This is a genomic window from Catellatospora sp. NPDC049111, from assembly GCF_040648615.1.
GTDB classification, from domain to species: Bacteria; Actinomycetota; Actinomycetes; order Mycobacteriales; family Micromonosporaceae; genus Catellatospora; species Catellatospora aurea.
In genome coordinates this window covers 1-109,761 of record NZ_JBEZEB010000018.1, presented here as the reverse complement: position 1 = coordinate 109,761, position 109,761 = coordinate 1, and the positions used below count along the sequence as shown (strand labels likewise).

The window sequence follows — 109,761 nt, the reverse complement described above, 5'->3', positions numbered from 1 at the left end:
GCCGCGCCCGCCCGCGGGGCGCCGGGCGGCGGTGTCGCCCTGGCCGTTAACGGCCCCGCCCCCCCCCCCGGCCCGCCACCTTTCACGGTCGGTGTGGTGGATCGGAACTCAGTCGTGCCTGGCCCGCGGCGGGTCTGCCTGGCGGCCAGGGTGTTGATGGCGAGGGTGAAGGCCGGGCCGCCGTTGGCGTGCCAGCGGCGCTGCAGTCCGTCGACGATCGCCTACTCCATCACGGGGGTGGTGTGGCTGTAGACCCCGCGTACCCCTTCGAGCTGGTGGCCGAGGCGGTCGCACTGTGCGACCTCGGGGATGTTGTCCTCGATCATCCAGGTCTTGTGGGCGTGGCGCATGTCGTGCAGATGGATCCCGCGAATCATCCGATGCGCCACCGGCGCCGTCGCCCGCGCTACTGCAGTCCGCCAGGTGCGGCCGAAGGTGCTGCGCCGTTGCAGCGCTCCTCTGCCCCCGACGAACACATGCGCGTGCTCGTGCGATGACATGACCAGTGCGAGCAGGTCGATGAGGAACTTCGGCAGCCTGATGTAGCGGCCGCGCGATGCGCGGGTCTTGGGCCGTCCTTTGCTCAGGCGTCCGTTGATCTCTATGAGTGCTCCGTCCTCGTCGGCTACGAAGATCCACCCTTCCCTAAGGTTGACGTTGTCGCGGTGTAGCCCGGCGAGTTCACCCCACCGCAGCCCGGTGTAGGCGGCGGTCACGACCAGGACCTGCCCGGCGACCACCGCCGCAGTGACCTCCGGTACCACGCCACCGGCGACCCGGGGCAGCCCATCCGGATGGTCTACCTGCCGTTCGCCCTCACCACCAGCGCCACTGGCGCGTCGACGAACCACGGCCTGGCCGGCGCCGCCACCGCCCCGTAGCGAGGACCGCGCGCCCGACCATTACGGGACGCCCCGCGGGGCGTACGAAGATGGCCAATGCTCGCTACCGCGGCATGACCAAGACCCAACTGGAGCACGTCTTCACCGCCGTCACTCTGAGCCTGACTCGCAGCAGTCAGCTCGAACCGCTCGCCTCCGCCCTGGCGGCGTGAACGAATTCGCCAACAGGATCGACCCGCGCAGCCAAATCTTTGATCATGGTGCGGTCACGGTCCAGTTACTCGGCATCCTGCGGTGGGGGCGGCAGATCAACTGTCGCCCGTACCCTGTCGTACATGTTGCGGCTGGACTGGATCGACCGCTGGTCGGACAAGGCAAGTTCATGATCAGGCTCCCCCGGCTGTAAACTTAGTCAACCGTCGTAGGATTCCAGTGGATATCCACTAGGTGCACAGTCTGCCTGGGCGACCGAACTATGCCGGGAGGAACGATGGCGGTGACCGACGATGCACTCGTCACGCTGGCGGAGATCGCCCGGATCGCTAGAGTGGGCCGTGCGGCGGTCAGCAACTGGCGGCGTAGGCACGAGTCGTTCCCAAAGCCGGTGGGTGGCACCGACGCGAGCCCGCTGTTCTCCTTGGCGCAGGTCGAGATTTGGTTGCAGCAAAATCGCCGCCTCGACGCGGTGGAGGGTCTTGACCGGCTGTGGCCGCGTTTCGATGGGCTCGGCGACCGTGCCGCTAGCGGCCGGGCGATAGCGGAGTTGGGTTTGCGGGCCGTCGGCGTGTCTGCGCGGTCCGGATTCGTTCCAGAAGGCTCAGTCTCGCTGGCGGCGGATGAGCTTATTCGTAGCGTAGGTGACGGACCGCCGAACAAGGTGTTCGATTTCTTGTTCGATCGCTGGAGAGATGCCTATGTCAAGCAACTGAGCCTCACCTCGACTCTATTAGCTGACTTGATGCTCGCTGTTGCGATTGCCGCCTCAACGCGGCCCATTGCGGACGATGCCATCATTCTCGATCCCGCGTGCGGTGCGGGGGGTCTTCTCGTGGCAGCGAAGGAGTACGTCTCGGCATCGGTCGTCTGCGGGGTGGACAGCGATGCGACGCTCGCAGCGATGTGCGCCGCACGTCTACTTCTGCACGGCCCCGGCCACCAGCACCGCAGTGAGGGGCATATTGATGTCCGAGTCGGAGATTCGCTTAGGGCCGATCCGCTTGCAGACCTCCGTGCTGACTTGGTGCTGGCTGTCCCTCCGTTCAACGAGAGGGAGTGGGGACACGAGCAGCTTGCGACTGACGCGCGATGGGTTTACGGGATTCCGCCAAGGACTGAGTCTGAGCTGGCCTGGGTCCAGCACGCGTTGGCAAGGCTGAATCCTGGGGGGACTGCCGTACTGATGCTTCCGCCAGCGGTAGCCGTTCGGCGCGCCGGTCGGCGCATTCGTGGAGCACTGGTGAGATCTGGCGCGGTAAGGGGCATTGTGTCCTTGCCGGCCGGAGCCAACCAACCGTTCGGCGTTCCGCTGCATTTATGGGTTCTGGAAAAGCCTCAGGATTCGGGACGATCATCCTGGCCAGAGCAACTGCTCCTGATGGACGCTACGAACTCGGAGCTCAGGTCTGGGGCCGGCCATGTTGAGATCGACTGGCCTACCCTGCGAGAACGAGTCACCTCCGCATTCCGCACCTTTGCCAAGGCCACCGAGCAGCGGATCGCCCCAGATAAGATCGTGTTGCCGCCTGGCTGCGCCGCGGTTGCGACCGTCCGACTATTGGATGACTTAGTAGATTTAACTCCGGCTCGTCACGTCCCGGCCTCTAACGACAAGACACATGATCCGCAGACGCACATGACTCGCTTCGGCAATCGCCTGCAGCAACTCGGTCACGACTTCGGCGCTCTCTCGTCCTTGAAGTTGACTAGCGGCGACAAGGCTAGGGCCACGATCAGCATTTCTGATCTGGAGCGTGCGTCCGCGTTGCGGATTCGGGCGGGCCAAGTGATCGAGGATGCGTTGGCGTCATCTAGCGACGAGCGGGAAGCGGTTCCCGTCCTGACTATTCCCGACCTAATGCTGAGCGGACGTCCCGGATTGTGGGTGAGTGCTGAGCGTGCGGCATCCCTACGTGACAACGAGGCGGTCACTGAGGCTCAGGCAGGTGATGTGGTGGTGGTCGGGGCCGAACGCGCCTACCGCGCCTGGGTTCATACCGGGTCTCCGGTGTTGTTGGGACCCCAGCTTTTCCTCCTTAGTATCGATGAGGCCCTGCTGGACCCTTGGTTTCTAGCTGGTTGTCTGCGGGCGCCGGCCAATGCACGGCAGGCCGGCACCCACGCAGCGGCGACGTCACGGATCGATGTGCGCAGGCTCCAGGTCTTACAACTCCCCCTCGAGCAGCAACGCCGGTATGGGACGGTCTTCCGCTCCATCGCAGATCTGGAGCAGTCGGTGGCTGCTATCCATGAAGCTGGCACGGAATTGGTCCGCACTTTAAGCGACCATCTTGGAACCGGAAGGTCTGAACTGCGATGACCACGCTGTGCTAACTTTCTTCTTTCGACCATGAAAGCAGCGCGCGCAGGCAGGCATCGGTTTTGCCGGCACCGGTGTCGTGGAGCGTGCGGACGATCAGCATCGCCCGCGCGGCGACTTCCCGGGCTTGCTCGGCGGTGAGGTCAACAAGGCGACCGGTGACGGCTTCGACCGTGGCCAGAGCCTCCTTCTGGCCCAGTGCCGTCTGGCATTCAGCTATTCCCAGACTCGCATCAGCCCATGCCTTCACGAGGTTGCCGGCGAGGGCCAACTCGGCAGCTTCCTCTAAGGGCACTAGCGCAGCGCCGTGGTCTCCATGCGTGAGCAGGTAACGGGCGGCCTGCTCACGCACGGCGCCGACCACCGCATCCGCCTTGCCCCATTGAGCGCGCGCCGCTGTGTAGAGCGCCGGCATTCCGGCCAACAGCTCGTCACGGTCCGCCGAGGCATCGTCCATCTCCGAGAGCTGGGTGGTGACGTCCCGCCGGCTCAGCCAGCGCGCTCGCGGCGAAGCGTTCGTGGCTCGGGCCTGTTCGGGGGCGATGTGAGCGGCTGGGTGAGACTTCGGGAGATGAGGGCGGCGGAAGACCAGGCTTGGGTCAGGGTCGAAGCTGGGAGACGGATCGGGGTCACCGTTTTTGGGCAGGTGGCGCTGAAGAACCTCTAGGACCTCCGCCGTGGTCGGACGGTCGGCAGCTGACTTGGCCAGGAGTCGGAGGACCAGGCTGTCGAGATCGTCTGCAACGCTGATGTTGTGGGCCGATGGCGAAAGGGGCTCGTCGTTGAGGTGCTGTTGGGGGATGCGGTCGCCTACAAATGGCGGTGTGCCTACTACCATTTCGTATAGGACACAGCCAAAGGCGTAGAGGTCCGTTGCCGGCGTCACGAGTTCGCCCTTCAGCTGCTCCGGCGCCTGGTATCCCACGCTGCCGACTGTTGAGCCCGCACGGGTGTACCTGGTCGCGTTGGGGGTCAGGGGCATGGCGATGCCGAAGTCGATGAGGATCACGCTGCCCTCACCGTCGATCAGCACGTTGTGGGGTTTGAGATCGCGGTGAACGACACTGTGCGCGTGGACGGTGCTCAGTGCGTCAGCGATCTGGACGCCGATCGACGCGACAATGGACGTGTTCAAGGTATGGCCGCGCAGAAACTTATGCAGCGAGACGCCGTCGATAAACCGCATCACCATGTACGGGTCTCCATCGTGTGTCCCGGAGTCGTAGATCTCCGGAACGCCACGGTGCCGGATTTCGGTCTGCAGGAGTACCTCTCGCCGGAACCGGGCGCATTGCTCGTCCCAATCGGCGTATCGATCATCATCATCATCATCGTAGTCCCTGAAGAGGACGTCGGAGCGCAGCATCTTGACCGCCACCGTGCGCTCGAGCTGTCGGTCATGGCATTGCCAGACCTCCGCCATACCCCCGCGGCCGAGTTTCTTGACGACCTTGTAGCGGCCGCCCAGTACGTCGCCAACCTTCATGATCGTCCTCTACGACGCGTGGTGGTTGATGCGCCAGCCAGCTCGACTTGGCGACATCCCAGCAGACTACCGTGAATCGCCCCCACGAGTGAACCGTGCATAACGAGAGTTTACACACGGCGTCGGAGTGTGTTTAAGTGGACTCGACAGTGGACAGTGCGGCCCGCGCTGCAGCGAATCCTATCGAGGTGACTGTATGTCAACCTGGCGTGCCCCTACGGGTACCACGGGCGATATCACGCTGATCCGTACCAACCTTGGGGCCGCCCGCCAGGACCCGCGAGAATGCCCTCGCGGCCAGAGCTGCAAACTGCGGCCGCTGCTGTCATCCGAACCTTCTCAACAGCGCCCTCGGCAGCGGTACCAAGACTTCACGTTGGGCCCGCTCATGAACGCGTTGGACAAGATCGAGTTTGAGCATCTGGCTACGGCCGATGTGATCGACCTGCTCTGGACTACGAAAGGCACCTTCGGCCGTAGAAAGGCACCCGCGCATCCGGGTCTTCTGGCATGGACCCAGGACGCCATCGGGTTATACATGTCGGCGAGACACACCGATCAGCGAGAGCGCGCGCTAGCCGGCGCGCCGCTCACTACGCCGGTAAATGGCTCGTGGACCGTGCGCCACGCGTGGACCACGCCCGATCCTCGCGGCGTGACGGCAGTCGAGCAGACCGCCTGGGGCCGTTACTATGCCAACTCCACGGACACTCATCGCGACCTGTGGCTCTTGTCCTTCGGCTCAGCCAAACCTGACCGCCCTGAGGCGGAGAAGGCAGCCGCGGCCAGCGTCGCCTTACACGGCGCCGTCACAGTCCGCGACGACATCAGCGAACCCGACTGGCGCCGCGGCTACCGCCGAACCTCTCCTCGACTCCCACCGCAAGTCCAGCGGGTACGGCTGGTAGACGTTGGCTGCACCGACGGATCTGTACGGCCCCTGGCTGACTGGAGCGCGGACGAGGTCGAGGAGGAGTTCGCCCGGCACACCAAATCCGCGCTGGACAGGGCAATCACCGCCACCAGCACCCAGCCCGGGGCCAGCTGCGTGAACTGCAAAGCATTGTCGGGGTGCACAGCCCTACCGCGAACCCCGCAACTGCTAACGATCGCCGCGGCCGGGCCAGCGCAGCGGCGCAGCGTGTCGGTGTCCGACCTGCGCGCTTACGCCGACTGTCCGGCAAAGTTCCTGTTGACCCGGCAGCTAAAACTGAAATCGAAGCAGCCCGAGAACGCGGCCATCCGCCGCGGCCGCGCCGTTGACGCCTGGCTCAACCGCCGCCATCAAACCGACCCGGCAAGCCCCTGCCGCCGGCCGATCACGCCAGCGGAACTGCTCGCGCACGCGACCCCCGAGGCTCCGCTGCACGCCGAGGATGCCGAGAAGGCCGCACAGATGCTTCGCCAGCACGTCTATGTGTGCCCGCTCGTGGGCCTGGCGCCGACTGAGCAGGTACGCGTTCAGGACACGGTGTCCTGCTACATTCCCGAGCTCAATCTGGTTGTCTTGGCGACTCCTGATCTCCTGCACACCCGCAACGGAGGCTGGGTCTGGCGCGAGACCAAGACCTCCGGCTCGGGCCTGTTCGAAGGCAAACCTCTACTAGCGCAATACCCGCAACTGGCCCTCGCCATCCTGATGATCAATGCCGGCGCCCTCGGCGGTGACGTCTCGCGATCACGGGTGGAGCTGGAGCTTCTCACCGCCGACGACGCCGTCCTGGAGGAACTCGACCCGTCGCGCACCCGGGTAGTGGATGAAGCCCGCAGCGTCATCAGTGACCTGGCAGACCCCTGGTTGAAGGAAGCAGCGTATGACCCACTACCAGGTCGAGCATGCCAAAGCTGTGAGGCGTTGGACTGGTGCACCCCCGGCCAGCAGTACCTCACCACGAACGCCGAGCGGGGGCATACTGATGCTGGCTGAGGACTGGCAGACGCACCCGCATGTTGTTCTGCTGCACACCGTGGCGAGCGGTGTCATACAGCTAGCCGATGTCGGCAGCCTGTCGGCGTTCACCCTGCCGTACCCTGCTGAGGCGCAGCGCGCCCTAGACCGGATGATCCTGACGTGCATGCGTGCGGGAGTCGAGGACCTGCCGCGCAGCGTTCCCGACCTAGTTGATTGGTGCAGGACCCGACCGCTGGAGGACTGGCCGCTCGATCTGCCCGCTGACGCGTTCGGCGCCGGCGACGTGTTAGTAGATCCGGACTCCAACCTTCCGACGCAGCTGTGCCACGAGTGGTGGTCCCATGGCAGAGATAGCGCTGCCACCCAATTTGACCGTGACGTGATCCGGGCCGCCATGCGACTGTGTCAACAGATGTCGGCGCCCGAGTCCTACACGCGATTTCGGCAGCTGCTGGTGATGCAGCCGGTCCTCACCGCCGCCGAACAGTTCGAGATCGCCACCGATCTTCTCCTCGACCCGGTGATCGAGTTACTCGGGCGCTGCTACACATCTGCGCCAGTCAGCTACCGCAAGCAGGGGATTTACCGCACCTGTGGGCGCTGCAGAACCCTGCTCACCCCGCTTGCCAGCGGAGGCTGGTGGTGCGAACGGGACGCCTGCCGGCGTCGCGGACCCGCGCCGATCGGCCGGACACTCATCGAGTCGGAGACTGGAACGATGTCGCATCTGGTCCGGCCCTTGCGGCAGTTCGTCACAGGACCGGGACGGGCCGAGGTAGACCTGCAGCATGCGCTGCTCGGGCTGCGCCATCGCGATGATCGACTTCACCTCGAGATGTGGCCAGGATTTGACGCCTACGACCTGCGGATCAGCTTCCCTGATGGACACGTGTGGGCTGTCGACGTCAAGGACTGGCGTCACCCCGGATTGCTAGGCAAGGCAGCCAAACCAATCCGGCCTCAGCCACCATATGACCAGGGCTGCTGGGTCGTTCCACAGGAACAGGTCGACGCCCGCCCCGGCTACATGGCCACCTTCTACCGCAACCGACCTCCCGAAGCCGTAGGCCTGACGTTGCTGACCGCCGGTGAACTGGTCGCCCGCGCCCAAAAGAGGCTACGGGGTCAGAGCGTCAACCTCGACGACGAAGCGACCGGACAGGGAGCAAGCTGATGCGGGACAGCAGTAAGTGGTATAGCAAGGTCGTCGAAGACCTTGCCACCGCCTGGCCGAGTGACCTTGCACGAGACAGGCGACCAGCACTATGCCAGGTTGAACTCGGACTGCACCTGCTTCAGCGCCTGCAGGAGACGGCCAACGACCGTCCCGACGACTCCGGCAGCCGCCCATGGACGGATGGAGCAGACGGCGTGTACGCGCTGCTGGGCGGCTACCCATTTGCGGGCACCTCAGGCCTTGCCAATGCCACGCAACATCACCTGCTCGTCAATGCCCGTCACCTATTGTGGCGGCTGCGGCGACGGCGGACGTGGAGACAGTACCTGGATGCCTACCGCCGTGTTCCGGAGCGGCTGCGCGCATTCGATGTTGCCGACGATCTTCGCACCTACAGACGTCGCACCCCGACCGCTGCCAGGGATCGCTTCGCCAGCTATGACACCGCACTGGCGGCGATGCCAGTCTTCAGACGTGACCTGCTGCCCATTGCCGGCGTCGGTAACAGCAGGTTCCGCGACCGCGGGCGCGCCAGCTCCGTAGACATTCCCGAGTTCCTTTGCAGGCCTCCGGCGCCCGGGCACGATCTTGAGACGAAGCCCTCGGGCACCGGCAGGCCGTTGCAGATACCCCGGAGCGAACTCGAAGAGACGGCGCTCTGGATGGACGAGGAAGAAGTCGAGCTCGGGCTACCTCCCGGAAACTGGTCACAGCGGCTCGCGGACGTCCACCTGGAGATCCTCGCCAGCAACGGCCGTGACTACGAACCGTCAAAGGTCCTCACCCTCAACGGTCTCATTCACCTGGTGGGCATGGTCGGCGCCGGCAAGAGCACCCTAATGACACTGATCGCTGTGTGGGCAGCCCGCCTGGAAACACCGCTACGCACCACCCTGATCGTCGGGGATGTCGCCGAGCAGCTCAGGCTCACCACGCTATTTCGTAACCTCGGGTTGCGGGCGACGCCGGTGCTCGGCGGCAGCACTCGCGAGCGCCATGCCAGCCGGCTGCATCGCCGCATGGCTTCCAAAGGTCTGGACTCGCTGCTCGCGCACCATGATCCCGGCTTCCACGATCTGAGTACCGCGTGCGCACTCGATGCCCAACGCGGCATTGAGGCGAATGGCCCCCTGCGGTACTCCGACGCGCCGTGTCTCAGTCTGCGCCCCGTCAAACCGCCGAAGCCGGCCGACGACCAGCTGCTTCCTGAGTACCGTCCAGAGGAGGCCCTCCGCCACCAGTCGAATACCGCGGACGATGACGACGACAAAGTCCCGGCGCACGGATGCCCAGCGTGGAGCGTGTGTCCACGCCACAGCATCGATCGCGACATGGTGGATGCGGTGATCTGGGTTGCTAACCCCGCAAGTTTGCTGCAAAGCGCGGTTCCCCGCCACCTCAATGCTGAGCGCCTGCGCCGCCTGGAACTGGCCTGCCTGCGCAGCGACATCATCATCGGCGATGAAGCCGACCGCATACAGATGCAACTCGATTCGGCGTTCGCTCCCTCAGCCACCCTGGTCACCCGAGGCCCCGACTCCTGGCTCGACCGCCTGCACACACACAAGATCGACGTACTGGCCAGACAGGGACGTCTGCCGCTGTCGGACATGGATGTCGAAGACTGGGCCAAAGCGCTCGATGTCGTCAGCGCCGCCACCAACCACATCTACGCCATGCTGATCGCCAGCGATGATCTGCGTGTCTGGGCCGACACCGACTACTTCAGCGCCTGGACGCTCCAGGAGAAACTGATCGCAGAATGGTATCCCGAGCACAGCTCTGACGGCCCCGACACCGATCGCGACGGCGACCTCTACAGCAGTGATCTCTCCCTCGACCCCGACGAAGACGCCACGTCGATGGCGACAGATGCCCCCGAGCCATGGGCCGACCGCCGCCGCGATGTCGTCGCGTGCCTGGACGCCTTCCGCGACGACCCTCTCGGAGACCGCGGAGGTGACGACGCTACCACCGCCGCACTTGTCACCCAGGCCCACAACCTCATGCACACCCTCAATGTCCAAGGCAGCCGCCAACGGGTCCGTGCGGTCCTCGACCTGTTGCTGGCCGGATCTCCCATCCTCGACGGCAGCCTGCGCCAGCCTGAACCGCAGTCGGATCAACGCGAACGCGAACCCGCCGACATCTGGGGCGCAGAGGCGTGGTTCGAACGCACCGCACAGCGGCTGGAGTTCACGTTGCTCCTGGCCGTGCTCCACCATCGCCTTGCTAGGTTGACGTTCCTGTGGCCTCAAGTCGAAGCCGCCCTCCGTCTGGACTCCACCGACAACGAACTTGCACGCCGCCCTCCGCTGGACTACGCGCCCGTCGTGCCCGAAGCGCCCATGGGCAACGTTCTAGGTTTCCAATACCTGCCCGACGAACCCGAGCCCGGCGCCGAGGGCCGGCGCAGCGGGACTCTGCGCTTCTTCCGTTGCGCAGGTGTCGGACGAGAACTGCTGCTCAACCTCCCCAGCCTCGGCGCCGACCCCGGGCGCGGCCGGCCCGGACCGCATGTGCTGCTCATGTCCGGAACGAGCTGGGCCGGGACCTCCACCCGGGCACACGTGCTCGCTCCCGTCACCGTGGTGCTCAAACCCAGCGACGACGCGCTGAAGGCGATCCGCGGAACCAGCTTCCGCACAGAGTTTCTCTACGCCGGCACCACGCCACTGAGACTTTCAGGTGCCAAACCCGAAGCCCGCCAGGCGATTCTCCGCCAGATGATCATCAAGTTGGGTAAGTCTACGCCTGGCCATTCCAGTCCCCTGGAGAACGAGCTCCGCCAGATTCCGGATCCAGACCGCCGTCGGGCGTTGCTCCTGGTCGGCAGCTATCGCGACGCAACCATCGCCGCCGACCTGCTGGAGGAGATCCCGCGCTGGCGGGGCAAGGTGCGCGTGCTGGCTGCCGACGATGCCGAGCTGGACTACGCCGACCAGGTGGGTGGCGATAGCGCGACACATGCCGCAGCGCTTCGTCGCGGAGACTTAGCCTCTTTCGCCGAGGACCCCCAAGCGCAGATCCTCGTTGCGCCGTTGATGGCGATCGAGCGTGGCCACAACATTCTCAACAGCCAGCGCACCGCCGCGTTTGGTTCCGTGTTCTTCCTCGCTCGACCGCATCCTCAGCCTGATGACCTGTCTCTTGCGATCTTCGCGATCAACGACTGGGTCACTCGCTTCGTTCGCGACATGCCCAAGCTGTCCACCGGCACGTTCAGCAAACTCGTAGCGTCCGCTGGACGACTGGACGCCGCCGCATTGGCGCTGCGCCACGTTGGCCGCTCCGAATGGCGTCGGCTACTGTCTCGCCGCTACGCCTACTCCCAGCTCAACCCCAGCGAGAAAGCCTCGTTCGCGTGGGACCAGCTAGTGGTGATATGGCAGGTCATCGGCCGCCTCGTCCGCGGCGGCGTGCCTGCCCGGGTCGTCTTCGTCGACGCGGCCTTCGCCCCCGCTCTGGCCGCAGCCAACGCACCGCGGCTGGGCGCAGTGCCCACCAAACAACGCCGCGAAGACCCAGGTTTGCTGCTCAAACTGCACGACATCCTCGCACCGTACTTCAGCCCCACCGCCCGACCTGGGCAGTTCGCACATCCCGCGGACCCAGCACTCGTCAAGCTGCTCTACCAGCCCCTGTTCGACGCGCTAGGCGGCCTGCGTGCCACTGCCCTTGCGCAGCTGTCCGGCACCTCCGCTGACAACACCGAAGGAAGCGATCATGGCAAGGCCCTATAAGGACATCAGCCGCGCGGCATACGTGCTGGACTCCCACGCCGAGCCGCTGGTCGGTGAGTACAGCGCACTGCCATTCCCCGAACACTGGAGTCCCGACATTCTGCGCTTGTGCAACCTCGGGCGGGATCCCGACGCCGAGCCGTACCGTAACGCTCCCACGGCCCGCATGGACGGCCTGCTCCAGACCCTCGCACCGGATCTAGTCGTCCGAGCCCGCACCCGCGATCCTCGCACCAGCCCGGGCCACGACCACTGGCTCTACCGACCCACCGACCTAGCCAACCCGCTGCCAGGCACGACATTCGACCAGCTGACCGGTGCCTGGCTACGAGATCTGCGACCCGAACCGGAACACCATCGCGCCGTTGTCGACACGCTGAGAGCACTACGCGAGCAGCCACCCGTCTGGGAAGAGGCACGGGTGGAACTGCTCACCTGCGCTCCCACCCAAGGCGGGACCGCCATCACCACCCCTCGGCAGCGGCAACTCGCCCCTGACGCGATCGCCCGCCGGATACTCGCCCTGGCCCCCTACGAGCACGGCGCAGGAACACTCACCTTTCGTGCCGTGCCTCGCGGGCCCCGGCAGCAAGGCGCCGAGCTGCTGTCCCAGCCGCTGCCGCATGAGGCCAAGGATCAGACCTGGTGGTTCTCGATCTTTATCGCCATCACGCTGCACACCATCCCGTTCGATCCACGGCCGCGCATCCACCTACACGCTGGCGTTCGTCGATGGATCACTCGCTGTGACAAGACAGGACGTGTACGCCTTCCCGGCCGCACCGCGACATCTGTCTACCTCACCCCCAAGATCCCCTGGCTGGCCGGGGCACCAGCAACTGAACGCTTCGCGATCGCCTCACTCGCCTTCGACCGTGCTACAGCACGGCATCAATGGGGCAAGAACGGCCCAGCTCGGGTCCTGCGCCAACTGCAGCTCAGTCAGCCGTTCCCCGATCCCGAAATGCTGCTCGCCGATCCCTCCGCATGGATCGGCGACGGGCCAGGCGTTCGAGCCGCCATCGTCCACAGCAATCGCATGGGATCCCACGCCATCGGAGCCGGCCTCATGTCCCATCAACGGTCGCAACTGATCGAATGGGCAGAACAGGCAATGCCCGCTGGTGTCCGCCGCGTCTCCCACCTCACTCGAAGCGCCCTCGGCGGTACGGCCCCGCAGAACGCCCGCGCTACCCCTGTTGACGCCACCGCCAAGAAGGCGGAGCAGCTTCGGGTGGCAAACGCACGGCGTGCCGCACTCGCCGTCGCCACCCGCGTGAACCTCGGCAGCCTCCCACCGGCGGACACATACCAGCCCATCGACCTCCTCAACGACAACTGCGATGTACCAGTACTACGCGCACGGCTGCTATGGCAGACCCCGGAATTGCGCGACGCCGCCATCACTGCCCTCGCCGAGGAACTCGACCTGGAAGGCGACGGCCGCTGGCCCCAGCCGGCCTACACCGACGAGGACTTCGCACAGGCCACGCCAACCAGGCCCGCAATCTTGACCTGGCAGGCTGACGACCTCACCGTGGTCCTGCAGTGCATCGCGCTCACAGCCACCAGCGAAGACGCCCCTGGGCTCGGCGAGAAGCTCGGCATCGACCCCAAGAAGCGACCACGAGGCAAAGCTCTCGAGGAAGCCATCCGCACGCGCCGCAACGCCACTCGAGAATTCCACGCCATCAACCCCCACCACACGGGACAGCCCGAGCTCGCACTCGTCGAAATCGACCGACGCCAGGATTTCGATTTCCGATGGGATGACCCCAAGTACGCGATCCGCCTCGGCAGCGCTGACGCCGGCGTGCTCACCCAGTTCGCGCTTGTGCCCAAGAAGGCCAAGAACTACAACTCCGTCAAGAATCTCCATCACAGGGTCCGTAGCGCCTGGCAGGACGGCTTCCGCCAACTCGGTGTGCGCGTCCTGCCCCAACACACTCTCGGCGGCCTGCTGCCAGTCGGCCTTCGGTACGCGGCCGTTTGGATGGTCAAACGACGAAGCGACGGGCCCACTGGCCTGCCGAGGCACACTCCCCTCGCAGTGATGGTCACCCCACTGGGCACATCTGGACTCGCTACCGTCCACGGCTGGGACCCTGAACTCCAGCAATGGATCTCTTATCCACGCATGCTGCTCAGCCTGGTCAAACACGCTGAGATTCCCGAAGTCGAGTCCGACGACCTTCCTTCGGTCGACGTTAACGCCGCTGCCGCTACGACCATTCCGCTTCAGGCCACCGGCGCTCACGATGGTGATCAGAAGCCTGGGAGGCGGGCGCCCTACAAGGTCTGGAAGCAGAACGTCGACGAACAACGCCAGGCGACCGCGACTTTCCTGCAGAGGCTGATCAGATCACTACGTGGTCAACCCACTCTGCTGCTCGTGCACGCACAGAACAGCCGCCTGCACTGGCCGTGGATACAAGACGGCCAAGTCGAACCTGACCTGATCAAGACCGGGCACGCTCCTGCCTCCACGCTCGATCCCAACGTTCGCATCCTGCGAGTGCGCGATGGCGGCGGCCGCGAAACCGCCCAGTGGTGGGGAATTTCTGGGCCCGGCAGAATCAACGGCCTGCCCCCTGGGCTCTGGACATATCCAGACACTTGTGATGAAGGAACCGGGCGCGTCTTCTACAGCACTACAGCCAAGGCCAGTACCTTCCGCGATTCGGCGGTCGAAGCCGACCGGCTCGCGCCTCGGCCCCGTCGCCTAGGCATAAACCGCGGACAACCCACCATCGATGCTCAGATACCGGCGTGGAACCCAGCTCTGGTGGAACTGGCCGTCTTGGCATGCCAAACGCACGACTCGCCCGAAGCGTTCGCTCTAGCCGCCCACCAACTCCGCCAAGCTCCCGACTATCTCGACGCGCTCCTCACCCCGTTGCCCCTACACATGGCATCGCTAGCCCAGGAATATGTGCTGCCCACCATCGCAAGCGACGATGGTGCTGACACATTCGCAAGCGACGACGGTGCTGACACATTGGATGACACCGAGCCTGCTGTCGATCCGCAGGGCTCACATCTCGGAATCGTCATTTCGACAACCTCTAGCGACGACGCCACCGGTGACCCGCAATTCAGCGCGGCTCCAGGCCTCAGCCAACCACCAGAGGACCAGGATGACGAGGATCAACCCACGTCCCAGCAAGCGCTATTCGCCCTGCCGTGGGAGTGAGGTCATTTCATCCTGATCGGTGTCGATGTTGCGTCGTGGAGGGCCAGTATCGCCTTCGCGATGGCGCCGATCTTGCTGACGGCGCAGCGTACGCGGGTGAGGATCTGCCAGCACTTCAGCGTGGCGAAGCCAGGCTCACCAGGTGCTCGGACGGCGGCGTGGCGGCGGTTGTAGGCCACGGCCGCCGGGATCAGACCCTTGTCCTTGCCCGCTCTGACCGGGGTGATCAGGGTGTGCGCTTCTCCCTGATAACCAAGGTCGGCCCACAGCTGCAGACCGGACTGGACAGCGGCGTCGACGACGCCGTGCCGGCGGGCGGCGGTCAGGTCGTGGGTCGAGCCGGGCAGCCCATTGGAGATCCACAGCAGGTCGCCGGTTTCGTCGGCCAGGGCCTGCAGGTTGATGCCGTATGGGCGCTTGCGGTACACCCACCAGCGCTTGTGCTCGCTGGTCCAGCGGACCCGGAAGGTCGCGATGATCGTGACGTCCAGGATCGTCACCTTTCCCTGCCTGCCGGCCAGGGCCTGTTCCAGCGACGGCGCACGCGCGGCCAGCAGCCCGACCGCCTCGCCGACATGCCGGTAGCAGGTGGCTGGCGAGACCTCGAACGATGCGGCCAGCCGGGCCAGGCTGTCACCGCAACGCAGGTGGATCAGGACCAGCAGTGCCTGCCGGGCCGGGGAGAGTTTGCGCCACCGGCAGCCGGCCTGCTTGCGATGCTCCGGCCAGCAGCCCGGCAAGGAACTCGAGATGGGGTGTCGACAAGCCGAGGACCAGGGCGGGGTAGGTTAGCAAGCGAAGCTCCTGCTGGTACGGCGGCGTGTGCTAGCCCCAGTCCTATCAGGAGCTTCTTTCGTGACCTACATACGCGCAAGAGTTGATCAACGCGAGACATCTCGACGACCAGCAGGCGCAGTGGGCTACCGAAGGCTGCGGATGTACGCCTCAACCTCCTCGTCGGTCAACGGCCGGAAGTACTCGTACGGCGCAACGGATACACTTTCACAGACCTGACGAGGATCATCCTCCGCCGCGTGCGGGTCCAAGTCACCCGCCCACCTGGATCCCATCGATCCAGATGGCGAGGCCGGGCCCAACCCGATACCCGATGTCGATCGGCTCGTAGTCGTAGCCCCTGGCGGCGAGATCAGCCACGACGTCGTCGAGGAGGCGATAGGTCAGCTGAACACCGTCGAAGAAGACCTCCTCACCTCCGTCCCCGGAGTAGGCGATCTCCACAACCTCAACGGCGTCGTCTTCCGTATAGGTCAGCACAAGAGCAGGGGTTGTGTCGTAAACCGCTCGACTCGCGCGGCCAGGGTGTACAGGCACGCCTACCCGACGCTCGACCTCGTCCCGGCTCTCGCCCACCTTTGCCAAGGTCACGCCTTCGCCAGGGATGATTTCCATCCAGCGATCTGTGAGTGGTGTTTGTCAAGCGGCGTGGGTTTGCATGACGCGGTAGAGCTGTCGGGCGAGGTAGCGCTTGAGGCAGCGGTTGATGTCGCGGGGTGTGCGGCCTTCGGTGGTGCGGCGGGTGACGTAGTCGCGGGTGGGCTGGTGGACACGTCGGCGGGTCAGGGCGATGGTGTGTAGTGCGGAGTTGGCGGTGCGGTCGCCGCCGCGGTTGAGGCGCATTCGGTTGGTGCGTCCGGAGCTGGCGGGTATGGGGCTGGCGCCGCAGAGGGCGGCGAAGGCGGCTTCGGAGCGGACGCGGCCGTGGTGGGACCAGGTGGTCAGCAGGGTCGCGGCGGTGACGGGGCCGACGCCGGGCTGGGCGAGTAGCGCGGGGCAGGTGCGGGTGGCCAGGGCGTGCAGGTCGCGGTAGTTGGCGGCCAGTAGTGCGTCGGTGGTGGTGATCGCGACGGCGAGGGTGTGCAGTTGCCGGTGGCGGACCCAGGTCTGGGTGTCGGTGCCGGTGGCTGGTTCGAGGCTGGCCAGGGCGCGGACCTGAGCGCGGGTGGGCAGGTGGCGCAGTTGGTCGCGCAACTGGTCGTCGGCGGTGAGGATCAGGGCTTTGAGCAGGTTGACGGTGGCGGTGCGCTGCTGGGTGTGGTGGCGGCGGCAGGTCAGCAGGATCCGCAGGGCTTCACGGTCGCCGTCGGCGCGTGGGATGGCGACCTTGTCCAGTGGGGTGGCCAGGACGGTCCGGGCGGCGGCGACCGCGTCGAGGCTGTCGGACTTGCCGCCCCGGCGGCGGACTGCTGTCGGCGGGGGTGGGGCCTGCAGCACGGTGTGCCCGGCCTGGATCAGGGCGCGGGTGAGTCCGTGGCCGTGGGAGCGGGTGCCTTCGACCGCCCACCATCCGTTCGGGGCGTGGTCGGCGGCCCAGGCCAGTAGTCGGCTGATGCCGGCCGGGTCGGCGGTGACGGCGGTGTGTGCCAGCACGGCTCCGGCCGCGGTGACCACGGCGGCGGTGTGAGTGTCGGTGTGGGTGTCCACCCCGATGACGGCGCTGGTCTGGTCTGCCACGATGGGCATGCGGGCCTGCCTTTCGAGTCGACGGTCCGTACGGCGTCGGCCCGGGTAGAGGTCACCGCGGACGGCAGATCTGTGATGAGTCACGCCCTACATGGGCGGACAGGCTTCTGATCAGGCCAAACCGGGTGGGCCGGGCCGACGCCGGCGACCACCGGGGACAGGTCAAATCGATGGCAGGCCGCAGGCCGCCAGATCGCTGGGGAGTCACCCGATGGGTCGCCAGGCATCGAACCCTATGACGTACGAACCCGAGCCCGAACGTCACCCACATAGAAGCGTCATGCCATGGGTGGGCTTCCTGACACGCCCGTCAGCCGTTCGACAAGGCAGCGCCAGCGGCCACCGGGCGCGCAAACTGCGCCTACGTCACATGACATCGACGTCCACCAGGATAAAGTGAGCTCAGTGCCACTGGGCGCGTTCACCAATGTCATAGCCGAGCCGACGGTCTTCCTTTGACACGACGGACGGCGACGGCCCAGGTCCCACCCTCATCTGCATTGTCTCGCGGTGCGTTCATGGTTGACAATTCGTATGTGGTCGATGGATTTACGGAGTCAGGACGTCGGTCGCGATGGGTCAAGCCCCCAAAGAACTAAAGCCAAGCAGATCCGTGCTGCACTTCTTCGGCGCGGAGGTCCGCCGCCTGCGTCAGGAACGCGGCATGTCTGCGGCCGATCTGGGCCAGGCCGTCTTCATGCACAGAGATCTGGTTCGCAAGGTCGAGACCGCCGAACGGATGCCGTCGGAGGAACTGGTCGAACGTTGCGACACGGTCCTCAATGCCCAGGGGGCGCTGCGCGGCCTGCTGCCCTTGCTCAAGCGCGAGCGCGCCTTGCGATCGGCGCGCGACAATGCCACCGCCTCGAGCGTGTTCCGTTCCGAAGCGACCGATCGTCCAGTGTTGGACTGGCTGCTGTCGGCGGGAGACGGCCCCACAGCCCGGCGGGCCGACAACTCGATCGGCGCAGACGCGGCCGAGATGCTTAACCAGTTACGTGGGGCCGACCACGTCAACGGCGCCGGTGCGACCTACCCCAAGGTGGCCGGCATGCTCGGCCATGACCTCGACACGTTGATCGATGTGGCGCCGCAGGTGGCAACCGGCTATCTCGAACTGGCCGGATACGAAGCGGTCGACCTCGGTGTCGACGGCCTGGCACAGCAGCATTACCTGCGGGCCTTGGACGTCGTGACCAGGTCCGGTGACAGGTTGTACGGCGGATACCTCATCGCGGTGAGCCTGGCTCATCTCGCGCTGCACTGCGGCGATGCGGAGCAGGCGGCCCGTCTGGCCCAGGCCGCGTTGCACGGCACCGAGCGCGTGGCCAGCCCGGCCGTGCGTGCGGCGTTCCGCACGGTCCTCGCGCGCGCGTACGCCCGGCGCGGCGACCAGGCCGCCTGCGCCGCCGCCCTGCTGCAGGTCGAAGCCGACCTTGCCCGGAGCAACCCTGCTGACGAACCTTCGTGGATCACCTACTTCGGCCCGGCTGACCTCGCCGACGAGAAGGCGCACTGCTTCTTCGATCTTGGCCTGAACGAACTGGCCCAGCGTGAGATTGTTGAGGCCACGGGCTTGCTGGAGCCGAGCCGTGTGCGGCGCCTTGCCATCGACACCGCGCTGTATGCCGCTTCGCTGGCCCGCTCGCGGCAGGTCGAGCACGCCTGCGCGATGGCGCACCGCGCTGTCGAATACGCGGCGAAGGTTGTCTCGTTCCGCAGCGCCCACCGCATCGTGATGATGGTCGCCGAGCTGCAGCCCTATGCCGCGCTGCCCGAGGTGCGGGACCTGATCGAGGATGTCCGGACGCGGCTGCCGTCGCTGGTCAGCCTTGCGCCGGGCCAGCGGCCTTGAGCACCGCAGCGTAGGCGTCGAGCTCGGCTTCCAGCGCCGCGGCCAGCGCGGTCGGGTTGGACAGGTAGTGCCCCGCGTCCTCGATCTCCAGTAGACGGACGAGCAGCTTTCGATCATCCAGGTCTGCCGCCAGCTTCAGCACGTCGTCGATGGGTGCGACGTGGTCGCGGTCTCCGTGGATCAGCAATACGGGTCGTCGCACTCGCTCCGCGCGCACCTCGGCGACATCGTGGGCCAGGATCGCCGCATGCGGTTGCTGAAAGCGTGGCGCGGTCGTCGCCCACCGTTTCGGGTCCACGATCGCGGACCGGGCCACCGCGAGCGAGAACGGACCGTCTTCACACACGGCTCGCAATGCGGTGTAGCCGCCGGCACTGGCGCCGGAGATGAACACCGCCCCAGGTCGTGCATGACCGCTGGCCAGCAGGTACTCGGCGACGTTGTGGCAGTCCTCGACGTCGAGTCGGCCCCAGTGACCGTCCAGAGCCTTGCGGTACGCCCGGCCGTAGCCGGTGCTTCCCCGGTAGTCGACGTCGGCGACGGCGAACCCGCGGCTGGTGAAGAACTGCACCTCCCAGTCCAACCTGAGATCGCTGTGGTACGTCGGCCCGGCGTGCGGCCTGACGATCAACGGCGCGTGGTCGGCTCCCCCGGCCGGCGGGTAGAACAGCACATGGACGTCGGCCCCACCGGACCTGACCTTCATGATCTCAGGTACTGAAAGCTCGGTCGTTGCTTTGATCTGGCCGGAGCTTCGGCGGATCACCTCGATGTCGTCGGAGCCGTCCGTGGCGACCACCGCTATCTCCTGCGAGCGTGTCGGCGAGGCTCCGATCAGCGCGATCCGGTCACCGAGAGCTGCCAGGTATGGCTTGATCGTGGTGTACGGCAACTCGATCGCCCTGATCGAACGGTCAGCCTCCACGACGACGAGCCGGTGCACTGGTCCGTGCTGAACGGTCATCCCGATCCGGCCTGCGGGCAGCAGCACGTAGTTGGCGTAGCCGGATTCCCACGGCGCCGTCGCGCACTCGGCTTCCATCGGTGCAACAGCCTCGGTGCCACCGTCGTGCCACCGGTAAAGGTTCCACCATCCCGTCCGGTCGGACAGAAAGTACAGCGAACCGTCCGTTCCCCACCGCGGCTGTACCGCGGACTCGTCATGTGAACCCGCGACGTGGACGGGCACTCCGAGGTGCCCACTACAGCCGTGGTCGGCGACCCAGACGTTGCACGCGTCCCACGGCATCACGTCCCTGTCCCACTGCGTCCACGCCAGGCGACCCGCGTTCGCTGTTGGCGAGGCGAGGAAACCTCCCGTCGACCGGAGGACTCTCAGCTCGCCGGATGCGGGATCGGCGGCAACCAGCTCGTCTCCACCGGCGTCCTCCCTCACACACCACAGCCGGCCGTCAGACCACGCGAGATCGCCATAGCTGTGCGCGCTGACGGTCGACGCCGTGCCGGCCACGACCTGCCCTGTGGATGCGCTCACCAGCGCGATCTCAGAGTGGGGCAGCACCGCGTACGGCATGCCGCCATACGCGTGCAGGTTGCTGCCCACACCTTCACCGGCCAGGTGGCATCTCCGGGAGGCCGCTGACGGATCCCAGCTCATCACCGCATGGCCCACCTCCGGTGACGACTCCACCCAGTACACCAGACCATCGGAGCTGGTCAGCCAGTCATACGAGGTTCCGGCCTGCGCCACGTCATTGGCAGTTGGCACCGACGTGCCAGCGCCGTTCTCGAGCATCCGCCGATCACCTCTCTACTCACGCACGCTGATCACAACACACCTTGGGCAGCGAGCGCGACCATGCACCGAGCCACGCCATGCGCGGAGCCGCGGAATCGGGATGGTTTCCCAATGGCAGATTGCACCCTGCATGGGCTCGGTCCCCGCTGCGTATGCAGACAAACGCCCGGTCTGCATCGCGGGTATCGACCTTGGCGCTGCGGTCCCCGTCAATGGGTGTGAGGCCCTGCCCCGTCTGAAGTCGCCTGCCGGGGTTGGGTCGGTGGGCGGGCACCGTGCCCGCCCACCATCCAACTGTCGTCTGGCGGGGAGATCCGAAAACATGACTGGCCTGATGGTGGGCACCGGCTGGTACGGCATGGTGCGCCGCCGCATACTTGACTCCGTCGCGATCTTCGCGGTGCGCCGTGACTGGCCGGACTCGCGCACGCACGAGTTCGTGGCGCCGCGATTGACGGTGGCCGATGCACTGCGGGCGGCGGCCGCCGACCACTCGTACTGGCGGCGCAGCCCGCTGCGGCCGCGCGTGAGTGTCGTGCGGATGAGCGCGAACGACTTCCGCATCCACCGTGACCGCCGCGATTGCGCTGCTCCGGACTGCGCGGTCGCCACGCAGGCGGCGAGTGACGGAGCGGTGCGATGACACGCGCGACCCTGGCACAGGGCAAGCTGGGCCCGGTCGGACTGTGGATCATGGCTGTGGTGGCGTCGTCGCCGTTGACGGTCCAGGTCGGTGGTATACCGACGATGTACGCCGCCACCGGGGTCGCGGGGGTGCCGTTGGCCTTCATCCTGGTGGCGTTCGTGCTGTACGTGATCGCGGTCGGTTACGCGGGCGCCGCCGGGCACATCCGGCATGCCGCGCCGCTGTACGCGCTGATGGGGCGCGGCCTGTCGCCGGTGGCCGGGATCGCCGCCGGTTTGTGCGCGCTGGCCGGCTACCTGGCGATCGGGACGTCGCTGTACGGGCTGCTGGGCCCGACGCTGGTCGGGCTGGCCCAGGCCGGGCCGTGGTGGGCGTGGTCCGCTGGCACGCTGGCGATCGTCGCGGCGCTGGGGCTGCTGGGCGGCGTCAACAGCACCCGGTTCCTCGGCGCGCTGCTGGCGGTCGAGCTCGCCGTGATCGTCTTCTACGTCGCCGCGGCTCTCGCGCAGCGCTCCGGACCGCTCACGCTGGCACCGCTGGCGCCGTCAGCGCTGCTGGTGCCGGGTATGGCGGGCACGGTCGCGTTCGCGATGGCGGCGTTCGTCGGGGTGGAGACGGTCCCGGCATACGCGGAGGAGGCCCGTGGGGGTGCGCCGAGCGTGCGCCGGGCGATGCTCGCGGCGGTCGTCTTCGCGGGGGTGTTCTACGCGCTCGGTGCGTGGGCGATGGCGGTCAACGCCGGGCCCGACCGCCTGTCGCAGATCGGCGCCGACGCCGCTGAGGGGCCATTGCAGACGCTGAGCCGGGTGTTCGGGCCGGGTGTCGGGCTGCTGGCGACGATCCTGCTGATCACGAGCGTGATCGCCGCGATGTCGAGCTTCCACCAGGCGGGCGCGCGGTACCTGTTCGCGATGGCCCGCGAAGGCGTCCTGCCGGGCTACCTGGCCACGACGAGCAGGTCCGGTGACGCAGGCACGCCGGTGGCGGCGTCACTGACCCAGACCGGGCTGGCGGGGCTGGTCATCGCCGGGTTCGCGGTCAGCGGCGCGGACCCGCTCGCAGTGATGTTCACGTGGCTGTCCACGCTGGGGGCGGTGCTGCTGCTGGCGCTGCTGGTGGTGGCCGCCGCGGCGGCGCACCGGTTCTTCAGCACCGGTCAGGGCACCAACGACAGCGTCCTGGTGCGGCAGGTCGCCCCGGTCACCGGCTGCGTGCTCGGTGTCGTGCTCATGGTGATGATGCTGGCCAACCTCGGTTCCCTGCTCGGCCTGCCACCCGGTTCGCGCCGCTGGCTGACGCTGCCGGCGCTGGCTGTGGCGGTAATGCTGGCCGGACTGGTGTGGGGCGGTCTCGTGCGCCTGGTCCGGCCAGCCGCGCTGGCTGACGTCGGGCGGGTGGTCGCCGATCCGGTCAGCTCCCCGGTCCGGCGGCTCAGCAAGCTGGTGATGTGAGACATGACCACCAACCACTCCTACAGCGGCCGGCAACCGACCCGCGAACCTGACCGCCACGACGAGCAGGCCCGCGATCAGCAGTCACGCCCGCCGGCCGAGCTGGACGACCTCACGAGGTACACCGACGCGCGGGTGCAAGCCGTCGAGAGAGTCCGCCGCATGATCTCTCTTTTCACCATCAACATCTGGGAGCAGCGGTTCGCCGACCCCCTCGCTCCGCACGCCCTGGCCTACCTGTACCTGCAGCACGACCAGCGCCGCAAGGGCTACTTCCAGATCACGGCAGCCTGGCAGCTGTGGCTGGAACACCCCGACGTGCGGGTGCTGCCGCGGCTGCTGTTCGAGCTGCACCACCAGCTCGCGCCCCGCGCGGCGGGGCCCGGTTTCGACATCCGTGACGAGCTGTCGGTCGGCCGCGACGCTCACATGGCCTCCGGGGCGGCCGGGGTGTACGCAGGCCTGGCGGTGATCAGCCTCGACACCGCCGCCGGTTCGTGGGAGAAGTCGCAGAAGACGGCGAAGTCCGCGCTCGACCTGCCCGCAGTGGCCAGGATCGTGCTGACCGACGGCGCGCTGATGGCCTGCCATCACGGCGGCCGGCAGGACTTCAACTCCTTCACCGTGGAGGCCACCTGCACCCTGTCGCACGGCACCGTGCGGGCGCTGTGCGACTGGAGCTTCATCGATCCAGACACGCTGCGACGACGCGAGACCGACCGCGAAGTTCTGCGCTGGGCAGGCGAGCTGTCCGACACGCTCGCCCAGGCCGACAACGGCCGCATCGCCGCCCTGCAGCAGGCCGAGCACGGCGCCAACCGCACCAGAGGGCGAGGGCGAGTATGACCAACATCGCTCCGCGTGACCTGCGCCCGCTGTGGGAGCAACTCAAGGCCGAGGCGGCCGAAGACGCACGCACGAACATCGGCTTTCCCGGCGCCACTGACATCACCCACGAGCAGCTGGCCGACCTGATGACCGGCGTGCTGCTGAACAACATCGGCAGCCCGTACGACGGCGGGCACGGCCGCAACCACACCAAGGACCTCGAGATCGAGGTCGTCAACCTCGTCGCCGACCTGTTCGCCGCCCCGGCCAGCCGCTGGGGGTATGTGACCGGCGGTGCCACCGAGGGCACCGAGCACGCTCTGTTGGATGCCCGCCGCCGCTATCCCGACGCCGTGGTCTACACCTCGGCCGCGGCGCACTACAAGATCGGCGATCTGGCGGACAAGTTGCTGATGCCCCTGGTGGTGATCGGCACCGACGACGGCGGGTGCATCGACGTGGCCGATCTGGCCGGCGAGCTCGCCCGGCGCCGGGACCGGCCCGCGGTGATCGTCGCAGTCGCCGGCACGACGATGACCGAGGCCGTCGACGACGTGCCCGCCATCGCCGCGGCGTGCGACCGGCTGTCGATCCGGCAGCGGCGGATCCACGTCGACGCAGCGTTGTCCGGGCTGCCACTGGCGCTGGTGCCCGTCGACGGCGTTCCGCGGTTCGATTTCAACGTCCGCGCCGTGACGTCGATCGTGGTCAGCGGGCACAAGTTCCTCTCGACCCTGACGCCCAGCGGGGTACTGGTGTACCGCGACCCACCCCAGGCGGCGCTGTCCGCCGCCGTGTCGTACACCGGCACCGCCAACGTGACGATCCCGGGCAGCCGGTCCGGGCACACGACCCTGCTGCTGTATGCGGCACTGGCAGGGCTGGGCAGCGAAGCGCACCGGGCCCGGATACGTCGCTGCCGGGACACCGCACAGTACGCCTGCGCGCAGCTGTGCCGCATTGGCGTGGACGCCCGACGCCACCCCCACGCGTTCACGGTGTACTTCCCACCACCACCGGCCCACCTGGCCGAGCGGTGGGTGATTCCCGCCGATGACCGGCACGGCCACCTGATCTGCATGCCGCAAGTCGGCAGGCAGGATATCGATGCGCTGATCGCAGACTGGAAGCTGTCGATGCAGCCGACCCCGGCCCAGCGCGGCAGGCTTTCGCGCCTACTGGCGGCCGGCGCAACGAGGGCTCAGCCATGAGCCCCGTATGCACAAGACCGGGCTCAGTGACGGGACCGCCGATCAGGCGTCACCGGGCGCACCGAGCCTGTAGGCACGGCGGCGCCGACGCCGTTGACCGCCATTGTCGGCAAGCGCGGAAAACCGCGCCGAATGTCTCCATCGCCTGCAGGGGTGGCGATGGACAGCCCGGACGAGGGGTGCCGGCGGCGGCCCAGACCTGCCTACACCTGTGGCCGGGTGGGGAGTCTCTCCATCACCGCGGGCATCGTGCCGGTCCAAGGTCTGGGCCGCCATTCCCCCGACGACTCCGGCAGCTACCGGGCACGCCTCCACGTCGCCCCGCGGTCGAGGTCCGGCCACCCGCCGCGAACCTGCCGGGGCCGGGGCAGGGCGAGCCTGACGCCCCCCACTCGCCCTGCCCCGCGCCAAGACCGAGAGGAGAAGAAGTGACCGGAATGCGTCCAGCCACGACGGGACAGCCCACCCGCCAACCCGTCTCGTTCCAGGATTTGCTGCACTGCGCATGGTGCAGCGGCCCGATGGCGGCCGTGCACCCGGCCGATGGAGCACGGGGCTACCAGTGCCCGCCACGCTGCAGCCGCAAGAACCCCGTCAACGCCGACTGGCTCGAACGGCAGGTCCTCGACGCACTGCACCACCGGGTCCAGCTCGCCAACACCCCGAATGTGCTCGACGCGATCACCGTCGGCGCCCCGCAGCCGGGACAGATCCGGCTGACCTGGCGCGTGCGCCACCTGACGATCTCCCAGCCGCAGGACAGGCCGACCGTGCGTTTCGTCCCCGCCCGCAACCCGCAACGGAGCACACCATGACCATCGCCGATCCGCGCCCGACCCGCACCGACCTGATCAGGACGCTGACCAGGGTCGAACGTGTCTTCGTCATCCCTGTCTGCACCGACGGGCAGTTGCTGCTCCTACGTCACGAGATCGCACGCCACGCGTACTGGACCTTCCCCACGATGGCGCGCCCGCTCCCCCGCACCCACCTGACGCCCCTGGCACACAGGCTCACCCGGGAGAAGCTGGGCATCGAGCCGTCGCAGCTGCGCCTGGTCGCGATCTTCGAACCGACCCGCGCGCACGGGCGCGCGGCCGTCTACACCGCGGCGCTACCCGCCACCGGCGCGCAGATCATCACCAACCATGCCGGCGGCCCCGCCCGCCGGCACCCGCTGCAGGCGATGACGTTCACCGCCGACACCATCAACGCGCTCGACATCCGCCCGGCTGAGGTCACCGCCCTGCTGGCGACCGGCGGAGATCCTGCCCGGAACGCATCGCTGCTGCCCGACCTCGTCGATGCCGCAACCACCAGCCCCCACAACCGATAGGACCTACGTGGACACCACCGACCTGCCCGTGCCCCACGACCGCACCGTACAACGGCCCGGCTGGGACCAGCTGCCAGCCGACCTGCGTGAATCGGTCAGCGCCAGTCTCGACTCCCGGGTGAGCCACGCCGCCGTCAAGTACGGCGGTTTCAGCCCGGCTTCGCTGCCGTCGTGCACACCGCCGACCACCGCGCCCACTTCGTCAACGCCGTCCACGCCGCCTCGCCCCTGGCAGGCTCGTACCGCACCAAGGCCGCAGTCAGCGCCGAACTCCCGCCAGCCGTACCGGCGCCCCGGTTCGGCTGGACCGCCGGCCTGGCCGGGCATGTCGTGCCGTGCTTCGTAGGTGAGCCGGCCACGGCCGAAGGGGTGCGACGATGAGCACGGTCTTGTCCGAGGCCGTCCCCGGTCAGATCAGGGCACGGCTGTCCTCGCTCGGAATCCAGCCCGGCCAGGTCGTGCGTGCCACCGGGAAGAGCATCACATTCCACGCTCAAATGGACGCCGCGGCGGTGGTCGTCAAGGTGCTGCTCACCGACGACCCGATGTGGGTCCGACACCAGCAGGCTGAACAGGCCGCCTACCGCACCACCGAAGCCGACGCCTGCCCGCTGACGACGGCGCGGATGCGCTTCGGCGACGGCCAGATCACCATCCTCGACCGGCTCCCCGGTCAGGTCCTTCATCCTGACCGATACCCCAGGCAGTTGCCCGAGCCCGTCGTGCGCCGCATCCTCGAACACCTCGACCTCATCTACACCTGGCGGCCCGACGGCCTGACCCGCCAGCCGGTCACCAGCACCTACCTCGACAGGCACACCGCCAGCGGCCTGCTGACCAGCGCCGATCGGGCGGCTGTCGACGCCCTCCTGGCTGACGGGCAGCCGCTACGGGTCGAGCACGGCGACCCGCACTCCACCAACTTCCTCATCACTGGCGACAGCGTCGCGGTCGTGGACCTCGAGCACATGGGCTGGCACCTCGCGGGGCTGGACTGGGCCATGCTGCGTCTGCTCTGGGGTCCGGCCAACCCGTGGCTGCCCACCGAACTGCAGTGCAGCGCCGAACGCGACGGCGTGAGCGGCGCCTACGCGGTCAACCTGATGCTGCTGGCCTGCCGCGAATGGCAGATCCACCTCGCCGAACCCGACTTCGCCCAGCTGCAACCAGTGCTCGAGGCGAACCTGACCAAAGCCCGCGACCACTTGCACCGCACTCACCGGAGCATGCAATGAGCTATGTAGTCCTCGTCACCGGCGTATCCGGTAGCGGCAAATCAGCACTCAGCAGACACCTGAGCGCGCGCGGCGAACACGCGATCAGCCTCGACGGCCACCCCGGCCTTTGCCAATGGCAAGACCAGCACGGTCGGCACGTCCAGCGACCCGTCAAACCGAACATCGGCTGGCTGCGCACGCACCACTGGGCCTGGCGTCCCACCGCGCTCGACACCCTGATCGCTGAGAGGCGGCAGGCCGGACACCGGCGTTCGTTCTTGTGCGGCACGGCCGGCAACCAGCATCAGCTGCTCGATCGGTTCGACCTGGTGGTTACGATCGATGTCGATGCCGCGACCATGTCAAGTCGCCTGGACAGCATCAGCCGCAGCAACCCGTTCGGCCGCGTCGGCGCCAGTCGACGACTGCTCGCCGAGCGCTTCGAATCCGACAGGGCAGCCATGCTCACCGCTGCCCACCACGTCGTGGATGCAACAGCGCCTGTCGAGGTCGTCGCGAACATGGTCTGCGCCCTTGCCGCCCTGCATCAGCTCGAAGTCATCGGCACCCGGTTGGCCAGCTCAGCGAGGCAGCCGGGACATCGCCGGGAGGCACCGCCGCGGGCAGCACACACCACCGGCTGAAGCAGCGGCCCAGTCATTCGACCCCTGTCTCCCTGACGCAGAGCAACGGCAGGCACGGTTGTAGGCCGTGAACGCGGACGGCAAGCAGCGGCCGCTGCTGCCATGTTTCGCGGGTCAGCCGCAGCGTATCTGCCATGCAGACGGAGCCGGCGTCTGAATCGGCGACAACCCGGATCGGCGGCCGCAACCGGCCGCCGGATAAAGTAGTGATACGCAAGAACATTCGGGTTGAGGAGGCAACGAGTGGTCGTCCGTTCTGTCGTCTTCGACGTTGGCGAGACGCTGCTCGACGACACCGCCGAGTTCGGCCGGTGGGCGGACTGGATCGGCGTGCCGAGACACACTTTCTCCGCCGTCCTCGGCGCGGTCACGGCACAGGGACGCGACAACGCCGAGACTTTTCAGTACTTCCGCCCCGGTTTCGACCTCGTCAAGGAGCGCCAAGCACGCGAGGACGCCGGAGTTGGCGAAGCGATCAGCGACGCCGAGCTCTACCCAGACGCCCGCCGATGCCTTCAAGAGCTGAGGGCACGCGGACTGTGGGTCGGCATCGCCGGTAACCAGACCACCCGCGCGGCGACGCTGCTGCGCGCGCTCGACCTTCCTGTAGACGCCATCGCCACCTCTGGCGAATGGGGAGTGGCGAAACCGCAGCCGGGCTTTTTCGCTCGCGTCGCGGCTTTCGCGCCCGGGGAGCCGCATGAGATCGCCTACGTCGGCGACCACCGGGACAACGACATCATTCCAGCCCATGCAGCCGGTCTTCGTACGGTCCTGGTCCGCCGCGGGCCCTGGGGACACCTGTGGGCAGAGGATCCGGCGGTTGTCGCCACCGCAGACTGGGTCATCACCACACTGACCGAGCTGCCGGATCTGGTGCGCCCGATCAGCTGAGGTTTCGGCCAGCCCAGCGACACAGGTTCGTCAGCCGGTCTGACGGCCGCCGCGCCTCAGCTACAAGTCCTGCTAAAACGGCCTTCACCTGCGGATGCGGGCGCATGTGCTGCGGCGCGATGCGTCGTGCCTGCGTGAGAGCCGCTACCGCTTCGTCATGGCGTCCTGCCCGTTGGCAGGCGACCGCGCGGTCCAGGAAGAAATGCGACCGTCGTTCGGCCGGAACCTCCGAAGGCGGCACCCAGTTCCCGGACAGCTCCAGCGCCGTCACCAGGTCATCCACGTCCAAAGCGAGTGAGACCTGGTGTATCCGGACCGATGAGATTCCAAAGGCAGTACCCCTGTAGACGCCGTCCCGCACACGGTCCGCCCATCGCGCGGCCACCTGCAGATGGCCCTCGGCCGCCGCGCGATCGCCGCCGCGCGCCGCGAGCACCGCAGCCCGCATATGCAACGAGCCCACCTGAGCCCCCGCCGCTGGCGAGTTACGTGCCACGCCCTCAATGCGTGCGGCCGCCTGGTCGAGCAGCTTCTCCCCACGGAGGAAGTCCCTGTTCACGAAGAACAACTCGCCTCGCACGTACTCGGCTGCGGCCATGGTGAGCGGCTCATCCGAGCCTGCAGCTGACGCGCGGAGCAAGTCGATCAATCGGGCGGAGAGGTCGTGCTGACCCGATTTGTCTGCAATCGCGTCCGCGGCACGGTACACCTGAAACAGAAGTGCCGAGATCACGGGGCCAGGCATGACGACATTCGCGCGATGCAACTCGGGCAATAGCAAAGGCAGGGTGCAAGCAAGGCCGCGATAGTCGGATGCCAGGCGCTTACGCACGATCTCTGCGACGTCGAGCTCGAGATCCGAAACGTCGCGGATCAGACCGTCGTCTGGGTCGTCTCGCAAATCGAGACACCGTCGCAGGGCGGTGAGCAGGTCGGGGACATCGGTAGCATCAAGTTGGGCCTCAGCGTCTTCACGGTCGAGCTCCAGCGCCAGCTGACTCAGCGATCCGTCCGTGCGCAACTCCCTGTCAAGTGCCCGGACGAGTTCCGCAGCTGGACGGCGCAGGCCAAGCTCGATCTTCCCGATAAGATGACCGGAGTAGGAGACCCTGCGGCCGAGCTCGGTCTGCGACAACCCTGTGGCCTCTCGCAGCGTCCTCAGCCGCGCACCAAACAGGTGCAGCGCCGAAAGCTCCGGTCGCAGCTCCTTGAGCCGGCCTGCCATCAGCCCCTCCGCGCTCAAGCCAATACCAACATCGATGTGTTTAACGTTAGCGCAGCCACCCACGGCATCGCGAGAGCTCCGCCGAGCGCAACGTTGGATCTACAATAGACCGGTAGCTATCCTATTCGTTGGCCGATGCGACCCACCTTCCGACGGCCAAAGGCTCCGGCCGCAGTTGATTCCAAACGCATCTCATGTCCCCGGTACAGGCTCCGGCAAGTCTCCAGATCCACCGTTAGAGCGGAGCCTGATGCGATACCCAGAAGGGCTGCGTGCCCTCCTGCATTGGGCCCCGCGCCGCGCCATCGGCGCACCCGCCTCCTCGGACGCGCGCCGAACCGCCGACCAGGCTTACTCCAGTGACAGGGGCAACCCCGCCATCTCGCCACGGCTTACATCGACAAAGCCAAGGTGAGTGTTCAAATGCGCGACATCGACGTACCACGGCGACGCTGCGGCGGCGCGTGCGCTGGTATGCAAGTCGAGCACTCCCGCGACCTCGACCGCACAGATTCGGTTGCGGCACGTTCCGAGCAGGGCGAGCTACGGGCGGCCAAGATTCTGAGTGACGAGGTACGCATGATCCGCATCGACCATCTCAGCATCGAGACGGAGATCTGATGGCATACCGAGCGCTGATCCTGGACTTCGGTGGCGTGCTCACGACGGATCTCTGGGAGTCCATCAGGGATTGCGCACGGGAGGAAGGGCTTCCGCCAGACGCGCTCCTGGATCTGCTGCGCAAGGATCCCGAGATTCGAGAGCTGTTCGCCGGCCTGGAACGTGGCACGGTCAGCCAGGTCGACTTCGAAGCGCACCTCGGCGCGGCCGCCGGCATCGCGCCAGAGCGCCTGCTCAACCGCATGACCGCGAGCCTCCAACCGGACGAACTCATGCTGGCCGAGGTCGCACGGCTACGTCGGCATGGGGTGGCGACGGCGGTCCTTTCGAACTCCTGGGGCAGTGAGCACTTCGATCCCTACGACGGCTATGACCTCGAAGATCGCATGGACACGGTCGTCATCTCCGATCAGATCGGGCTACGCAAGCCCGATCCGGAGATATTCCAGCTCATCCTCGACCGGCTTGACGTCAAGGCGACCGAGGCCGTCTTCGTCGATGACCTCGCGGCAAACCTCGAGCCGGCACGCGCGCTGGGAATGGCTGTCATCCATCACACGCTGAACACCACCACCGTCGCCGAGCTACAGCACCTATTCAGGCCGTCGATCCGCTAGCACCGCGACGGACACCAGCTAAATGATCTAGTCAGCGGATGCAGACAGCGTCATTGTCTGCATCCCTGCTCTGGAGAGTGCGCGGTCGGATACCCCTCAATGAATCCAGGACATCGATACCGACTGGATTCGGAGACCTGCCATGACGACCAGCATCGTCGGTCGATCGTACGGCGACATCGCCCAGCTCGCGGCAAACGTACCGGCACCGGGCTCTGGCGGGCTGCGCGTGGTCGGCCTCCCAGCTGTGCGCCCCGTCCGAGCACCACAACCTCGCTCACCCTGCCGAACGGCCGCGCAGCATCATGCGCCGCCACCACGTCCGGCGAGGAGGCGGGTGCCAGGGGCCTGGCGAGCCGCGCCTGGCCCGGGATGTGCCCTGCGTCATCCGACGTCCCCAGCACAGCGTGCGGCGCGTACAACTCCCCAATGCAGCGCGTGACTGGCCGCTCGGGACTTGCCGGATTGGCGTGGATGATCGTCACGGCGTGCGGTGATTCGCGCCAGCCACGGTCGGCCGGAAGGGCGGGCAGGCTTTGAATGCCGACGACTTCTTCCGTATCGGCCACCACTACGTCTCAAGCTGGCCGCGAATGCACGCCTGCGCGGAAGGCTGTTCGGCTACGAGCTGCTGCACGCCCTGCCTGGACCGACCAGCGCGGACCTCAGACGATGCCGTCGACATCCGCGTCCACGATCGTGCCGACTTACCTGCCAGGCATCGGCCCTGTCCGGCAGCCCCCGCAGGGACGCGGCACCGCCGCTGCCCTGCCGCAACCCCGACGCAGGCAAACCCGTCGGGAGCCGGCGTGGCGGCGCGCCCGCCGGTCCCGCGCTTCGCAAGGAGGCGAGAACATGAACACACGTACCGATACTGAAGTGGCGCCACCACCCGCCATCCGCGACGCCCGCCTCGGTAGCGGCCAGCGTCAGGGAGGAGTAACTGGCAACCCGCGCCCGGGCGCAGGCACGAGCCTCGGTTCAATCGGCTCCACGGCACCGCGGACTGCGTCCCGCGTCGAAGGCGCATCTGACCAGCGGCCGGCGCAGGCATCTGGTCTGGTGCAGACCTCGCCGTACCTGACCGCGATCCGACCGGGTGAGGCGAGCCCGATCGTGTTCGCCGTCGACGAACTCGAACCGCTACGCCCGGATGTCAACCCGCCAGCGTGGGCGTCGTTCGGGGTGATCGGCCTCGACCGCAGCATTGTGTGGTGCCGAGAAGCCGCAGCCCTCGATGCGCTGCAGGCCGCCGCGGCTGCTCCGGTCAGCAGCGCGGCGCTGGCGGCCGCACACGGCCAGCACACCGTCGATGACCTCGTCGGCCGCGGTTGGCTGCAACCACCCGACGACGTGTGCACCGAGTACTACCTGACCACGGCGCAGATCGAGGTCACCGCGCACTGCAACTGGGGCTGCAAATTCTGCCCCGTCTCCGTCGACGGCAAGGCACCGGCGACCATGCCGATGCCGCTGTTCGAGGAGATCATCGAAAAGATCTCGGCCCACGACACTATCCGGTACGTCACGTTCCACTTCTACAACGAGCCGACGCTGGACCGGCACTTCGCCGACCGTGTCGCGGTCCTGGCCCGGCACGGGCTGAAGCTGCGGCTGTTCACGAACGCGAGCAACCTGACCGGTGAGAAGATCACGCTGCTCGGTCAGACAGGCGTGCTGCTGCAACTGGTGGTGAACCTACCGGCACTGGACGAGCAGTCGTTCCGTGGACTGACGGGCTCGACGCTGCTGGATCGGAGCGTCGCCAACCTCGACACGGCCGTCGACGCCGGGCTGCCGATCGAGGTGGTGGTCAACGGCGCCGGGACGGACCTGGCGCAGCGGGTCGGCGAGCTGCGGGCGCGATACGAGGGCAGCGGTGTGCCGGTCCGGTCGACGCTGCTGTCGGACCGGGCCGGGGCGCTGGCCGACTACCACCAAGCGGTCCGTGTCGAGGGCAGGCTGCGGGGCTGTGCCTGGCCGGTCAACCACGCGCACTTCTCGGTCGCTGGTGACATGTTCATCTGCTGCAACGACTACTACCAGCGGGAGAAGTTCGGCAATATCCGCGCTGGCACCGTCCATGAGATCATGACGAGCCCGGCCGCCGTCCATCTGCGCCGTCGGGTATTCGGAGTGGCCGACGCCCCCGCAGATCACCTGTGCCGTACCTGCCACGACCAGCTGCCGGACTTCCCGCGCCGACAGTTCCGACCCCTGGCCAGCTTCCCCGTCGCCAGCTGCGGACGCGGGGTGAGCGGTGCCTAAGACGGTCCGTATCTGGTACGTGTCCGGGCAGCGGCTGTGCAACTTCCGCTGCACCTACTGTGTCTCAGTCAACGACTACGCCAAGAGCAACACCGCCGACTGGCAGGCCGAGGACCAGGCCCGCTTCGAAACAATCGTGGATTGGATCGCCGAGCGGCCCTACCGTGTCGGGGTCCGGCTGGCGACCCTGGGCGAGCCGTTCACATCGCGACCGTTCCTGGCCAAGGCCGCCGGCCTGAGCAGCCGCCCCAACGTCGACTTCGTGGAACTGGTGACCAACGGTTCGCTGCTCAAGCGCCGCCTCGGGCAGCTCGACCGCGAAGGCGACATCAGCAAGATCTCACTGTGGGTCACGCACCATCCGACCGAGATCCCGCTGGCGCGTTTCATCGACAACGCACGCTATGCGCAGGAGCGCTACGGGTGCTTCGTCGTCGTCAACGCCCTGCTGTTTCCCGACAACGAAGTCGGCGTGGCGCAGCTGAAGCGTGCCGCCGAAGACGCGGGCCTGCGGTTCAACCTCGACCTCGGCTATGACCCGCTGACCCCGCACGGCGCACACACCGAACTCGGCGTGATGGTGCCTGTCCTGCGGGAACGTCAGCAGGCCGGCATCGCCCGCGCGGTCCAGCTGGGCGCGCACGCCGACGTTCTCGAGCTCAACGTGGCGGCGATGCGGGACCTGCGCGGCCGGGCGTGCAGCGCTGGGCACGACTACTTCTACATCGGCATCCGCGGCGACGTGTACCGATGCTCCCGCTACCAGGCCCTGGGCAAGGACCGCATCGGCAACATCCTCGACGACGGGTTCGACCTCCAGCTGACCACCGAACCGTTCATGGCCTGCGGGGCCGGGTTCGGCTGCGGCAACAAGGAGGACTTCCTGAACCTCCGCCACCACCAGTCCGCCGAGGACGCACGCCCGCCCAGCCTCGGATGGGTCGACCGCACCCCAGCCACAGCCGCCAACGGCAACACCAATCCCGATGTAGTTGCGGTCGCCGTACCCGGGAAGGAGACCGACTGATGCACGTAGCGGACATGACCTGGCAGGAGTACGACCATCTGGTCCGGGATCGGATCGTCGTTCTGCCGATCGGGTCGATCGACGCACACGGCCCGCACCTGCCGTTGTCGGCCGACACGATCATCTCCACCTACCTGGCCCACCAGCTGGACGAGCACCTCGGCGTGCTGGTGCTGCCGCCGCTGTCCTACGGGCTGCGCACAGACCCCGCCGCCAGTGGCGGCCAATTCCCCGGCGTGACGAATCTACGAGCGGCCACGTTCACCAACATCGTCCTCGACGTACTGCGGGCCTCCTACCGCCACGGCGCCCGCCGGTTCGTCCTGCTCGACTCGCACAAGGTCAACCTGGGGGCGCTGCGTGAGGCGGTCGACCTGTTCGTCGACACCGCACCTGATGCCCGCATCATGGCGGTGACCTGGTGGGACGTGGTCAGCGAGGACAGCCGCAACCAGATAGCGGCCCAGACCGGCGTCGGCCGCCACGAAGACCACCACGCAGCCATGGTGGAAACCAGCCTGGTCTGGCAGGCCGCCCCGCACCTGGTCCGGGCCGAGCTGCTGGCCGACGACGCCGTCGCGCGCCGAGCCCGCTACCTGATCCTGCCGGTCCCGGAAGGTCTTCGCACGAACACCGGTGTGGTGTACCGCGCGGCAGCGGCCAGCCCCGCCATCGGAGCGCGGCTGATGGCCGAGATCGTCACCAACCTGGTCGCCGCGGTCACCCTCGAGCTCGGCAGCACCGTGCGGGAGGTGACCGCACCATGCTGATCATGGCGATCAAGCCCGGCCACGACGGCTCCATCGCCGAGGTCGAGGGCGGGCGGATGCTGTGGTGCCTGGAATCGGAGAAGGACACCTTCCCCCGCTACAGCCCGGTCACCCCGACGACGCTGCTGGCCGCAGCGCGGCTCCTGCCCCGGATCCCGGATGTGGTGGCGCTGGGCGGGTGGGCCAGGCCCCGCGGCGGCTCGATCGGCGACATGGTCGTCGGTGACTGCTGGTATACCGCACGACCGATAGGGGGCCGCGATGGCGCACGTTGACTCGGACGGCCGGCCGCTGGTCTCGGTCATCATCCCCACCGTCAACCGCAGTGCTGTCTTGGAAGCGGCGCTGGCCAGTGTCGACGCGGCAGCGCAGGTGCTGTCGGGCGGCGTCGAGGCGATCGTCGTCAATGACGGCGGGCGGCCGGTGGCTCGGCAGGTCGACGGTTGGCGGTCGGCTATGCCGGTCAAGGTCGTAGAGCTCGCCCGGTGCTCGGGGGGTGCGTCGGTGCCCCGCAACGCCGGCATCGACCTCGCCGAGGGCGTGTATCTGGCGTTCCTCGACGACGACGACATCTTCCTGCCTGATCACCTGGCCCGCGGATGCCGAGCGTTGCGTGACGGTGATGCCGACTTCGTCTACCTCGGCGCTGTGGTGTCCGAGCAGCGGCTTGACACGCAGCCCGGCGACTTGACCGGGTTGCGGACCAAGGCTTACCCCTACGACCAGCGGTTCCTGATGGTCGCGAACTATCTGCACACAGGGTCGGTCATTGTGCGTAACTTCCGGCACACCCCTGTCCGGTTCGACCCCGCGCTACAGGTGTGCGAGGACTGGGACCTGTGGCTGGCATTGACCACCAGGCTTGGCTACCGCGTCACGTTCATCGACGAGATCACCTCCGTGTACCACCAGCTGCCGGAGGTGGCCGGGCTGGTGTCCGGGGCGCAGTTGGTCTCACCGTCACGGTTCTCGCTGGCCCGCGACTACATCAACACCAAATGGCCCAGCGACGATCCGCTGGTCGCCGCCTACCGGGAGTGGATGGCCGCCGTCGAACGGTTCCGCGACGACCTCATCGCCGCCGAGCAGCGCATCCCCAACCTGCTGTTCGACGAGATCCTCGCCCACCTTCACGAACGGATCAGCCGCAGGCAACCGCCCGACGCCGACGCCGTCAGCAGCTTCTTTACCACCAGCGCGGGGGTGACCGTATGACACCGCACAGCTCCGACGGGCTGGGCCTGCTGTTCTCCCCGGCCTCGGCCTACCCAACCCCGACCGCATACCTCATCGACCGCGACGGCGCGATCCTGCACACCTGGAGCCACCCCCACGGCCAGCTTGACAGCGCAGACAACCCGCCGAGCTACCTGCGGGGCTGGAACCACATCGAGACAGATCCGGCCTGCAACCTACTGGCGATCGTCCCGCTACGGGCACTGCTCAAGCTCACCCCCGACTCGCAGCTGGAGTGGTCGTGCGACATCGCCGCCCACCACGATCTCGCGATCACCGGCGACGGCACGATCCTGGTGCTGACCGAAGCTCCCCGCCGGGTGGAGAACCGGCAGCATGGGCAGGTCGTACTCGACAACCTGATCACCACCGTCACCGCCGAAGGCGTCGTGAAGACCGACCTGTCGCTGTGGGACACATTGCGAACCGACCAATCCCTGCGTGGAAAGATCGACGCCGTGGCCGGGCGGCGCAACGCGGCGCTGCGGCTGCGGGGCTGGCCGGGCCGCGACGACACCGTCGACGACACGACCGTGACCGAGACTCTCGCGCTGCTGCAGACCGGCTGTTACGACGGAGAACCTCGCCGCGCCCTGCAACTACTGCGCGCGCTGCCGGGCTCGCCCTGCGACATCCTGCACACCAACACCCTCGAGATCCTTCCCGCCAACCCCGACGGGATCTGGGACCACGGTGACGTCCTGATCTGCGTCCGGGAACTCGACACCATCGCCGTCATCGGCCTGGCCGACGCCGCCGTGAAGTGGTGGTGGGGGCCAGGCCAACTGTCCGGGCCACACCAGCCCACCCTGCTGCCCGACGGGCAGATCCTGGTCTTCGACAACGGACGCACCAGTCAGCGCACGCGCCTGCTCGCCATCGACCCGGCCACCAAGCGCGTGACGTGGAGCTGGACCGCCGACCCGCCCGAGTCGTTCTTCTGCCCACTGGCCGGCGGCTGCCAGCCGCTGCCCAACGGCAACCTTCTGGTCACCAACTCCACCGCGGGCGCGGCGTTCGAACTCACCCGCGACGGCAGGGTTGTGTGGGACGTGTCGCTGCCCGTCGGCGTCTACGGCGCCGAACGCGGGCGGGTGTCCATCTATCGGATGTCGGCCGTGCCCGCAGCCGACGTCCTCGCAGCCCGTTCGCAGCAGCGCGGCAGCTGGGAGGTCGTCAGTTGAACATCGTAATGGTCATGAGAAGCCAGGCTGGCGTGCCAGGCCGGGCGGGTGTGCCCGGTGGCCAGATCGGCATGGTCCAGATCGCCCGCGCGCTGTCGGCCGCCGGGCACACGGTGGCGCTGTTCGTCGGCGGGCCCCGGATGAGCTACCTCGACGGCCTCGACGACATCCGCGCCACGCATCTGCGCTGGCCAACGTGGCTCGACAATGCCACAGCCGCAGCACCCGAACCCGTGCGTGACCTCGGCAGGCGAGCGCGGCGGCGTCGCTGGCTGGCAGCCCTCACCGCGCTGCCCGCAATGGCCACCGCCGATGTCGTGCATGTCCAGGGACTCGAGGACGCCGAAGCTCTCCTGCCGGCTGTCGACATGCCGGTGGTCGTCACTCACTGGGGCAGGGTAGGGCGATGGCTGCCCACGGGCACCGCCCCTGCCGCCGATCGCGCGCTGGCCGAACGGATCGCCCAACTGCGTGCCCGTGCCACCGTTGTGGCCATCGGCCAAGCCCAAGCCGAAGCGCTGGCCGCAGCCGGGCTGCCCGCCGCCGCCGTCATCCCACCAGGTATCGACCTGCAGCACTTCCGCCCCGGCGACCGGCATCTCACTCGCCTCCAGCTAGGACTGCCCCTTGGTGACGGGGTCGTGCTGTACGTCGGCCGCCTGGCCCCCGACAAGAACGTCGAAACCCTGATCCAGGCCTTCGCCAGCCTCCACCAGCAGCTGCGCTCGAGCCGACTGCTCATCGTCGGCGACGGCCCCACCAAGGCACAGCTGCAGCGGCTGGTAGAGCAGCTCGGCGTCGACACCGCGGTGACTTTCGTGCCGTTCATCGCCCACCACCTGCTACCGGCCTACTACAACGCCGCCGACGTCACCGTCGTCCCGTCGAACTACCTGGAAACGTTCTGCATGGTGGCCCTGGAAGCTATCGCATGCGCCTGCCCCCTGGTCGTCACCGACCAGGTCCCCGAGATCCGGCAAGCCTTCCCCGACGTCGCATCGCTGGCCTCGTACGACGTCGCCGGCCTTCGGGACCAGATGGCTGCGGCGTTGCGTGGCCACCTGACGCCAGCCGACAACACGCGCGTCATCGACTACACCTGGAGCAACGCCGCCCGCCAGTACGCTGACCTCTACCAGTCCACGCGCCGCCAGGGCAGCGGCAGCATCTCCGGTCGGTAACCAAGCTGCGAGGAGACATGATGCAATCCGCACTCAACCAACCGACCTCCAGTAAGACGCTGCCGCAGCGGCTGGCGCATGTCTACTGGATCGGCGGCGGCAGCGGCTCGGGCAAGTCGACTATCGCCCGGCGGCTGGCCGACCAGTACGGGCTGAGCGTCTACAACACCGACGCAGCCATGCCTGAACACGCCCGCCGCATGCCAGCCGAGACCGCCCCGTACCTGCGTAAGTTCGCCGACATGGACATGAACGACCGGTGGGTCAACCGCGCCCCGGCCGATATGCTCGAAACCTTCCACTGGTACCACGGCGAAGGCTTCGAACAGATCATCTCCGACCTGCTGAACCTCCCCACCGACCAGCCGGTGATCGCAGAAGGATTCAGGCTCCTGCCTGACCTCGTACAGCCGCTGCTCGCCGAACGGCGTCGCGCCGTGTGGCTGCTGCCGTCCCCACAGTTCCGACGGGACGTCTTCGACTCCCGCGGCGGTACCACATGGGGCTTCATCGCCAAGACCAGCGACCCGCAACGCGCACTGCAGAACCTGCTCGAGCGCGACGCCATGTTCACCGACCGGCTTGCCCAGCAGACCACCCAGCTCTCCCTGACCGCACTGGCCGTAGATGTCGGGACCGGTGAAGACGACCTCGTACAGCAAGTCGCCGGGGCGTTCGGTCTCGATGGCTAACCCACCGCCGCGCAGTCGCTCGCGCCACGGCCAGCGGCCGTCATGGTCGGGGGTAGACACCGGCTTGCCGACGGCGGCCGCGTCAGGGCGGGCCGGACAGCAGCCGTTCGATATACAACGCCACGCCGTCCTCGACGTTGGACAAGGTGACTTCCTTGGCCGCTGCGCGCGCCAGCGTATGGGCGTTGGCCACCGCGACCGACCGTCCCGCCCACCGCAACATCGACACATCGTTGGGCATGTCACCGAACGCCAACACCTCCGCTGGCGCGACCCTGAGCTCGGCGGCCATCTCAGCCAGCGCACTGGCCTTCGTCACGCCTCGTCGGGTCATCTCGACCAAGCCCTGGTACCCCTGCCAGGTCACCTCCGCGACGTCGCCTACCGTCTCGGACACCAGCTTGACGAACACATCGGGGTCCATACCGCTCGCCCGGGCCTGCAGCTTCACCACCGGCACGTCGAAGAGCTCCTGCGCTCCCGCCAGCAGCGACACAGCCGGCGACAGGCGCCGGACCGGCCAGCCCGGCTCGTGCAGCATGGTGCTGCCGCAGTCCACATGTGCGGCGAACACCACCTGCGGCACCCGCTGTCGAAGCCGAAGGCAGACCTCCCGCACGTGTCCGGGGCCTATCGGGCGGCAGCGGCGGACCCGCGCCTCGGTAGGGTCGTACACGACCGCGCCGTTGGCGCAGATCGCCAGGTAACCGGCACCGAGATCGGCGAAGACCGTCAACAACCGCCGCTGGGACCGACCGGTAACCAGCACCACTGCGGCACCTGCCGCTGCAGCGCGCCGCAGCACGGCCGCACTGCGGGCGCTGACCGCGCCACCTTCGCCCAGCAACGTCCCGTCGAGATCTGTGGCGATCAGCCGCGGCAGCTCGGCCACAACCCCGTGCGTCATGCCGCGAAGGTAACTTATCCCCGCATCACGGGAACCCGGCGGTGCCGGCCACAGGGTCCTGGCGCAACGGGAACACGCTTAGCAACTCGGGTTGCCAGGCAGACAGGCAGCAGCCATGACTGACGCCGCCTTCCACCCGCAGCAACTGACCGCCAACGCAGCGTCGTTGAACCACGTCATTCTCGGTCCGCTCGGCGCGCCCGCCGTGAACGGCCGGCTCGCACAGGACGCTTGCTCACGCGACGCCCTACTAGTTTTGGCATCCGAACACGCGCTGAACAATCTGCGAAAAGACCATCTCTCAGACGACATAGGCTCTGCCCTGGCAGCAGCGGATTCAGTCACGGCTGCACGTGCCGCAGCCACGCTGCACAGCTTCGGGCTCCACCTCGGAAACCTCATCGCGACGCTGCGCGACCCTGCCACGGCAGCGCTCCACGCGAACTCGTCTGCCTACAGGGCATTCTTCGAACACTGGCTGAGCGTCGACAGCGTATGGCTCGCCGGTGGGCTGCTCGTGGGCGCCTGCGGGCCGCTTGTCCTCGCAGCCGTACGCGAAGTCGTCGGCATCGCTGCGCAGCCGTGTCCGGTGGGGCTCCTCTACCACCCGCACTTAGCCCCGCTCGTCGGAGCGGCCCGGCACATCCGCCCAGACGCCACCGGCGAGGCCGTCATCGTCGCCGACCTCGGCCAAACGCGAATCAAGACCGCCGTAGCCGAGATCCACGAAACCACCCTGACCGGACTGCGGCACATCAGCGTGCACCCGGCTCCCCGCAGTGACGATGCCGACGAGGTCGAGGATGCCGTCGCGGCGGCACTGACCAGCGCCATCGACTCCGCCAGCACTTTTCAGGCGCGAGTGCGAGTTATCGTCAGCGTCGCCTCGTTCGTCGCTGACGGATTGCCGGCCAATGATGGGCAAGGCGTCTACGGCAGCCTCGCCCACCGAACCGCAGCGGTAACGCGACGCATCGAGGCAGCAACCGGAGTCACGGTTCGGCTGCGGTACATGCACGACGGCACCGCGGCCGCCTCGGCTGCCATCACGCCCAATAGCGCCACCATCACCGTCGGCACATGGCTCGGCGTCGGCTTTCAGCCACGCCGCGCAGCCTCGCTACTTCATGTGCGCCAGCCCCTGGCTACGAGAAAAGCCGCGACGCCACGGCCCCGCGGCCCTGAAGGTGCGCGCTAATGCCCCAGGACGCTACTTCAGCTGATCGAACCCGTGCCGAGCACCAGACCAGGGGCCCGGGCGCTCAGCCACACGCCGTCCACAAGCCGACGCTCGTGATCGTCAGCGGCCGGCCCGGATCAGGAAAAACCACCCTGGCACGACAACTCGCGCACACCTTCCCTTGCCCACTCGTGTCCCGCGACGAGCTCAACGAAGGCATCTTCCACACCTTCGGCCACGACCTCGCAGCAACGAGCAAGGACACCGTGGCAGCCATGACCTTCACCGCATTCTTCAACGCAGTCGACCTACTGCTGTCAGCCCGCGTCACAATCGTGGCAGAGGCAGCGTTCCAACATCACAAGTGGAGCCTCGGACTGGCATCGATCAGCGCCGTGGCCAATCTGCGAGTCGTCCACTGCGTGGTCGACCCAGACGTGGCGGTTGAACGCGTCGCTGGCCGTCGGCAGAGACTGCCGGACACCGCCGCCGCACAGCGTGCGGCCAGCGCCCGCAGCACAGCGCCGACCGGTCCCGGCAGCGGGTTCGAGCCTCTTTCGCTTGCGGTGCCGACACTGTCCGTCGACACGACCGACGGCTACGAACCGTCACTCGAACAGATCCTCACCTTCGCCCGCGATCGGCCTGGTGAGTAGGCCGAGCTTGAAATGGCCCCGCCTCATGACCAGAGCGGAGCAGCCGGCATCTATGCATACATGGTCATGGTTGCGGGGCAGTAGTGGCCGGGTTGATCCGCGTAAGGGAGGATCTTGACTGGTCGGCGTCGGGAGCGCTGTTCGATTGGACTTTGGAGTTTCTGATCGACCGCCTTGAGGATGAGGTCGTCAAGCTGCGGCTGCAGGTGATCGTGGACAACAAACTGGGCTCGCTGTCGCTCAGCGATTTCGACGAGCCGACCAGCCGATCGATCACCGAGCGGCTGCGTAAGGGCCTGGTCGCGGCCGCGCTGCGAGACCTGCCCGCTGGCGACCGCAAGAACGAGGCGGTCGAGCAACTGGTTACCCTTGCGGAGCAAGTCCGGTTCTGAGCGACCGTGTCCTCCAGCAGTACACGCCGGGTGAACTCAATCTACGGCAGGGGCCGCGAGGCGCTGTTGTGATGTCCCACGGTGATGCTCGTGGCCCAGCCGCACGCAGTCAGCGCGCGCAGTATCAGCGCGATGACCGGGCGGGGGCGGCCGAGTCGTACGGCGATCTGCGCCAGCGAAACGGTGCCCATGCGGTGCATCAGCTCCATGACATTGCCCATGTCCGCGGCCAGCGGCGTGGTCGGCGGCACTTCGTAGGCCGCGGAGGTCAGCAGCCACGCCCTCGCCGTGTCCACGTGCGCGAGCACAGGCAGCGTGGCCGGGGCGTCGCCATACGAGGCGAGGACGCGGTGCGCGGTCACGACCGCTGCGCACGGCCACGCCTCGCGGGCGCACCGCGCCTGATCGCATCGTCGGCCGCCGACCGCTGGACGGTGCCGGTCGAGCACGCGCCGGGCGTCGTGGTACGTCTGATCTTGCCGCTTTGCCCAGGTCATTGGATCGCCTCCATCAACACGACAGGGACGTCCATCGACGCCTGACGGTGCTGATAGATCAAGTGGGCCCAGTACGCGACGAGTGCCCCTGCGCTCTGATGAAGGCGTCGCCAGCCCGGGGCCGCGCGAGGACTCTTCCTCGGCCCCGAGCCGGCGACGCCGCTTGGCCCGTTACTTGTTATGGGTGGGTGACCCGGCCGCCTTCACCTCGTGCTGTCGCCGCGGCGCCGTCCGGACCGGTGGACACGACCCGAGGCGCTTTCGCGTAGTTCCCCGGCGAAGGCGGCGCCTTTGCTGACTTCCCAGCGGCGCTGGAGTGTGTCGATGATCTGCTGTTCCATGGCAGGGGTGGTGTGGGTGTAGACGCCGCGGATGCCGCCGAGGCGGTGGCCGAGGCGTTTGCACTGGGCGACTTCGGGGATGTTGTCCTCTGCCATCCAGGTCTTGTGGGTGTGCCGCATGTCGTGGACGTGGATGCCCCGGATCGCCCGGTGCGAGGCGGAGGTGGTGGCGCGCTTGACGGCCTGTCGCCAGGTACGCCCGAAGGTGCTGCGTCGTTGCAGCGCGCCGCGGGAGCCGACGAACACGTGGTCGTGGTCGTGGCTGGAGAGGACGAGCGTGAGCAGCTCGATGAGGAACGGTGGCAGCTTTATGTAGCGGTCGCGTGATGCGGGCGTCTTGGGGGCGCCCTTGTGGAGGTGTCCGTTGATCTCTTTCAGGGCGCCGTTGTCTTTGGGGATGAAGATCCAGCCTTCGTTGAGGTTGACGTTGTCGCGGTGCAGGCCGGCCAGCTCGCCCCAGCGCATGCCGGTGTAGGCCGCGGTGATGACGAGGACCTGGTTGGTCCAGTTCGGTAGCGCGGCGGCGATGTCGATGACCTGGTCGGCGGTGGCGTGTGGTCGTTCGGTGCTGTCCGCGTGCCAGTTGACGTCCTTGCACGGGTTGCGGTTCATGCGGCCTTCGGCGACTGCTTCGTTGAGTACGAGTGAGAGGACCTTCATTACGTCTTCGACGGACTTGTCGGACAGGCGCTGGCGCAGGTCCGCGACGAAGTTCTTGATGAGGCGTCGGTTGATGTCGGCCAGTTGTAGCTGGCCGAGGTTGGGCAGGATGTGGCGGCGCAGGTGCCCGTCGTAGGTGTCGCGGGTCGTGGGTGCCACGCGAAGATCGGCGGCCCATAGTGCGACCCAGTCCTGCAGTGTGATCCGGATGGTGCGGGGATCTTGGTAGCGGCGTCGGGCGATGTCGACGTCGATCTCTTTGGCGCGTAGATCCGCCGCGCCGGATGTGAGGTGGACCGAGTCGGTGACCACGTGGCCGTCGATGCGGGCCCGGACCCGGAACGCTCCGTTGCGTTGCTCTACCCATGCCATCTCGGTGTACTCCCTTCATCGCATGTGTGCGCTTGGTGCGGTGGACATGGACCCTCGATCGCGCGTGGCGATCAAGTGGAGGTCCGGCGTGGTGGTGTGCGCCGCCGTCGCGGCGCGGCGGGTTGGGCGGGTCGGTGTCCGTGCTCGGCGATCGCGGCGAGGTCGGCGGGCGAGAAGCGCAACAGCCGGCCCAGGAAGGTGCAGGGGATGAGCCGTTTGGCTGCTCTCTTGCGCAGCCATGAGTGCGTGACGCGCAGGATCACCGCCGCTTCGGCCGGCGTGTAGAGCAGCTGGCCGGTGTTCGGGTCGGCGGTCACCCGGCGCGGCACGATCGGCTCGGTGGGCACGGTGCGGCGTTGGTAGGACATGGAGATGCTCCCGGTCTCGTAGGTGTCCGGACCGGATCGTCCGGGCACCCGTGGAATCCGGGTTGTCAGCGGCGGCGAACGGCTCGCGCGGCGTCCTTGCGCTGACAGGCTCGGGGCATTGGCCTTGTCAGCGCGGCTAAGGCGGTTCTAACTGCTGAAATCCAATTCGCTGAACGATGATTTGTCAGCGATCGCGAACGTTGCCATCCGCAGACAGCGCCATGATCGTTTTCACTGTCAGCGGACCTGGGGTCGAACGGGCCGCTGACAGCTCGCATCGACCGTCAGATGCTGAGGGCCCGCCTGAGCTGCGAATATTCGCCTGTCAGCAAGTCCGGACACTGCTGACGCTCTAAGATGCGCCGCTGTCAGCGCATGACCGCACGTGCTCTGACCAGTGCTGTCATTGATTGTCAGCGACGTGGCGTGGTCTGAAAGCCGATCCCCGCATCGAGCGGGGCCTCGGCAAGGAGGAGCCATGAACACCGACACCGTCCGCACCGGCGTTGGCCGCGTCGCGCAGAACTCGCCGCTCGGCGAGGTGCAGCGGGCCTTCGAGGCGCTGACACAGCAGCCGTCGCCGCTGGCGCTGGACTGCCGACAGTTGCCGCCCGAGCTGGGGCTGCCGGAGCGGCACGTGCCACTAGACGAACTGCGTGACCTGTTGCTCGACCGCGCGACGTCGTACGCGGCGCGTGATGCCGTGTGGTCGCTGCTGTGCACCGCCGCGCAGCAGTGGGGCCGGCACTGGATCCTCGCGGCCACCGGCATTGCGCTCCCCGGACTCCGACGGGCAGCCAAGCAGCTGTGCGCCGGCTACCGCGGTGAGCATGCCGACGTGGAATCCGAGGTCCTCACCGGGTTCCTCGAGGCGCTGCACACTGCCGACCCGTCCCGCGACCGGCTGGCCGCGCGGCTGATCTGGGCGGGCAGGCGCGCGGGCACGCAGCTGGTGTGGGCCGACGCCCGCCATGAGCAGGCCAAGGCCCAGACGGCCGAGTCGCTCCTCCCTCCCCCGCTGTACGGCCATCCTGACCTGCTACTGGGTCGGGCCGTCGCGCAGAACGTCATCTCTGCAGAGATCGCGGAGCTGATCGGCGCAACACGCCTGGACGGCGTATCGGTGGACAAGGTCGCTCAGCGCTTCGGTGCGACCGCACAGGTCCTACGCATGAGACGTAGAAGGGGCGAGTTCCGCCTTCTGGAGGCTGTCCGGGAGGGCCTGCTCAGCGGTGCGCCGTAGCCGCTCGCGTTGGCAATCAGGAAGGCCGCGCTGCGTAGCCGGCGGCGGTAACCGGGTTGCGGGGTGCAACGGCGGTTGCGGCGGCGCTTCCGCCTGCTCGCAACTGCTGTTGCACAACCCCGCCGTCTCGGTAACCGAGTTCCCGCACCGCCCTGGCGGGCGTAACCGCGTTACCAGGCACTCGCATCGCGCCTGTGCCCGCTGTCAGCGGTGCCAGCCTGACAGCGCTGGCCTGTCAGCGGCGCTGTCAACGCACCGCCCGAGCCATCGAGGCGCCTGCACACCGCCTAGCGATCGCCGCACATCGTGCCCTGACCTGCGCTGTCAGCGCGCCGGTAGCGGCTGTCAGCACAAAGTCCGAGGTGCCGACGTTCGAAACCGCTGACAAAACGTGATTCCCCATTGCCTCACCACGCTGCCCGACGTCGGTCGTCGGGAAGGACGCCGTTCTCAACAGCGGTAACCGATGCTCTCACGCCACGCGCTGCAACCCGCGGCCTACACGCCCGCATCGGGCCCCGCTACTGACGCCGAACCTATGGAAAGGACATAAGCCGTGAACATCCAACCGCCCATCACCCTCGAGACGATCACGAACGCCGGCCGCTGGCTGGGCGACCGGCCCTGGCTCGCCGTCCTGGCAGGTGCCGCCGTGCTGGCGTGGATCATCGCGACCGATCTCCTACACGGCTGGCGCCACCGGCGGCTGTCGCAGGGTGCGACGCTGCTGACCATCGCGCCGCCGCCGCAGGTCGACACGAGCTCCAGCGGCGCCTGGTGGCAGGCGCTGTCCGGGGTGCTGATTCCGTCGCCGCTGCGGCGGATCGTCTACGGCACCCCGCACGTCGTGTTCGAGTACACCTGGCAGGGTCGACACCTGCAGCTGCGGCTGTGGGTACCCGGCACCGTACCGGCAGCGGCGGTCCAGTCCGCGATCCGCACCGCATGGCCCGGTGCCACCGTCACCGCCGCACCGGCCGCCGCGCCGATCCCCGCATCGGCTACCGTGGCCACCGGCGGCCGCCTGCACACCCGGCTGCCCGACGTCCTGCCGCTGCGCACCGAGCACGCCATCGACCCGGTACGCGGGCTGCTCGCCGCCGGGGCGGAGACCCACCCCGGCGAGCACACCGTCGTACAGATCCTGGCCCGGCCTGCCGCTGCCGGCCGGGTCCGTAACGCCCGTCGCGCCGCGCATGCGATACGCACCGGGCAGGTCCCGCCGTCGGGAGGAAACCTCCTGGCGCGGATGCTGTTTGCCCCACTGATGTGGTTGATCGAGATGTTCCTGCCCGGACCCGCCAGCAGCAATTCGGCGTCGCAGGCGCAGCGACGTGATCCGACGTACGACCGCGACGTGCGGCTGATCCTGGACAAGGCGCTGTCGGGGCCGGTGTTCGAGGTCGACGTCCGCTACATCGTGGCCACGCCGACCGGAGCTGGCAAGCCTGACCGTGTCGTACGCGAGCGGCTGCGCCAACGGCTCAACGGCCTGGCACACGCCGTCGCGTCGGCATTCTCCGCCTACTCCGGCCGCAACAGCCTTCACCGCCGCAAGCTCGCCCGACCCGTCACGGTTGCCGCGCTCCGGCGCATGAGCAGCGGGTTCCTCGCCAGCATCGACGAGCTGGCAGCGCTGGCCGCGCTACCGACCGACCTCGCCGTCCCAGGGCTACAGCGCGCCCGAGCGAAGACGGCCCCCGCGCCCGTGGCAGTGCCGTCGGGCGGTGGCGGCACCAAGCCGCTCGGCGTGGCGCAAGACGGCGGGCACAAGGTCGCCATGCCTGTAGCGTCCGGCAGCGAGCACATCCACCTGATCGGTAAGACCGGCTCGGGCAAGTCGACGCTGATCACGCACATGGTGCTCGATGACGTGCGCAACGGGCGCGGCGCGGTGGTCATCGACCCTAAGGGCGACCTGGTCAACGACATCCTGTCCAGGTTGCCCGACGACGTCGCCGACCGGGTCGTGCTCATCGACCCGGCCCAGGACGCCCACCCGTGCTTCAACCCGCTCGACGGCGACGACCAGCAGCTGGCCGTCGACAACATCGTCGGGATCTTCGGGAAGATCTTTCACAGGTTCTGGGGACCGCGCATCGACGACGTGCTGCGGGTGTCGCTGCTGACCCTGCTCAAGCACGACGGCGTCACCCTCAGCGCGGTGCCACCGCTGCTCAACAGCGACCAGTTCCGGGCCCGGTTCACCGCCGAACTCAACGACCCGGCGGGCCTGCACGGGTTCTGGACCTGGTATGACTCGATGAACCCTGGCCAGCGGGCGCAGATCATCGGGCCGGTCCTGGCCCGGCTTCGGGCGTTCCTGCTGCGCGACTTCGTCCGCGCCACGATCGGGCAGCCGAAGTCGTCGTTCGACCTCGGCAAGATCCTCGACGGTGGTCTGCTGCTGGCCCGGCTGCCCAAGGGCGTGCTCGGCGACGACACCTGCCGGATCCTCGGCAGCCTGCTCATCGCCAAGACCTGGCAGGCCGCCACCGCCCGCTCCGCACTGCCGGAGCAGCAGCGCCGGCCAGCCATGATCTACGCAGACGAGGCCCACAACTTCCTGAACCTGCCCTCCCCTGTCGGGGACATGCTCGCCGAAGCCCGCGGCTACCGCCTCGGCATGCTCCTGGCCCACCAGGACCTGTCCCAGCTACCCCGCGATGTCGCCGCGGCGCTGCATGCCAACGCCCGCAACAAGATCTTCTTCAACGTCGCGCCTGATGACGCCAGAGTCCTGGCCCGCCACGTCGAGCCTGAGCTCGACGAGCACGACCTGTCACACCTGGACGCGTTCACCGCCGCGGCGCGTCTCGTCATCGGCCACGGCGAGCTGCCCGCCTTCACGTTCACCACCCCGGCCCCGGCGACCGCGCGGGAGTCGACCTACGCATTGCGGCAGGCCCTCGCGGCGGCTCACCCGCCGCAGCCGCCCGCGAAGTGGGACGTCATCGCCCGGGGCGTCAGCCGGGACGAGCAACAACGCCGCAGCCAGCGCACCGCTCGCCGGGCAGGCGGCAGCGGCGGCACGGATACCGACAGCAACAACGGTCAGCGCTGACAGAACCCGTCGCCGGCCCGTCGGTGCACCCGGCGTCATGTCCGTCGTCGTGCTGGCGGGCCCGGCGCGCAAGAACGGCTGCTGATCAGGGCGTATGTCCTGCGACTTGTGCCCTGACAGCGGCTGATCACCTCATCCAAATCCCTATCGGGATTCCCCCAAGGGTAAGGAGCACTCCAATGACCATCCGCACCCCGTCACAGCGAGCACTGGCCGCCTACACGGTCGCCGCCGACCGGCTCACCGCCCGCGACGAGCTCCTGCTGCGCTGGTTGGCAGACCATCGCGTCCTGACCACGACCCAGATCACCGCCGCGCTGTTCGGCTCGGCACGCCGCTGCCAGGCACGGCTGGCCGACCTTCGCCAGCTCGGATTCCTGGACTGCTCCATGCCCCGCTCCGGCCCCCGGGTCCACGGCGAGTCGCTGCCCCGGCACGGCTACCACGGCGCACCGATGCTGCACGTCCTCGGACCACATGGTTACGCCTGGGCCGCCGCCCGCGACGGCACCCAGCCGCTGACCGAGCGCCGCGCCAAAGCCCGCAACGCCGCGATCATGCACAGCCACCACCGCGAGCACACCCTCGGCGTCAACGGGTTCTTCATCGCCCTCGCCGCCCACGCCCGCCGCAACCACGGGTACACGCTGCTGCAGTGGCTCAACGAGGAACAGGCCGCCCACGGCCTGATGGGCGTCCGCCCTGACGGCTACGGCGAGTGGCGCACGCGCGACGGCAGCGCCGAGTTCTACCTGGAGTACGACACCGGCAAGGAGCAACTGCACCTGCTCGCCGAGAAAGTCGCCGCGTACGCCGCCGTGGCCGACTTCGGGCTATCCCGCCCGCCGGTCGTGTTCTGGCTGCACTCACCTCGACGGGAACGCAACCTGCATCAACTGCTTACCAGCACGCAGCGCTCGGGGTATCCCGTCGCGACCGGTCTGCACGGCAGCGATCCGGCCGCAGACAGCTTCCTGGTCGTCGGAGGAGGTTCTGAACGGGTGAGCCTCAACGAGCTCGAGAATGAGGTCGGAGGCTTATGAGAGGTACTCGGGTGTGCGCTGCCCCCGCCGGCAGCGCACGCTGAGCGACTAGCTGCTCAGCGGCCGAGCGGGCAACCGTTGCGGCATGCCCTCACGATAGGGAGCCACAAAGTTCGGATCCATCCCTTCCTCGCGCACACGACCCAGGTCAGGCCAGCGCTTCTTCGCGCCCTGACGCGTCATCTTGACCGCCCGGCCCAGGTCCGGATAATCCGCCCCGGCCCGAGCCGACGCATGCGCCAGCAGGTCAACGAACCAGCCGCAGCGGCGCCGCAACACGTCGTACGACGTGACCATGCCCAGCCTGCGACCCAGCTCACCGTCCCGCTGCAGCCGGTCTGACCTGGTCAAGACACTCGTCATCGCCTCGGCCAGCTCCACCAGCTTGTCATCCAGGATGACCCACTCTTCCTCGGTGAACGGCTCGTACATCTTCACCTCCCTCCACGTACGAGCAAAGCGCCTTAACGATCTCTCGGAACCAGGCATTCTGTCCAGGAACTGCGAGTATCGAGTTTGCCGTTGGGTCCCGCCCCGACCCCGAGGTGCCACTCATAGACATGCGAAGCACATCTGCCACGTATGGAACTGCCGGAGCGCGAAATCAGGCATGCACTTCGCCTCTTCGACGGCCATGCCCTCCATGAGCTGCGTGTCCCTACCGAGGCCGAGAACTCACATGGGCGACCGTAGGCGCGTTAGCGGCGCGCCCGAACAGCGACGCACATCCGCTGCGCAAGGAGGCTGTGGGGAGGTAGTTTTCCAGCGTCCGCGATTGGGCCCGGTCTTGTGACGTTAGATCAGCCGCCACAGACGTCTTTGCGCAATGATCATCCGCGCGGCTTCGGGGTCGGCGAGCCGCTTGCCTAGCGTGGCCGCAGCGAGCGGTTCCGGCAGCATCTCGTTGAACTTGAGCTGGCGTAATGCATCATCGGAGACATCTGGCGTCGGGATAGGATCGCCCTCAATCGCATCGACGGCCCGCCGCAGCGCAGCACGATCGACATCCGAACGCAGCCGCACCGAGTGGTTCTCCACTCGCGTCTCGCGATCGATGGCGCTGGGCAGGGCTGCAGCGAGGGTGGCGTTGCCTCGTCCGCCAGCCCAGGTCCACCAAGTACGGTCTTCGCCGTTATCAACGATGACGGTCCCATCAGCAGCGGCCCTCAACCCGGTTTCGTCGCGGAGTTTGGTCAGAGTTGCCTCGGCACGCTGGGAGATCTCGACGGCAGGATCCGTGCCCAGGAGTACGGCACGTTGGGCCTGGCTGAGAGCGTATGAGTGCGGGAGCTCGGTGCCGCTCCAGAGGCTGCGGGCGTGGTGGTCGCTGGGTTCGACGTAGCAGCGCTGGCGCTTCCAGTCGATGTGGTTGACCTGCCATGATCGCCCACCCAAGGACAGCCGCTTGGGGCCTTCGGTCTTGAGCATGAGCATGATGGGGTCGGCGCCGCCGATCTCGGTGCGGCCATGTAACACAACGAACTGTGGTGGCGCGGTGAAGACGGCGAGCAGGTCCATGAAGTTGCGATGCCCGTAGCGGCGTTCGGCGGCCGCGCCGATGAACAACATGCCGGCTTCGTCGCGTTCGATGTGTTCCGAGTCGACGAGGTGGTCAACGATGTCATGGGCGGTCTCGTCGAAGAGCGGCAGGTCCCCCCACCAGTCTGCCCAGGTGGTGTCTCCGATCCGCCCTTCTTGTAGGCAGAGTGCGAGGATCTGCTGTGCGGCGATGTGACGGGGCTCAGGCGGGGCGGTGACGGGCTCAACGAATCCGATGCGCCACAGGTGGAGTAACCCGGCAGCGTGGAGTAGAGCCTCCTGGCGGGTGGCGAGGAACAGCATGTTGCGCCGGCTGTCGGCGCGGCGCCCGGTCCGGCCGAGCCGCTGCAGGAACGAGGCGACGGTGGTCGGGGCGTCGATCTGTATGACGCGGTCGAGGTCTCCGACGTCGATGCCGAGTTCGAGGGTCGAGGTGGAGACGATCACGCAGTCGCGGGCCTCGGCGAAGGCCTGCTCGGCCTGCTTGCGTTCGTCCGCCGACAGCGACGAGTGCGACACGAAGGTGGCGATGCGTTTACTGCGTAGTTCGAGGGCGAGTTCTTCGACGCGGCGGCGGGATTCGGCGAAGACCAGTCGTTTCTCACCGCGGTGCAGCGCCGCGATCACGGCTGCGGCGTTCTGGACGTTGCCGACGTAGTCCAACCCGACCTCGGCGTCGACCGGCGTCGCAGTGGTGACCTCTGGAGCGACGACCGCGGCCGGGCGCCAGCCTGCGGCGGAGCCTTGCAGCCAGTTGATTAGTTGCTCGGGATTACCCACGGTGGCGGAAAGGCCGACCCGCTGGATCGGCCTGCCTGCAAGGCGAGTCAGCCGTTCGAGAACGCCCAGCAGGTGCCAGCCTCGATCGTCACCGGCGAAGGCGTGAACCTCGTCAACGACGACGGCCTGCAGGTCGGCGAAGAACTCCCGTGGCGTCACCAGCCGCGACACCAGCAAAGACTCCAGCGACTCGGGCGTGGTCAACAGGATGTCGGGAGGCTGTATGCGAAGTCGCCGTCGCTGGGCTTCGGTTGTGTCACCATGCCAGATTCCAACGTCGCGGCCGAGCCAGTGCCCGTAGGTGCGCAGTCGGCCGTGCAGGTTGTTCAGCAGCGCTTTCAGCGGGCAGACGTAGAGCACGGACAGGCCGTGCCAACCCTGCTGGGTCATGGCGGTGAGCAGCGGAAAAGTTGCCGCTTCGGTTTTCCCTCCGGCGGTTGGGGCGAGCAGTAGCGCATCCTGACCGTCGAGCAACGGTGCGATGGCAGCTGCTTGCAGAGGCCGCAGCGTGGACCAGCCGAGGGTGTTGACGACGTGGTAGACCAGCCCGGGGGCGAGCCGGTCGAGGTCACTCATGACAGGTCGAGGACGATGTCGTCGACCGAGGTGACGGCCAGCCCGGCAGCGTTACGCTCGACGTCAGACAACTCGCCGGCGACGAGCGTAAGCCGGTAGTGGCTGCGCGGGTCGAAGTCGTCGAACTGGTCCACCCGGTCCAGCACGTCACCGACGAGCTTCTTCAGGAACACCCGAGGGGCGACACCGACTTTGCCGCCGAGCTGGCCGGTGACGGCAGAGGCGAGCAGAGCGACGTAAGCGCCATCGACAGCGGCTGCGATGCGCTGGGCATCGCCGGCCCCGACCGTGTAAAGGTCACGGACCTTGCTGCCGAGGTCGACGAGAGCGTCGTGGCTGAACCCCGGTAGCCGGATCTGGACTGCTCGCGGGTTGTCGAAGCGTGGGTCGGTGGTGAAATCGGTGGCCAGCCGCTGGGCGAGCGGGGGCAGGCGCTGGGCTCCCTGCATGCCGTCGAAGAACGCGGGGGTGCCGGTGATGACGAGGTAAAGCCCCGGAAACCTCCCCGCGTCGACCTCGTCGAGGAGCTGACGCAGGGCGTTGAGGGCCTTGTCACGAGCGTCGGAGCGCATCCGCTGCAGCGTCTCGACCTCGTCGAGGACGACGACGAGGCCGGGGTGTCCGCAGCCGCGCAGCACGGCAAGCAGGCCCTGCAGGAAGCCGAAGGCACCGAAGTGATCGAGCTCGCCTTTGACGCCGGCAGCGCGCCGTGCGGAGGCGGCCACGTTCGGCTGTCCGCCTAGCCAGGCCGCGAGGCCGTCGGCGGTGGCGCTGTCTCCTGCCGTGACGGCGCCCCGGTAGCCGCGGAGTGCGGCGGCGAAGGTAGGGGCGCTACGCGCGAGATCGCCGAGGCGTCGTTCCATCAGCTGGTCGACGGCGTCGGCGAGCGCCTGCCCGTCGTGCTCGTCGATGCCGGCGGCGAGCGCGTCCTCTTCCAGGGTGAACAGCCACGCGTCGAGCAGGGGTCTCAGGGCTGACGGCTGAAATTCCTCGGTAGTGAGGCTTTCGATGATGCGCCGGTAGACGGTCTCCAGCCGGTGCAGCGGTGTCTCGGTTTCGGAGATCTGCACCTCTGCGGTGGCAAGGCCGCGGCGTTTGGCGCGTTCTGCGAGCCACCGGGTGAAGAAGGTCTTGCCGGCGCCGTACTCGCCACGCACGGCTTTGAAGGCGGCACCGCCGGCGGCGACCGCGTCGAGCTCGGCGTCGATCGCGATGCTGAAGCGGTCGAGGCCGACGGCGAGCACGTCGAGGCCATTGCGGGGCACGGTGCCGCGCCGCAGCGCGTCGATGACCTCACGGCGACGGCGAATGCTGATCTCAATGGTCACGGCTGCGACCCCAGCCCGAACTGCTCACGAAGCAGCTGCTCGTCCAGGATGACGGTCTGCCCGTCGGGATCGACGTCGAGGACGGGATAGCCCTCGACCTGCAGCAGGCGGCGCAGCGCTGCCAGCGTCGGGCCGATGCGGTGTGCCGGGACACCGGCGTTAGCGGCGAGGGTGTCCTTGCGCAGCCGTCCGCCGGGTGCCGCGACGAGCGCATTGACCAGCGCGGCAACCCGCTCTTCGGGCAGATCGGTGCGCGAGCCACGGCGGCTGACGTAGACCGGTGATGCGAGCAGAGCGGCGATCAGCGGCGATCCGGTGTCGGCTGGTGATGCGACAGGCCACGCGAGCATAGGCGGCGCCGCCTCTACCTCGAAGAGCGTCTCCGTCTGACGTGCCGGTTTTCGCACGGTGTGACGGGTCGCCTGCGAGATCGGTGCCTCTGCGGGCGGTGTTGCGGCGAGCGGCTCGCGCCACCAGTCAGGGCTGGCGACGGGAGCTCCGGACCAGCCTGGCACGGCGCTGTCGTCGCCGGCGCTGAGCACCAGCAGCGGGATGACGGCTTCGGCGGCGCTGATTCCGCCGTGGTATCCGGCCTTGCGCGGCCCGTAGCGCAGTTCCTCTCGCCAGGGCAGCACTGCCTGGTGGTCGGGTGTGCCGACGCGGCTGCCGCGCACCAGGATCTCCCCGGCGCCGGATGGCTGGTCGGCGGACCGCCAGCGGTTCTCGCTGGACGAGGTAGGTCTATGTGCCGCGTCCGGGCCGCGGTCGACGACGTGGCCGTGGTCGGACGTCAGGATCACCACCCGGTCCTGCGCCACGGAGAGCAGGTCACGTAGCGCCGGGATGCTGTCGGTATCCCAGACGACCAGGCCTGGGTCGCTGCGGTCGAGGGCGTCGTCGATGGTGTTGATTACAGCTGCGACCAGTGGCACGGTCCGGTCTTCGATCGCAGCTCGCACCTCGGGGTCGAGGGCGTAGCCTGCACCGGCCCGCAGTCGGCCCTTGTGCAGCAGCACACTGCCCGGGAACCGTGCCGTGAGCGCCTTGCGTTCCTCGGCCTGCCCGCCGCGGGCTATCGCGCCGCTGAGCAGGCTGCACCGGCTGACCTCGGTGACGGTGGGCAGCGCGGCCAGCACGCCGTCGCGCTGGCCCCCGGCGGGGGTGAGCTCCAGCCAGGGCCCGGCGCTGGTGAGCGACTCGGCGAGTTCCGTCATCGCGGCGACGCTCATGCCGTCCATCACAAGCAGCAGCACCCGCCTGCCGCTGGCGAGCACCGGCCGCACGAGGCGCTCGAGGACGTCTTCGACGCGCAGCAGGGCACCCGGGTCGGCTTCGGCGCTGGTGGCGTGGGCGACGAGCGTGGCGAACTGTTCGTCGTGGCGGGCGCGTACGGCGTTGACGCGCTGGTGCAGCCGCTGGTAGACGTCGGCCACGTGCGGGTCGACGTCACCGGCGAAGATGTCGAGGCGGGCGCGGTCGACCCACCCGTCGACGCGCACCTGCCGGTGGAGCGCGTCGTACAGGGTGGCCGGAGCTGCTCCGTCGTTGATCGAGAGCCAGCGCATCAGGCGTATGGCCATGCGCGCGGTCTCCAGCCGCACCGGTGGCGCGGACCGGTGTTCCTCCACAGCACGCAGCGCCCTCTGCGCGGCGACGACAGCACCTACCGGCACGGGCCCTGCGTCGGGCAGCCCCATGCTCAGGACGCCCGCGAACTCGCGCATTCGGTGGGTGAACCCGGCTGGCAGCAGGGTGGAGCCGCCGAGCAGCGCCGCCGCGTCGATTTCGGCAGCGATCGTCTCGGCCCGGCGCAGCAGCGGTTCGACCTCGCGCTGGTGGGACTCGGCGATGCGCAGGATCCACGCCTCAGCGGCCGCGGCCAGGTGTCCGGCTTCGACGTCGGTGAGCTGCAGCCCGCCGAAGCGGGGCTCCAGCCGGGTGCGGGCGACCGCGGCCTGGGTGGCGGGGGTCGTCCACAGCACACCGCAGAGCAGCCCGAGCGGGATCGCGTCGATGCCGTGCCCGGCGCGCACCGCGGCGATGATCACGCGGCCCGCGGGTCCGGCGGTCTCCGCGGCGAATCCGGCGATGCCTGCCGCGACCTGGTCGGGCACGTTCATGAAGCGCATCAGCGCGGCCGCGTCGGTGCTCCACTGCAGCAGACCGGCGCTGTCGATCTCGTTGCCGTCCAGGCCGAGCAGGTTAGCGGTTAGGCTGCGGAGCGCGTGCTCGCGGGTGAGCACCGTTCCCGCGGGCCGGGGCCAGCCCTGTGGCGGGGCGTACTCGGTGACGGCGTCGGCGACCCAGCGCCCGCCGCCGCTGCGCTTGTCGACCAGCGACGGGTCGATGTCGTCCGCGCCGAACATCTGCCGCACCAGCTCCCACGGGTCGACGCTGCGTACGGTGTAGTGGCTCAGATGCACGAGCAGACCGTCGCCGAGCTCGGCGTCGGTGAGCTCGGTGAGCAGCACCAGCCGCTCACCTTCGGCCCGGTCGTGCAGCGCGGCCCGCATCGCCAGCGGCGACGGGCACGCTACGACGCGCACGAGCGTGCCGCCGATCTTCATGACCGGCTCGTCGATCCACTCGGGGCGAGCCCGCAGCGCGATGGCGGGCTGTGGGTCGCCCCCGTCGGCGAGCCAGGCTTCGACCTTGCGGCGCACCGCGACTGGGCTCACTGCCTGTGCTGTGATCACGGCTGCAGCACTTCCCAGGTGATGCGGACCTTGCGGCCGGCGCTGACCTCGGCCTCGATCTTCCTGCGGACCTCGGCCAGTGAAGCCATGTCGGCCACGTCCTCGTAGGCAGTGCGGGGCTTGGGAATCGCCGGCGAAACGGAACCCGACTGCGGCGGGTCCTGGCCTTCCTGACCCGGCGGCGGCTGCACAGGCGGCTTCCCCGGCGGCAACTGCGAAGGCGGCTGCGGCGGCACGACCGCCAGCACCTTCGACGCTGCGGCCGCGACGTCACGCAGGCAGGTGGTCAGGTCGGCGGCGGGTGACTGGTCGAAGCCGGCGACACTGCGCAGCTTCTCCAGGATCTCCCGGGCCTGTTCTTCGCTGACGGCACGGGTCCCGACCGCCTCGAGCATCTCCCACGGCGCGGCCGCCAGCGCCTGCCTGACCTGGTCGGCAGAGCTCAGCGCCTTGCCGATGGTCTGGTCGTCGAGGTCGCCGAACCGGGTCGCCGCCACGAGCTCGATCAGCACGACGTCGTCGGACTCGGCGGCGACCTCGCGGGCGAACGCCGCCGCCTGCCGCGCGGTAGCCAGCCGGCCGGTCGCCTGATCCAGCTCCAAGCCGAGCAGTGGTGCGTGCCGCTCCAGGTGTGAGACGACCTCTGCCGCGGCGGGCGACCAGCGCCCGGCCTTGCCGCGCAGTTTCGCCGCCTCGCTCAGGTTTACCGGGATGCGGGTGACGGGTAGCACCTCACCGAAGATCGACTGGGCGCGCTGCACGGTCGCGGTCCATGCCTGCTCGCTGGGCATCGGCGGGTGGCGCAGCTCCAGTCGGTCGTTGATGTCGGCGATGGAGCGGACCTCGACCTTTCCGCCGTGCTGATACCAGGCGAGCTGCTGCTCGAGCGCGAACACCGCGATGATCGTGTTCTGCAGGTCGTGATCGAACCCTCGCGCCCCAGGCTTGTCGAGCAGTTCCCGCAGCACGTGCACAGGGAAGTGGTCGGTGTAGCCCTGGTGGCCGGCCTCCTGCAGCAGCTTGCGGCTCCACAGGCAGGTCGACATGGTCAGCACGTACCGGTTCTCGGCCAGCTCGCCCAATTCCAGGTGGTTGCAGATACGCTGCATCGTCCTGCGGTCGGCGGGTTCGACGTTGGTGCCCTTGGTGGCGTCAGCCGAGGCGAGCCGGGCGTAGTGCAGCACCTTCGCCAGTTCCGCCTTGGAGATCGGCTTCTCGTCGTCGGGCAGCTGGGGCTTGCCGGGGTATGCCCAGGCCAGCAGCTCGCCGGTGAGGTTGTCGAACGCCGTCTTCAGCGTGCCGCCACGGGGGTCCCCGATGTTCAAGGCCTCAGCGAGGGTGTGCAGCACCGGCACGGTGTCCTGCTCGACGTCAGAGGGCTGCGGTTTGGCCGCGCCGTAGGCCTGCTTCAGCGCCTCCACCAGCGACTGGCGCAGCTGCTGCTGGCGCTGTTGCAGGTAGACCTTGCCCTGCTGCCGGTCGGACAGCGACCAGTCCGCGGCCAGGGTCGAGATCCGGTCCTCGACCCCGCCCAGCAGGTAGTTCACCTTCGCAAGCTGGGCGACGCGGCCCATCATGTCGTCGCTGAGGAACAGCGGCAACCAGAACACGGTCCGCGACCCGCGCGGCAGGGTCTCGATGCGCGCCGCGTCGGAGTTGCGCCGATAGCCCGGATCGAACGGGTAGTCGATCACTATCCGCCAGGTGTCGGCCTGGTTGACCAGCGCGGACTCCGGCATCGTGTCCCTGTCGCGGACGTTGCCGAACTTGATCTGGATGAAGTGCCGCCGCCCGCGCCAGTCACGGGGGTGGGTCAGCTCGCCGAAGGAGCCGCTCGGGTCGGGCAGGCCCAGCTCGGCGCAGACCAGGTCGCGCATCAGCTCCTGCTGCATGCCGGTCGACGACGCGCCCAGCGGCGCCCGCTCCAGCAACTGGTCGTAGTCGACGGTGGACAGCTTCACCGAGAAGACCGGGTCGGGGCCTTCGCTGTAGTGCAGCTCGCCTGCGTCCGCGGCGAGCTGCTTGAGCCGGCCCACGACGATCTGCGCCTCGTATCCGGGGATCGGCGAGGTGATCGTGCCGAAGTTCAGCGCGTGCAGCTTCGCCGCGGTGAGGTTGGTCAGCGCCGGCACCTCCGGCACGACCGCGCCCAGCAGCAGCGTCTTGATCAGCCGGTCGTCGAGCTGAAACTGCTCGTGCTCGGCCGCCTGCGCTTCGGTGATGCCGTTGCGGGTCAGCAGCAGCGGCCTCAGTTTACTGAGGTAGGTGTCGCGGGCGGCCTGGAAACGTTGCTTGAGCTCGGCCCGGTCGGGCAGCCGGCCGTGCACGACGAGCGGCTCGAACAGCGCCGCGACGCCGATCAGGTCGTTGACCCGCAACGTGTCACGCCGGGCGACCAGCAGCTCGGTCATCACCTTCAGCGCGGTGCGCTCACGCTGCAGCGCCTGCGACAGCGCCACCAGCGTCGCCACCAGTGCCGGGGAGAACGGATACAGCTTGCGGAACGCCGCCGCGTCCGAACCGATGCCCGCGTCGCCGTACTGTGCGCCGAGCAGCAGCGTGTCCCATACCGCTCGGTTGCCCTTGACCGCCTCAAATGCGGCGTCGAGGACCCGCCGCCCGTCTTCGGCAAGCGGCTTGAGCAGCCGCTTCTCGGCGATCTCCGGCAGGTTGGTGTCGGCGAGCACGATCTCACCGAAGCGGCCCTGCACATGGACCATCACGTCACCGAGCGCCTGCCGCTCGGTGCCACCCACCTGCGGGCCGAGGAACTCCTCCAGGTTGCGCTGGCGCGCCACGAACGACACGATCGGCAGCGGCCGGGTGGCGTCGGACGACTCGACCAGCTTGTTGAGCTTGGCGCCCTCGGTGGTGACGAACGTGTGGTCTGCGATCTTCGTAGACAGCCACAGGATCAGCTCATCCAGGAACAGCACCATCAGGTCGTAGCCGAGTTCCTTGGCGTGCCGGGTGATGACCGCGAGCCCGGTGTCCAGGTCCAGGTATTGGCCGCCGTGCACCGCCCCGGAGAAGAACGTGCTGATCAGCGCGCCGACGAGCTTGTCGCGCCGCTCGTCGCCGGGCGGCGCGGCAGCGGCCGCGGCGTAGGTGTCAGCGGTCCATCCCACCGCCCGGGCCAGGTGGCCGGCGAGACCGCCACCACCGCCCGGTCCCGCGCCGGTGCCGGCCATGGCCGCGAAGAACTTGTCATCGCCGAGCTGGCCACGTAGCCGCGCCGCATCGGCCAGCAGCGCGTCGGAGCGGTGCACCGCCGGCACCGGGGCCTCCGGGTGCAGGCTGGAGACCTGCCGCAGGTATCCCTGCAGCACCGCCTGCTCGACCGAGGTCGCGTCGATCATGTGGAAGGTGAGGGTCAGCACCTTCCGGCCGGCCAGCCACCCGTCGGCCTTGTCGAGCGGGCCGCCGAGGTTGCGCACCTGCTGGCGCACCTCCGGGTTGTGCTTGAGGATCTCCCGCAGCACGGACATGAAATGCGACTTGCCGGAGCCGAACGAGCCGTGCAGGAACTTTGCCTGCGAATGCCCGGTGGTCGCGGCGTGCCCTATCGTGGCGAGCGCGTCAGCGAAGCTGTCGCGCAGCTGGTCGGTGACGACATACTTGCGCAGCTCGGCGGCGCGCGATGCGGTGACGACGAAATCGGCGTCCGAGACCGACTCCGGGATGTCGATCAGATCCCGCAGCAGCGTCATGGCAGTTCCAATCCACGTAGCCGCGTCAGCGCAGCCCGGTCGGCATCAAGGGTCGACAGCTCCGTGTCGATGAAGGTTGTGAAGAAGTCGGCCGGCGTGCCTGGGAACCCGGCCTTCGGCTCGGCGTGCCACTGGTGCAGCCAGGGCTCCAGCTCGGCCAAGCCCGCCAGTAGCGGCAGCAGCCGGTCCGCGGGCCACGCGGCCTGCGTCCTGCGGTCCAGGTAGACGGTGGCCAGGGCCTGGGCCTGCGCCAGGTGGTCCCACCCGGCCCAGCCGAGCAGCTCGCTGCCGTCACCGTCGCGGCCCATCCGGGGGTACGCGATGAAGCGCTCCTTCGGCACGTCGAGCTTGCCCCGCGCCCGCCAGTACGACGGCTTGGCGAAGTCACCCGACCCGTACTTGGGGGGCACGTCGATCACGACCGGCTCGCCGTCGTCCTCCAGGCGCTGCAGCTCCCAGGTGCGCTCCCACTGGGCGCGCTTACGCAGCCCGGACGGCTTGTAGCGGTCGACCGGCAGGAACGGCACCCACTCGTCGGCCAGCAGCTTGGTCAGCGCCTTCGTCAGGTCGTAGGCGTTCGAGCCGAGCCATAGCTCCAGCACATGCCGGAAGTCCTCGTCGTGAGCCACCCGATCGGCGATCTGCGCGACGCTCAACGGCACCGGCGTCGCACCCCAGATCGTGGTCGCTTCCAGCCGGTCCAGCAGCCAATCGCGCAGCGCAGCGCTCTGCATGGCGTCCCAGCCGTCAGTAGCCCAGCGCCGCTTGTGCTCCGGCTTCTCCAGCAGAGCGATGTTGCGATCAGCCTCAATCAGATCGATACGCCGCTGCACGAGCTGCCGATAGTCTGCTGGCCAGTGGTTAGGAATCTCCGCGATCGGGCTGGAGCCGTGACGCTCGAACCACTGGGTTTCCAGCTCACCCGCGGCCACCCGGCGCGCCAGCACGATCTCGAACGCGCGCTCCCCAAGGCTGATCTCCGGCGGGTACTCAATGGTCAGAGTGTCGTCGAGCAGCCCGTAAAGCCGGTAGACCTCCCAATCCAGCTCCTCTTGCGCCGCGATCATCAGGGCGCGGCAGCTCTCCCACGCCGCGCGAGCCTCGGCCAGCCGGGTTCTCGTCGGGACCCCGGTCGCCGCGACAGCGAGCGGGATCGACTTGGCCAGTTGATGGGCAAGTGCATCGAGTGCACGACCCCAGTCCAGCGGGCGGCCCTCGGGCAGGGGAAACTCCTGAACATTGGAGGCGTTGAAGGCATAGCGCTCCATCCAATCCTCTGGCTGGATACCCCGCCCCATGCCGCTGCCGCCTTTTGAGAAGCAGACCTGTTTTAGCCAAAAGTTGGCGGTCGACGAGTTCAGCATGCCCAACAACGCCAGATGGTCGTCCTCGCTTGCTTCCTCCGAAAGCTTGATCACCGGCGCGGTCTGTTTGAAGACCTTCCCGCCTCGGTCCAGCACGAAGTGGTTATGCGTCGCCACCTCCGCAAACGCGATCCACCATTCGTGCGTCCCTGGGTCGCGCGTAACTTGATGCCAGCCGTACCAGGGTCTTCCTTCCTCGAAGTATGTCTGCTTGCCGAAGGTGACACGGTTACCCATCACTGTCCGACTCGGCCAGAGCCAGCGGTAGTGCCCACCTTCGGTAAGTTTAAGTAACTTCAATTCGTCGTCGTATGGAAAGAAGGACCACGCACCATCACTACAGATCCAGTCACGAAGTTCATCACCCAATGCCAACCGACGGTTTAGCGAAAGATCTCCTGCCCGACGGGCCCAGGCTGCGGCGTCCGCCAACATGACGTCATCGGCGTTCGTCATACCGAACACGCCAACCCTCGACACAGTAGTTCCAAGCTCCGTTGGGCAATCTTCGAGCACCTCCATAAGATCCGAGGCACCGCCACCGGAGAGGCTCCAGGGGTGGGTGGCAAGTTGACCCCGAGGAAAGTCGGCTGAAGTTACCCACACAGACTCCGAGCCGGGAGCATCGATTTGATCGATGATTGCCCGCCAGACTAGGCCCGTGGCTGGATCGTCGGGAGCGCCGGGTTCCCCTCGTACACCAAGAATCGTGCGTAATGTCGATGCACGCTTCCACAGGTTGTTCCGTCCAATCATGATGACCGTGGGAGTGCCGTGACCTGGTATGTATGCCCCCGAGCTGTCGATGACCTCGCTCAGCTCAACCTGCTTGGCGAAGAACTCTTCGATCAGCTTCTTACCGAACTCGCGCTTCGTAAAGGAGTTCGAGGTGATCTGGCCGACCCAGCCGGAGCCGCGACCGTCGTGGTCACCGGGCCGCGCGAGCTCGAAGAATCGCTGCGCGAACGGAACCGTCAGCGCGTACTTTCCAGAGCACGCGTTGTAAAGACCGCGATAGAGTTCATTGAGGGCCTTGTCCCTGACGGTGATGTAGGGCGGATTGCCGACGACCACGGTGTACTGACCGGGCTTCAGGTACTCTGCGAGCTGTTGGGCGTCCTCCGTGACGTAGGCGAAAGCGGACCGCTGCTGCGCCAGCGCCAGCAGGTCGCCTTGTTTGCCCCGACCATCTGTGTGCCATTGCAGTAGCGAATCACCCGTAGCGACTCGCACCGCGAATGCGGGAGCACGCTCAAGCGACGATATCCCGCAGGCCTTAAGCGCCGCGATGAGCAAGCGGAACCGAGCGATCGCAACCGCGACCGGGTTGATATCCACCCCCGTGACCTGATCAAGGGCACGCTGGGTCCGTTCGCGGGCATCTGACCCAGGCTCGCGCTGCTGCCAAAGCATGCTCAACCGATGGAACGCGCCGAGCAGGAAGTGTCCGGATCCGCATGCCGGGTCGATGACCTTGGTCTCGGCCAGGCCGAACTCCTGCAACGCAGGCACCAATGTGCGGTCAAGGACAAACTCCTGAATAAAGATCGGGGTCTGGCATAGCGCGTATGTTTTCCTGGCGTGTTCGGACAGGTCCTCGTATAGGTCGCCGAGGAAACGGGTGTCCAGCTGCGGTTCGCGCAGCGACACCCGACCGGCGCCCTTGCGGAAGAAGTCGGCGAGGGCCTCGGCCGCGTCGGCGGACGGCTCGAATCGCCATACCGGATTGTGGTCGTCAAAGATCTTTTCCGCGACACGTAGGCTCTTCAGGTAGCCGAACGCTTCCCGCAGCCAGTGCCGGTCGTTGTGGGTGGTGCCGGTCAGGAACGCCTGGCGGCGCTGGTAGGCGTACTCCACCGACGCGTGCGGCTCGGGGCCGCCCAGCCACAGCCCGTTAACGAGCTCGTTGTCCTCGCAGAAGCGCACGAAGATGCAGCCGAGCACCCAAGCGACGGCCGCCTGGTCGAGCACGTCTTCCAGCCAGGTCTCGAACGTGCCGCCGACCCGCTTGGCCGCCTTAGCTTCGCCGTACTCCTTCTCGAGCTTTGGCAGAAGGCCGACCGTCACGGGAACCTGCGTGCGCAAGTCGTCGACGAGCCGCCTGACCTGGCTCTGCAACGCCTTGAGCTCGATCATGGGCGGGCTGCCCTCTCTGCGGCGGCGGTGCGGTCCAGCCAGCTGTCGGGCAGGTGCAGCGCCTGGCTCTCGCGGGAGATCAGCGGCAGCGGCACATCGTCGAGCAGCGGTTGCTCGGGACGCCGGTAGGGGGTGAGCAGGAGGCGTGCCGCAGGGCGCGTGCGGCTCGTGTCGGCCAGCTTGCGTAGCAGGCCCATCTCGTCGTATCGCGCCAGCGGCGACGCCTCAGTGATCAGCACGGGGCCAGATGCGGCGTCGACCGCGGCCTCGACCGCACGAAGGACGTCGTGCTGCACCAGGCCTCGCAGGGCCTGGAAGTCGGGGCTCCTGGGCTCCTGCGCATCCGCGGAGACGATCAGTTCCCACGGTGCGCCGGAGGCACGCAGCGTCGCCAGCAGGATCGCGGTGACGTCGACCTCGGCCAGCGGGTAGCGGCTCAGCAGCCGCTCCCGGGCGTCGCGCACGCGCCGGAACGACGCGAGCACAACCAGGAAGCCGTTGCGGTCGACGGTCTCGGCGAGCCTGGCGTCGACCGCCGACTCCGCGCCCGGCCCGCCGGCCACCGGCACGGTGGTCAGGATGCGGGTGGCGGTGAAGCTGTTCTGTGTCGGCGGCCCATAGACGCGCTGCGTCGCGTCCCAGCGCAGGAGCACGCCGCACTCGCGCAGCAGGTCGTCCAGCGCCGGTCGGTCGGGCAGCGCCTCGGCGCGGGGGAAACGTGAGCTGACCCGGCTGCGCAACTTCTCCTGGGAGAACTGGCCGATGAGGCTGCCCGCGGACAGGCGCACGGCCTGGGCGGCGGGCATGCCGACGGGATAGAGCTGCCCGGCGGCATTGACGGCCGCGCGGTCGTTGCTGGCCGCGACGGCCAGCTGCACCAGCCGCGCCTCGCTCAGCACGGGCATGCCGCCGGGCGGCACGATCTGGCGCAGCTCCTCGGCCGTGCGCTGACGGGTCGGCAAAGGCTGGGCGGCGGCGAGCTCGGTGGCCCGCATGCCCAGCTCGATCGCATACTTCAGCAGGTCGTCGGCGGTGATCGTGGCGTCCGGGTCGTCGGGCTCCCGCCCGACGAGCACGCTGTCCGAGCCCCGCAACCGGCGGATCGCGACCCGCGCATCGCCGCCCCGGCTGAGCTCGGCCTCGACCGCGGCGCGGACGACGCCGATTGCCTGGGCCGTGCGCTGCGGCTCCGGGGAGTACGAACCGCGGTCGGCGATCAGGGCTTCGGCCAGCTCCGCTGCCGACAGCACCGCACCGCGAGTGTCCAGCAGCGCGACGACCTCATCGCGTACGGCTGTCAGCGCCGGATTGGCAAGCCACTGCGGCGCGCTCTTTCGCAGCCAGATCGACAACTGAGGCTGGCTCTGCCCGGTGCCGCGGGCAGCCTCGCTCTGGGCCGGCCAGCGCAAGTAGGAGCCCGCGGCCTCCGGCGTCTGCCCCAGCAACACCGCCAGCGCGTCACGCTCGGCGCGGTTGCGGCTGGTCGGGTCGGGCAGCAGCGTGGCCGCGACGGATTCGATGCCCCGGGCGACGTGCTGCTCGTCCTCCGCGGCAGGCGCGACCGGCTGCATGATCGTCCGCAGGGCACGCGCCTGCGCGAGGATCTCCTTGCGGGTGGCGTCGGGCACGCCCTTGGCGCGGGTGAGCGCTGACGGTTCGTAGTCGAGCAGCTCACTGACGCTGTGCACGCCCAGCCGGTTGAGGGCAGACCGGGCGCGGTCGGTGAGCCCGAGACCGTCGATGGGTGATTCGCGGGTCAGGTTCGCAGCCAGCGGCACGTCGACGGCGGATGTGCCAGCCTCGGGGATGTCCTTGAAGATGACGCGCCAGGCATCGGTCATCTTCTCGACGGTGTCGAACCTGGCCGGGGCGTCACGGGCCAGCGCCTTGGCAAAGAAGGCGACCAGCCGGTCTGCGATCCGGTCGGGGAACACGGACGGGTCGAGGGTGACCTCGTCACGCACCACGACCGGATTGGCACCGTCACCCCAGCGCGGCAGTTTGCCGGTGGCCATCTCATACAGCGTCACCGCGGCGGCGAACCACTCGGCCGCCGGGTCGTAGCGCTGTCGCCGCGGCGGCCCGAGGAACGGGTCTAGATAGCCGGGCGTGCCCGCCAGCAGCTGATCCACCGGCGTCGCCGCCAGCGAGAAGTCGAAGACGCACAGGTGCAGCTGCTTGTCCTTGGGGCGGGGTCGGGCGGCAAGATTGGCCGGCTTCAGGTCGCGGTGTGCCACACCCTGCGCATCAAGGAACGCCAGGATGTCCAGCAGGTCGCGGCCGTATCTCTCCAGCAAGTCGAGGGCCAGGGGGCCTCGCTCGAGATCCTGCGCGAGGGTCTGCTCACCCGCGCTCTCCAGCAGCAGCGCGGTGCGCCCGCCGACCGTCAGATCGCCGTCGACCAGGGCCGCCACCTGCCAGTGGTTGAGGCCCGCCAGCACCCGACCCTCCTGGCGCAGACGCTCACCATGCCGCTCGTCCTTGGCGACCTTGAGGACCAGCTCGCGTTTGCTGTCACCGGCACGGACGAGCAGCGCCTTCGCGGTGGCACCGGAGCCGAGCGGCCTGATGACGACAAGCTCGCCGTCGAGCTCGTCACCCTTCTTGGCCTCAAGGGGGTCAAGCCGCTGCACCGGCTCCGGGGCGGTCAGCTCGTCCCAGACCGCTTCGACGCCGGCTCGGAACCTAGCCACGCTGGGGATACGCGCGGCAGGATCGCCACGTGTCGCGTCGTAGACCAGGTCCACGAGCGTCGCCGGCACACCGTCGACGCCGCCGGCGAGGTTAAGGCCCCCGGCGCGGACGAGCATGAGCAGCTCCTCGCCCGTGGCGGCCGGCGCCGCGCCGGCGAAGACGCGGTAGGCGATGACGCCAAGGGAGAAGACATCGAGCGCCGATCCAGGGGCGTCAGACCGCACGAACGCCTCCGGCGCCTGGTAGCGGCGCGCCTCGTCGTCGTAGAAGAGCTCCAGCCCGGCGGGATCGCTCGACGATCCGTGACGGGTGAGCTGGGTGGCGCTGGCCAGTCGGCCGCCGGTCTGCCAGTCAGTCACCACGAGCTGCGGGCGGGACCTGTCCGGGTCCTTGACGAAAATGGTCTTGGGGTGCAGCGAACGGTGCACCAGGCGGCGCGCGTGGGCGTACTCGACGATCTCCGCAAGGTCCTGGACCAGGGTCAGCCGCTGGGCGAGTGTGAGCTTGTCACCGCGCTGGGTCAGCCAGTGGTCCAACCGGACCCAGTTCTCGTCGTGCTCGAACACGACGGCCGGCCCCCAGGGATGGTCGACGAGGTCGAGCGCCGCGGCGATGCCGTCGTGCCGCATGCCCTGCAGCAGCCGGAACTCGCGGTCGGCGGCGCGCAGGATTACCGGCACCTCGTCGGCCTCGGCGCGGCTGGTGAGGTAGAAGCGCACCCGGCGCACGATCGCGGTGTCTGCCGTGTGGCCGCCGAGGAAGTCCTGCCAGCCCACCCCTTCGGCGAGTGGTCGCGGGTGCAGCAGCAGGCTGCCCAGCTTCCGGTCCGCCACGGAGGGCCGGATCTTCGCGCCGCGCACCAGATCGACGATCTCCCTGCCGCGGGCGGGGTCCACGAGGTCACGCACGTCGCGGGGGCGGCCGAGGAGCAGTTGCTTGAGACTGGGCAGGCCGGACCCCTGGCCGTCGAGGCCGTACACGGACTGGCGGCCGACTTCATCCAATCTCGATCGCATGTTGCGGGCGTGCAGAAACACGGCCGCGCGGACGAAGGGCACCGATGCCTTGCGGTCTTGCTGCTTGGCGTAGTGCTGCATCAGGCTCGACAGGCGCTTGGCCTTGCGATTGGCCAGGACGTAGGGGTTGTCCCAAGGCTCAAGACGGCCGTTGCCTACGCGCCGCACCCACTGAGTGCCGTCGCCGGAAACCTCGCCCTGCCAGTGCTTGAGCTCAAGCACATACAGACCGTTCTCCGTGAGGACCAGGGCGTCCACTTCGTTGATCGTGCCGTCGGTACCGACAAACTCGACGTTGGCCCATACGTGGAACGGATCCGCATCAGGAAGGTACGAGGCGAGTTCACGCAGGCCTTCTCGCTCATGAAGAAACCCGCTGGGATTGATCTGTTCCCAGCGGGGAGAATCCTCGCGAATGGCGCCCACCCCCGACATTGCGTGTTGAAGGCATCATCGTGGGTTAACCAGCATGGTCCAATCAAGATCTACCCGTCCCGTGAGGGCGACGTGACGGGTGACGGGCATCACCACAAGAGCTTAGCCGTACTCATCCCAACGTCCGATGTGGATGTTTGCGCAACTGAGGACAATCCGAGCGCACCGCAGCCACCTCCAGCGGCGTCCCGGGGCAATGCGTCGCCATGGCGTGACAGAACGTACCGGCGGTCGCGCCGGCCGGTGATCCAGCCGCACCGTCCGGTCTACAGCGGCCTGGATTCGGGCGGCAGGTAGGTGATGGGCGCTGTTGCGTTCGCGGATGGTCGGGCGTGGTGAAGCTCCGGCTCGGAGCCGGGTCAGATTGCCTTGGCGAGTTCGGCGAATGCCGCGGCGGCCGCTGGGCGGGTGGGGTGTCGATCGCGAGTTCGTAGTGTCCGCGGCGTAGGTTCTGCATGAAGGCGTGTCCAGCGATGACCACTTTCGCAGTCCTGTCGGTCTGCAGCCCGCGCATCGGTCTCAACCGGTGTTTGAGCTGGCTGTGATCGGCCTCGATCGGGTTGTTCGCGTAGCGTTCGACATGAACGCCACACCCGCGGAAGTAGCTCCTCGATCACAGCCGGGTACACCACCGCGGCATCGGTCACTACCTCGATCGGCGTCACCTTCAACGTCGACAGGGCCCGGCGGAAGAACCTGCGGGCCGCGTCGGCGTCGCGGCGGGCGGACACGAGCACGTCGATGACCTGTCCGTGCTGGTCGACGGCCCGGTAGACCTAGCGCCACACCCCGCTGACCTTGACGTAGGTCTCGTCGACGAACCACCGGTCACCCGGCGAGTGCCGGCAAAACCGCGCCGCATCGGCGAGAGGCGGGGTAAACCGCTGCACCCACCGGAACACGGTGACGTGACCTCGACCCCGCGCTCGACCAGCAGCTCCTCGACATCGCGGTACGACAGGTTGAACCGCAGGTACCAGCGCACGGCGACCACGATCACCTCCGGCGGAAACCGTAACCCCGCGAACGCCGTCTTCGCGGGCAACACCGGACGGACGCGGGGCGACGACTTCACCGCTCGAGTGTGGCTCGACCATGCCAAGGCTCAACGCAACGGACCCGGTTGACGAGTACCTGGAGGTGACCGGTCCGTGGTTGGGAGGGTCAGGTCTCAACAGTGGTGAGTCCCATGAGGCGTTGGCGTTCGGCGGCGACGACCTCTCGGACGAGTTCGGCTTCCGACAGATCCACCGCCTCCGGAGCGGAGTCGGCCATGTCACTGACCCGGGCGAAGTCGGCGAAGATCTGCTTCTTCCTAGCCAGCAGTTCGGTGATCCGTTGATCGACGCTGTCTTCGGACAGCAGCCGGTGGACCTGCACCGACTGCACCTGCCCCATCCGGTGTGCCCGGGCGATCGCCTGGGCTTCGGTGGTGGGCTTGAGCTGCGGTTCGCAGATGATGACGACGGATGCGGACTGGATGTTGAGCCCGACGCCGCCGGCGATGATCTGGGCGACGAGAACGGCGCCGTGCTTCGCCCTCGAGAACTGGTCCACCATCTCCTGGCGTTGGTTCGCCGGCACGGACCCCGTCAGCGGCCCGAACACCCGGCCTGGCAGTGACCTGGCAACGAGGTCCAGTACTTGCCTGAAGTGGGAGAAGACGATGACTCGCCGCTCATTCTCCTCCGCTTCGCGGACGATGTCGACCAGCCGTCGCAGTTTTTCGGACTGGGGTCCTTGGAGCATCGCCGCTTGGCGCATCTCCATGAAGTTGCCTCGTTCGACGGCCGCCCGGTAGCCGGACATGTCCGCCGCAGATAAGGGCAGCCAGTCGTTGACCTCGATGAGCTCTGGGAGTTCGGCGAGCACGTCCTCCTGGTTCCGGCGGAGGTATGCAGGCGCGATCTGCCGCCGGAACGTCCGCGGTGAAAGGTCCGTGGCGCTGACGGTGAGGTCCGGACGCACATAGGACGCCAGGTTGCGGAACTCGTCGACCCGGTTCTCCAACGGCGTACCGGTGAGGAGGATCGCGCGGTCCGAGCGGGTGATGAGGTCGTGGGTCCTAATCGTCCGCTGTGCGTGCGGGTTCTTGATGTAGTGGGCTTCATCGACCACGACGCACGGCAGATCGTGCAGCTTCTTCAGGGCCGGCTCCCACCACGCCAGGGTCTCGTATGTTGTTACGGCGACGCCCCCGTCGCGTGCCCAGGTCCGGGCTGCGCGGTCGCGCTCCGGTCCGTGGACCCGGTGTGCTCGCAGCTTCGACTTGCTGGTCACCTCGCGGATCCAGTTGGTCACGACTGCGGCCGGGCACACCACCAGGAAGTGGGTCTCGCCTCGGGTGCGCAGGTGCGCCAGGACGGCGATGGCCTCAATGGTCTTGCCGAGGCCCATCTCGTCCCCGATGATGACCTTGCGCTGTACGAGGGCGAAGCGGGCGGCGAAGCTCTGGTATCCGCGCAACGACGCGGTGAGGTGTTCGCCGCTGAGCGCTTGGTCGCGTACCGCCGCGATGATCTCCTCCGGGAGGTCTCCGTGTACGGCGTTCTCGTCCTCGATGATGAAACCGAGTTCGGAGAGCATGGCGAAGTAGTCGGCGGGTCGGAGGAGGAAGTCCTGCCACGGGTCCGTGCCGGTGCTTCTCGGTCCGGCTGCGGCCGATCCGGCGAGCAGTTCTGCCCGCCGTTTGACGATCTGGATGCTCTCACGCAGTCCGGTGGCTTGGAGCGTCCTGGTCGGAATGACGAGGAGGTGGCTCGTCTTGGCGCTGATGGCTGTCCGCAGGGGTGCGAGTTCGGCCGCGCGTTCGATGTCTGCTGACGCGCCTCGGGTCTGACGGCACGAGTCCCATTCGGCGAGGGTGCCCAGCAGGTGGGTGGTCTCCGGGTGCCGATTCTTGATGTCGATGCGGACGGGCATCTCGTCGTACGTCGTCTGCCAGAGCGCTTGCGCCGCCGCGTACATGCGCCGTGCCGAGGTTTCCCCGACGCCGGGAAGCGACTGCAGTGACATGCCCCAGTCCAGCACCTCCTGCACGGTGCTGATGCGCGCCTCGGAGAGGGCGGTCAGTCGGAGGCGGTCGCGGGTGGCCGCCTTCAACCCATCCACAGGCATCTGCAGGAGGATCCGCTGAACCTCCGCACGTCGAACCTTGTCGCCCGCGTCGCGCGCGGCCGAGCGGTACGAGTCTTCGCTGGTGAGGACCTTGTCGATCGCGACGAGCGCCTCGGGCAGGCCGCCGAAGACCGACCGGTCCAGGATCTCGGGCTTCGGGCCGGTCCGTGCGGCGACGAGGTCGAAGCGGAGGACCGGGTCGAGCAGCGCCTCGAACCTCAGCCGTACCGGGTCGACGGTTTCGGGGAGAACACCGAGCTGCTCCAGTCGTCTGGGTCCGCCAGCTGCGGTGACCGCGGTGTGCTGGCGGTGCAGGAACTCAGCCGCAGCCTGCGCCGGCTGCTTCTTTGCCGGTCCGGTGAGGAAGCGGCGGATGCCGAGCACGGCGCGGACGGCGTCGATGGCGCGTGGTACGTCCTCTGCGAGCAACCTCAGCAGGGCCCGATCTTCGGCAGTCGCTACGGGGAGGTTCGCGCGCTGCCAGAGGTCCCTGACGACAACCGTGTCGCCCATTTCGAGCGGAGTCGTGAGCCATGCCGTCTGGCCGGCCCGGCGTAGCTCGACGCTGCGCGTACGCAGAACTCGTTCGCCGCTGCCGGCTGAGTCCTGTACGGCCTGGCGCCGGGCCTGCACGTCCGCGGCTCGTTTGCCCCACTGCTTGAAGTCCGCGACGAGGCGATGGATCTGCTCACGCTCTGTCTTGTTCATGCATCGCTCATGCTCGTGCCTCGCTGCGGGTTTCGGGGGGCTAACGGAGAGTAGGGTAGAGCAACCGCGAACGGACACGAAACTTCAGGACAGCGCTCGGTCAGCTATGGCACGCACTGGTGCGGCCGTGCCGATGCAGTGGTCGTCAGTAAGCTCTGCACACTGTCGATCTGGAGGTAGTCGGTGAGGCTTGAGGATCTCTCGTCCGGGGTGCGGGTGGCGGGGGTGGTGGCCGGCGAGGTCGTTTCGGTGATCGCCGCGCAGTGGCACGGGTCCGACGCTCTGGAACTTACGTACAAGACCCTCGACGGGGGACTGCGCCAGCAGGTGGTCTTCCGGGCAGACGAGGCCAAGCTGAATCTCTCCGACGCGGGCAGCCGGCCGTTCGACGCCGATGGCCAGGAGTTCCGGCTGATCGCCGAGGCGCAGCGGATCTCCTTGGCTGGGCTGTTCGATCCGATGCTGGCGGTGGCGACCAGCGACGTGCGGCCGCTGCCCCACCAGATCCAGGCTGTGTACGGCGAGATGCTCGACCGCACGCCGCTGCGGTTCCTTCTCGCGGATGACCCCGGCGCGGGCAAGACGATCATGGCGGGCCTGTATGTCAAGGAGCTCCTGCTCCGTGACGACGTGAAGCGCTGCCTGATCGTGGCCCCCGGCGGACTGGTGGACCAGTGGCAGGACGAGCTCTTCTTCAAATTCGGCCTGCGGTTCGACATCCTCACCACAGCCATGGTCGACGCCGCGCATGGGGCGAGCGTCTTCGACCGGTTTCCGCTGCTCATCGCGCGGATGGACCAGCTCGCGCGCAACGAGGCCCTGGCCGCGCAGCTCGACGACGCCGAGTTCGACCTGGTCGTCGTCGACGAGGCCCACCGGATGGGCGCGCACTACTTCGGCGGCAAGCTGAACAAGACCCGGCGCTTTCAGCTCGGCGAGAGGCTGCGCGACCGCACCCGGCACCTGCTGCTGATGACTGCCACCCCGCACGCGGGCAAGCAGGAGGACTTCCAGCTCTTCCTCACGCTGCTCGACCGCGATCGCTTCGAGGGAAAGTTCCGTGCGGGCGTACACAACGCGGACACCACCGGCCTCATGCGCCGAATGGTGAAGGAAGACCTGCTCACCTTCGAGGGTAGGCCGCTCTTTCCCGAACGCATCGCCCAGACCGTGCCGTACCTGCTCACCGAAGGCGAGCAGGACCTCTACGAGCGCGTCACCGAGTACGTCCGCGAGGGAATGAACCGTGCCGCGCGGCTGGACGACAAGCGCCGCAACACCGTGGGGTTCGCGCTCACGGTGCTCCAGCGGCGCCTGGCCTCCAGCCCCGAGGCGATCTACCAGTCGCTGGTCCGGCGCTCCGAGCGGCTCAAACGCCATCGGGATGACCTGATCAACGGCCGCGGTGTCGCCGACGAGCCGGCCCTGGTCGACCCGAGCGCCTGGGAAGACGACGAGCACAGCGCCGAAGAGGTCGAGCAGGTCGAGGAGGAGCTGCTGGACGCGGCCACAGCGGCCCGCACCATCGAGGAGCTCAACGCGGAGCTGGCCGACCTCGACCAGCTCATCCACCTCGCCCGCCGGGTTCGCAACCTCGACACCGACCGCAAGTGGGTCGAGCTGCGCAAGATCCTGGAAGACAACGACCTCGTCCACCCCGACGCCGAGAAGCTCCGCAAGCTGATCATCTTCACCGAGCACCGCGACACCCTCTACTACCTGGCCCGCAAGATCGGCTCGCTCTTCGGCAAGCCCGCCGCGGTGCAGGCCATTCACGGCGGTGTACGCCGCGCGGACCGGCGCGCCATCACGGAGGAGTTCACCAAAAATCCGGCGTGCCAGGTGCTCCTCGCCACCGACGCGGCCGGTGAAGGGCTCAACCTGCAGGCCGCCCACCTGATGGTCAACTACGACCTTCCGTGGAACCCCAACCGTATCGAGCAGCGCTTCGGCCGCATCCACCGCATCGGGCAGACCGAGGTGTGCCGCCTGTGGAACCTCGTGGCCGCCAACACCCGCGAGGGTGAGGTGTTCACCCGGCTGCTGCATAAGGTCGAGGAGCAGCGTAAAGCCTACGGCGGAAAGGTCTTCGACGTCCTAGGGCTCGCCTTCGACGACACGCCGCTGCGGGACCTGCTGATCGAGGCCATCCGGTACGGCGACCTCCCAGAGACCAGAGCCAAGATGGAGCAGGTCATCGACCACTCGGTCGCTCACGGGCTCAAAGAGCTCCTCGAGGAACGCGCACTCGCCCACGACGCCATGTCGGACGCCGACCTGGCGGACATGCAGCGGCTCATGGAGGAAGCCCGCGCCCGCAGGTTGCAGCCGCACTACATCGAATGGGCCTTCCGCCTCGCCTTCCAGCGCCTCGGCGGCCGGCTCGCCAGACGCGAGCGCGGCCGGTACGAGATCACCCACGTCCCCGCGACCGTCCGCGCCGTCACCAAGCACGGCCCGGTCGCCACCCGCTACGAGCGGGTAACGTTCGAGCTGGACCGCATAGACATCGACGACAAGCCGCGTGCCGACCTGATCGCCCCTGGGCATCCGATCCACGACGCGGTCGCCGAACTCACCATCACCCAGCTCCGACCAACGCTCGATCGCGGCACCGTTCTGGTCTCCCCGGAGATCGAGGAGCCGACCTTGCTGGTCGGTGTCGTGGAGGAGGTTGTCGACGGCACCGGGGAGTCGATCGCCCGGCGTTTCGGCTACGCCTATGTCGATGCCACCGGCCGTGTTAAGCCTGCAGGCCCTGCACCGTACCTTGACTGCGTGGTCGCCCCGCGTGCCCCGGCCGTGGTCGCAGCCACGAAGCTTGCGTGGCTCGCTGAGGCCGAGTCCCAGGCCCGGACATGGATCATCGGGCACCAGCTCAAGGAGTACCTCGCTGAGGTCGCGCCCCGGCGGCTCGCGGAGCTCCAGCGGACCAGGACGCGAGTCGACCAGCGGCTCGCCGACGAGTCGAACCGCCTCTTCGGTGAGGCGACCGCGGCGCAAGAGAAGGAACGGTTCGGCGCCAAGCCGAAGGAGAGTTCCGACAGTCTTGTGCGCAAGGCGCATGACTTACAGGCACGCCGGGAGAGCCGCCTGGCGCTGTTGGACCGGCAGGCCCAGCTGGCCACCAATCCGCCGCGCATCATGACCGCCGTGCTCGTGCTGCCGCTTGCCATGGTCGAGGCCGAGATCGGATCGGACGCTCCGATCAAGGCCAAGGAGACCAAGGCCGTGGAGCGGCGCGGCGTGGAGCTGGTGCTCACTGTGGAGCGTGCTCTTGGGCGCAAGCCGCGGGAGCAGGCCTTCAACAACCCGGGCTACGACGTTCTGTCCATCCCCGCCGACGGTGGCCCTTCGATCCGCATCGAGGTCAAGGCTCGTATGGAAGGAGCTGAGGACTTCTACGTCAGCCACAACGAGATCGTCACCGGCAAGAACACCGTTCCCTGCTACCGGCTGGCTCTGGTGACAGTCAGCGAGGCCGGTCCCGAGCACGACCAGGTCCGGTACGTCGCCGACCCGTTCTCCGGCGTTGACTTCGGGGACCTCGCTGCGACCGGCATCCGCGCCAGTTGGTCGAGGACCTGGGCTGCGGGTACGGCGCCCTTTTGAGCTATGGAGCTGGTCTCGGTCACTCGCCAGCCGGAGGGGAGCGGTGCCGACGACGCTGTTGCGTTCGCGGATCGCTGGGCATGGTGAAGGTGTGGTCGGCGCCGGGACAGATGGCCTTGGCCAGTTCGGCGAACGCCACAGCGACCCGCCGGGCGGGCGGGGTGTCGATCGTGATCTCGTAGTGTCCGCGGCGCAGGTTCTGCATGAACGCATGTCCAGCGATGATCACTTGCGCAGTCCTGTCGATTTGGAGGCCGCGCATCGGTCGCAGCCAGTGTTTGAGCTGGCTGTGGTCGGCCTCCATCGGGTAGTTCGCGTAGCGTTCGACATGGTGCCACGCCTGCGTACAAGATCGTTACAGAGGATTCTGGGCACGGTACAGCTTTGCGCTACGTCCGGCGTCAACCAGCGCTCGGTGTGCCTGAAGGAGTGAGTCAGCGAGGGCGACGAGCCCGGTTCTCTCTTGGTGGAAGTCTTTGTAAGAAGGAAACCGGTCCTCGTCAAGGAAGCTAACCTCTTCGCGAGGATCCTTCTTGAACGTTCGAAGGGCGATGGCGGACATGAAGTTGTTGCAGGTTGTCTCGAGTACCTTTCTGGCATCGTCGACGGCTTGGTCATCGAAGTACGTGTTGAGCGACCAGTGATAGCGGAATTCATCAAGCGGGCGGAGTTTGTGCCACTCCCATGAACTGCCAGTAAACCACTTTGCGAGGTAGTCAATTGTTACACCGGTCGGGGGCAGCTCAGCAAGAAAGCGACCATATAGTTCGATGTCGTGTTCAGTGGGCTCCGCCGCCAAGGCTGCAAGTGCCTTTTCTGCGGTAGACAGCTTGAGCGACAGATCTGCGAGCTCCTGCCGGTTACCGGAACTCGAGGCCTCCGCCGCCGCCAGTTTGCGGTATAGGTACACGATCCAAACAATTTGCGACAGCACTACTGCTACGCTTCCCCAGAACATTTCGGTAGCGTGTGTCGTGTTCCAGCGAACGAAAGCGTCTGATCGTAGATACGAGAGTGCGCCGACAAGGTCAGACGCGTAGGCTACGGCCGCCAGGACTACGGCGCCGCCAAGACCGACAATGGCCCGGAGATTCACCGTGCAAGGCTACCGTCACGAGAGGATCTCTGTGTGGCCGCATAGGCCCGGTGATTGGGGGATCAAAGAGGGTAGAGGGGGACGCGCTGGTCCCCAGTCGGAATGGTTTCCTCGCGTGTGGGCCAACGGGCCCGCCTAGAGCAGTTTCAAGGTCGCGAGCAGACTATCGTGACACGACTGTGATCTTGGCCCTCTTGCTGAGAGGAGTGGAGTTCTCACGCTTCGAATCCCCAGAAGAAGGCCACTGATGTCAATGTCCCATGCCCAACTCCTGCCGCGGTCCCCGGCTGCCCGCACCCGAAGGGCTGACCTCGTTGATGCAGGTCCTGGGCCTGTAGGGGCTCATTATTCCGATGTGGCGGTACCTGCGGCTTCGTGATGATCTGTGCGGCTCGTTCGTACTCATTGATGAGCCCGCCAAGGATCGGTTTCCGGCGTATCCGCCGCTGCCCGGCAAGATCGATGACGGTGGCCAGCGGGCGTGGCGGTGACAGATTCAGGGCCCGGTGCGGGCGGCTGTGGTTGTAGTGCTTCACGTACTCGGTCAGGACATGGCGAAGATGGCGTTCCCCGAAGATGAGCATCCGGTCGGTGAGTTCGCTGCGCAGCGTTCTCACCCACCGCTCCGCGAAGGCGTTGGCCCGCGGGCACCGCGGCGGAGTCTTGATCACTTCGATACCGGCGCCGGCGAAGACCACGTCAAACACGTCGGTGAACTGGCCGCCGCGGTCGCGGACGAGGAACCTGCAACGGTCCACGCGCTCGCCGAGGTCCATCAGGAGGTTACGGGTAGCCTGCACGGTCCAGAACCCGTCGGGGTTGCTGGTCGTATCGAGCACGTGGACGTGCGACTGCCGAGCTCGATCGCGAAGAACACGTACACACGCCCGAGGGTGACCGCACAGTCCAAATTCAGGAAGTCGCAGGCCAGCATCGTGTACGCATGGGTGGCAAGGAACCGCCGCCACGTGGCCTGCGACCGCTGCGGCGCAGCCGGCATGCTCAATGGCGCAGCAGCCGCTGGATCGTGGCGCAGCTGACCCGGTGGCCGAGCTTGCGCAACTCGCCCTGGATCCGAACATAGCCCCAGGACGGGTTCCCGACCGCGAGCCGTCCGATCAGATCGGCGAGTCCGTCGTCGACGCGAGGTCGGCCACGATAGGTCTATTTCCTGGTGACCAGTCGGCGGTGCCAGTTGGGCACGGTCGCCGGGGTCACCAGCCACCAGGTCTGCAACTGTTTGGGTAGCAGCCGGATCAGCGCCGCGAGCACGGCACGATCGGCCCAGGACAAGCGGAGCTTCGGATTCTGCCTGCGCAGAAGCGCGACCTCATGGCGCAGGACGATCTCGGCGTTCTTCGTAGCGGTGGTCCGCGCGAGCAGCACGAGCCAGCCGAGCACCCAACAGAAGATCAAGTACAGCACGCGAGGCGAGGCAGCACACCATCATCCCCCGACCCGACCCGACCCGACCCGACCCGACCCGACCCGACCCGACCCGTCACGTCGCCGCTGGGCAACGCCACATTGTAATAATGAGCCCCTACAGGGTGAATGGGCGCGTCACCCGCCTACCGTGCGTAGGTGATCCTGCAGCTGACCGATTGTGATGAGACCGTCTCGCATGGCGCGATAGCCCTGTTCGACGAGGTCCGGGTCGACTCCGAGGGTACGCGCCTCGGCGCGCAGTGGGGCCAGGTCCATCTCGGTCCGCAGGAGCTGGTCAACCGCGGCGGCGTCCCGAGCCAGGGTGTCGGCGGCAGCCTCCTGCTGACCGCGGCGGAAGAGGAGGACCGCGGCTGCGGGACCGCCGACGAGGGCGGCGCCAGCCGCGAGGAAGTAGAGGATTGCCTTGGACATGATGAACCTTTCAGACTGCGGCCGGACCAGAATATCGGGCCAGGTTGTGCTGTGGGGTTCCAAAAACCGTCACGCGGCTGAGCTGGCCTTTCATGCGGCGCGTTCGTACTCGTTGATCAGCCCGCCGAGGACCGGCTGCCGCTTGATCCGCTCCAGCGTCAGGTCGATCACCGGTCGGTCGGAGCGCGGCGGCTGCAGTCGCAGTGACCGGTGCGGGCGGCGCCCGTTGTAGTGGCGGGCGTAGCGGTCCAGCGTCCGGCGCCGGTGCTGTTCGGCGACGATCAGCATCCGCACGGTTACCTCCGCTCGGACCGTGCCGACGAACCGCTCCGCAAAGGCGTTGGCCCTCCGCACATGGGCAGAACGGGAGATACAACAACCGCAGCGCCATAGATCACGATGATGCCCCACGTGACAGCACGGCACCATATCATCACAGGTCAACCCCCGTGACGCCTTTGCGGAACCCCACAGCTTGCCGATGAGCTCGATCTGGTGGGTCTTGCCGTCGACGAGCACGACCCACGGTCGCCGGCCGCGCGGGTCGGCGCGGTGGGCCTGGTCGAACATCGCGGCGATGACGGTGGCCGCGTCGTCGGTGTCCGAGGCCGAATTTACAGTCGGGCCAACGGCACCTCACCACTCGCGGTATTCCAGATAGTGGCGCTCATGGTTGATCTCCCGGCGGACAGCCGCGTCCGCTTCCTCGGCCAACGTATCGTAGAACCCCCGCTCCAGCGAGCCCTCGGCCAGCGTCGCCGCGACGGCTCGGCTCCGGTCGCGCTGCTCGACGTCCTTGGGAAACGGCGCACCGATTGGGCCTGCCCATCCGCCGCTCCAGACCGAACGATGAAGGCCGATCCAGATGTCCCGGCGGCAGCCGTCACCGTGTCCTTCTGCGGCGCGAAGGGCACGGGCGACGAAATCCGGGTATTCCCAGACAAAAGTTCGTTGCGCATGGGCCAGAACCACGCCGACTGTCCTGACGTACTGCACCTTGCCCGTCTCCATGGCACGGTTTAGCATGTTGCGGACGTCGTCGCCGAACGTCACCGCCACCGCCGCGAAGAGCGCAGCAGGATCGTGGATGCTGGGATCGTCGATATTGTCGGCGACCCACTCCAATACGTCCCACAGGAAGTCGCCGAAGCGCGCGTTACCGCGGAACCGGAGATTCTCCTGCCACTGGTCGGGCAAGGCGCGATAGCCAGCGGTTCGCGGTTCCGCCCACGCCGTCGCTCGGTCCTTCAGCAGTCGCAGGACTGCTTCCGGGTGCACTTCCGACAGACCGGCCAGGAATGTTTGGACCTCGTACTCTTCGATCGTGGCGAGTCCAGCTATCCCGGCAAGCAATCGTTCACGGTCCGCGTCGTCGACTTCGTCGAACGACAGATAGCCGTGCTTGCCGAATGCGGCGAGCACCTCCTTGACCACCGGCGCGGAGTCATCGAAGGTGACCGACAGGACCAGTTCCGCGGCACCGCCCCGGTCGTACTCGCCGATCCACCGCACCGCCTGCAGCGCCAGGAAGCGGGTCGTCTCGTCCTCATGGCGCAGCAACTGGCGGAGTATTCCTCTCTCCCGGAAGTCTACGGGCCTCTGGCCGCCGCGATAGCGGCTCAAACCGTTCGCGGTCAGTCGCGTCAGGGCGAGGTCATCGTGGCGAAGTAGTGTGCTCACCGCTTCCCATCCGGCGTCGGCGTCGCTTTGCACGAGCTCCTGCGCGGCGACCGGGAGCAACTTTGCCAACGCGCTTTCCGGTTCACGAATCACCGATGCTACGAGAGCATGCGTGAGCGAGGGTCGGTTCCGCAATAGGGCACGAGCGAACGGCTCGGGGTTCGCTGGCCGACCGGTCAACGCGGCATCCTGCTCCGCCTGCATGCGGCGGGTGAGCTCGTCGAGCTCGGTGCCCTCCGACCACCTCGCCAAGGCCAGGCGAGCGAGAGAATTTAGCTTCTCGTCCTGTACTTGCAGCCTGTTGTGGACGTCGTCTGCGTCGTCCAGCAGGTCGGCCCAGCCATCGTGCAGGGCAATCGCGATCTCGTCGTCGATGGTTTCTGGGAGCGCGTCCAGCACGGCTCGGGCTGCTGGCTTCGTGGCGCCGGGCGCATGGCGCGCGTGCCACTTCAGGCTCTGCCGGACGACGATCGCGACAACTGGGTCGATCGGTCCAATGGCGATCAGATCACGGAGCCGGCCGAGCGTTTCCAGGAAGTCAGGGGTCCAATCGTCCCGTCGCTCTACCGAAACGGTGTGTCCGTAGTACCCGTGGGGGTACCGCAGGACCTTCTCCAAGGTCTCCGCAGCGCGGGCGGCTTCCCAACGGTCCGGAGACCCCAGCTGGTCTAGCACGAGGTCGACAACCTCCCGGCGGAGCGGTGATACCGCCACTCGGTCTACTTGGAACTGTTTCAGGATGAGGCGGACACCGTCGGACTCCTCCTCGGTGACCTCCGTCGCCAGCAGGGGGTGAAGAAAATCCAACGGCGAAACAGCGGGCCGACCACCCCTGTTCGCAGCAATCCACCCCTTCACCGACTCGACCATCCGAGTGTTGATCGCCAGCGGCTTCCCCAACTTGAACGCGGCGAGATCCAGGAGGACCTGGACGGGATGATCCGGCTGGCGCTGGTCCGTTCGCCCGTCCTGCCCAACCAGCTTCCAGAGCAGATCGACCGAGGCGGAGAATTGGTCCGGGCCCAGCGCCGCTTTCCCCAGTACGGGCGGCAGCGCGGCCCTGATCTCCTCCGGGAACTGCGGATCACCATCGGGTCCGGAGTTCTCAGACGCGAGCTGGCAGATACGCAGCAACGCCGCGGGCCGATAGAAGACTACCCGTCGCATCCGCCGCAGTAGGGCCAACCGCTCCTCGGAATCCGCCGCGTCGAACCGCATGACCAAGGCGTCCCACAGCGCTTCCACCAGAGAGGGCCGCGACTCCGATGCCGAGTAGCGGACGTTCCAGTCCACCCGGCTGGAGTTGAGCACCAGATGAAGTAGAGCCTCGCCATCGACCAACCGCAGGATCCGCTCGAGATAGCCGGTGCCAACTCCCGAGCGAATGTCGACGATGGCGTCGGCAAGAAGGGTGTCGCCCAGTAGGTCCGGCACGATCCGCACCGCGTCCTCCCGGCGCAGCAGAACTCCGGCGTACTCCAACTCGCGCAGCTGGGCCAGGACCTGATCGAACGCCCGACCGGTCAGTGCCTCAGCAGCCGTACGGAACTCCGGCTCGTTCAGTCGAAATGGCTGCAGGGCCGCAACGGCATACAACACCTCGCGCCGAAGGCCGGGATCAGCGACCGATGCATCGGAGCTGAGCGCCTTTGCGAAGGTCGCCATCACCTCATCCCGTAGAAGGTCATCGTTCCCCACTCGGTTGGCGTCGAGCAAGCCCAGCCGGATGAGTCCCCCGCCCACCACGATGATCAACGGGCAGTCACGGCCGATCGCCGCGAGCCTGCGCGCCACGTCCTCGTCGCACCCTTCCCCTAGCACCGCGCCAGCTAGAACGGTCGCATCCGTGAAGGACAGATCCTCCAGCCGCCAGTGCGGCACGTCAGTCCGGTGAAGTCCCGCACCGCGCAGATCCAACAGCAAGTGATCCACACCGTAGGGCCGCGTCGCCAGCAGGATCCTTGCCGTCGGCCGCGCCCGACGAATGCCGACGACCATCGCGGCGACGCCCGGCGACTCATGCGCGTCGTCCACGATGACCAGAAGGCGATCATCGGCGGGCAGCACCTCGACGTCCTCCGGCAACACGGAAACCGTGCGATCGAGAAAGCGCACTACGTAACCATGCTCCCGCGCCGCGGCATCGGCGAAGGCACGCAGCAGACGCGACTTTCCGATCCCGCCCCGGCCGTCGAGCAGCGCGACGCTCGGCCCATTCCCAGCCAGCCACTCCACCAGGCCGAGCAGTTCCGGCCTACGGCCAACCAACATCCAGTCGTGGGAGTACAGGCCGGTGCCGCTTTGCAGGACGAAGAATCGGTCAGTCTCGAGCCAGATACCGGGACGACCGCTGCCCGGCATGATCACCGTGGTCGTAATGATCCCGGTGTTGTCGCCGCCGACCGCGACCGCTCCGGGACCGGACGCCTCCACGCGGAAAGCCTGCGGCGCGCCAGGAGCCGCGTTCCCGCCTCGCCGGAAGATCACGGTTGCCGTCCGGCGTCCGGTGCGGTGACGCGAGTGCTGATCGGCGCGGTATTGTCACCGCCGACAGCAACCGAACCCGTCCCGCTGGCGTCAACGCCGGCGCCTTCGCCAGGCGGCGGGGACAACAAGGCTGCCATGCCCGACACATCGGTGCGGATCTCGGCATCGCTACCTCCCCCGACACTCACGGCGCCGACTCCGCGCGCTGCCACCGCTGGGACGGCACGACCGTCCGCCCGGGTCTGCCGCCACGTCAACCAGCCAAGAACCAATCCGCCGGCCCCCATCGCCATAGACACACACATGCCGACGATCGAGACCCACTTCTCCGCTCGGTCGAGTCCCTCGCCGAGCAGGAACCATCCCGCGCCGATCCCTCCAACGACGACAAGGATCGCCGCGACACCCACCTTGGAACCGAGCCTCATTCCCTCATGATGACTGATGGCTACTCGGTGCAGGTGCTGGCGGCACCCGGCGCGCCGCCGTTGACGAACGGACCTAGACAGAGCTAACGCGCGAGCCTGTGGAGTTCCAAACCGTCGTCACGACTGTTGACCTGCGATGATTCGCTGCAGCACGACCCCGTCATATCCCATCCCCACGTGGGCGGCACATCCGTCGATTGACGACCCTGTCCCGCTACCCGGACTTGCCGTGCCTGGTCGTACCGCCGACGATCAGCGCCGGACCGTTCCGCCGCGGAAAGCCGCATCGGCAACATCCGGAAGAGTCAACGCATCGCCAACTTGATCTTGTGCTCCCGTGATGCTCCCACGGTAACCAGCACCCAAGCACTAGCCGCTTACCACGGACCCTGAGAACATCGCTCACCTGCGGGTTTTCACTTCGGATCCGGCTTCCGTTGACGGTGGCGTCCAGCCCCCCAGTCAAGTGCGCTACCAAGCTGCGCTACAGCCCGTTGCCGAGATGATCTCTCACCGCGGCAGCCCGTACAGCGTAGCGCACTCTTGCCGGGGCTGCGCACACGGCCCCCGTGTCCGTTTCACGCCAATTCCCCTGGGCGATTAAGCCAGCTTTGTCTAGACCATCCTAGGAACCTGCCTAACCGGCGCCACCAGAAGGGCGCCGACTCCGGCCGTAGCGCCGGAAGCGCACTTTCCCCGAGTACAACGGCCGACAGGCCCACAAACCATGATCAGCGTCGTTCGGCGCTCCTCAGCGCTGTTCGGGGCTCTGTTGCGTTGGCTATTGGCAAGATCTGACGCAAGCTTGAGCGGTGAAGTCTTCGACCATGAATCGGCAGTGGCTGCCTCCGAAGTCGACGTTCGCCGGGTTCCGGTTTCCACCGGAGGTGATCATGGTCGCGGTGCGGTGGTACCTGCGCTACAACCTGTCCTACCGCGATGTTGAGGAGTTGCTGGTCGAGCGTGGGGTTGAGGTCGATCACGTCACGGTCTACCGGTGAGTGCAGCGGTTCACCCCACTGCTGGCTGACGCTGCGCGGCTCTGCCGGCACTCGCCGGGCAACAGGTGGTTCGTTGACGAGACCTATGTCAAGGTCAACGGGGTGTGGCGGTACGTGTACCGGGCGATCGACCAGTACGGGCAGGTCATCGACGTGCTCGTCTCGGCCCGCCGCGACGCCGACGCGGCCCGGCGGTTCTTCCGTCGGGCGCTGTCGACGTTGAAGGTGACACCGGGCGAGGTGGTCACCGACGCCGCCCCGGTCTACCCCGGCGTGCTCGATGACCTGATCCCGTCTGCATGGCATCACGTTGAGCAGTACGCCAACAATCCGATCGAGGCCGATCACAGCCGCCTCAAACACCGGTTGAGGTCGATGCGGGGGTTACGAACGGAGAAGACGGCCCAGATCATCATCGCCGGGCACGCATTCATGCAGAACCTGCGCCGCGGACACTACGAACTCGCGATCAACTTCCCACCCGCCCGGCGGGTCGCCGCTGCATTCGCCGAACTCGCCACGGCGATCTGACCACGGACCTGACACCGGTTCACCGTGGCCGCCGATCCCGCAATGCAACGGCGCCTCGCCGACGCGGGCGCCCGGCGGTCCGATCAGCTGACCGGCTGAGTGCGACCGGCGACGATGGTGACAGCCTCAATCAGGCTGTCTGCACCGGCTAGGCCCTGGTCGCGCAGCTCGCTCGGGTCGATCCCGCGCGCCCGGACTGCGTCGGCGAAATGTTCGATGTCCTTGCGCATCAGCGACTGCAGGTGCGGTGCCAGATCCGGGGTGATCTCGACGTTCAGGGCGCCCAGTATGAAGCTGGCGCCGCTGCTGGCCGACAGTGCCGTGATGAGCGCCGGTACGTCCAGGTCGAGGTGCTGGGCGATGCGCAGCATGTTGGCAGCGTTCTTGAGGTTGCTCATTGTCATGGAGTTGTTCAGCAGTTTGGTGAGCTGGCCGGTGCCGACCGGGCCCAAGTGCACCACCAGCCGGGAGAACGTGTCGAAGATCGGCTGACAACGATCGTGGGCGGACCGCTCGCCGCCCACGAACGTGGTCAGCGTCCGGGCGCGGGCACCAGGGCCGCCCCCGCTGACCGGCGCGTCCAGGTACGCCACGCCGTGCGCGGCGAAGCGCTCCCCGAACGCCACGTTCCGGGTGGGGTCGCCGGTGCCGTGGTTGACCACCACGCTGCCGGGCCGCATCGCTTCCAGGAGCCGACGATGATCCAGCAGGTCGAGGATGTCGTCGTCGTCGCGCATACAAAGCAGCAGGACATCGACCGCGCGGGCCAGCTCAGCCACGCTCCCCGCGACGGTGTACGGCGTCCCCTCGATCGCTCGCAGTGATTCCGGACGACGGGCCCAGACGTGCAGGTCGTATCCGCTTTCACCGACCGCGCGAGCCATCGGCGCGCCCTGGTCGCCGAGCCCAATGAAACCGACCCTGGTCATCGGGCGCCCGCCCCGGCCGCGATCAGGTCCGACGCGACGGTCCAGAGCCGCTGGGCGTTGCCCGGGTCGACGGCGTACGCCGCGACGCCGGCGTAGTCGGCCGGGCGTTCGGTGACCACCGCGGCCTCGGCGCAGTCCTCGAAGTACCGGCCACCCACGCCCTCTAGCAGCGGGGACGCGGCGAGCAGCACCGATGTCGCCGCGCCCTGCTGCGCGGTCTTGTGCATCTCCTTCGGGGACTTCAGGCCGCCGGTGTGTTTCTGCAAGCCGGTCGCGATGGCCCCCGGGTTCAGCGCGTTGGACCAGATGCCCTGGCTGGACCAGCGGCGGGTCACCTCCACGGCGAGCAGCGCCTCGGCGCTCTTGGACTGCCCGTACGCCAGGAGCGGGTCGTAGGGGCGGAAAGCGAAGTGCAGGTCGTCGAAGATCACCGGTGAGAAGAGGTTGCCGCTGGAGCTGACCGAGACCACCCGGGCGCCGTCGGCCGCAGCGAGCGCGTCATGCAGCCCGACTGTAAGTGCGAAGTGCCCCATGAAGTTGGTGGCGAACTGCATCTCCCAGCCCTCGGCAGTGCGCTCCAACTCGGGCAGCGCCATGATCCCGGCGTTGTTGACCAGCATGTGCAACGGCTGATCCCAGCCGGCGACGAACCTGCGTACCGAATCCTGGTCGGCCAGGTCCAGCTCGCGGGCGGTGACCCGGTCAGCGCCGATGCTGGTCGCGATGTCCGCGGCCGCCTGCTGCCCGGCGCTGACCCGGCGTACCGCGAGCACCACCTCGGCGCCGGCGCGGGCCAGCGCGCGGGCGGTCTCGACGCCGATGCCGCCGGCGCCGCCGGTGACGACGGCTCGCTGACCGGTCAGGTCGACTCCGGCGATGACTTCGTCGGCGGTTGAGTCGAATCCGAACGGGGTCTTGATCCGCTCTGTCATGATTAGGTTCCCATCTGTGTCGATCACTCTTACGAAAGACACTGTCACCCCTCCGGCCGCGGGTAGCCGGGTTCCTGGTTTTCCTGGTAGTGCGAGGACCAGGCTGGGCCGGGTGGGGGCCGATACGATGGGCGGATGGGCAAGGCCGGTTCTCTCGGGGAGTACCTGCGTGCCCGGCGCGAGCTGATCCTTCCGGGTGAGGTCGGGCTGCCGGCACACGGGCGGCGCCGGGTGCCTGGCCTGCGGCGGGAGGAGCTGGCCCTGCTGGCCGGTATCAGCGCCGACTACTACTTGCGGCTGGAGCAGGGCCGCGACCGGCATCCGTCGGCGCAGGTGCTTGACGCGTTGGCCCGTGCGCTGCGGCTGGACCTGGAGGCTGCGGCACATCTGCGCCGGCTGGCCCGACCGGGGCCGGCCGGGCGGCGTCGCCCGGAGCGGGTGCCGGTGGGCATCCGGCAGCTGGCCGGCTCGTGGACCGACACGCCCGCGTTCGTGCACGGCCGCCTCTTGGATGTACTGTTCGCCAATTCGATGGCGACCGTGCTGGCGCCGATCTACGCGGTCGGGGTGAATCTGCTCCGAGCGGTCTTCCTGGACTCGAGTGTGCCGGCGCTGTATCCGGCTTCCGAGGCGCTGGCCGCGGATGCGGTGGCTGGCCTGCGCTCTCGAATCGGCGCCGAGCTGGACGGGCCGGAGCTCACCGAGCTGGTCGAGGAGCTGTCTGCCGGCAGCGAACTGTTCCGGCGCCTCTGGGCTCGGCATGACGTCGCCGCCCGCACGGGCGGTGGGGTCCGGCTGTTCCCCGGTGGTTTCCGCACCAACTGGGCCGGTTGCGCCGCCAAGACCGCCGCGCCGGTCGGCGAGGACTACCAGCCGTCGGTGGGCGCCATGCTGGAGTTCTTCGAGCAGTACGCGGGCCACGAGCCCGGCGACCCTGCCCGCGCCGCGCAGGTGCTGGTCGACCTCGCCGAGACCGAGGATCCGCCGCTGCGGCTGCTGCTCGGTTCCGACGCCCTGCAACTGGCCCGACAGGAGGAGCAGTCCCGCCACGACGAGACCGAGCAGTGGGCAGACGTCACCGTCTCCACCGACTACCCGGCAGGGCAGTAGCGGTACACGGATCGCCGGCCGGCCTTCGCGTCAGGAGGCTGCCGGTGTGACACCCAGCCCGTCCAGCGCGACCGCGAGCACGTGGTCGCGCTGGGCCGCGTCGGCGAACTCCACCGAGGCGATGCCGCTGACCATGCGCATCACGTCGTCGATGGTCACGTCGGGCCGCACGCGGCCCTGTTCCTGCGCTCTGGCCAGCAGGGGCCCGCCGGCCGCATAGAGCGCGCCGCGGCAGCCCTTGAACATCTCCGATTCGCGGTTGAGTTCGTTGATCAGGGTGCGCTTGGCGCCGATGTAGCCCACGAAGCGGCGCAGCCAGGCGGTGAGCGCCTGCCCGGGATCGAGGTCGGCGACGTCGTCGGCGGCCGTGCAGATGTCCTCGACCTCGGCGAAGTAGACGTTCTCGATCAGCTGCTCCCGGGTGGGGAAGTGCCGGTAGAGGGTGGCGATCCCGACGCCGGCGCGCCGGGCGATCTCCTCCAGCGAGACACCCGCGCCGAGTTCGGCGTAGGCCGAGCGGGCCGCGGCGAGGATCGCGTCGAAGTTGCGTCCGGCATCGGCGCGGTGGGGTCGGCGCGGCCGGAGGTGTTCCAGGTCTGTCACCTGTGCCACTCTCCCTGAGCTTGTAACCGGAGGCTACCTATCACTAGACTGATAGTGCACCTCTCAGATATTCGGAGGGCAACTCTCAGTATACGTGCCGGCCGGTACCGCGACCCAAGGTCGCCAGGCGCCTCCGGCAGATGAGGAACGCACCGATGCCAAGCTCCCCCCGCCGCTCCGGCGCCACGCTCACCTTCGTCCTGCTCGCGCTGGCCGCCGTGTCGCTGTCACTGCTGCAGTCGCTGGTCAGCCCCGTACTGCCTGTCATCCAGCACGATCTCGACACGACCCAGTCCGCCATGTCCTGGACGCTGATCGCCTGGCTGCTGTCCGCCGCCGTGTCCACGCCCATCCTCGGCCGCCTCGGCGACATGATCGGCAAGCAGCACAGCCTCGTCGTCGTGCTGTCGGCGATCGTCGTCGGCAACGTCGTCGCCGCACTCGCCCCGAACATCGGCGTACTCGTCGCCGGCCGGGTCATCCAGGGCCTCGGCGGCGCCGTGTTCCCGCTGTCGTTCGGCATCATCCGCGACGAGTTCGCACCCCGGCGCGTGCCCTCGGCCATCGGCGCGCTCTCCGGCGTCATCGCGGTCGGCAGCGGCCTGGGCACCGTGCTGGCCGGCCCCATCACCGAGACGCTCGGCTGGCGCTGGCTGTTTTGGATCCCCGCCGCCGTCGTAGCCGCGACCGCCGTCCTGTGCAAGCTGTTCATCCCCGAGTCCCCCATCCGCACCGGAGGCAGGATCAACCTCCTCTCGGCGACCCTGCTGACCACCTGGCTGGTCGCACTGCTGCTGCCGGTCAGCCTCGGCCGGACCTGGGGCTGGGACTCCCCCGCCACCATCGCACTGTTCGCCCTGGCCGTGCTGAGCTTCACCCTCTGGGCGATCGCCGAGACCCGCAGCACCAACCCGCTGATCGACATGCGCATGATGCGCCAGCCCCTGATGCTGACCGCCAACACCGTCGGGCTGCTATTCGGCGCCTCGATGCTCGCCGCGTTCACCTTCCTGCCCCAGTTCCTCGAGACACCGTCCACCGCCGGGTACGGCTTCGGCGCCTCGGTCACCGCCGCCGGCCTGCTGATCCTGCCCATGCTGGTGACCATGGCCATCGGCGGGCTGATCAGCGGCCCCATCCACCACGTCGTCGGGTTCAAGGCACAGGTCGCCACCGGCTCCGCACTCATCGCCGCCGCCTGCGCCGGCTTCGGCCTGCTCAACACCGCCCCATGGCAGCTCGCCACCGGCGGCGCCGTGTTCGGCCTCGGCCTCGGCATCGCCTACGCCGCCATCACCAGCCTCATCGTCCAGGGCGCCAACCCCGCCCAGACCGGCATCGCCACCGGCATGAACACCAACATCCGCACCATCGGCGGCTCGATCGGCATCGCCGTCGTCACCGCGATCGTCACCTCGGACCTGCAGCCCAGCGGCCTGCCCGCCAAGAGCGGATACACCACCGGCTTCCTGCTCGTGGCCGCCGTCGCCGCCGCGGCGGGCGTCGTGGCGCTCCTGGTCCCGACGGCCCGGCCCACGACCCCCGAGACACACGAGGTCCCCGCATCCCGGCACGCAGCCGGCGCGGAGTCACCCGGGCACAGCGAGCAGCAGACTTCGCACGGCGTGACAGCCCACCGCGACACGTCGCACATGCTGATCTTCGCTGAAGGACCCGACTCCCGCACCCAACCGGCCGGGCGACACCGGTCAGCCGCGTGACCGCGACGCTCGCCGAGGCCGGTACCGAGGCGGAATCCTTCCTCGGTTACGTGATCCTTGAGAACGTAAGCGTCGCCCACCTGCGCTATATACATGCGCAGTACAGTGAGCCATTCTGCGAAGGCGCTCTCGTGAGGTTGCCAGGTCCAACCGGGCAAGGACTTGGACGACCGGGCAGTGTTCGGCCCGGTTGCTCATAGGCTCACCTGTCGACGTTGTCGAACACCACCAACCTCGGCGTCCGGTCGTCGGCCTCCAGCCAACCCAGCGCCTCCCGAGCCAACAACTCCGGCGCATCATCAGGCCCGCTGCACGGATAGGTGACAGGTCTAGTCACGGGGCCCGACCCGCCGAAGGGGTCAAGCTGGTTCTGTATTCGGCGGGTCAACCGGCCCAGGCCGCGGTGACCGAGTCGTCACCATCCAAGCGGATTGGCTGGCTTACGCGGCGTGCCTGCAACCTTCTGCGCTGCCGTGTTCTAAATTCATGATCATGGGGTCTGACGTCGGCCGGACGATGCCTCGTCACGCCGAGCCCGACCGGTACATGGTCGGCTCACCGATGACCGTCCCGATGGTGCCTGAGGAGTACGCCAGAGCGGTCCACTCCTGGGCTGTCCTTATCGCCGCGTGGTGGACCGACAACCCACCCGATGAGGATGCCGAGTGACCCGCCGCTCGCCTCTGCCGCCTGGCGCCCACCGCGTGAGGGCCTGACGCGTACGGCGGCCCGCAATAGAGCTTCTAAGGCCAAGGCCGGTACGACCGCGACCGGCGTCCTTCGCGTCGCGACCTATACCCGGCGCTCCACCGACGAGGAGCACCAGCCGTTCTCCATCGACGCGCAGGACACCAAGCTCGCCGCGTACGTCGCCTCGCAGCCCGGCTGGCATATCGTCGAGCGGTTCACCGACGATGCCTCCGGCGCGACCATGAACCGCCCCGGCCTGCGCAAAGCCCTCACCGCGGCGAAAGCAGGCCGATACGACTTCCTACTGGTCTACCGTCTCGACCGGTTCACCCGCCGCATCCGCGACCTCGCGATGCTGATGGACGAGCTGGACAAGGCCGACGTCCACTTCCGCTCCGCCACCGAACCGTTCGACACCTCCACCCCGGCCGGCCGGATGCTGGTCCAAATGCTCGGCGTATTCGCCGGGTTCGAACGCGAGATCATCATCGACCGCGTCCGCAACGGCATGCAACGCAAAGCCGCCAAAGGCAAATGGACCGGCGGATCAGTCCCCTACGGCTACCGCCTGGACCGCGACCTCGACATCCCGATCCCCGACGAGGCCGAAACCGCCGTCGTCCGCCAGATCTTCACCACCTACGCACTGGCCAGAGCCGGCACCAGGGCCATCGCGACCTCACTCAACCAGCAAGGCATCCCCACCAAGACCGGCAAACCCTGGTCCGGCCACACCATCGGACGGATGCTCACCAACCGCGCCTACCTCGGCGAAAAGGTCTTCGGCGACATCAACGTCCCCGACGCCCACGAGCCCATCATTAGCCCAGGCCTGTTCGACGACGCACAACAGATCATGACGGCCCGCGGCCAGCCCGGCTCCAGCCGAGCCGCCTCCAACTCCAATTACGACCTGACCGGCCTGATCACCTGCCCGGTCTGCGGCCTGAAATACATCGACACCTCCGCCAAGGGCCGCAGCCGCAGCTACCGCTACTACGCCTGCTTCTCCCGCATCCGCTACGGCAGCCACGGCTGCGGCGCCCCCCGACTACCCGCCGACGACATCGACCAGGCGATCCTCAACGCCCTGCTCGACCTCTACACCGGCACCGACCTTATCGGCGACGCCATCCACGCCGAACGGCAGCTACGCGTCGGCCGGCATGAAGCCAACCGAGCCGAACTGTCCGACGTCACCCGCGAGATCGACCAGGCCGACGCGGCGATAGGTCGCTACCTGGCCGCGTTTGAGCAGGGCACTCTCAGCCCGGAGCTGTGCGGAGAACGCGTCCGCGACCTTCAAACGCGCATCGAGCGGCTCGCCCGCCGCCGTACCGACCTCGAAAATGCTGCCGAATCCGCACCCGGACGCCCCAGCCCGCAAGCCGTCGACCAGCTGCGGCGCGATCTGGCCCATGTGTTCCGCCACGGCACCCCAGGCCAGCGCAAAGCGATAGTCGAGACCCACATCGTCGAGATCCGCATCGACGGAGACCAGCTCATCCCCACTTTCAAGATCCCATTACGCGACCCTCGGTGGCGACGACCGCTGGTACCTGTGGGACGTCGACACCTGCGGGTACATGCCGTTCACCGTGCACAGCGGGTATTACCCGACGCAGGAGCAGGCGCTGGCAGCCTGGCTGGCCGGAGTCGGCCCGATGGCCGCCGAAGCCGCCGCCGCGCCGGTCGACGATCCGTCGCTGCTGGCCGAGCTGCTGTTTCCCGGCGACGGCTTCTTGCGGCCGGGCGGTGAATCCACCGAGCAGCTCGCCGAATACCACCGCAGCGCACGGCTGGCCGACACGGCCCTGTCGACACTCACCCCCTCGCCGTATGACCCGGCGGAGGATCTGGTGGCTGACGAGGCCGAGAAGTTCGTGGCCTGGCTGCGCCAGCACCGGCCGGACCGGCTGTCGACCGACATCGACGAGCTCGCCGTCGAACTCGCCAGCTCGTGGCGTATCGACAGTCCACCGGCGCTGTTCCACACCTGCTCCCCGCACCGGGTGGCGTCGGTCGTGGCACACGTTCGCGACTACTACGAAGACGACTTCGCCGAGCAACTGCTCGGCGTACTGCCGGACTGGATCTCATGGCTGGCAGCCCGCACGGGGCTGTCCCCGGACCTGGCCGACCGGTGCACGCCCTACGTACGGGGCCTACGGTTCCCCGGCGCAGAAGGGGACGGCACACAACCGAACTACCGGGCCCGCGTTGTCGAATAGGTACGCGCTCACCGCGCACGGATCTGAGATGTGCGTGCCGATGACCAGTCTCGATCCGGCTGCTGCGCGACGGCTCAGCGCACCCTGACCGAGGTCGTCATGATCACTCGCGGGCGGGCACGGGTAGCCGATCATTCCGTAGACGTGCCGCAGCCGGGCCTCGTGCGGCTGGACGTGATGCTGACCGGCGAGCCACCGCAGGCGATGATGTGCTGGTGCCCAAGTGCCCGTTCTGCCTGCCACAGGTCCGCAGTCGGATCATTCTGTCTGATGCGTGGTGCTACACGATCTGGACCGAGGACACCGGCACACCGGCGGGGTCGGCGATGGTGCTGCCGGTCGCGCATCGGCCCACCGCTTTCGACCTGACCGGCCGGGAATGGGCCTCCACGATGACATTGCTGCATGCGATGCAGCAGATGATCGCCGCCGAGTATGCCCCCGACGGCTGGAACATCGGCTGGAACGTGCACCCGGTGGGTGGGCAGAGCGTCGCGCACGCGCACTGCCATCTCGTACCGAGATACGCCGGTGAGCCCTTCGCCGGGCGCGGTATCCGATCCTGGATCAAAGACCCAGCCAACCGGCCGACGAAACCTTCCGACCCCCCGGGGGATGAGGACTGCCTCCGCGTAGACGGCGTGCTGACGAGCCCAACTGCGCCGTCGGTGTTCTTCTGCGGTTCATCAGCGGTCCCTACGATCGGCGGCCGAGATCACGGACACCACGACAACGGGCAGGCGATGACCGACGAACGCAGCACCAGCGGCGACCGCTCGCCTCTTCCGCCCACCAGCCGCGCGGGCGGTCCGCGAGGCTCGGTACGCGAGGTGGCGGTGCTGTTCCTCAAGCTCGGCCTGATCGCGTTCGGCGGCCCGGCCGCGCACACGGCGATGATGCGCGACGAACTCGTACGCCGCCGCGGCTGGGTGACCGACGAGCGGTTCGTCGACCTGATGGGCGCCACCAACCTCATCCCCGGCCCGAACTCCACCGAGCTGGCCATCCACCTCGGCTACGACCGCGCCCGCTGGCGCGGCCTGCTCGCCGCCGGGATCTGCTTCATCCTGCCCGCCGCGCTCATTGTCACCGGCCTGGCCTGGGCGTACGTCACCTACGGCGACACCCCCGCCGTCGAGGGACTGCTGTATGGCATCGTCCCGGCCGTCATCGCGATCATCGCCCACGCCCTGTTCGCCCTGCTACGCACCGTGATCAAAACCGTGTGGCTAGGTCTGCTGGCCGCCGCCGGGCTCGCGGCGTACCTGCTCGGCGTCAACGAACTGATCATCCTTGCCGCAGGTGCCGTGATCGCTGCCGGAGCAAACATGGTCCGCCGCCCGCCCCGGCTGCGGCTGCACGGCTGGATGGGCGTGCCGCTGCTGGGCGGACAGCCGCTGTTCCCCGACCCCACAAGCGGCCAGCTGTGGACCCTGTTCTGGACCATGCTGAAGATCGGGTCGGTGCTGTACGGCAGCGGTTACGTGCTGCTGGCGTTCCTGCAGGGCGACTTCGTCGACCGCCTGCACTGGATCACCCAGCAGCAGCTCATCGACGCCGTCTCCATCGGCCAGGTCACCCCCGGCCCCGTGTTCACCACCGCCACGTTCATCGGCTACCTCGTCGCCGGACCCGCCGGCGCGTTCGTGGCCACGGTGGCGATCTTCCTGCCGTCATTCGTGTTCGTGGGCTTGCTCACCCAGCTGACCGACAAGCTGCGTTCCTCGCCGTGGGCCTCCGCGCTGCTCGACGGGGTCAACGCCACCGCCCTGGCGCTGATGGCGGGTGTTTCATTGCAGCTGGCCCGCACCGCTGTCGTCGACCCGCTCACCGCCGCCATCACCGTGGTCACCCTGTTGCTGCTGTGGAAGACGAAGCTCAACAACGCCTGGTACATCGCCGCAGGTGCCGCGATCGGCCTGGTCCATACCCTGCTCGCCTGACGCGGGCTCGCTGTCCGTACCACGTTCGAGTCGTCCCGTCGATGGCCGGCCTGCCACCGGATAGGCTGTGGCGACCCTGGGGAGGTGGTGTCGGTGAGTAATCGGGCAAGGTCGTCCTTCGGTCTGGACGACTTCGGCCTCGACGACCGCATGCGCCTGTTCACCTACGTGACCACCGAGAACCGCGGGGCTTACCTGTGGGTCCTGCGGGCGTTCGACGCGGCACGCGACAACTACCACGTCCTGCTCCACACCACCGACGTGGCCTCCTCGCTCGCCGGGCTCGCCACCGGCCACGACGACTGCCCCCAGCCGGACGACCTTGATCTGCCTCGCCTGCTGGACGCGCTGGTCGAGTGGGGTGTGCTGGACCGGGCCCAGGACAGTACGCGTGCCGCGACCTTGGCCGAGTACCGCAACCGGCACTCCGTCTACCAGTTCACCGAGGCCGGCTACCGGGCTCACCGGGCAGTCGAGAGTGTGCTGTCGGCGAGTCTCGATGACAGCAACCTGTCCCGGCTGGTCTTCGCCGACCTCCTCGCCGACCTGGCCGCCCTCGCCGAGGCCAATCGGGCCGGCGACGCAGAGGAGGTGTACCGCAAGCTCAACCGGCTGGACCGGGCGCTGGCCGACATCGCCGAACGCGCGGCGCGCTTCTACCACATGCTCGGCGATCTCAGCCGCACCAATGACGTACGCCCGGAAGTGTTCCTCACGCACAAGGACGCACTCCTGACACACCTGCGGGACTTCCACGACGAGCTGCAGCGCTACTCGCCGCGGCTCAAGCAGGCCGTCGACGTCGTCGAGGCGACCAGCCTGGACCGGCTGGTCGAGGCGGCAGCCGAAGCCGACGAGCGCATCTTCCGCACCCCCGCCGAGCGCCTGCACGACTGGCGGCGACGCTGGTCGGGCCTGCGGTCCTGGCTCGCCCCGCCCGGCGCCGACCAGCTCAGCGAGGCAGACCGGCTCGCCGACGCGACGATCGGCGCGATCGGCGACGTGCTGGCGCTGCTGCGCCGGGTCACCGAGGCCCGCCGTGGCGGGGTCAGCAGGGAGTCTCAGCTGCGGCACCTGGCGGCCTGGTTCACCGGCGTCGGCAGCGACGCCGCGGCGCACGCACTGTTCGACACGGTGTTCGGGCTCGGCGCCCCGCGCCACGTCGGCGTCGCCTATCCCGATCCGGAGACCGTGCCCACCCGCCATTCGTGGTGGGAGGCGCCGGCCGTCGAGCTGTCGCGCACGCTGGTGGAGACCGGCCGGGAGCCGGGATCGCGCAACAACCTTCCTGCGCGGCTCGATCGCGCCGAGTCTGGCCGGGCACGGCTGCGCGAGGCGCAGCTGGCCGAGGAGCACCGCCTGCGCGCCGCGGCGACGTCCCTGGCCGAGACGGGGCTGGACCATCGCATCCTCGACGACGCCGCGACCGTGCTGCTGCTTCGCCTGCTCGACCGGGTGCTGGCCAACCGGCCGACGGGATCGATCCGGGTGCCGGTGGTCGCCGCGGCTTTCGGTGTCCGACTGCAGCTCACGCCGAAGCCGGGCACGTTCACAACGATCACCACCACGCACGGGGTGCTGCGGATCGACGGCTACGCGCTGACCGTCACCCCACACGGCGGTGAGGCGTGAGCGACCGCACGGAGCGAACCATGTGGGGCGCAGAGACCCATGCCGGCGTCGAGCGCGGCGAGGTGGTGGCATGAGCCGGTTCGCCCGCGACATCACCGAGGCGGAGCTCGGCGACTACCAGCGCGCCGTCCGGCTCGTCCTGCGCCATCCGCTGATCACCGCCCGGTGGCCCGACGACAAAGCCCTTCGCCGGGTGCGCCGGTTCAGCGCCCAGCTGCGCCAAGACCTCGCCGACGCCTTCGGGTACCGGCTGGAGCTCCACGGGGCGACGGCTCGCCTGGTGCGCCAGAAAGACCAGGTCGACGCCGCACAGCCGGCCCGTACCCGGACCGCCAAGGAATTCGACCGGCAGCGGTACGCATACCTGATGCTGTGCTTGGCGGTCCTCGGACGCGCGGGCGGGCAGATCACGCTCAGCGAGCTCGCCGAAGCGGTGGCCGCCGACGCCGGGCGGATCGCGGGCCTGGAGCTGGACCCCGACCGGGGCGCCGACCGCCGCGCGTTCGTGGACGCGGTCGCGTGGCTGGAGGAGCGTGGTGCACTGACGGTGGCCGACGGCTCGGCGCAGTCATGGGCCAGCGACCCGCGCGCCGGTGAAGCCCTGTACGACGTCGCCCGCGATGTCGTGCTCGCGCTCTACCGCCCCACCAAGATGGTGCAGGCGGTCGCCGGCATCGCCGATCTGCTCGACCGCAGCGCCGCCACCAGCGGCAACGAGGAGCGGCGCATCATGGCCCAGAGCGCGCGCCGGGCCGCGGTCGAGCGGCCGGTCGTCTACTTCGCCGACGTCGACGAAGCGGTGGGCAACCATCTGCGCGGGACGGCGTTCGCCGAGGACATCCAGCGCCTGACCGGGCTGCGGCTGGAACGCCGCGCCGAGGGGGTGCTGCTGGTGGACACGGTCTCCGGCTTCTCCGCCGAGCGCTTCCCCAGCACCGGGTCGGTCGCGCAGGTGGCGGTCCTGCTCGCCGTGGAGATGGCCGATCGGATCACGGACCCCGACGGCCGCCGGGTCAAGCGGATGGACGGTCCGAGCATCGCCGAGCGACAGGTCGCACTGACACAGCTCATCGACGTCGGCCTGCCCACCGCCAGCCAGGTGCTTCTGGACGAGGAGCTGCGCGAGCCCGACGGTGACGTTCCGGTCCCCGACTCCGACGACGGCCGGTTGCCCTTCGTCACCGACAGCTTCCTGCTCGACGCCACCCGGCGCATCCTCACCCGGCATGCCGGCTCGTTCGGCGCGCAGTGGCACGGCGACCCCGAGCGCCTGTGCGCCGAGGCGAAGGCGCTGCTGGAGCGTTTCGGCTGCGTCCTGGCCGTGCCCGGCGGGGTGCTGGTGCTTCCGCTGACCGGCCGTTACCGCAACACCACCGCTGCATCGAAGGCCCGCCGCTCCGCACCGAGGTTGTTCTGATGAGATTCGTCCCTACCCGCGCCGGGATCATCAACCTGTGGGACTACCGCGACGAGGAGTTCATCTTCGTCGACGGCTGGCTGGTGCTGCGCGGCCCGAACGGCTCGGGCAAGACCAAGGCGCTGGAGGTGCTGTTCCCGTTCCTGCTCGACGGGCGGATCGAGCCCCGCCGGCTCAACCCGTTCGCCGGCGAGGACCGGACGATGAAGTCGAACGTGCTCTACCGGGGGCAGGAGCAGTCCCACGCGTACGTGTGGATGGAGTTCGGCCGGCCCGAGACCGGCGAGCACGTGACGATCGGCATCGGATTGCGGGCCCACCGGCACGTGGACAAGGTCACCCGGCACCATTTCGTCACCAACGGGCGGGTCGGCGTGGACTTCTCCCTCATCGACCCCGGCGACCGCCCGCTCAACCGGCGCGACCTGACCGCCGCCCTGGGCGCCGAATCGGTGTACGACACGGCCGAGGAGTACCGGCACGCGGTCGACGCGCGCCTGTTCGGGCTCGGCGCCGCCCGCTACGAGCAGCTGCTCGACCTCGTCCTCACGCTGCGCAAACCGCAGCTGGCGAAGGATCTCAACCCGGTCGAGCTGTCCCGGACCCTGCAGCGCGGCCTGCGCCCCCTCGACGACGGGCTGATCATCGAGGCAGCCGGTTCCTTCGACGACATGGAGGCCGTCGCACGCACCCTCGAAGGGCTCGTCGCCGCCGACCGGGCCACCGCATCCTTCCTCTCGGTGTACTCCACCTACCTGCGCACACACGCCCGGGCCGCCGCCGACGGGCTCACCGCCCGGCGCAGCGCGGTCGACCAGGCCGCAGACGCCCTCGCCGCGGCACATGCGGAGAAGGAGACCGCCGAGGCCGCGCACCAGGCGGCAGAGCACGCCGTCGACACCGCCGAGGGCGAACCCGGCCGACTCCGGGCCCACCTCGAACGGCTGAAAAGCTCCACGGCGTACCAGTCGCACGAACAGCTGGCCGACCTCAGGCGGCATGCGGCCGACCTCGCCCGCATCGCGGCTCAGTCGGCGACGGCCGCCGCGCGCGAGGAGTCCGCGGCGCGCAACCGCCTGCTTGAACTGGAGGTTGCGCAGCGCCAGTCGGCTGACGCCGCGAGCCAGGTCACCCGGCTGCTGCGTACGGTCGCCGACGAGGCCGAGCAGTCGGGAGTCGCGTGGACGGCAGCCGACAGCGAGCCCGAGGGCTTCGGCACCCGTGCCGCCGGCCGGATCACCGCTCGTCGTGACGACATCCGGGTGCTGCGCGCCGGTGCCGCAGCCGTCGCCCAGACCGAACGTGACCACGCCAAGTCCGCAGACGCCGCCGCGAAAGCGGCCACCGACGTCGACACCGCCGAGGCGGACGAGCAGGCGGCCGAGACAGCCGTCACCGAGACCCGCGGCCGCGTGGCCGCCGCCATCGCCACCTGGGCGTCGCAGCACGCCCAGACCCTGGCCGAGGTCGACGCCGACCAGTCCCTCAGCGCGCTGACCGCGGCCGTGGAGCACCTCGGCGAGGCGGGGCAGCCGACGCTACGCGAACTGTTCACCGACCTGACGATGTCCGGCTTGACAGCGATCCGGCAGGAGATCGCGGCGCTCGACGCCCGGCACGAGACGCTGCGCGGCAGGCAGGCCGACCTGACGGCCGAGCGTGACCGGATCACCGCCGAGCATGACGACGCTCCGCCGGCCTGGCCCACGCGCACCGCGGACCGCACCGGGCGCCCGGGGGCGCCGCTGTGGCGCCTGGTCCGCTTCACCGACCGCCTCGCCGTCGCCGAGGCGGCGTCGGTGGAGGCCGCCTTGGAGGCTTCCGGCATCCTGGACGCCTGGATCCACCCGGACGCCGCCCTGACCTCGGCCGCGCTGTCGACGCCGGACTCCGACGGCTACCTGCTCGCCCTGCCGGTGGGCCTGCGCCCCGCCGGTCGTACGCTGGACGACCTGCTGGTCGCCGAGGAGCAGGAGTTCGTGCCGGCGCAGGTGGTCGAGGCCGTCCTGGCGTCGATCGCGGTGACGGATTCCATCACCGGGCCGGCTGGACGCGTCTCGGTCAGCACGAGCGGGAAGTTCGCTCAGGGCATCGTTCTGGGCCGGGCCGCCAAGGCCGTGCCCGAGTACATCGGCGCGACCGCCCGCGCCGCCCGGCGCGCAGCCCGTATCGCCGAATGCGACCGGCTCATCGCGCAGCTGTCCGCCGAGACCGACGATGTGGATCAGGCAAGGGTACGGCTCGGCCGGACCGTCGACGCCGTGCAGGCCGCCGGCCGCGAGCTGCCTTCGCCCGAGCCTGTCCACACCGCGCTGCGGCAGCTAGACCTCGCCGCCAACACGCTCAAACTCCGGCGCGAGAGCTGGCTCAGGGCCGCGGCCGCGCTGGACCAGGCCATCGCGGAACGGGCCGAGGCCGGCAAGGCGCTGCGGCGAGCTGCCGCCGAGCGCCACCTGCCGGCCGACCGCGTGGACGCCGTCGCCGACGCGGTGCGCCGCTTCGAATCCGCGGCCGAGCAGGTCCCGCCCGCGCGCGCCGCGGCCGCGCGCGCCACCGTCGCCGTCGCGCAGGCGCAGGAACGGCATACCGAGGCAGCCGACCGATGTGAGTCCGCCCGTGCCGATGCTCACGAGGCAGCGATGCGATCCGCGGAGAAGACCGAGGAGTTGCAGACCCTCACCGCCGCCGTCGACGATGCCGACGTACGCCGGGTTCTCACCGAAGTCGCCGATACCGAGCAGCGGGTGACCGAGGCCGAGGCGAAGCTGACCGCGGTACGCGAAGACCTCCGTCAGGCCGACCGCGCGCAGGCCGCCGCGGCCGTCCGCGTCGATGCCGCCGTGCATGAACTGCAGCAGGCCCGCACCGAGGCGCTGCGGGAAGCGGCCCGCCTCAGGCCGTTCGCCCACGCCGACCTGCTGGGTATCCTGCGGTGCCCGGCCGACCTGCGCTGGCCGGCGCAGCGCATCGACGACCCGGCCGCACCCCTGCCCTCCGAGATCACCGCCCTGCACGAGGCGATCCTCGCCGCGACCAGGGAACTCAACCCCACCGAGAACTCCCTCAAGCAGAGCGCCACCCGCCTCAACGGCGCCCTCACCGACCTGCAGACCCAGCTGCCCGCAGCCGGTCTCGACCACCGGCCCGAATGGGCGACCGACGACGGCGTCGTCGTCGTGCGCGTCGCCGACGAGCAGGGCCTGTCCCCCGTCGCGCACTTCGCCGAACGCATCGCCCGCGAACGCTACGACCAGGAGCAGTTGCTGTCCGACGCCGAACGGCGCATCCTCGAAGACGCCCTGCTGACCCAGCTCGCCCGGCAGATCCACCAGCGCACCGTCGAATCACGCGACCTCGTCAAAAGCATGGACGCCCAGATGCGCGCCCGGCGCATGTCCTCCGGCCTGACCGTCGGCGTCGGCTGGCAGCTGTCCGACGACCTCGACGCCGACCAGCGCGAAGCCTGCACCCTGCTCGAACGCGACCCCGCCCGGCTGAACGCGACCCAGCTGGCGACCCTGCGCCGCCATTTCGCCACCCGGATCAAATCCGCCCGCGCCATGTCCCCCGACCTGCCCTACCGAGACCTGCTCGCCCAGGTGCTCGACTACCGCCAGTGGCGCACCTTCAAGTTCACCCTGCACCGGCCCGGCGGTGTGGTCGAGAACCTCACCAAGGCCCGGCACAGCCAGCTCTCCGGCGGTGAGCAGTCCGTCTCCCTGCACCTGCCGCTGTTCGCCGCGGCCAACGCGCTGTTCGCATCTGCCCTGCCGTCCGCGCCCCGCATGCTCGGCCTCGACGAGGCCTTCGCCGGTGTCGACGACAATGGCCGCCGCGAGCTGATGGCCCTGGCCGCCGAGTTCGACCTGGACCTGTTCATGACCGGCTACGACCTGTGGGCGACCCACTCCCAGGTCCGTGGCGCCGCCCACTACGACCTGTCCCACTCCGCCGGTGAGTCCACCGTGGCCACCGTCCTGCTGGTCTGGAACGGCACGCACATCGAAGCCGACTTCGACGGCACGCTGGCCCGTGCCTTCGGATCGCCGGAGACCCGCCGCGTGCCGCAGCCGTCCACCCCGGTGGACGCGCTGACGCCGGAACCGTGATGGCCGATCCGACCGACGATCCCGCGTGGGCGCGGCTGCTGTACAGCGCCCGGCGCAGCCTGGAGCGCACCGGTGGCTCGCTCGACACGACCATCTCCCTCACCGCGCCCACCGAAGCCGAGCGCCTGCTGGTCATCGGCATCACCGGGGTGCACCGCGCTGCCGGAGCCGGCCGGCTCGCCGTACGCCTCGCCGAGCTCGACGATTACCTCCGGCAGGCCCACGGCGCCGGGCTCGCGGAGATCCTCGGCCCGGGCCTGCGCAACCGGCCCGCTGAACGCGCAGCCGAGTCCACCGCCCGTGCAGCCGCCCTTGACCAGGCGCGGGCCAGCAAGCACCACGGGCAGCCGTGGTGGCGGCAATGGCTCGATGACCTCCACCGCGACGGCAGCCTCACCCGGCTGGTGCGTGGCGGGCGTGACCTAGCTCCCGCACTGCGGGTCCTCGACGCGCTGCCCGCCGCCGAAGAGCCGATGCCCGCGTTCGCCGAGCGCCTGCTCGGCGACACCAAGGCACTCGCCGAGCCCGCACTCCGCGGCGTGCTCACCAAGGCGCTCGCCCGCTGGCAGGGCATCGACGTGCCCGCCAGCGCCGAGGAGGAACGCGCCCTCTGGGAACTGTTCGGCGTCGTCCCCGACGACCTCGCCAGCCAGGTCCTCGTGCTCAACCTGCCCGCCGACGGCGGGCTGGTCGGCGGCTGGCTCACCCAGGCCGCGCAGGCCGGCGTGCCGGTCCGGTTGACCCTGCACCAGCTGCGCCTGCACCCGCTGTGGATCCACGCCGAGCACGTCTACGTGACGGAGAATCCGGCTGTCCTACGCGCCGCATGCGCACTGGGACCGGCCGCTCCTGCCATGGTCTGCGCCGAGGGCGTCCCATCGGCCGCCGTGCACCGGCTGCTCGGCCAGGCCACGACCTCGACCTTGTGGTGGCGCAACGACTTCGACTGGGCCGGCGTACGAATGACCGCGGCGGCACTGGCGCGCTACCCCAACGCCCGGCCCTGGCGCATGGCCGCGAAGGACTACCTGTCCGCGGCGGGATCGGGCCGGCCCCTGCTCGGCGCTCCAGCCGACACGCCCTGGGACGAGCAGCTGGCATCCGAGATGAAGACCGCCGGCCGATCCGTCATGGAGGAGAGACTCCTCCCCGACCTCCTTGACGACCTGCGCTCGGACCGGCCGCCGGCGGCCACTGGCACCGCGTCGCCCACCCGGGACACCGGCTGCTGACGCAGACGCCCGCCCACGCGCAGGGATGCGCGGCGGCGGCGATCCCGCCGACCGCCACGCGCACCAGGAAGTGGTCAGCGCACGACCTTGAGGTTGAACATCGGGTTGCCCAGCGCCCCGAACAGACGCAGCCAGATCGGCAGCAGCATCTCGGTGCCGCGGGCGGAGGTGATGTCACCCAGATCGATCACGTCGCGATGGCCGAACGACTCCAGCAGGCCGGTCACGGTCTTCTTGGCGTCGGCGTCGTCGCCGGACACGAACACCGTGTGGTCCCCGTCGGCCAGCTGCCGCGGGTCGACCATGAGATCGGCGTTCACGGTGTTGAGCGTCTTGACGACTTTCAGCTCGGGGAAGGCGCGCTGGATCTGCTCGCCGAGGGAGTCCGTATCCTTGACGAACAGGGTGGGCGGGAATCCGCCGGAGAAGTCGAGCGGGTTGGCGATATCCAGCAGGACCTTGCCGGCGAGGTTGTCGCTCCCGGCTGCCTCCAGCGCGGCGAGCGAGATGGCGCCGGAGGTCGCGTTGACGATCAGTTCGGCGTCCGCGGCGGCCTGGGCGAAAGTCGCCAGCTTCACCGCGGGGTGAGCCTGCGCCCAGGCCGGGTAGGGCGGGTTGCCCATGCCGTCGGGCTCGGCACGCGCCATGGTCGCCGCGATGTCGCGCGTGCCGACGGTCACGTCGTGGCCCAACCCGGCGAGGCGGCCGGCGAGCGCCTGGCCGACCATGCCGGTGCCCAGAACTGCGATCTTCATGAACTACTCCTTGATGGGTCGGCCCTGCAAGGCCTTCAGGTCCCGCTAAGAACAAACACGCTAACAGACAGGTCTGTCTACCATCAAGAGGCAGGAGTCTCGCTTGATCGGGCCGCCAGCTGCACCCATGAACAGACTTGTCTGTAGGATGGCGGTTCCGGACCCTGGAGGCGACGATGACCCAGCCAGCGCAGCCCGCCCGCGAGCGCATCCTGGCCACCGCGTTCCGGCTCTTCTACGCCCACGGGCCGCGGGGCGTCGGCGTCGACACCGTCATCGCCGAGTCCGGCGTGGCCAAGGCGACCCTGTACAAGCACTTCCCGCGCAAGGACGATCTCGTGCTGGCGTACCTGGACCAGGTCGACCAGGCCTGGTTCGGGCAGCTGCGCGCCGCAGCCCGCGCTGCCGGCGACGACCCGCGCGAGCAGCTGGTGGCCATGTTCGACGCGCTGGCCTCGGCCTGCCGCCGGGAGGGATATCACGGGTGCGCGTTCATCAACACCGCCGCCGAGTCCGACCGCGGCAGTGACGTGCACGCCCGCACCGTAGAGCACAAGCACGTGGTGCGTGCGTGGGTGACCGACCTGGCCCGCCGGGCCGGCGCCGCCGACGCCGACCTGCTGGCGCGCCAGCTCACCCTGATGATCGACGGGGGCCTGGCCGCCGGCGTGCTCGACGCCGACTCCACGGCCCCGGCTGCGGCCAAGGCCGCCGCCCGAGCCTTGGTCGACGCCGCCTGCTCCGCAACATGACCACCCTGATGCGCTGCCGAGGTGCTTGCGCCGCTGGTCAGCGGCCTCCGTACCCAGGACGGGCTCACCCAGGCCGTGGCCAGAACGTGTAAGCACCGGCGCAGATCGGGACCTCGCCGGTGATGTGGTCCGCTTCCGGGGGTGCACAGCAGTACGCGGCACCGGCGGCCTCCTGCACCGCCCCCAGACGGCCCAGCGGGATGGCACCGGCGAGACCGGCGGCCATGTCGGCGTTGACGCCGACGGAAACCTGCCTGCCGCCGACGTCGATGTGGCCCGGTCCCGCCGGGTTGGTCAGCCGGTTCAACGGAACCCGTAGACCATTCGGTGCTCGGTCCCGTCGCGCAGTCTCAGCACAAACGTGCGGGTGATGCCAGCCCACATCCGGTCGACTCTTCCAAACCTAACGACAACGGCCGATGCCATCCTGGGCGAGGTCGCTGTTTCCGGGCGTCAGATCCAGTCCGCACCGTTGCTTCATAGTCGGATATCAGCAACGGCAACGCATCCGGACGGCCGAGGCGTTCTCGCGGATGTGCAGCGAATCGAATTCACCACCGATGACCTTATGCGCACCAGCGTGGTCAACGCTGGGCTGCTGCCGGAGACCCTGTTTGCGCTGCGCGTGTTGCAGAGCCGCCGTGCGCCCGCGGCGTTCGACACTTGGCGTCGCCGCGTCAGGCACAGCATCGGCGGCCCGGCCCAGCAGATCGCCGGACTGTTCCACCCGAACGGGATGTTGGACCTCATGACGCGGCTCGCCCCCCTCTCTCATCGGGACGATGCGGCCGCAGCCGTCGCCGCGGTCCCGGCCGCGGCGCTGCACCGAGAACTGGCACATCTCGCACAGATCGCACCGTTGCCGAGCTGGGCAGGTGACCTCGCCCGAGGTGCCCGTTCTGCCCGGATGCGCCTGGCCGCGCGGGTCGACGACGCGTTCAGCGGGACCATCTCGGGCCTTTGGCCGCGGATGAATCCACACCTGAATGCCGACCGTCTGCGCTACCTCGAGGCGATGGCGCTCGGCGGGGTGGAGCGCCTGTTCAGCTGCCTTGCCCCGCATGTTCGCTGGCGGGCACCGGTCCTGGAGATCATCGGCGCGCCCGCGCCGGGCACAGCCCGACTGCGGGGCGCGGATTGCGGATCGCGCCGTCGATCTTCTGCCATCGGCCGGAGCTCTTCTGGCACGTGGGCGGGGACGATCCAGCGTTGCTGTTCGTCCCCGCCCTCGGCGATCCGGTGGCGGCGTGGCCGGTGCTGGCCGAGCCTGACACTCAGCACGGTGTACGCCACGTGCATGCCCTCATGGGAAGATCACGTGCGGCGGTGTTGGAGGTGATCGCCGCCGAGCCGGGCATCACGACGGGACTGCTCGCGACCCGGCTCGGCCTGTCCGCGCCGTCTACGTCGGAGCATGCGACAGTGCTGCGTCAGGCCGGGCTCGTCGACAGCCGCCGGTATCGCAACACGGTGCGGCATACCGTCACCGCGCTGGGCCGGGCGATGCTCGACCACGCCGGGCTCACTGCACCGTAAGGGTGTAGCGGACCGTGTAGGCGTACCCGAAGCTGTGGTGAACCGTCCACGCCACCGTGTGCACACCGGGATGCAGCGGCTTGAGCAGCACGAAGTAGCCGTCGGCCACGGCCTGCTGCGGTGAGCCGGTGATACAGGGGTCCAGCCGCCGCATGCTCGGATCACCGGTGAAGGTGAACAGCGGCGTCGTGACCCGATGGTCGTACACGTGGGGTATCGCGGCCCCGTCGACGGTGAGCGTGAGGCTGTCGACGGTGTCGTGGCCGCGCGTGCACCCTCGGTGAGGAACTCCTCCAGCGTCTGACCGGGAGCCGGCTCGAATCCGGGGTCGCTCAGCACCGAATCCGAGAACCTACGAGTGTCATCAGCGAAAATCCCAGATCAGAGGCGGCCTGACGCGCTCTTCTGATCTTCATGGGGTAATAACGTGTCCGAAACCCAACTACATGATCAGGACGGCTGCTGACCTGCAGTTGTGCTGATCGCCCTTGGAACCGGGGGTACCGCGACCCGGATCGCCGATCGGGCGGCCAGGCACCACCGAATACAGGTGCCCGCCGTGTCAGCATCCGGTGGACTCGTCACCGGGGGACAGTTCGCCGGTCCGCACCGGCTTGCCGCAGGCGCGGCAGCAGACCTCGGCGACGAACACCTGCCCGCAGACGTCGTGGATGAAGTCGACCTCGGGCACATCGACGTCGCGGTACGTGTCTCCCCAGCGCTTGAGCACCAGAATGACCTGGCCCAGGTCTTTCCCCTTCTGGGTGAGTTCGTATCCCGCGGCCGCGTCGTGCTCGGCGAGCCGAGCCCGCAGGATGCCGGACTCGGTGAGCTTGCGCAGCCTGGCGGCCAGGACGTCCCTGGGTGCGCCCACGGACCGCAGGATCTCGGTATAGCGGGAGGCGCCGAACGCGAGCGCTCGCACGATGTGCAGCGACCATCTGTCGTTGACCACGTCCAGCGCGACAGCCAGAGCGTCACGAGTCGGTTTGGTTTTCAAACCGCCCGTGCTAGCCTTCGAGTCTGCCTGGTTTGACATTCAAACCACACTACGCGGGGAAGTGAACATGTCCTCATCACCTGATCCGACTGCCGACACCGACAAACCCATCCTCACACAGCACCGGGCCTGGACCTCCCTGGTGCTCACCGGCCTGGTCATCGGCGCAGCCTTCATCGCCGTCTATGTCGGGCTGCAACGCGACCCCGAGCCCAGCCGGCTGCCGATCGCGGTGGTAGGCGAGCAGCTGGCGGGCGCCGCCCGGACCGGTCTTGCCGACGCCGTCGCCGTCACCCCGGTCACGAGCATCGAGGACGGACGGGCCATGGTCCGCTCAGGCGAAGCCATCGCCGTGCTCGACGCCACCTCCCCGACGACCCTCGGACTCGATTACGCCGGTGCCAGCGGGCTCAGCGAAAGCGGCGCCGCACGTCAACTCGTCGCGGGCCTGGCAACGCACGTCGGAGCGACCGTCCAGGAGCACGACATCGTGCCGCTGACCAGCTACGACAGCCGAGGGCTGTCGGCCTTCTACGTGGTGTTCGGCGTGACCCTCTCGTCGTTCGTCCTCGCGCAGGGCCTCACCGCAGCCGTCACGAAGGTGCGCCTGCGCCACCGGCTCTACGCCATGGGCGGATTCGCGATAGCGATCGGCCTGGTCGCGGCCACCATCGCCGGTCCCGTCTACGGCTCGCTGACAGCCCCGTTCCCACTGCTCGCGCTCTCACTGATCCTCCTGTCGGCAGCCAGCGCCTTCACGACCAAAGCCCTAGGCGCCTGGCTCGGCCCGGCCGGCATCGGTCTGGCCGTACTCACCCTCACCACGATCGGGAACGCGACCAGCGGCGCGGCGATCGGATTCGACCTACTGCCGGGATGGGCCCAAGCGATCTCGGCGAAGCTCCCGCCCGGCGCGGCCGTGCGAGCGGTCAACAAGTTCGGCTACTTCGACGGATCCCACACGGCAGCGCCGCTCGCCATCCTCGCCGTCTGGTTCCTGGCAGGCCTCGCCCTCGTGCTGCTGCGACAGCGCACCGAGCAGCAACGCAGGCCGGCGCTGCCGACGTTCGCTTGAGAGGTGCGAATGCGTCGTGGAGGACCGTCGAGGCGCGTGCCGGCGCGATCGGCCTGGCCCGCAGGGCCCGGCCGATCGCGGTCCGCCGGAGGCGCCGCATCCACCCCAGCCATCGCTTACGCGCCGCCTTCGGTGGAGATCTTGTGGTTGCAGGCCACGGCCATTGCTCGAGCGAGGCTGCGGTGCGCACAAACTCGATCAGGTTTGCGACCCTTGTAGGGGACTCCCTCTAATCGAGAAGATTGATGATGATTTGCTCAATGTAGCGCGAAGCTCTCCCGAAGGGAGCTACCGCATGGCTGACTCGGTACAGCCCGTCGGGCCGCGGTGTCGCCGGCATCGCCCGGGAACTCGAAGGCGCGAATCCCCCAGTCGCCCCAACCGCTGCGAGCGTGCCAGCGCCGAACAGCAGAAACCCCCACCGAGGCAACCTCGCGTGGGGGTTAACGTCAATGCCGGGAAGATAAGCGTTGTGGCAGGTCATGCCGGGTCTCGTCGGACGACGTCAATGGCGTAGTGGACGGCCATGGATCTCGGCTGGGTGG

The 109,761-nt window shown here is 68.1% G+C and carries 79 protein-coding genes and 4 pseudogenes; 49 read left to right on the top strand and 34 right to left on the bottom strand.

From position 1 onward, the window contains the following. Positions 1-221 precede the first annotated feature (221 nt). Positions 222-716, bottom strand: a complete 495-nt coding sequence (locus tag AB0B66_RS24020; protein ID WP_360533892.1) for a tyrosine-type recombinase/integrase — start codon at positions 714-716, stop codon at positions 222-224. A gap of 616 nt (positions 717-1,332) precedes the next feature. Here AB0B66_RS24020 and AB0B66_RS24015 point away from each other — a divergent pair. Beyond that, the gene (locus AB0B66_RS24015; protein WP_360533889.1) at positions 1,333-3,378 is read left to right on the top strand and encodes an N-6 DNA methylase; all 2,046 of its coding nucleotides are present in this window, start codon (positions 1,333-1,335) and stop codon (positions 3,376-3,378) included. Positions 3,379-3,388: 10 nt separating this feature from the next. On the opposite strand, the gene AB0B66_RS24010 is transcribed toward AB0B66_RS24015, so the two are convergent. Continuing rightward, positions 3,389-4,864, bottom strand: a complete 1,476-nt coding sequence (locus AB0B66_RS24010; RefSeq protein WP_360533886.1) for a serine/threonine-protein kinase — start codon at positions 4,862-4,864, stop codon at positions 3,389-3,391. Between the two features lie 388 nt (positions 4,865-5,252). Between AB0B66_RS24010 and AB0B66_RS24005 the strand changes: the two genes are divergently transcribed. Genes AB0B66_RS24005 through AB0B66_RS23990 form a run of 4 tightly spaced genes read left to right on the top strand, consistent with a single transcriptional unit; the run spans position 5,253 to position 14,889 of the window. Then, positions 5,253-6,791: a PD-(D/E)XK nuclease family protein gene (locus AB0B66_RS24005; protein WP_360533883.1), complete on the top strand. Its 1,539-nt coding sequence runs from the start codon at positions 5,253-5,255 to the stop codon at positions 6,789-6,791. Next, a complete protein-coding gene (locus tag AB0B66_RS24000) occupies positions 6,781-7,950 on the top strand; it encodes a hypothetical protein (protein WP_360533880.1) in 1,170 nt (389 codons plus the stop codon). The genes AB0B66_RS24005 and AB0B66_RS24000 overlap by 11 nt, the downstream gene beginning before the upstream one ends. Next, positions 7,950-11,696, top strand: coding sequence for a signal recognition particle (locus tag AB0B66_RS23995; RefSeq protein WP_360533877.1), 3,747 nt, complete (start codon positions 7,950-7,952; stop codon positions 11,694-11,696). The genes AB0B66_RS24000 and AB0B66_RS23995 overlap by 1 nt, the downstream gene beginning before the upstream one ends. Further along, complete coding sequence (locus AB0B66_RS23990; protein WP_360533874.1) at positions 11,680-14,889, top strand: DUF3962 domain-containing protein; 3,210 nt, start codon at positions 11,680-11,682, stop codon at positions 14,887-14,889. Before AB0B66_RS23995 ends, AB0B66_RS23990 begins: the two co-directional genes overlap by 17 nt. Before the next feature lie 2 nt (positions 14,890-14,891). On the opposite strand, the gene AB0B66_RS23985 is transcribed toward AB0B66_RS23990, so the two are convergent. The 3 genes from AB0B66_RS23985 to AB0B66_RS23975 form a co-directional block, all read right to left on the bottom strand. Further along, a complete protein-coding gene (locus AB0B66_RS23985) occupies positions 14,892-15,629 on the bottom strand; it encodes a transposase family protein (RefSeq protein WP_360533871.1) in 738 nt (245 codons plus the stop codon). 307 nt (positions 15,630-15,936) lie between these two features. Continuing rightward, on the bottom strand, positions 15,937-16,299 hold the full coding sequence (locus AB0B66_RS23980) for a hypothetical protein (protein WP_360533868.1): 363 nt from the start codon (positions 16,297-16,299) through the stop codon (positions 15,937-15,939). Between the two features lie 24 nt (positions 16,300-16,323). Then, positions 16,324-17,370, bottom strand: coding sequence for an IS110 family transposase (locus tag AB0B66_RS23975; protein ID WP_360533865.1), 1,047 nt, complete (start codon positions 17,368-17,370; stop codon positions 16,324-16,326). A 613-nt stretch (positions 17,371-17,983) separates the two neighbouring features. Between AB0B66_RS23975 and AB0B66_RS23970 the strand changes: the two genes are divergently transcribed. Next, positions 17,984-19,225, top strand: coding sequence for a helix-turn-helix transcriptional regulator (locus AB0B66_RS23970; protein WP_360533862.1), 1,242 nt, complete (start codon positions 17,984-17,986; stop codon positions 19,223-19,225). On the opposite strand, the gene AB0B66_RS23965 is transcribed toward AB0B66_RS23970, so the two are convergent. Then, positions 19,197-20,981, bottom strand: coding sequence for a prolyl oligopeptidase family serine peptidase (locus tag AB0B66_RS23965; RefSeq protein WP_360533859.1), 1,785 nt, complete (start codon positions 20,979-20,981; stop codon positions 19,197-19,199). The genes AB0B66_RS23970 and AB0B66_RS23965 overlap by 29 nt on opposite strands. A gap of 325 nt (positions 20,982-21,306) precedes the next feature. Here AB0B66_RS23965 and AB0B66_RS23960 point away from each other — a divergent pair, with 325 nt between their 5' ends. The 10 genes from AB0B66_RS23960 to AB0B66_RS23915 all read left to right on the top strand — a co-directional run bounded on the left by AB0B66_RS23960 (position 21,307) and on the right by AB0B66_RS23915 (position 29,211). Next, positions 21,307-21,627 carry a hypothetical protein gene (locus AB0B66_RS23960; protein WP_360533856.1) on the top strand — a complete coding sequence of 107 codons (321 nt, stop codon included), beginning with the start codon at positions 21,307-21,309 and terminating at the stop codon, positions 21,625-21,627. After that, positions 21,624-23,081 (top strand): APC family permease, encoded by a 1,458-nt coding sequence (locus AB0B66_RS23955; RefSeq protein WP_360533853.1) that lies wholly within the window; start codon positions 21,624-21,626, stop codon positions 23,079-23,081. Before AB0B66_RS23960 ends, AB0B66_RS23955 begins: the two co-directional genes overlap by 4 nt. A 3-nt stretch (positions 23,082-23,084) precedes the next feature. Next, positions 23,085-23,927: a hypothetical protein gene (locus AB0B66_RS23950; RefSeq protein ID WP_360533850.1), complete on the top strand. Its 843-nt coding sequence runs from the start codon at positions 23,085-23,087 to the stop codon at positions 23,925-23,927. Further along, positions 23,924-25,120, top strand: a complete 1,197-nt coding sequence (locus tag AB0B66_RS23945; RefSeq protein WP_360533847.1) for a pyridoxal-dependent decarboxylase — start codon at positions 23,924-23,926, stop codon at positions 25,118-25,120. Before AB0B66_RS23950 ends, AB0B66_RS23945 begins: the two co-directional genes overlap by 4 nt. 428 nt (positions 25,121-25,548) lie before the next feature. Then, the gene (locus tag AB0B66_RS23940; RefSeq protein WP_360533844.1) at positions 25,549-25,935 is read left to right on the top strand and encodes a zinc ribbon domain-containing protein; all 387 of its coding nucleotides are present in this window, start codon (positions 25,549-25,551) and stop codon (positions 25,933-25,935) included. Then, entirely contained in the window at positions 25,932-26,456 is a 525-nt protein-coding gene (locus AB0B66_RS23935; RefSeq protein ID WP_360533842.1) for a hypothetical protein, read from the top strand. The genes AB0B66_RS23940 and AB0B66_RS23935 overlap by 4 nt, the downstream gene beginning before the upstream one ends. A 171-nt stretch (positions 26,457-26,627) precedes the next feature. Continuing rightward, positions 26,628-26,837 carry a hypothetical protein gene (locus AB0B66_RS23930; RefSeq protein ID WP_360533839.1) on the top strand — a complete coding sequence of 70 codons (210 nt, stop codon included), beginning with the start codon at positions 26,628-26,630 and terminating at the stop codon, positions 26,835-26,837. Beyond that, positions 26,834-27,691, top strand: coding sequence for a phosphotransferase (locus AB0B66_RS23925; protein ID WP_360533836.1), 858 nt, complete (start codon positions 26,834-26,836; stop codon positions 27,689-27,691). Before AB0B66_RS23930 ends, AB0B66_RS23925 begins: the two co-directional genes overlap by 4 nt. Beyond that, entirely contained in the window at positions 27,688-28,317 is a 630-nt protein-coding gene (locus tag AB0B66_RS23920) for a hypothetical protein (RefSeq protein ID WP_360533833.1), read from the top strand. The genes AB0B66_RS23925 and AB0B66_RS23920 overlap by 4 nt, the downstream gene beginning before the upstream one ends. 243 nt (positions 28,318-28,560) lie before the next feature. Continuing rightward, a complete protein-coding gene (locus AB0B66_RS23915; protein WP_360533830.1) occupies positions 28,561-29,211 on the top strand; it encodes an HAD family hydrolase in 651 nt (216 codons plus the stop codon). Here the strand turns inward: AB0B66_RS23915 and AB0B66_RS23910 are convergent. Then, complete coding sequence (locus tag AB0B66_RS23910; RefSeq protein ID WP_360533827.1) at positions 29,204-30,436, bottom strand: helix-turn-helix transcriptional regulator; 1,233 nt, start codon at positions 30,434-30,436, stop codon at positions 29,204-29,206. The two genes, AB0B66_RS23915 and AB0B66_RS23910, sit on opposite strands and share 8 nt — an antisense overlap. Before the next feature lie 423 nt (positions 30,437-30,859). Between AB0B66_RS23910 and AB0B66_RS23905 the strand changes: the two genes are divergently transcribed. From AB0B66_RS23905 to AB0B66_RS23860, 10 genes are all read left to right on the top strand, one after another. Next, positions 30,860-31,057 carry a hypothetical protein gene (locus tag AB0B66_RS23905; RefSeq protein WP_360533824.1) on the top strand — a complete coding sequence of 66 codons (198 nt, stop codon included), beginning with the start codon at positions 30,860-30,862 and terminating at the stop codon, positions 31,055-31,057. Further along, positions 31,057-31,674 (top strand): HAD family phosphatase, encoded by a 618-nt coding sequence (locus AB0B66_RS23900; RefSeq protein WP_360533821.1) that lies wholly within the window; start codon positions 31,057-31,059, stop codon positions 31,672-31,674. The genes AB0B66_RS23905 and AB0B66_RS23900 overlap by 1 nt, the downstream gene beginning before the upstream one ends. Before the next feature lie 1,062 nt (positions 31,675-32,736). Further along, on the top strand, positions 32,737-33,942 hold the full coding sequence (locus AB0B66_RS23895; RefSeq protein WP_360533818.1) for a radical SAM protein: 1,206 nt from the start codon (positions 32,737-32,739) through the stop codon (positions 33,940-33,942). After that, complete coding sequence (locus tag AB0B66_RS23890) at positions 33,935-34,969, top strand: radical SAM protein (RefSeq protein WP_360533815.1); 1,035 nt, start codon at positions 33,935-33,937, stop codon at positions 34,967-34,969. The genes AB0B66_RS23895 and AB0B66_RS23890 overlap by 8 nt, the downstream gene beginning before the upstream one ends. Then, positions 34,969-35,739 (top strand): creatininase family protein, encoded by a 771-nt coding sequence (locus AB0B66_RS23885; RefSeq protein WP_360533812.1) that lies wholly within the window; start codon positions 34,969-34,971, stop codon positions 35,737-35,739. Before AB0B66_RS23890 ends, AB0B66_RS23885 begins: the two co-directional genes overlap by 1 nt. 2 nt (positions 35,740-35,741) lie before the next feature. After that, the gene (locus AB0B66_RS23880; protein WP_360533809.1) at positions 35,742-36,014 is read left to right on the top strand and encodes a hypothetical protein; all 273 of its coding nucleotides are present in this window, start codon (positions 35,742-35,744) and stop codon (positions 36,012-36,014) included. Then, on the top strand, positions 36,001-36,954 hold the full coding sequence (locus AB0B66_RS23875; RefSeq protein WP_360533806.1) for a glycosyltransferase: 954 nt from the start codon (positions 36,001-36,003) through the stop codon (positions 36,952-36,954). Before AB0B66_RS23880 ends, AB0B66_RS23875 begins: the two co-directional genes overlap by 14 nt. Next, complete coding sequence (locus AB0B66_RS23870; protein WP_360533803.1) at positions 36,951-38,159, top strand: arylsulfotransferase family protein; 1,209 nt, start codon at positions 36,951-36,953, stop codon at positions 38,157-38,159. Before AB0B66_RS23875 ends, AB0B66_RS23870 begins: the two co-directional genes overlap by 4 nt. Positions 38,160-38,230: 71 nt before the next feature. Next, positions 38,231-39,340 carry a glycosyltransferase family 4 protein gene (locus AB0B66_RS23865; protein WP_360533800.1) on the top strand — a complete coding sequence of 370 codons (1,110 nt, stop codon included), beginning with the start codon at positions 38,231-38,233 and terminating at the stop codon, positions 39,338-39,340. A 20-nt stretch (positions 39,341-39,360) separates the two neighbouring features. Then, positions 39,361-40,032 (top strand): hypothetical protein, encoded by a 672-nt coding sequence (locus AB0B66_RS23860; protein WP_360533797.1) that lies wholly within the window; start codon positions 39,361-39,363, stop codon positions 40,030-40,032. Positions 40,033-40,114: 82 nt separating this feature from the next. Here the strand turns inward: AB0B66_RS23860 and AB0B66_RS23855 are convergent, their stop codons facing one another. After that, the gene (locus AB0B66_RS23855; RefSeq protein WP_360533794.1) at positions 40,115-40,939 is read right to left on the bottom strand and encodes an HAD family hydrolase; all 825 of its coding nucleotides are present in this window, start codon (positions 40,937-40,939) and stop codon (positions 40,115-40,117) included. A 115-nt stretch (positions 40,940-41,054) separates the two neighbouring features. On the opposite strand from AB0B66_RS23855, the gene AB0B66_RS23850 reads away from it, so the two are divergent. The 3 genes from AB0B66_RS23850 (at position 41,055) to AB0B66_RS23840 (ending at position 43,167) form a co-directional block, all read left to right on the top strand. Further along, the gene (locus AB0B66_RS23850; protein WP_360533791.1) at positions 41,055-42,137 is read left to right on the top strand and encodes a hypothetical protein; all 1,083 of its coding nucleotides are present in this window, start codon (positions 41,055-41,057) and stop codon (positions 42,135-42,137) included. Next, the gene (locus tag AB0B66_RS23845; RefSeq protein WP_360533788.1) at positions 42,137-42,775 is read left to right on the top strand and encodes an AAA family ATPase; all 639 of its coding nucleotides are present in this window, start codon (positions 42,137-42,139) and stop codon (positions 42,773-42,775) included. Before AB0B66_RS23850 ends, AB0B66_RS23845 begins: the two co-directional genes overlap by 1 nt. A gap of 152 nt (positions 42,776-42,927) precedes the next feature. Then, on the top strand, positions 42,928-43,167 hold the full coding sequence (locus tag AB0B66_RS23840; RefSeq protein WP_360533785.1) for a hypothetical protein: 240 nt from the start codon (positions 42,928-42,930) through the stop codon (positions 43,165-43,167). Positions 43,168-43,208: 41 nt separating this feature from the next. Here AB0B66_RS23840 and AB0B66_RS23835 read toward each other — a convergent pair whose 3' ends face one another. From AB0B66_RS23835 to AB0B66_RS23825, 3 genes are all read right to left on the bottom strand, one after another. Beyond that, complete coding sequence (locus tag AB0B66_RS23835) at positions 43,209-43,664, bottom strand: hypothetical protein (RefSeq protein ID WP_360533782.1); 456 nt, start codon at positions 43,662-43,664, stop codon at positions 43,209-43,211. A gap of 203 nt (positions 43,665-43,867) precedes the next feature. Continuing rightward, a complete protein-coding gene (locus AB0B66_RS23830) occupies positions 43,868-44,977 on the bottom strand; it encodes a site-specific integrase (RefSeq protein WP_360533779.1) in 1,110 nt (369 codons plus the stop codon). A 131-nt stretch (positions 44,978-45,108) separates the two neighbouring features. Then, on the bottom strand, positions 45,109-45,405 hold the full coding sequence (locus tag AB0B66_RS23825) for a helix-turn-helix domain-containing protein (protein ID WP_360533776.1): 297 nt from the start codon (positions 45,403-45,405) through the stop codon (positions 45,109-45,111). Positions 45,406-45,883: 478 nt separating this feature from the next. Here AB0B66_RS23825 and AB0B66_RS23820 point away from each other — a divergent pair, with 478 nt between their 5' ends. The 3 genes from AB0B66_RS23820 to AB0B66_RS23810 all read left to right on the top strand — a co-directional run bounded on the left by AB0B66_RS23820 (position 45,884) and on the right by AB0B66_RS23810 (position 50,755). Then, positions 45,884-46,648, top strand: a complete 765-nt coding sequence (locus tag AB0B66_RS23820) for a hypothetical protein (RefSeq protein WP_360533773.1) — start codon at positions 45,884-45,886, stop codon at positions 46,646-46,648. A gap of 556 nt (positions 46,649-47,204) precedes the next feature. Further along, positions 47,205-49,712 (top strand): type IV secretion system DNA-binding domain-containing protein, encoded by a 2,508-nt coding sequence (locus AB0B66_RS23815; RefSeq protein WP_360533770.1) that lies wholly within the window; start codon positions 47,205-47,207, stop codon positions 49,710-49,712. Between the two features lie 179 nt (positions 49,713-49,891). Continuing rightward, complete coding sequence (locus tag AB0B66_RS23810; protein WP_360533767.1) at positions 49,892-50,755, top strand: replication-relaxation family protein; 864 nt, start codon at positions 49,892-49,894, stop codon at positions 50,753-50,755. 48 nt (positions 50,756-50,803) lie between these two features. On the opposite strand, the gene AB0B66_RS23805 is transcribed toward AB0B66_RS23810, so the two are convergent. The 9 genes and pseudogenes from AB0B66_RS23805 to AB0B66_RS23765 all read right to left on the bottom strand — a co-directional run bounded on the left by AB0B66_RS23805 (position 50,804) and on the right by AB0B66_RS23765 (position 72,854). Continuing rightward, on the bottom strand, positions 50,804-51,187 hold the full coding sequence (locus tag AB0B66_RS23805) for a hypothetical protein (protein WP_360533764.1): 384 nt from the start codon (positions 51,185-51,187) through the stop codon (positions 50,804-50,806). Between the two features lie 363 nt (positions 51,188-51,550). Then, complete coding sequence (locus AB0B66_RS23800; protein ID WP_360533761.1) at positions 51,551-53,650, bottom strand: DEAD/DEAH box helicase; 2,100 nt, start codon at positions 53,648-53,650, stop codon at positions 51,551-51,553. Further along, on the bottom strand, positions 53,647-54,978 hold the full coding sequence (gene brxD, locus AB0B66_RS23795; RefSeq protein WP_360533758.1) for a BREX system ATP-binding protein BrxD: 1,332 nt from the start codon (positions 54,976-54,978) through the stop codon (positions 53,647-53,649). Before brxD ends, AB0B66_RS23800 begins: the two co-directional genes overlap by 4 nt. Then, positions 54,975-57,656 carry a BREX-2 system phosphatase PglZ gene (gene pglZ / locus AB0B66_RS23790; protein ID WP_360533755.1) on the bottom strand — a complete coding sequence of 894 codons (2,682 nt, stop codon included), beginning with the start codon at positions 57,654-57,656 and terminating at the stop codon, positions 54,975-54,977. Before pglZ ends, brxD begins: the two co-directional genes overlap by 4 nt. A gap of 14 nt (positions 57,657-57,670) precedes the next feature. Continuing rightward, on the bottom strand, positions 57,671-61,384 hold the full coding sequence (locus tag AB0B66_RS23785) for a phage resistance protein (protein ID WP_360533752.1): 3,714 nt from the start codon (positions 61,382-61,384) through the stop codon (positions 57,671-57,673). Continuing rightward, positions 61,381-64,884: a BREX-2 system adenine-specific DNA-methyltransferase PglX gene (pglX, locus tag AB0B66_RS23780; protein WP_360533749.1), complete on the bottom strand. Its 3,504-nt coding sequence runs from the start codon at positions 64,882-64,884 to the stop codon at positions 61,381-61,383. The genes AB0B66_RS23785 and pglX overlap by 4 nt, the downstream gene beginning before the upstream one ends. After that, positions 64,881-69,029 carry a BREX system serine/threonine kinase PglW gene (gene pglW, locus AB0B66_RS23775; RefSeq protein WP_360533746.1) on the bottom strand — a complete coding sequence of 1,383 codons (4,149 nt, stop codon included), beginning with the start codon at positions 69,027-69,029 and terminating at the stop codon, positions 64,881-64,883. Before pglW ends, pglX begins: the two co-directional genes overlap by 4 nt. Before the next feature lie 359 nt (positions 69,030-69,388). Then, positions 69,389-70,074: pseudogene (locus tag AB0B66_RS23770) on the bottom strand (IS6 family transposase). Positions 70,075-70,193: 119 nt separating this feature from the next. Then, complete coding sequence (locus tag AB0B66_RS23765) at positions 70,194-72,854, bottom strand: DEAD/DEAH box helicase (RefSeq protein WP_360533743.1); 2,661 nt, start codon at positions 72,852-72,854, stop codon at positions 70,194-70,196. Positions 72,855-73,037: 183 nt separating this feature from the next. Between AB0B66_RS23765 and AB0B66_RS23760 the strand changes: the two genes are divergently transcribed. Next, positions 73,038-76,466 (top strand): helicase-related protein, encoded by a 3,429-nt coding sequence (locus AB0B66_RS23760; RefSeq protein WP_360533740.1) that lies wholly within the window; start codon positions 73,038-73,040, stop codon positions 76,464-76,466. A 19-nt stretch (positions 76,467-76,485) separates the two neighbouring features. Here the strand turns inward: AB0B66_RS23760 and AB0B66_RS23755 are convergent. From AB0B66_RS23755 to AB0B66_RS23740, 4 genes and pseudogenes are all read right to left on the bottom strand, one after another. Further along, positions 76,486-76,794: pseudogene (locus AB0B66_RS23755) on the bottom strand (DDE-type integrase/transposase/recombinase); the annotation flags it as partial. A gap of 27 nt (positions 76,795-76,821) precedes the next feature. Further along, positions 76,822-77,562 (bottom strand): hypothetical protein, encoded by a 741-nt coding sequence (locus tag AB0B66_RS23750; RefSeq protein ID WP_360533737.1) that lies wholly within the window; start codon positions 77,560-77,562, stop codon positions 76,822-76,824. 215 nt (positions 77,563-77,777) lie between these two features. Continuing rightward, on the bottom strand, positions 77,778-78,401 hold the full coding sequence (locus AB0B66_RS23745) for an integrase core domain-containing protein (protein WP_360533734.1): 624 nt from the start codon (positions 78,399-78,401) through the stop codon (positions 77,778-77,780). Between the two features lie 325 nt (positions 78,402-78,726). Further along, positions 78,727-78,963: a hypothetical protein gene (locus tag AB0B66_RS23740; RefSeq protein WP_360533731.1), complete on the bottom strand. Its 237-nt coding sequence runs from the start codon at positions 78,961-78,963 to the stop codon at positions 78,727-78,729. A 183-nt stretch (positions 78,964-79,146) separates the two neighbouring features. Between AB0B66_RS23740 and AB0B66_RS23735 the strand changes: the two genes are divergently transcribed. Then, complete coding sequence (locus tag AB0B66_RS23735; protein WP_360533728.1) at positions 79,147-79,503, top strand: hypothetical protein; 357 nt, start codon at positions 79,147-79,149, stop codon at positions 79,501-79,503. Between the two features lie 9 nt (positions 79,504-79,512). On the opposite strand, the gene AB0B66_RS23730 is transcribed toward AB0B66_RS23735, so the two are convergent. The 3 genes from AB0B66_RS23730 to AB0B66_RS23720 form a co-directional block, all read right to left on the bottom strand. Then, positions 79,513-79,992, bottom strand: coding sequence for an integrase core domain-containing protein (locus AB0B66_RS23730; RefSeq protein ID WP_360533725.1), 480 nt, complete (start codon positions 79,990-79,992; stop codon positions 79,513-79,515). 66 nt (positions 79,993-80,058) lie between these two features. Then, a complete protein-coding gene (locus AB0B66_RS23725; RefSeq protein WP_360533722.1) occupies positions 80,059-83,535 on the bottom strand; it encodes a hypothetical protein in 3,477 nt (1,158 codons plus the stop codon). Between the two features lie 50 nt (positions 83,536-83,585). Next, positions 83,586-84,017, bottom strand: coding sequence for a hypothetical protein (locus AB0B66_RS23720; RefSeq protein ID WP_360533719.1), 432 nt, complete (start codon positions 84,015-84,017; stop codon positions 83,586-83,588). Positions 84,018-84,844: 827 nt separating this feature from the next. On the opposite strand from AB0B66_RS23720, the pseudogene AB0B66_RS23715 reads away from it, so the two are divergent. Continuing rightward, a pseudogene (locus tag AB0B66_RS23715) lies at positions 84,845-85,549 on the top strand (IS6 family transposase). Between the two features lie 83 nt (positions 85,550-85,632). Here the strand turns inward: AB0B66_RS23715 and AB0B66_RS23710 are convergent. Both AB0B66_RS23710 and AB0B66_RS23705 read right to left on the bottom strand, forming a co-directional pair. Next, the gene (locus AB0B66_RS23710; protein WP_360533716.1) at positions 85,633-86,478 is read right to left on the bottom strand and encodes an NAD(P)-dependent oxidoreductase; all 846 of its coding nucleotides are present in this window, start codon (positions 86,476-86,478) and stop codon (positions 85,633-85,635) included. Further along, entirely contained in the window at positions 86,475-87,410 is a 936-nt protein-coding gene (locus tag AB0B66_RS23705) for an SDR family NAD(P)-dependent oxidoreductase (protein WP_360533713.1), read from the bottom strand. The genes AB0B66_RS23710 and AB0B66_RS23705 overlap by 4 nt, the downstream gene beginning before the upstream one ends. Positions 87,411-87,545: 135 nt before the next feature. On the opposite strand from AB0B66_RS23705, the gene AB0B66_RS23700 reads away from it, so the two are divergent. Next, positions 87,546-88,520 carry a helix-turn-helix domain-containing protein gene (locus AB0B66_RS23700; protein WP_360533710.1) on the top strand — a complete coding sequence of 325 codons (975 nt, stop codon included), beginning with the start codon at positions 87,546-87,548 and terminating at the stop codon, positions 88,518-88,520. 30 nt (positions 88,521-88,550) lie between these two features. Here the strand turns inward: AB0B66_RS23700 and AB0B66_RS23695 are convergent, their stop codons facing one another. Continuing rightward, a complete protein-coding gene (locus AB0B66_RS23695; RefSeq protein ID WP_360533707.1) occupies positions 88,551-89,123 on the bottom strand; it encodes a helix-turn-helix domain-containing protein in 573 nt (190 codons plus the stop codon). Between the two features lie 155 nt (positions 89,124-89,278). On the opposite strand from AB0B66_RS23695, the gene AB0B66_RS23690 reads away from it, so the two are divergent. The 9 genes and pseudogenes from AB0B66_RS23690 (at position 89,279) to AB0B66_RS23650 (ending at position 104,098) form a co-directional block, all read left to right on the top strand. Next, positions 89,279-90,844, top strand: a complete 1,566-nt coding sequence (locus AB0B66_RS23690) for an MFS transporter (RefSeq protein WP_360533704.1) — start codon at positions 89,279-89,281, stop codon at positions 90,842-90,844. A 658-nt stretch (positions 90,845-91,502) separates the two neighbouring features. Then, complete coding sequence (locus AB0B66_RS23685; protein ID WP_360533701.1) at positions 91,503-93,293, top strand: recombinase family protein; 1,791 nt, start codon at positions 91,503-91,505, stop codon at positions 93,291-93,293. Next, positions 93,199-93,765 carry a hypothetical protein gene (locus AB0B66_RS23680; protein ID WP_360533698.1) on the top strand — a complete coding sequence of 189 codons (567 nt, stop codon included), beginning with the start codon at positions 93,199-93,201 and terminating at the stop codon, positions 93,763-93,765. Before AB0B66_RS23685 ends, AB0B66_RS23680 begins: the two co-directional genes overlap by 95 nt. A 209-nt stretch (positions 93,766-93,974) precedes the next feature. Continuing rightward, positions 93,975-94,283, top strand: a pseudogene (locus AB0B66_RS23675) (HIT domain-containing protein); the annotation flags it as partial. A gap of 225 nt (positions 94,284-94,508) precedes the next feature. Beyond that, positions 94,509-95,708 (top strand): chromate efflux transporter, encoded by a 1,200-nt coding sequence (gene chrA, locus AB0B66_RS23670; RefSeq protein ID WP_360533982.1) that lies wholly within the window; start codon positions 94,509-94,511, stop codon positions 95,706-95,708. Positions 95,709-95,801: 93 nt separating this feature from the next. Beyond that, positions 95,802-97,340: a TIGR02677 family protein gene (locus AB0B66_RS23665; protein WP_360533695.1), complete on the top strand. Its 1,539-nt coding sequence runs from the start codon at positions 95,802-95,804 to the stop codon at positions 97,338-97,340. A gap of 70 nt (positions 97,341-97,410) precedes the next feature. Beyond that, complete coding sequence (locus AB0B66_RS23660; RefSeq protein ID WP_360533692.1) at positions 97,411-98,757, top strand: TIGR02678 family protein; 1,347 nt, start codon at positions 97,411-97,413, stop codon at positions 98,755-98,757. After that, a complete protein-coding gene (locus AB0B66_RS23655) occupies positions 98,757-102,866 on the top strand; it encodes a TIGR02680 family protein (protein ID WP_360533690.1) in 4,110 nt (1,369 codons plus the stop codon). The genes AB0B66_RS23660 and AB0B66_RS23655 overlap by 1 nt, the downstream gene beginning before the upstream one ends. After that, the gene (locus tag AB0B66_RS23650; RefSeq protein ID WP_360533687.1) at positions 102,866-104,098 is read left to right on the top strand and encodes a TIGR02679 domain-containing protein; all 1,233 of its coding nucleotides are present in this window, start codon (positions 102,866-102,868) and stop codon (positions 104,096-104,098) included. Before AB0B66_RS23655 ends, AB0B66_RS23650 begins: the two co-directional genes overlap by 1 nt. A gap of 74 nt (positions 104,099-104,172) precedes the next feature. Here the strand turns inward: AB0B66_RS23650 and AB0B66_RS23645 are convergent, their stop codons facing one another. Beyond that, positions 104,173-104,853, bottom strand: coding sequence for an NAD(P)-binding domain-containing protein (locus AB0B66_RS23645; RefSeq protein ID WP_360533684.1), 681 nt, complete (start codon positions 104,851-104,853; stop codon positions 104,173-104,175). Positions 104,854-105,029: 176 nt separating this feature from the next. Between AB0B66_RS23645 and AB0B66_RS23640 the strand changes: the two genes are divergently transcribed. Continuing rightward, positions 105,030-105,605, top strand: coding sequence for a TetR/AcrR family transcriptional regulator (locus AB0B66_RS23640; protein WP_360533681.1), 576 nt, complete (start codon positions 105,030-105,032; stop codon positions 105,603-105,605). 64 nt (positions 105,606-105,669) lie between these two features. Here the strand turns inward: AB0B66_RS23640 and AB0B66_RS23635 are convergent, their stop codons facing one another. Then, entirely contained in the window at positions 105,670-105,912 is a 243-nt protein-coding gene (locus tag AB0B66_RS23635; protein ID WP_360533678.1) for a hypothetical protein, read from the bottom strand. A 63-nt stretch (positions 105,913-105,975) separates the two neighbouring features. Here AB0B66_RS23635 and AB0B66_RS23630 point away from each other — a divergent pair, with 63 nt between their 5' ends. After that, the gene (locus AB0B66_RS23630) at positions 105,976-106,944 is read left to right on the top strand and encodes a hypothetical protein (RefSeq protein WP_360533675.1); all 969 of its coding nucleotides are present in this window, start codon (positions 105,976-105,978) and stop codon (positions 106,942-106,944) included. After that, entirely contained in the window at positions 106,932-107,141 is a 210-nt protein-coding gene (locus AB0B66_RS23625; protein WP_360533672.1) for a helix-turn-helix domain-containing protein, read from the top strand. The genes AB0B66_RS23630 and AB0B66_RS23625 overlap by 13 nt, the downstream gene beginning before the upstream one ends. Here AB0B66_RS23625 and AB0B66_RS23620 read toward each other — a convergent pair. Both AB0B66_RS23620 and AB0B66_RS23615 read right to left on the bottom strand, forming a co-directional pair. Beyond that, on the bottom strand, positions 107,128-107,349 hold the full coding sequence (locus tag AB0B66_RS23620) for a hypothetical protein (protein WP_360533669.1): 222 nt from the start codon (positions 107,347-107,349) through the stop codon (positions 107,128-107,130). The two genes, AB0B66_RS23625 and AB0B66_RS23620, sit on opposite strands and share 14 nt — an antisense overlap. 354 nt (positions 107,350-107,703) lie before the next feature. Beyond that, positions 107,704-108,141: a helix-turn-helix domain-containing protein gene (locus tag AB0B66_RS23615; protein WP_360533666.1), complete on the bottom strand. Its 438-nt coding sequence runs from the start codon at positions 108,139-108,141 to the stop codon at positions 107,704-107,706. A gap of 7 nt (positions 108,142-108,148) precedes the next feature. Between AB0B66_RS23615 and AB0B66_RS23610 the strand changes: the two genes are divergently transcribed. Continuing rightward, positions 108,149-109,216, top strand: coding sequence for a hypothetical protein (locus AB0B66_RS23610; protein WP_360533663.1), 1,068 nt, complete (start codon positions 108,149-108,151; stop codon positions 109,214-109,216). Positions 109,217-109,761 lie beyond the last annotated feature (545 nt).

Excerpts from the sequence above, each read along its gene's own strand:
- AB0B66_RS23885 (WP_360533812.1), top strand. The coding sequence starts at position 34,969 with ATGCACGTAGCGGACATGACCTGGCAGGAGTACGACCATCTGGTCCGG.
- AB0B66_RS23980 (WP_360533868.1), bottom strand. The coding sequence starts at position 16,299 with ATGGAAATCATCCCTGGCGAAGGCGTGACCTTGGCAAAGGTGGGCGAG.
- AB0B66_RS23965 (WP_360533859.1), bottom strand. The coding sequence starts at position 20,981 with ATGCTCGAGAACGGCGCTGGCACGTCGGTGCCAACTGCCAATGACGTG.
- AB0B66_RS23850 (WP_360533791.1), top strand. The coding sequence starts at position 41,055 with ATGACTGACGCCGCCTTCCACCCGCAGCAACTGACCGCCAACGCAGCG.
- AB0B66_RS23730 (WP_360533725.1), bottom strand. The coding sequence starts at position 79,992 with ATGTTCGACCAGGCCCACCGCGCCGACCCGCGCGGCCGGCGACCGTGG.
- AB0B66_RS23860 (WP_360533797.1), top strand. The coding sequence starts at position 39,361 with ATGCAATCCGCACTCAACCAACCGACCTCCAGTAAGACGCTGCCGCAG.
- AB0B66_RS23700 (WP_360533710.1), top strand. The coding sequence starts at position 87,546 with ATGGGCAAGGCCGGTTCTCTCGGGGAGTACCTGCGTGCCCGGCGCGAG.
- AB0B66_RS23705 (WP_360533713.1), bottom strand. The coding sequence starts at position 87,410 with ATGACAGAGCGGATCAAGACCCCGTTCGGATTCGACTCAACCGCCGAC.
- AB0B66_RS23905 (WP_360533824.1), top strand. The coding sequence starts at position 30,860 with ATGCGCGACATCGACGTACCACGGCGACGCTGCGGCGGCGCGTGCGCT.
- AB0B66_RS23680 (WP_360533698.1), top strand. The coding sequence starts at position 93,199 with ATGGCCGCCGAAGCCGCCGCCGCGCCGGTCGACGATCCGTCGCTGCTG.
- AB0B66_RS23800 (WP_360533761.1), bottom strand. The coding sequence starts at position 53,650 with ATGAGTGACCTCGACCGGCTCGCCCCCGGGCTGGTCTACCACGTCGTC.
- AB0B66_RS23855 (WP_360533794.1), bottom strand. The coding sequence starts at position 40,939 with ATGACGCACGGGGTTGTGGCCGAGCTGCCGCGGCTGATCGCCACAGAT.
- AB0B66_RS23655 (WP_360533690.1), top strand. The coding sequence starts at position 98,757 with ATGAGATTCGTCCCTACCCGCGCCGGGATCATCAACCTGTGGGACTAC.
- AB0B66_RS23945 (WP_360533847.1), top strand. The coding sequence starts at position 23,924 with ATGACCAACATCGCTCCGCGTGACCTGCGCCCGCTGTGGGAGCAACTC.
- AB0B66_RS23710 (WP_360533716.1), bottom strand. The coding sequence starts at position 86,478 with ATGACCAGGGTCGGTTTCATTGGGCTCGGCGACCAGGGCGCGCCGATG.
- AB0B66_RS23920 (WP_360533833.1), top strand. The coding sequence starts at position 27,688 with ATGAGCTATGTAGTCCTCGTCACCGGCGTATCCGGTAGCGGCAAATCA.
- AB0B66_RS23785 (WP_360533752.1), bottom strand. The coding sequence starts at position 61,384 with ATGACGCTGCTGCGGGATCTGATCGACATCCCGGAGTCGGTCTCGGAC.
- AB0B66_RS23845 (WP_360533788.1), top strand. The coding sequence starts at position 42,137 with ATGCCCCAGGACGCTACTTCAGCTGATCGAACCCGTGCCGAGCACCAG.
- AB0B66_RS24010 (WP_360533886.1), bottom strand. The coding sequence starts at position 4,864 with ATGAAGGTTGGCGACGTACTGGGCGGCCGCTACAAGGTCGTCAAGAAA.
- AB0B66_RS24005 (WP_360533883.1), top strand. The coding sequence starts at position 5,253 with ATGAACGCGTTGGACAAGATCGAGTTTGAGCATCTGGCTACGGCCGAT.
- AB0B66_RS23660 (WP_360533692.1), top strand. The coding sequence starts at position 97,411 with ATGAGCCGGTTCGCCCGCGACATCACCGAGGCGGAGCTCGGCGACTAC.
- AB0B66_RS23870 (WP_360533803.1), top strand. The coding sequence starts at position 36,951 with ATGACACCGCACAGCTCCGACGGGCTGGGCCTGCTGTTCTCCCCGGCC.
- AB0B66_RS24015 (WP_360533889.1), top strand. The coding sequence starts at position 1,333 with ATGGCGGTGACCGACGATGCACTCGTCACGCTGGCGGAGATCGCCCGG.
- chrA (WP_360533982.1), top strand. The coding sequence starts at position 94,509 with ATGACCGACGAACGCAGCACCAGCGGCGACCGCTCGCCTCTTCCGCCC.
- AB0B66_RS23990 (WP_360533874.1), top strand. The coding sequence starts at position 11,680 with ATGGCAAGGCCCTATAAGGACATCAGCCGCGCGGCATACGTGCTGGAC.
- AB0B66_RS23960 (WP_360533856.1), top strand. The coding sequence starts at position 21,307 with ATGACTGGCCTGATGGTGGGCACCGGCTGGTACGGCATGGTGCGCCGC.
- AB0B66_RS23690 (WP_360533704.1), top strand. The coding sequence starts at position 89,279 with ATGCCAAGCTCCCCCCGCCGCTCCGGCGCCACGCTCACCTTCGTCCTG.
- AB0B66_RS23810 (WP_360533767.1), top strand. The coding sequence starts at position 49,892 with ATGACCATCCGCACCCCGTCACAGCGAGCACTGGCCGCCTACACGGTC.
- AB0B66_RS23720 (WP_360533719.1), bottom strand. The coding sequence starts at position 84,017 with ATGAGGCTCGGTTCCAAGGTGGGTGTCGCGGCGATCCTTGTCGTCGTT.
- AB0B66_RS23875 (WP_360533806.1), top strand. The coding sequence starts at position 36,001 with ATGGCGCACGTTGACTCGGACGGCCGGCCGCTGGTCTCGGTCATCATC.
- AB0B66_RS24000 (WP_360533880.1), top strand. The coding sequence starts at position 6,781 with ATGCTGGCTGAGGACTGGCAGACGCACCCGCATGTTGTTCTGCTGCAC.
- AB0B66_RS23865 (WP_360533800.1), top strand. The coding sequence starts at position 38,231 with ATGGTCCAGATCGCCCGCGCGCTGTCGGCCGCCGGGCACACGGTGGCG.
- pglX (WP_360533749.1), bottom strand. The coding sequence starts at position 64,884 with ATGATCGAGCTCAAGGCGTTGCAGAGCCAGGTCAGGCGGCTCGTCGAC.
- AB0B66_RS23820 (WP_360533773.1), top strand. The coding sequence starts at position 45,884 with ATGAACACCGACACCGTCCGCACCGGCGTTGGCCGCGTCGCGCAGAAC.
- AB0B66_RS23650 (WP_360533687.1), top strand. The coding sequence starts at position 102,866 with ATGGCCGATCCGACCGACGATCCCGCGTGGGCGCGGCTGCTGTACAGC.
- AB0B66_RS23925 (WP_360533836.1), top strand. The coding sequence starts at position 26,834 with ATGAGCACGGTCTTGTCCGAGGCCGTCCCCGGTCAGATCAGGGCACGG.
- AB0B66_RS23805 (WP_360533764.1), bottom strand. The coding sequence starts at position 51,187 with ATGTACGAGCCGTTCACCGAGGAAGAGTGGGTCATCCTGGATGACAAG.
- AB0B66_RS23910 (WP_360533827.1), bottom strand. The coding sequence starts at position 30,436 with ATGGCAGGCCGGCTCAAGGAGCTGCGACCGGAGCTTTCGGCGCTGCAC.
- AB0B66_RS23685 (WP_360533701.1), top strand. The coding sequence starts at position 91,503 with ATGCCGAGTGACCCGCCGCTCGCCTCTGCCGCCTGGCGCCCACCGCGT.
- AB0B66_RS23640 (WP_360533681.1), top strand. The coding sequence starts at position 105,030 with ATGACCCAGCCAGCGCAGCCCGCCCGCGAGCGCATCCTGGCCACCGCG.
- AB0B66_RS23955 (WP_360533853.1), top strand. The coding sequence starts at position 21,624 with ATGACACGCGCGACCCTGGCACAGGGCAAGCTGGGCCCGGTCGGACTG.
- AB0B66_RS23900 (WP_360533821.1), top strand. The coding sequence starts at position 31,057 with ATGGCATACCGAGCGCTGATCCTGGACTTCGGTGGCGTGCTCACGACG.
- AB0B66_RS23975 (WP_360533865.1), bottom strand. The coding sequence starts at position 17,370 with ATGCCCATCGTGGCAGACCAGACCAGCGCCGTCATCGGGGTGGACACC.
- AB0B66_RS23825 (WP_360533776.1), bottom strand. The coding sequence starts at position 45,405 with ATGTCCTACCAACGCCGCACCGTGCCCACCGAGCCGATCGTGCCGCGC.
- AB0B66_RS23630 (WP_360533675.1), top strand. The coding sequence starts at position 105,976 with ATGCCAGCCCACATCCGGTCGACTCTTCCAAACCTAACGACAACGGCC.
- AB0B66_RS23645 (WP_360533684.1), bottom strand. The coding sequence starts at position 104,853 with ATGAAGATCGCAGTTCTGGGCACCGGCATGGTCGGCCAGGCGCTCGCC.
- AB0B66_RS23835 (WP_360533782.1), bottom strand. The coding sequence starts at position 43,664 with ATGACCTGGGCAAAGCGGCAAGATCAGACGTACCACGACGCCCGGCGC.
- AB0B66_RS23765 (WP_360533743.1), bottom strand. The coding sequence starts at position 72,854 with ATGAACAAGACAGAGCGTGAGCAGATCCATCGCCTCGTCGCGGACTTC.
- pglW (WP_360533746.1), bottom strand. The coding sequence starts at position 69,029 with ATGTCGGGGGTGGGCGCCATTCGCGAGGATTCTCCCCGCTGGGAACAG.
- AB0B66_RS23995 (WP_360533877.1), top strand. The coding sequence starts at position 7,950 with ATGCGGGACAGCAGTAAGTGGTATAGCAAGGTCGTCGAAGACCTTGCC.
- AB0B66_RS23950 (WP_360533850.1), top strand. The coding sequence starts at position 23,085 with ATGACCACCAACCACTCCTACAGCGGCCGGCAACCGACCCGCGAACCT.
- AB0B66_RS23935 (WP_360533842.1), top strand. The coding sequence starts at position 25,932 with ATGACCATCGCCGATCCGCGCCCGACCCGCACCGACCTGATCAGGACG.
- AB0B66_RS23880 (WP_360533809.1), top strand. The coding sequence starts at position 35,742 with ATGGCGATCAAGCCCGGCCACGACGGCTCCATCGCCGAGGTCGAGGGC.